General features: G+C 71.3%; 109 protein-coding genes, 6 tRNA genes and 4 pseudogenes (1 of these 119 cut by a window edge). 46 read left to right on the top strand and 73 right to left on the bottom strand.

Translation table 11 applies throughout. The annotated features are described in order from the left end of the window. A protein-coding gene (locus ACYVAG_RS04500; RefSeq protein ID WP_460768028.1) for an ATP-dependent Clp protease proteolytic subunit crosses the window boundary here: on the bottom strand, positions 1-58 show its 5' end (the start). It extends 542 nt beyond the left edge of the window; the window shows 58 of its 600 coding nt (coding positions 1-58); the start codon lies at positions 56-58; its stop codon lies off the left edge, out of view. Positions 59-224: 166 nt separating this feature from the next. Here ACYVAG_RS04500 and ACYVAG_RS04495 point away from each other — a divergent pair, with 166 nt between their 5' ends. From ACYVAG_RS04495 to fgd, 3 genes are read left to right on the top strand one after another with little or no spacing between them, the layout of a single operon-like run. Beyond that, the gene (locus ACYVAG_RS04495; RefSeq protein WP_460767124.1) at positions 225-1,322 is read left to right on the top strand and encodes a PLP-dependent cysteine synthase family protein; all 1,098 of its coding nucleotides are present in this window, start codon (positions 225-227) and stop codon (positions 1,320-1,322) included. A 23-nt stretch (positions 1,323-1,345) separates the two neighbouring features. Further along, complete coding sequence (locus ACYVAG_RS04490) at positions 1,346-2,314, top strand: DMT family transporter (protein ID WP_460767121.1); 969 nt, start codon at positions 1,346-1,348, stop codon at positions 2,312-2,314. A gap of 28 nt (positions 2,315-2,342) precedes the next feature. Then, positions 2,343-3,350, top strand: a complete 1,008-nt coding sequence (gene fgd / locus ACYVAG_RS04485) for a glucose-6-phosphate dehydrogenase (coenzyme-F420) (protein ID WP_460768026.1) — start codon at positions 2,343-2,345, stop codon at positions 3,348-3,350. A 100-nt stretch (positions 3,351-3,450) separates the two neighbouring features. Here the strand turns inward: fgd and ACYVAG_RS04480 are convergent, their stop codons facing one another. The 6 genes from ACYVAG_RS04480 to ACYVAG_RS04455 form a co-directional block, all read right to left on the bottom strand. Then, positions 3,451-4,467: a hypothetical protein gene (locus ACYVAG_RS04480; RefSeq protein WP_460767119.1), complete on the bottom strand. Its 1,017-nt coding sequence runs from the start codon at positions 4,465-4,467 to the stop codon at positions 3,451-3,453. A 10-nt stretch (positions 4,468-4,477) separates the two neighbouring features. Further along, positions 4,478-5,944: a WXG100 family type VII secretion target gene (locus ACYVAG_RS04475; protein ID WP_460767116.1), complete on the bottom strand. Its 1,467-nt coding sequence runs from the start codon at positions 5,942-5,944 to the stop codon at positions 4,478-4,480. A gap of 76 nt (positions 5,945-6,020) precedes the next feature. After that, positions 6,021-6,737 (bottom strand): hypothetical protein, encoded by a 717-nt coding sequence (locus ACYVAG_RS04470; RefSeq protein ID WP_460767113.1) that lies wholly within the window; start codon positions 6,735-6,737, stop codon positions 6,021-6,023. 118 nt (positions 6,738-6,855) lie between these two features. Further along, complete coding sequence (gene tig / locus ACYVAG_RS04465) at positions 6,856-8,322, bottom strand: trigger factor (RefSeq protein ID WP_460767111.1); 1,467 nt, start codon at positions 8,320-8,322, stop codon at positions 6,856-6,858. 125 nt (positions 8,323-8,447) lie between these two features. Next, positions 8,448-8,520, bottom strand: a tRNA-Pro gene (locus ACYVAG_RS04460). Between the two features lie 94 nt (positions 8,521-8,614). After that, on the bottom strand, positions 8,615-9,427 hold the full coding sequence (locus ACYVAG_RS04455) for a class F sortase (protein ID WP_460767109.1): 813 nt from the start codon (positions 9,425-9,427) through the stop codon (positions 8,615-8,617). Between the two features lie 153 nt (positions 9,428-9,580). Between ACYVAG_RS04455 and ACYVAG_RS04450 the strand changes: the two genes are divergently transcribed. Together ACYVAG_RS04450 and ACYVAG_RS04445 are read left to right on the top strand one after the other, a co-directional pair. Beyond that, positions 9,581-9,654 (top strand) — tRNA-Gly (locus ACYVAG_RS04450). Positions 9,655-9,737: 83 nt separating this feature from the next. Further along, complete coding sequence (locus ACYVAG_RS04445) at positions 9,738-10,766, top strand: hypothetical protein (protein ID WP_460767106.1); 1,029 nt, start codon at positions 9,738-9,740, stop codon at positions 10,764-10,766. Between the two features lie 3 nt (positions 10,767-10,769). Here ACYVAG_RS04445 and ACYVAG_RS04440 read toward each other — a convergent pair whose 3' ends face one another. Then, positions 10,770-12,188: a hypothetical protein gene (locus ACYVAG_RS04440; RefSeq protein ID WP_460767104.1), complete on the bottom strand. Its 1,419-nt coding sequence runs from the start codon at positions 12,186-12,188 to the stop codon at positions 10,770-10,772. After that, positions 12,161-12,967 (bottom strand): Fpg/Nei family DNA glycosylase, encoded by an 807-nt coding sequence (locus tag ACYVAG_RS04435; RefSeq protein ID WP_460767101.1) that lies wholly within the window; start codon positions 12,965-12,967, stop codon positions 12,161-12,163. Before ACYVAG_RS04435 ends, ACYVAG_RS04440 begins: the two co-directional genes overlap by 28 nt. 62 nt (positions 12,968-13,029) lie before the next feature. Between ACYVAG_RS04435 and ACYVAG_RS04430 the strand changes: the two genes are divergently transcribed. From ACYVAG_RS04430 to ACYVAG_RS04420, 3 genes are all read left to right on the top strand, one after another. Next, complete coding sequence (locus ACYVAG_RS04430; protein ID WP_460767099.1) at positions 13,030-13,218, top strand: hypothetical protein; 189 nt, start codon at positions 13,030-13,032, stop codon at positions 13,216-13,218. A 3-nt stretch (positions 13,219-13,221) separates the two neighbouring features. After that, positions 13,222-14,031, top strand: coding sequence for a hypothetical protein (locus ACYVAG_RS04425; protein ID WP_460767096.1), 810 nt, complete (start codon positions 13,222-13,224; stop codon positions 14,029-14,031). Positions 14,032-14,149: 118 nt separating this feature from the next. Further along, positions 14,150-15,172, top strand: coding sequence for an NAD(P)H-dependent flavin oxidoreductase (locus ACYVAG_RS04420; RefSeq protein ID WP_460767093.1), 1,023 nt, complete (start codon positions 14,150-14,152; stop codon positions 15,170-15,172). 282 nt (positions 15,173-15,454) lie between these two features. Here ACYVAG_RS04420 and ACYVAG_RS04415 read toward each other — a convergent pair whose 3' ends face one another. Next, complete coding sequence (locus ACYVAG_RS04415) at positions 15,455-16,084, bottom strand: mycothiol-dependent nitroreductase Rv2466c family protein (RefSeq protein WP_460767091.1); 630 nt, start codon at positions 16,082-16,084, stop codon at positions 15,455-15,457. A 100-nt stretch (positions 16,085-16,184) separates the two neighbouring features. Here ACYVAG_RS04415 and pepN point away from each other — a divergent pair, with 100 nt between their 5' ends. From pepN to ACYVAG_RS04400, 3 genes are read left to right on the top strand one after another with little or no spacing between them, the layout of a single operon-like run. Next, on the top strand, positions 16,185-18,770 hold the full coding sequence (gene pepN / locus ACYVAG_RS04410) for an aminopeptidase N (RefSeq protein ID WP_460767088.1): 2,586 nt from the start codon (positions 16,185-16,187) through the stop codon (positions 18,768-18,770). 43 nt (positions 18,771-18,813) lie between these two features. Beyond that, positions 18,814-19,755: a DMT family transporter gene (locus ACYVAG_RS04405; protein WP_460767086.1), complete on the top strand. Its 942-nt coding sequence runs from the start codon at positions 18,814-18,816 to the stop codon at positions 19,753-19,755. Positions 19,756-19,765: 10 nt separating this feature from the next. Beyond that, positions 19,766-20,893: a Nif3-like dinuclear metal center hexameric protein gene (locus ACYVAG_RS04400; RefSeq protein WP_460767083.1), complete on the top strand. Its 1,128-nt coding sequence runs from the start codon at positions 19,766-19,768 to the stop codon at positions 20,891-20,893. Between the two features lie 2 nt (positions 20,894-20,895). On the opposite strand, the gene ACYVAG_RS04395 is transcribed toward ACYVAG_RS04400, so the two are convergent. Both ACYVAG_RS04395 and ACYVAG_RS04390 read right to left on the bottom strand, forming a co-directional pair. After that, entirely contained in the window at positions 20,896-21,282 is a 387-nt protein-coding gene (locus ACYVAG_RS04395) for a DUF5130 family protein (RefSeq protein WP_460767080.1), read from the bottom strand. Next, the gene (locus ACYVAG_RS04390) at positions 21,269-21,538 is read right to left on the bottom strand and encodes a hypothetical protein (RefSeq protein ID WP_460767077.1); all 270 of its coding nucleotides are present in this window, start codon (positions 21,536-21,538) and stop codon (positions 21,269-21,271) included. The genes ACYVAG_RS04395 and ACYVAG_RS04390 overlap by 14 nt, the downstream gene beginning before the upstream one ends. Positions 21,539-21,610: 72 nt before the next feature. Here ACYVAG_RS04390 and pyrR point away from each other — a divergent pair, with 72 nt between their 5' ends. The 4 genes and pseudogenes from pyrR to ACYVAG_RS04370 form a co-directional block, all read left to right on the top strand. After that, a complete protein-coding gene (gene pyrR / locus ACYVAG_RS04385; protein WP_460767074.1) occupies positions 21,611-22,180 on the top strand; it encodes a bifunctional pyr operon transcriptional regulator/uracil phosphoribosyltransferase PyrR in 570 nt (189 codons plus the stop codon). Then, entirely contained in the window at positions 22,177-23,163 is a 987-nt protein-coding gene (locus ACYVAG_RS04380) for an aspartate carbamoyltransferase catalytic subunit (RefSeq protein ID WP_460767072.1), read from the top strand. The genes pyrR and ACYVAG_RS04380 overlap by 4 nt, the downstream gene beginning before the upstream one ends. Then, positions 23,160-24,440, top strand: a complete 1,281-nt coding sequence (locus tag ACYVAG_RS04375) for a dihydroorotase (protein WP_460767069.1) — start codon at positions 23,160-23,162, stop codon at positions 24,438-24,440. Before ACYVAG_RS04380 ends, ACYVAG_RS04375 begins: the two co-directional genes overlap by 4 nt. A 117-nt stretch (positions 24,441-24,557) precedes the next feature. After that, positions 24,558-25,055 (top strand): annotated as a pseudogene (locus tag ACYVAG_RS04370) (mechanosensitive ion channel family protein); the annotation flags it as partial. A 34-nt stretch (positions 25,056-25,089) separates the two neighbouring features. Here ACYVAG_RS04370 and ACYVAG_RS04365 read toward each other — a convergent pair. After that, on the bottom strand, positions 25,090-26,160 hold the full coding sequence (locus tag ACYVAG_RS04365; protein WP_460767066.1) for an EamA family transporter: 1,071 nt from the start codon (positions 26,158-26,160) through the stop codon (positions 25,090-25,092). A gap of 71 nt (positions 26,161-26,231) precedes the next feature. On the opposite strand from ACYVAG_RS04365, the gene ACYVAG_RS04360 reads away from it, so the two are divergent. The 4 genes from ACYVAG_RS04360 to ACYVAG_RS04345 all read left to right on the top strand — a co-directional run bounded on the left by ACYVAG_RS04360 (position 26,232) and on the right by ACYVAG_RS04345 (position 30,475). Further along, complete coding sequence (locus tag ACYVAG_RS04360; RefSeq protein ID WP_460767064.1) at positions 26,232-27,140, top strand: LysR family transcriptional regulator; 909 nt, start codon at positions 26,232-26,234, stop codon at positions 27,138-27,140. Between the two features lie 160 nt (positions 27,141-27,300). Beyond that, a complete protein-coding gene (locus tag ACYVAG_RS04355; protein WP_460767061.1) occupies positions 27,301-28,170 on the top strand; it encodes an endonuclease domain-containing protein in 870 nt (289 codons plus the stop codon). 120 nt (positions 28,171-28,290) lie between these two features. Next, complete coding sequence (locus tag ACYVAG_RS04350) at positions 28,291-28,692, top strand: globin (RefSeq protein WP_460768024.1); 402 nt, start codon at positions 28,291-28,293, stop codon at positions 28,690-28,692. 49 nt (positions 28,693-28,741) lie between these two features. Beyond that, positions 28,742-30,475 (top strand): glycoside hydrolase family 13 protein, encoded by a 1,734-nt coding sequence (locus ACYVAG_RS04345; protein WP_460767058.1) that lies wholly within the window; start codon positions 28,742-28,744, stop codon positions 30,473-30,475. 62 nt (positions 30,476-30,537) lie between these two features. Here the strand turns inward: ACYVAG_RS04345 and ACYVAG_RS04340 are convergent, their stop codons facing one another. Both ACYVAG_RS04340 and ACYVAG_RS04335 read right to left on the bottom strand, forming a co-directional pair. Then, entirely contained in the window at positions 30,538-31,392 is an 855-nt protein-coding gene (locus ACYVAG_RS04340; RefSeq protein WP_460767056.1) for an acyl-CoA thioesterase, read from the bottom strand. A gap of 7 nt (positions 31,393-31,399) precedes the next feature. Further along, a complete protein-coding gene (locus tag ACYVAG_RS04335; RefSeq protein WP_460767053.1) occupies positions 31,400-33,253 on the bottom strand; it encodes an AMP-dependent synthetase/ligase in 1,854 nt (617 codons plus the stop codon). Between the two features lie 287 nt (positions 33,254-33,540). On the opposite strand from ACYVAG_RS04335, the gene ACYVAG_RS04330 reads away from it, so the two are divergent. Genes ACYVAG_RS04330 through ACYVAG_RS04320 form a run of 3 tightly spaced genes read left to right on the top strand, consistent with a single transcriptional unit; the run spans position 33,541 to position 37,256 of the window. After that, positions 33,541-33,999 (top strand): MarR family winged helix-turn-helix transcriptional regulator, encoded by a 459-nt coding sequence (locus ACYVAG_RS04330; protein ID WP_460767051.1) that lies wholly within the window; start codon positions 33,541-33,543, stop codon positions 33,997-33,999. A 27-nt stretch (positions 34,000-34,026) separates the two neighbouring features. Continuing rightward, entirely contained in the window at positions 34,027-36,861 is a 2,835-nt protein-coding gene (locus ACYVAG_RS04325; RefSeq protein WP_460767048.1) for an FAD-binding and (Fe-S)-binding domain-containing protein, read from the top strand. 8 nt (positions 36,862-36,869) lie between these two features. Continuing rightward, positions 36,870-37,256, top strand: a complete 387-nt coding sequence (locus tag ACYVAG_RS04320) for a hypothetical protein (RefSeq protein ID WP_460767046.1) — start codon at positions 36,870-36,872, stop codon at positions 37,254-37,256. A 16-nt stretch (positions 37,257-37,272) separates the two neighbouring features. Here the strand turns inward: ACYVAG_RS04320 and ettA are convergent, their stop codons facing one another. The 3 genes from ettA to ACYVAG_RS04305 are packed head-to-tail and all read right to left on the bottom strand — an operon-like array spanning position 37,273 to position 41,019. Next, entirely contained in the window at positions 37,273-38,955 is a 1,683-nt protein-coding gene (gene ettA / locus ACYVAG_RS04315) for an energy-dependent translational throttle protein EttA (RefSeq protein ID WP_460767043.1), read from the bottom strand. Positions 38,956-39,014: 59 nt separating this feature from the next. After that, a complete protein-coding gene (locus ACYVAG_RS04310) occupies positions 39,015-40,490 on the bottom strand; it encodes a serine hydrolase domain-containing protein (protein ID WP_460767040.1) in 1,476 nt (491 codons plus the stop codon). A gap of 34 nt (positions 40,491-40,524) precedes the next feature. After that, positions 40,525-41,019 carry an ArsR/SmtB family transcription factor gene (locus tag ACYVAG_RS04305; RefSeq protein WP_460767038.1) on the bottom strand — a complete coding sequence of 165 codons (495 nt, stop codon included), beginning with the start codon at positions 41,017-41,019 and terminating at the stop codon, positions 40,525-40,527. A 156-nt stretch (positions 41,020-41,175) separates the two neighbouring features. Here ACYVAG_RS04305 and ACYVAG_RS04300 point away from each other — a divergent pair, with 156 nt between their 5' ends. Then, positions 41,176-41,664, top strand: coding sequence for a single-stranded DNA-binding protein (locus ACYVAG_RS04300; protein WP_460767035.1), 489 nt, complete (start codon positions 41,176-41,178; stop codon positions 41,662-41,664). 117 nt (positions 41,665-41,781) lie between these two features. Here ACYVAG_RS04300 and ACYVAG_RS04295 read toward each other — a convergent pair whose 3' ends face one another. The 5 genes from ACYVAG_RS04295 to ACYVAG_RS04275 form a co-directional block, all read right to left on the bottom strand. Then, positions 41,782-43,413, bottom strand: coding sequence for a P-loop NTPase family protein (locus tag ACYVAG_RS04295; protein WP_460767032.1), 1,632 nt, complete (start codon positions 43,411-43,413; stop codon positions 41,782-41,784). Further along, a complete protein-coding gene (locus ACYVAG_RS04290; RefSeq protein ID WP_460767029.1) occupies positions 43,400-45,412 on the bottom strand; it encodes a GTPase family protein in 2,013 nt (670 codons plus the stop codon). The genes ACYVAG_RS04295 and ACYVAG_RS04290 overlap by 14 nt, the downstream gene beginning before the upstream one ends. An 8-nt stretch (positions 45,413-45,420) precedes the next feature. After that, complete coding sequence (locus ACYVAG_RS04285; protein ID WP_460767026.1) at positions 45,421-46,866, bottom strand: PrsW family intramembrane metalloprotease; 1,446 nt, start codon at positions 46,864-46,866, stop codon at positions 45,421-45,423. 62 nt (positions 46,867-46,928) lie between these two features. Further along, positions 46,929-47,561 (bottom strand): oligoribonuclease, encoded by a 633-nt coding sequence (orn, locus tag ACYVAG_RS04280; RefSeq protein ID WP_460767023.1) that lies wholly within the window; start codon positions 47,559-47,561, stop codon positions 46,929-46,931. 29 nt (positions 47,562-47,590) lie between these two features. Then, positions 47,591-47,666: transfer RNA gene (locus tag ACYVAG_RS04275), tRNA-Arg, on the bottom strand. 218 nt (positions 47,667-47,884) lie between these two features. On the opposite strand from ACYVAG_RS04275, the gene ACYVAG_RS04270 reads away from it, so the two are divergent. Then, positions 47,885-47,957, top strand: a tRNA-His gene (locus ACYVAG_RS04270). A 65-nt stretch (positions 47,958-48,022) separates the two neighbouring features. Here the strand turns inward: ACYVAG_RS04270 and ACYVAG_RS04265 are convergent. The 4 genes and pseudogenes from ACYVAG_RS04265 to ACYVAG_RS04250 form a co-directional block, all read right to left on the bottom strand. Further along, the gene (locus ACYVAG_RS04265) at positions 48,023-48,958 is read right to left on the bottom strand and encodes a carbohydrate ABC transporter permease (protein ID WP_460767020.1); all 936 of its coding nucleotides are present in this window, start codon (positions 48,956-48,958) and stop codon (positions 48,023-48,025) included. A gap of 5 nt (positions 48,959-48,963) precedes the next feature. Beyond that, a complete protein-coding gene (locus ACYVAG_RS04260; protein WP_460767018.1) occupies positions 48,964-49,938 on the bottom strand; it encodes a carbohydrate ABC transporter permease in 975 nt (324 codons plus the stop codon). After that, positions 49,935-50,351 carry a hypothetical protein gene (locus ACYVAG_RS04255; protein WP_460768049.1) on the bottom strand — a complete coding sequence of 139 codons (417 nt, stop codon included), beginning with the start codon at positions 50,349-50,351 and terminating at the stop codon, positions 49,935-49,937. The genes ACYVAG_RS04260 and ACYVAG_RS04255 overlap by 4 nt, the downstream gene beginning before the upstream one ends. Positions 50,352-50,461: 110 nt before the next feature. Continuing rightward, a pseudogene (locus ACYVAG_RS04250) lies at positions 50,462-51,124 on the bottom strand (ABC transporter substrate-binding protein); the annotation flags it as partial. 341 nt (positions 51,125-51,465) lie between these two features. Here ACYVAG_RS04250 and ACYVAG_RS04245 point away from each other — a divergent pair. The 5 genes from ACYVAG_RS04245 (at position 51,466) to ACYVAG_RS04225 (ending at position 56,282) form a co-directional block, all read left to right on the top strand. Next, on the top strand, positions 51,466-52,491 hold the full coding sequence (locus tag ACYVAG_RS04245) for a LacI family DNA-binding transcriptional regulator (protein ID WP_460767015.1): 1,026 nt from the start codon (positions 51,466-51,468) through the stop codon (positions 52,489-52,491). Between the two features lie 141 nt (positions 52,492-52,632). Continuing rightward, on the top strand, positions 52,633-52,983 hold the full coding sequence (locus tag ACYVAG_RS04240; protein WP_460767013.1) for a hypothetical protein: 351 nt from the start codon (positions 52,633-52,635) through the stop codon (positions 52,981-52,983). Continuing rightward, positions 52,977-53,354 (top strand): family 16 glycosylhydrolase, encoded by a 378-nt coding sequence (locus ACYVAG_RS04235; RefSeq protein ID WP_460767011.1) that lies wholly within the window; start codon positions 52,977-52,979, stop codon positions 53,352-53,354. Before ACYVAG_RS04240 ends, ACYVAG_RS04235 begins: the two co-directional genes overlap by 7 nt. Further along, positions 53,351-55,432, top strand: a complete 2,082-nt coding sequence (locus ACYVAG_RS04230; protein WP_460767008.1) for a beta-galactosidase — start codon at positions 53,351-53,353, stop codon at positions 55,430-55,432. Before ACYVAG_RS04235 ends, ACYVAG_RS04230 begins: the two co-directional genes overlap by 4 nt. Before the next feature lie 49 nt (positions 55,433-55,481). Continuing rightward, positions 55,482-56,282: a glycoside hydrolase family 16 protein gene (locus ACYVAG_RS04225; RefSeq protein ID WP_460767005.1), complete on the top strand. Its 801-nt coding sequence runs from the start codon at positions 55,482-55,484 to the stop codon at positions 56,280-56,282. Positions 56,283-56,419: 137 nt separating this feature from the next. Here ACYVAG_RS04225 and ACYVAG_RS04220 read toward each other — a convergent pair. Next, positions 56,420-57,792, bottom strand: a pseudogene (locus tag ACYVAG_RS04220) (GH1 family beta-glucosidase). A gap of 253 nt (positions 57,793-58,045) precedes the next feature. On the opposite strand from ACYVAG_RS04220, the gene ACYVAG_RS04215 reads away from it, so the two are divergent. Together ACYVAG_RS04215 and ACYVAG_RS04210 are read left to right on the top strand one after the other, a co-directional pair. Beyond that, positions 58,046-59,203, top strand: a complete 1,158-nt coding sequence (locus tag ACYVAG_RS04215; RefSeq protein WP_460768022.1) for a DUF1727 domain-containing protein — start codon at positions 58,046-58,048, stop codon at positions 59,201-59,203. Further along, entirely contained in the window at positions 59,200-59,937 is a 738-nt protein-coding gene (locus ACYVAG_RS04210; protein ID WP_460767003.1) for a type 1 glutamine amidotransferase, read from the top strand. Before ACYVAG_RS04215 ends, ACYVAG_RS04210 begins: the two co-directional genes overlap by 4 nt. 11 nt (positions 59,938-59,948) lie before the next feature. Here the strand turns inward: ACYVAG_RS04210 and ACYVAG_RS04205 are convergent, their stop codons facing one another. From ACYVAG_RS04205 to ACYVAG_RS04185, 5 genes and pseudogenes are all read right to left on the bottom strand, one after another. After that, on the bottom strand, positions 59,949-60,488 hold the full coding sequence (locus tag ACYVAG_RS04205) for an MGMT family protein (RefSeq protein ID WP_460767000.1): 540 nt from the start codon (positions 60,486-60,488) through the stop codon (positions 59,949-59,951). Between the two features lie 17 nt (positions 60,489-60,505). After that, positions 60,506-62,677 carry a xanthine dehydrogenase family protein molybdopterin-binding subunit gene (locus tag ACYVAG_RS04200; RefSeq protein WP_460766997.1) on the bottom strand — a complete coding sequence of 724 codons (2,172 nt, stop codon included), beginning with the start codon at positions 62,675-62,677 and terminating at the stop codon, positions 60,506-60,508. After that, the gene (locus ACYVAG_RS04195; protein WP_460768020.1) at positions 62,674-62,976 is read right to left on the bottom strand and encodes a hypothetical protein; all 303 of its coding nucleotides are present in this window, start codon (positions 62,974-62,976) and stop codon (positions 62,674-62,676) included. Before ACYVAG_RS04195 ends, ACYVAG_RS04200 begins: the two co-directional genes overlap by 4 nt. Positions 62,977-63,069: 93 nt before the next feature. After that, positions 63,070-63,665 (bottom strand): annotated as a pseudogene (locus tag ACYVAG_RS04190) (FAD binding domain-containing protein); the annotation flags it as partial. After that, positions 63,662-64,198 carry a 2Fe-2S iron-sulfur cluster-binding protein gene (locus tag ACYVAG_RS04185; RefSeq protein ID WP_460766994.1) on the bottom strand — a complete coding sequence of 179 codons (537 nt, stop codon included), beginning with the start codon at positions 64,196-64,198 and terminating at the stop codon, positions 63,662-63,664. The gene ACYVAG_RS04185 and the pseudogene ACYVAG_RS04190, both read right to left, overlap by 4 nt. 126 nt (positions 64,199-64,324) lie before the next feature. On the opposite strand from ACYVAG_RS04185, the gene ACYVAG_RS04180 reads away from it, so the two are divergent. Further along, positions 64,325-65,509, top strand: a complete 1,185-nt coding sequence (locus tag ACYVAG_RS04180) for a TIGR04053 family radical SAM/SPASM domain-containing protein (RefSeq protein ID WP_460766990.1) — start codon at positions 64,325-64,327, stop codon at positions 65,507-65,509. Between the two features lie 20 nt (positions 65,510-65,529). On the opposite strand, the gene ACYVAG_RS04175 is transcribed toward ACYVAG_RS04180, so the two are convergent. Then, positions 65,530-67,659, bottom strand: coding sequence for an MMPL family transporter (locus ACYVAG_RS04175; RefSeq protein WP_460766988.1), 2,130 nt, complete (start codon positions 67,657-67,659; stop codon positions 65,530-65,532). 69 nt (positions 67,660-67,728) lie between these two features. On the opposite strand from ACYVAG_RS04175, the gene ACYVAG_RS04170 reads away from it, so the two are divergent. Beyond that, positions 67,729-68,304, top strand: a complete 576-nt coding sequence (locus ACYVAG_RS04170) for a MarR family winged helix-turn-helix transcriptional regulator (protein WP_460768018.1) — start codon at positions 67,729-67,731, stop codon at positions 68,302-68,304. On the opposite strand, the gene ACYVAG_RS04165 is transcribed toward ACYVAG_RS04170, so the two are convergent. The 6 genes from ACYVAG_RS04165 to ACYVAG_RS04140 all read right to left on the bottom strand — a co-directional run bounded on the left by ACYVAG_RS04165 (position 68,266) and on the right by ACYVAG_RS04140 (position 72,936). Further along, positions 68,266-68,338 (bottom strand) — tRNA-Lys (locus tag ACYVAG_RS04165). The two genes, ACYVAG_RS04170 and ACYVAG_RS04165, sit on opposite strands and share 39 nt — an antisense overlap. Positions 68,339-68,644: 306 nt before the next feature. Next, on the bottom strand, positions 68,645-69,451 hold the full coding sequence (locus ACYVAG_RS04160) for a carbohydrate ABC transporter permease (protein WP_460768015.1): 807 nt from the start codon (positions 69,449-69,451) through the stop codon (positions 68,645-68,647). A gap of 146 nt (positions 69,452-69,597) precedes the next feature. After that, positions 69,598-70,668 carry a carbohydrate ABC transporter permease gene (locus ACYVAG_RS04155; RefSeq protein ID WP_460766985.1) on the bottom strand — a complete coding sequence of 357 codons (1,071 nt, stop codon included), beginning with the start codon at positions 70,666-70,668 and terminating at the stop codon, positions 69,598-69,600. Between the two features lie 107 nt (positions 70,669-70,775). Next, positions 70,776-72,098, bottom strand: a complete 1,323-nt coding sequence (locus ACYVAG_RS04150; protein ID WP_460766983.1) for an ABC transporter substrate-binding protein — start codon at positions 72,096-72,098, stop codon at positions 70,776-70,778. A 173-nt stretch (positions 72,099-72,271) separates the two neighbouring features. After that, complete coding sequence (locus tag ACYVAG_RS04145) at positions 72,272-72,598, bottom strand: GroES family chaperonin (RefSeq protein WP_460766980.1); 327 nt, start codon at positions 72,596-72,598, stop codon at positions 72,272-72,274. 32 nt (positions 72,599-72,630) lie between these two features. Further along, positions 72,631-72,936: a DUF3618 domain-containing protein gene (locus ACYVAG_RS04140; protein ID WP_460766977.1), complete on the bottom strand. Its 306-nt coding sequence runs from the start codon at positions 72,934-72,936 to the stop codon at positions 72,631-72,633. A 142-nt stretch (positions 72,937-73,078) separates the two neighbouring features. Between ACYVAG_RS04140 and bcp the strand changes: the two genes are divergently transcribed. From bcp to ACYVAG_RS04125, 3 genes are all read left to right on the top strand, one after another. Further along, positions 73,079-73,558 carry a thioredoxin-dependent thiol peroxidase gene (gene bcp, locus ACYVAG_RS04135; protein WP_460766976.1) on the top strand — a complete coding sequence of 160 codons (480 nt, stop codon included), beginning with the start codon at positions 73,079-73,081 and terminating at the stop codon, positions 73,556-73,558. A gap of 52 nt (positions 73,559-73,610) precedes the next feature. Further along, positions 73,611-73,692: transfer RNA gene (locus tag ACYVAG_RS04130), tRNA-Leu, on the top strand. Between the two features lie 115 nt (positions 73,693-73,807). Beyond that, the gene (locus ACYVAG_RS04125; protein ID WP_460766973.1) at positions 73,808-74,284 is read left to right on the top strand and encodes a GNAT family N-acetyltransferase; all 477 of its coding nucleotides are present in this window, start codon (positions 73,808-73,810) and stop codon (positions 74,282-74,284) included. 742 nt (positions 74,285-75,026) lie between these two features. Here ACYVAG_RS04125 and ACYVAG_RS04120 read toward each other — a convergent pair. The 12 genes from ACYVAG_RS04120 to clpS all read right to left on the bottom strand — a co-directional run bounded on the left by ACYVAG_RS04120 (position 75,027) and on the right by clpS (position 82,614). Then, positions 75,027-75,431: a VOC family protein gene (locus ACYVAG_RS04120; RefSeq protein WP_460766970.1), complete on the bottom strand. Its 405-nt coding sequence runs from the start codon at positions 75,429-75,431 to the stop codon at positions 75,027-75,029. After that, positions 75,428-75,712 (bottom strand): ArsR/SmtB family transcription factor, encoded by a 285-nt coding sequence (locus tag ACYVAG_RS04115; protein ID WP_460766966.1) that lies wholly within the window; start codon positions 75,710-75,712, stop codon positions 75,428-75,430. The genes ACYVAG_RS04120 and ACYVAG_RS04115 overlap by 4 nt, the downstream gene beginning before the upstream one ends. Before the next feature lie 62 nt (positions 75,713-75,774). After that, on the bottom strand, positions 75,775-76,425 hold the full coding sequence (locus ACYVAG_RS04110) for a Type 1 glutamine amidotransferase-like domain-containing protein (protein ID WP_460766963.1): 651 nt from the start codon (positions 76,423-76,425) through the stop codon (positions 75,775-75,777). Between the two features lies 1 nt (position 76,426). Next, positions 76,427-76,915, bottom strand: coding sequence for a dihydrofolate reductase (locus ACYVAG_RS04105; RefSeq protein WP_460766960.1), 489 nt, complete (start codon positions 76,913-76,915; stop codon positions 76,427-76,429). A 119-nt stretch (positions 76,916-77,034) separates the two neighbouring features. Next, on the bottom strand, positions 77,035-77,847 hold the full coding sequence (locus ACYVAG_RS04100) for a thymidylate synthase (RefSeq protein ID WP_460766957.1): 813 nt from the start codon (positions 77,845-77,847) through the stop codon (positions 77,035-77,037). After that, a complete protein-coding gene (gene rdgB, locus ACYVAG_RS04095) occupies positions 77,844-78,467 on the bottom strand; it encodes an RdgB/HAM1 family non-canonical purine NTP pyrophosphatase (RefSeq protein ID WP_460766954.1) in 624 nt (207 codons plus the stop codon). The genes ACYVAG_RS04100 and rdgB overlap by 4 nt, the downstream gene beginning before the upstream one ends. Beyond that, a complete protein-coding gene (gene rph / locus ACYVAG_RS04090; RefSeq protein WP_460766952.1) occupies positions 78,464-79,183 on the bottom strand; it encodes a ribonuclease PH in 720 nt (239 codons plus the stop codon). Before rph ends, rdgB begins: the two co-directional genes overlap by 4 nt. Next, a complete protein-coding gene (locus tag ACYVAG_RS04085) occupies positions 79,180-79,938 on the bottom strand; it encodes an MBL fold metallo-hydrolase (RefSeq protein ID WP_460766949.1) in 759 nt (252 codons plus the stop codon). Before ACYVAG_RS04085 ends, rph begins: the two co-directional genes overlap by 4 nt. Further along, positions 79,935-80,750 carry a glutamate racemase gene (murI, locus tag ACYVAG_RS04080; RefSeq protein WP_460766946.1) on the bottom strand — a complete coding sequence of 272 codons (816 nt, stop codon included), beginning with the start codon at positions 80,748-80,750 and terminating at the stop codon, positions 79,935-79,937. Before murI ends, ACYVAG_RS04085 begins: the two co-directional genes overlap by 4 nt. A gap of 46 nt (positions 80,751-80,796) precedes the next feature. Continuing rightward, positions 80,797-81,495 (bottom strand): RraA family protein, encoded by a 699-nt coding sequence (locus tag ACYVAG_RS04075; RefSeq protein ID WP_460766943.1) that lies wholly within the window; start codon positions 81,493-81,495, stop codon positions 80,797-80,799. A gap of 184 nt (positions 81,496-81,679) precedes the next feature. Next, complete coding sequence (locus tag ACYVAG_RS04070) at positions 81,680-82,273, bottom strand: DUF2017 family protein (RefSeq protein WP_460766940.1); 594 nt, start codon at positions 82,271-82,273, stop codon at positions 81,680-81,682. Continuing rightward, positions 82,273-82,614 (bottom strand): ATP-dependent Clp protease adapter ClpS, encoded by a 342-nt coding sequence (gene clpS, locus ACYVAG_RS04065; RefSeq protein WP_460766937.1) that lies wholly within the window; start codon positions 82,612-82,614, stop codon positions 82,273-82,275. Before clpS ends, ACYVAG_RS04070 begins: the two co-directional genes overlap by 1 nt. Before the next feature lie 127 nt (positions 82,615-82,741). On the opposite strand from clpS, the gene ACYVAG_RS04060 reads away from it, so the two are divergent. The 4 genes from ACYVAG_RS04060 (at position 82,742) to ACYVAG_RS04045 (ending at position 87,046) form a co-directional block, all read left to right on the top strand. Further along, the gene (locus ACYVAG_RS04060) at positions 82,742-84,046 is read left to right on the top strand and encodes a nicotinate phosphoribosyltransferase (RefSeq protein ID WP_460768013.1); all 1,305 of its coding nucleotides are present in this window, start codon (positions 82,742-82,744) and stop codon (positions 84,044-84,046) included. Further along, positions 84,043-84,624 carry a nicotinamidase gene (locus ACYVAG_RS04055; RefSeq protein ID WP_460766934.1) on the top strand — a complete coding sequence of 194 codons (582 nt, stop codon included), beginning with the start codon at positions 84,043-84,045 and terminating at the stop codon, positions 84,622-84,624. Before ACYVAG_RS04060 ends, ACYVAG_RS04055 begins: the two co-directional genes overlap by 4 nt. A 39-nt stretch (positions 84,625-84,663) precedes the next feature. Beyond that, complete coding sequence (locus ACYVAG_RS04050; RefSeq protein ID WP_460766931.1) at positions 84,664-85,320, top strand: alpha-ketoglutarate-dependent dioxygenase AlkB; 657 nt, start codon at positions 84,664-84,666, stop codon at positions 85,318-85,320. 265 nt (positions 85,321-85,585) lie between these two features. Further along, on the top strand, positions 85,586-87,046 hold the full coding sequence (locus tag ACYVAG_RS04045; protein ID WP_460766929.1) for a serine hydrolase domain-containing protein: 1,461 nt from the start codon (positions 85,586-85,588) through the stop codon (positions 87,044-87,046). A 9-nt stretch (positions 87,047-87,055) separates the two neighbouring features. Here ACYVAG_RS04045 and ACYVAG_RS04040 read toward each other — a convergent pair whose 3' ends face one another. After that, positions 87,056-87,637: a TetR/AcrR family transcriptional regulator gene (locus tag ACYVAG_RS04040; RefSeq protein ID WP_460766926.1), complete on the bottom strand. Its 582-nt coding sequence runs from the start codon at positions 87,635-87,637 to the stop codon at positions 87,056-87,058. Positions 87,638-87,844: 207 nt separating this feature from the next. Here ACYVAG_RS04040 and ACYVAG_RS04035 point away from each other — a divergent pair, with 207 nt between their 5' ends. Further along, entirely contained in the window at positions 87,845-88,558 is a 714-nt protein-coding gene (locus ACYVAG_RS04035) for an NADPH-dependent F420 reductase (RefSeq protein WP_460766924.1), read from the top strand. An 11-nt stretch (positions 88,559-88,569) separates the two neighbouring features. Here the strand turns inward: ACYVAG_RS04035 and ACYVAG_RS04030 are convergent, their stop codons facing one another. Genes ACYVAG_RS04030 through ACYVAG_RS04020 form a run of 3 tightly spaced genes read right to left on the bottom strand, consistent with a single transcriptional unit; the run spans position 88,570 to position 90,419 of the window. Beyond that, positions 88,570-88,971, bottom strand: a complete 402-nt coding sequence (locus ACYVAG_RS04030) for a VOC family protein (protein WP_460766921.1) — start codon at positions 88,969-88,971, stop codon at positions 88,570-88,572. A gap of 10 nt (positions 88,972-88,981) precedes the next feature. Further along, on the bottom strand, positions 88,982-89,806 hold the full coding sequence (locus ACYVAG_RS04025) for a helix-turn-helix domain-containing protein (RefSeq protein WP_460766919.1): 825 nt from the start codon (positions 89,804-89,806) through the stop codon (positions 88,982-88,984). Between the two features lie 34 nt (positions 89,807-89,840). Continuing rightward, positions 89,841-90,419 (bottom strand): TetR/AcrR family transcriptional regulator, encoded by a 579-nt coding sequence (locus ACYVAG_RS04020; protein ID WP_460766916.1) that lies wholly within the window; start codon positions 90,417-90,419, stop codon positions 89,841-89,843. Between the two features lie 30 nt (positions 90,420-90,449). Here ACYVAG_RS04020 and ACYVAG_RS04015 point away from each other — a divergent pair, with 30 nt between their 5' ends. Next, positions 90,450-91,022, top strand: a complete 573-nt coding sequence (locus ACYVAG_RS04015; RefSeq protein ID WP_460766914.1) for a hypothetical protein — start codon at positions 90,450-90,452, stop codon at positions 91,020-91,022. A 46-nt stretch (positions 91,023-91,068) separates the two neighbouring features. Here ACYVAG_RS04015 and malQ read toward each other — a convergent pair whose 3' ends face one another. The 8 genes from malQ to hppD are packed head-to-tail and all read right to left on the bottom strand — an operon-like array spanning position 91,069 to position 100,555. Continuing rightward, the gene (gene malQ / locus ACYVAG_RS04010) at positions 91,069-93,207 is read right to left on the bottom strand and encodes a 4-alpha-glucanotransferase (RefSeq protein ID WP_460766912.1); all 2,139 of its coding nucleotides are present in this window, start codon (positions 93,205-93,207) and stop codon (positions 91,069-91,071) included. Further along, a complete protein-coding gene (locus ACYVAG_RS04005; RefSeq protein WP_460766909.1) occupies positions 93,200-94,945 on the bottom strand; it encodes a hypothetical protein in 1,746 nt (581 codons plus the stop codon). Before ACYVAG_RS04005 ends, malQ begins: the two co-directional genes overlap by 8 nt. Next, positions 94,942-96,669: an outer membrane protein assembly factor BamB family protein gene (locus tag ACYVAG_RS04000; protein WP_460766907.1), complete on the bottom strand. Its 1,728-nt coding sequence runs from the start codon at positions 96,667-96,669 to the stop codon at positions 94,942-94,944. The genes ACYVAG_RS04005 and ACYVAG_RS04000 overlap by 4 nt, the downstream gene beginning before the upstream one ends. A gap of 30 nt (positions 96,670-96,699) precedes the next feature. Next, entirely contained in the window at positions 96,700-97,695 is a 996-nt protein-coding gene (locus tag ACYVAG_RS03995; RefSeq protein WP_460766904.1) for an RDD family protein, read from the bottom strand. A gap of 36 nt (positions 97,696-97,731) precedes the next feature. After that, the gene (locus ACYVAG_RS03990) at positions 97,732-98,727 is read right to left on the bottom strand and encodes a DUF2332 domain-containing protein (protein ID WP_460766902.1); all 996 of its coding nucleotides are present in this window, start codon (positions 98,725-98,727) and stop codon (positions 97,732-97,734) included. A 30-nt stretch (positions 98,728-98,757) separates the two neighbouring features. Further along, positions 98,758-99,105, bottom strand: coding sequence for a CPBP family glutamic-type intramembrane protease (locus ACYVAG_RS03985; RefSeq protein ID WP_460766900.1), 348 nt, complete (start codon positions 99,103-99,105; stop codon positions 98,758-98,760). Next, positions 99,030-99,317: a hypothetical protein gene (locus tag ACYVAG_RS03980; protein WP_460766897.1), complete on the bottom strand. Its 288-nt coding sequence runs from the start codon at positions 99,315-99,317 to the stop codon at positions 99,030-99,032. Before ACYVAG_RS03980 ends, ACYVAG_RS03985 begins: the two co-directional genes overlap by 76 nt. A gap of 38 nt (positions 99,318-99,355) precedes the next feature. Further along, the gene (gene hppD, locus ACYVAG_RS03975) at positions 99,356-100,555 is read right to left on the bottom strand and encodes a 4-hydroxyphenylpyruvate dioxygenase (RefSeq protein WP_460766895.1); all 1,200 of its coding nucleotides are present in this window, start codon (positions 100,553-100,555) and stop codon (positions 99,356-99,358) included. Between the two features lie 103 nt (positions 100,556-100,658). Between hppD and ACYVAG_RS03970 the strand changes: the two genes are divergently transcribed. Both ACYVAG_RS03970 and ACYVAG_RS03965 read left to right on the top strand, forming a co-directional pair. Then, the gene (locus ACYVAG_RS03970; protein ID WP_460766893.1) at positions 100,659-101,156 is read left to right on the top strand and encodes an Lrp/AsnC family transcriptional regulator; all 498 of its coding nucleotides are present in this window, start codon (positions 100,659-100,661) and stop codon (positions 101,154-101,156) included. A gap of 15 nt (positions 101,157-101,171) precedes the next feature. Then, positions 101,172-102,332, top strand: coding sequence for a serine/threonine-protein kinase (locus ACYVAG_RS03965; RefSeq protein WP_460766890.1), 1,161 nt, complete (start codon positions 101,172-101,174; stop codon positions 102,330-102,332). Here ACYVAG_RS03965 and ACYVAG_RS03960 read toward each other — a convergent pair whose 3' ends face one another. Together ACYVAG_RS03960 and ACYVAG_RS03955 are read right to left on the bottom strand one after the other, a co-directional pair. After that, on the bottom strand, positions 102,333-104,129 hold the full coding sequence (locus ACYVAG_RS03960) for a DEAD/DEAH box helicase (protein WP_460766888.1): 1,797 nt from the start codon (positions 104,127-104,129) through the stop codon (positions 102,333-102,335). It lies immediately after the preceding gene. A 10-nt stretch (positions 104,130-104,139) separates the two neighbouring features. Then, complete coding sequence (locus tag ACYVAG_RS03955) at positions 104,140-105,579, bottom strand: MFS transporter (protein ID WP_460766885.1); 1,440 nt, start codon at positions 105,577-105,579, stop codon at positions 104,140-104,142. 80 nt (positions 105,580-105,659) lie between these two features. On the opposite strand from ACYVAG_RS03955, the gene ACYVAG_RS03950 reads away from it, so the two are divergent. Together ACYVAG_RS03950 and ACYVAG_RS03945 are read left to right on the top strand one after the other, a co-directional pair. Further along, complete coding sequence (locus ACYVAG_RS03950) at positions 105,660-105,956, top strand: DUF3039 domain-containing protein (RefSeq protein WP_460766883.1); 297 nt, start codon at positions 105,660-105,662, stop codon at positions 105,954-105,956. 292 nt (positions 105,957-106,248) lie between these two features. Continuing rightward, entirely contained in the window at positions 106,249-106,767 is a 519-nt protein-coding gene (locus ACYVAG_RS03945) for a SixA phosphatase family protein (protein WP_460766881.1), read from the top strand. Positions 106,768-106,789: 22 nt separating this feature from the next. Here ACYVAG_RS03945 and aroQ read toward each other — a convergent pair whose 3' ends face one another. The 7 genes from aroQ to ACYVAG_RS03910 all read right to left on the bottom strand — a co-directional run. Further along, positions 106,790-107,218, bottom strand: a complete 429-nt coding sequence (aroQ, locus tag ACYVAG_RS03940; RefSeq protein ID WP_460766878.1) for a type II 3-dehydroquinate dehydratase — start codon at positions 107,216-107,218, stop codon at positions 106,790-106,792. After that, complete coding sequence (locus tag ACYVAG_RS03935; RefSeq protein ID WP_460766876.1) at positions 107,215-108,246, bottom strand: SIS domain-containing protein; 1,032 nt, start codon at positions 108,244-108,246, stop codon at positions 107,215-107,217. The genes aroQ and ACYVAG_RS03935 overlap by 4 nt, the downstream gene beginning before the upstream one ends. 1 nt (position 108,247) lies before the next feature. After that, positions 108,248-108,457, bottom strand: coding sequence for a Trm112 family protein (locus tag ACYVAG_RS03930; RefSeq protein ID WP_460766874.1), 210 nt, complete (start codon positions 108,455-108,457; stop codon positions 108,248-108,250). Further along, a complete protein-coding gene (locus tag ACYVAG_RS03925) occupies positions 108,454-109,830 on the bottom strand; it encodes a phosphohexomutase domain-containing protein (protein WP_460766871.1) in 1,377 nt (458 codons plus the stop codon). Before ACYVAG_RS03925 ends, ACYVAG_RS03930 begins: the two co-directional genes overlap by 4 nt. Before the next feature lie 76 nt (positions 109,831-109,906). Continuing rightward, complete coding sequence (locus ACYVAG_RS03920) at positions 109,907-110,278, bottom strand: DUF3499 domain-containing protein (protein WP_460766869.1); 372 nt, start codon at positions 110,276-110,278, stop codon at positions 109,907-109,909. A 91-nt stretch (positions 110,279-110,369) separates the two neighbouring features. Continuing rightward, the gene (locus ACYVAG_RS03915; protein ID WP_460766866.1) at positions 110,370-110,810 is read right to left on the bottom strand and encodes a metallopeptidase family protein; all 441 of its coding nucleotides are present in this window, start codon (positions 110,808-110,810) and stop codon (positions 110,370-110,372) included. Continuing rightward, on the bottom strand, positions 110,810-112,012 hold a 1,203-nt coding region (locus ACYVAG_RS03910; protein WP_460766863.1), incomplete at its 5' end, for a DUF5719 family protein. The genes ACYVAG_RS03910 and ACYVAG_RS03915, both read right to left, overlap by 1 nt.

The raw sequence follows: 112,012 nt of genomic DNA, 5'->3' as shown, positions 1-112,012 counted from the left end.
GCAGCGACTGGTAGACGTTGTCCGACATGCTCACGCCGGTGCCACCGGCGGCCAGCATCGGGTTCAGCGGAATGTTGTTCACGACGTCGAACCTACCCGGCGCGGGCGACAATCCTGAGCGAGGGCGGCTGATGTTCGCTGTGGGCGCACCCGACGGGCCCTCGCGGGCTAGGCTGACCGGAGGTCGAGACCGGCCCGATGACCCCCCAGACCAGGAGGTACGCGTGGACCCGTGGGCCAGCGTCCGATCCGTCGACCGCAGCGACCTCGCGGCCCGCGAGTGGACCGCGCGCTGCGTACGCCTGCTCGACGCGGACGCCAACCGGTCGGCCGACACCCACCTCCACCGCCTCGAGCTGCCGACGGACTGGGGCATCGACGTCTATCTGAAGGACGAGTCGACCCACCCGACGGGCAGCCTGAAGCACCGGCTGGCCCGATCACTGTTCATGTATGCCCTCGTCAACGGCTGGCTCTCCCCCACCACCCCGGTGGTCGAGGCGTCGTCGGGCTCCACGGCGGTGTCGGAGGCCTATTTCGCGCGCATGCTGGGCCTGTGCTTCATCGCGGTGATGCCGCGGACGACCAGTCCCGAGAAGGTACGCCTGATCGAGGCCGAGGGCGGCGAGTGCCACTTCGTCGACCGCGCCGACGCGATGTGCCGCGAGTCGCGGCGCCTGGCCGCCCAGCTGGGTGGCCACTTCATGGACCAGTTCACCTTCGCCGAGCGCGCCACCGACTGGCGGGGCCACAACAACATCGCCGAGTCGACGCTGGCCCAGCTGGCGCTGGAGCCGCACCCCGCCCCCACCTGGGTCGTCGTGGGGGCCGGGACGGGCGGCACGAGCGCCACGTTCGGGCGCCACCTCCGCTATCACAAGCTCGCCACGCGCCTGTGCGTCGTCGACGTCGAGGGTTCGGCCTTCTTCGACGGGTGGTGCGCCGACGACGACACCGTCACCGTCGACGGCAGCTCCCGCATCGAGGGCATCGGCCGGCCCCGCGTCGAGCCGAGTTTCGTGGGCGGCGTCGTGGACCGCATGATCGCGGTCCCGGACGCCGCGTCGGTCGCCGGCGCCCGCTTCCTGTCCGAACGCGTCGGGCGCCGGGTGGGCGGCTCGTCCGGGACCAACATCGTGGGCGTCGCGCGATTGGTGACCGAGATGCGCGCGGCCGGCGCGCGCGGCTCGATCGTCACGCTGCTCTGCGACGCCGGCGACCGGTACGCCCACACCTATTTCGACGACGCATGGCTGGCCGACCAGCGTCTCGACCCCCGCCCCTGGCTCACCGCACTGGCGGACGCGCTCCCCGCGCGCTGACCCGCCGCGCTAGCCTCGAGCGCGTGAACGACTCCCCCGCATCCTCCGGGCTCCCCCGCCTCGGCGACCGCACCTGGCTCATCGCGCTGGCCGCCTCGCTCTGGGGCTTCTCGGGCCTGCTCCGCGCTCCGCTGTCGAAGCAATACGCCGCCCCGACCATCGTCTGGTGGGAGCACCTCGTGCTGGTGGCGCTCGTCAGCCCCGTGCTCGTCGGCGCGCTGAAGGCGTGGTGGCGAGCCTCCGCCCGGGCCAAGGTCGAGACGGTCGTGATCGGGGCGGGCGCGTCGGCCCTGGCCACGACGCTGTTCACCCTCGCCTTCCGCTTCGGCGACCCGATCACGCCCCAGGTCCTGCAGAAGCTCCAGCCGGTGATGGCCATCGCCCTGGCCGCGGCCCTGCTCGGCGAGCGCCTGCGGCCCCGGTTCTGGCTGTTCGCCGTGCCGGCGCTGGCGGGTGCCTGGCTCCTCGCCTTCCCGAACCCCGCGGGGGTGGGCGTACGCGCCCTCGTCCCGGCGCTCCTCGGCCTCGGCTCCGCGCTGCTGTGGGCGCTCGGGACCGTGCTGGGGCGCCGCGCCAGCGCCGAGCTCTCGTTCGCCCACGTCACGGCCCTCCGGTTCTTCTTCGGCATGCTGGCCCTCGCGGCGATCGTGCCGGCGACCGGGTCGGCGTACACGATCGCGCCAGCCGCGCTCCCCCGCATCGCGAGCCTGGCGCTCGTACCGGGACTGATCGCCCTGGTCCTCTACTACTACGGGCTGCGTTCGACGCCCGCGAGCCGAGCGACGCTGGCCGAGCTGGCGTTCCCGCTGACCGCCGCCGCGGTGGGCGTCATCGCGCTCGGCGGCCACCTGCGGCCGACCCAGTGGGCCGGGTTCGCCGTCGTGCTGGCCTCGGTCGTCGCGCTGGCCCTGCACGAGCACACCAGCCGCACGCCGGCCGTCACCACCCCCGGACGCGACCCGGTTCCCGACGACGTCCTGACCCCCGCCTGACCCACCCGCCAGCCACAGACCGAGGAGAATCATGATCAAGATCGGCTACAAGGCCTCTGCCGAGCAGTTCGCCCCGCGCGAGCTCGCCGACTTCGCGGTGCTCGCCGAGGAGGTCGGCCTCGACTCCGCGACCATCTCCGACCACTTCCAGCCGTGGCGCCACACCGGCGGCCACGCGCCCAACTCGCTCATGTGGCTCGCGCACGTCGGCGCCCGCACCGAGCGGATCATGCTCGGCACGTCGGTGCTCACGCCGACCTTCCGCTACAACCCCGCGGTGCTGGCGCAGATGTTCGCGACCCTCGGCTGCCTCCACCCGGGCCGCATCATGCTCGGCGTGGGCTCGGGCGAGGCGCTCAACGAGATCGCCGTCGGCCAGGAGGGGTGGCCCGACTTCAAGGAGCGGTTCGCCCGGCTGCGCGAGAGCGTACGCCTGATGCGGCAGCTCTGGACCGGCGAGCACGTGACCTTCGAGGGCGACTTCTATCGGACGAAGGACGCGGTGATCTATGACCGGCCCGAGAAGCCGATCCCGGTCTATGTCGCCGCCGGCGGGCCGACGATGGCGAAATATGTCGGTCGCCAGGCCGACGGCTTCATCTGCACCTCGGGCAAGGGCGAAGAGCTCTATCGCGACGAGCTGATGCCGGCCGTACGCGAGGGTCTCGCGCTGAACGACCGTTCCGAGTCGGAGCTCGACAAGATGATCGAGATCAAGCTGTCCTATGACCGCGACCCCGAGCGCGCCCTCGAGAACACGCGGTTCTGGGCGCCGCTGTCGCTCACCAAGGAGCAGAAGCACTCGATCAGCGACCCGCGCGAGATGGAGGCGGCGGCCGACGCGCTGCCGATCGAGCAGGTCGCGAAGCGCTGGATCGTCGCCTCCAGCGCCGACGAGGTCGTGGAGAGGGTGCGGTTCTACACCGACCTCGGCTTCGACCACCTCGTGTTCCACGGCCCGGGCCACGACCAGGCCCGGTTCCTGCACCAGTTCGCCGAAGACGTCGCCCCGGCGCTGCGCGAGCTGGGATCCTGAGGCTGTTCGAGTCCCGAAAGGTTGTTTGAGTCTGTTCGAACCGCCTCGAACGACCTTTCGGGACTCAAACGCGTACGCAGGCTCGCCCGGATCGACGCAATTACACAGCCACCACGTCCGGTTGCCCCGTGCTCGGCGGCGGCGTGTACGGCGCGGTCTGGATCGTCGGTGACCCCGGGGGCTGGCAGGTCGGCGGCGGCGTACCGCCCCCGCCCTGCTGGGCGACCGGCCATTTTCCGCCGGGGAACGCCGGGGAGTTCGTGACGGCCACGGCCATCCCCTTCTGGATCCGCTGCATCTCGCTCGCGAACTTCACCATGCCCTTGATGGTGTTGATGAGGTTCATGATGCCGCCGCCGAAGATGCTGTTGAGCCCCTGCAGGCTGAACAGGCTTCCCGGCGAGCCGTGGGTGGCTGCGTACAGGCGGCCGACCAGCCCGCCGCAGTCGGTGTAGTAGGCCAGCAGCGCCTTCGACGTGTCCTCCAGGGCGGTCGCTGTCGTGTCGCACAGGACCTTGGTCTCGGCAACCGCCTGGACCTGCGCTGGGACACGGGCGGCGTACGCGCGGCCAGCTTCGTCCTGCCAGCCCGACTTCGCGAGCTCGGAACGCTGGCTGACCGTGGGGATCATGGCGGCGACGGCCTTGGAGGGACCTTCGCGCCATTTCTGGGCGGCCTGCTGCAGCGTCTCGGGCGCGTTGAAGCCGCGCAGGATCTCGCGCGCCTTCTCGATGAAGCTGCCGCAGACGTCCCAGATGCTCGAGAAGACCGACTTCACCTTGTCGAAGATCCACTGCAGCGGGTTGAAGAGACCGTCGAGCCACGACTCCACGCGGTTGCGTACGCCCTCGAGCGCGTCCCACATCTTGCCGAGGCTGTCCCAGGCCTCCTTGGCGACGTAGAGCCCGGGCGCCAGCGCGAACTGCGTCACGCCGGTGGTCGCCTCCACCAGGTTCCCGCCCGCGTCGACGAAGTGGCCGCCCGCGTCGCCGAAGCTCTCGCGGGCACCGTCGAAGTCGCCCGTGAGCGCCTTTCCGGTCCCGGTGAGCATGTCGCCCGCACCCTGCAGCCCGTCGCCCACGGCCTCGAGGCCGTCTCCGATGAATCCCCAACCCATGTCGTCCTCCTCAGACCATCTGGCCGGCCACGGCCGTGTTCTGCTGCTCGTTGCTGTCGTAGCTCTGCGCGGAATCACGCAGGCCCTGGGCGATGTCGGTGAACTCGGCGCTGCCTTCGTCGGTGAGTCCCTTCATGGCCGTACGCAGGGCGTCGTAGCCCCCGTGCAGCGCCTGGGCGACCCCGAAGTCGACGGCCTCGATGCTCAGGCCGTCCACCTGCGATCCCACGTCCTTGAGGTCACTGGCGAGGTGGTCCCAGGCCGAAGCGTTGGAGCGCAGGGTCTCGGTGTCGACGGTGACGGAGCCCGTGCCCGTGCCGTCGCCGGTCCCCGTGCCGGAATCAGTCCCCGTGCCCGTGCCCGAATCGGTCCCCGTGCCGGTGCCCGTGCCCGTTCCCGTGCCGTCGCCGGTTCCCGACCCGGTGCCGGTGCCGGAACCGGTCCCAGAGCCGGAGCCAGAACCCGATCCCGAGCCAGAACCCGATCCCGCTCCCGTTCCAGAACCCGATCCCGTGCCCGAACCCTGGTTTCCCGACCCCGGGGGCGGCGTGAACTCGCCGGGGTCCTTGGGCTCGCCCTCACCGGGCTTCTCCTCACCGGGCTTCTCCTCACCCGGCTCGCCCTCCTTCGGGCCACCTTCCCCCGGGCCGTTCTCCCCCGGGCCCTGTTCACCGGGCTCCGGTGTATCCGTCCCGGCCTCGGGCAGGTCCACCTCGACCGTGCCGTCGGGCTTCACCGTGAAGCTCTGCCCCTCGGGGGTCGTGACCTTGACGCCATCCGGTCCGGAAGCGACCTTCGTGCCGTTCTCGAGCTCGAGCGTGGCCCTGCCGCGGAGTTCGCAGCGGTCCGACTCCCCCTCGGCCGACCCGTCGACCACGACCCTGCCCTCCTTGTTGACGGTGACGGTCTCGCCCGACTTCAGGTTGAGGACCGTGTCGGCGCCGCGCGTGTCGACGACCGAGCCGTCGGGTGTCACCGCGACCTTCTCGTCGGCGACCGCGCCATCGGCGGTCAGCCTCTGGGCGTCCTCGGGAACCTCCACCACAGGTTCGGCAGGAGGCCGCTGGTCGCCGTCCGCCGGCGCAGGCACATCCGGCGCAGGCACATCCGGATCACGGGCGACGGGAACGTCCTCCACAGGCATGGTGGCCTGCGGCTGCTCCGCCACCGGTGGGTCCACCGGGGCAGGAGGCGCACCTCCCGCCACATCGGGCGGGCCGATCCGTTCCCAAATGCCGGCCTCCACGCCACCGTCCACACCGCCGTCGACCCCCGCCTCGACGCTGCCCCCGCCGACCTGGGCGGCGTACACCTCGCCCTGCTCGCGGTCGGCGGCGGCCTCGGCCTCCTCGCTGTCGCGCTGCGCCGATGCGGCGACCCCCTCCACGCGCCCCTGGGCGGGCAGGGGCATCAAGGGGCTGCCGCTCGCACGCGCGGTGGGCCACTCGAACGTGGCGTCGGGCTGTGACTCACTCATGAGAACCTCCTGCAGGCCAGTCTGCGAGGACGCGGGGTCACCCCCCGCACCTCACGAACCGGTCATTTCCGGTTCGTCATACGAGTCCGGAGCGACGGAGCATGCTGCGGGTCTGGTTCTGGGCTCGGGCGAACTCGTCGGACAGCGCCGCGTACGGGTTGCGCTCCCGCTCGGCCTCGCGACGCTCCCCCTGGGCCACCGCATCGCGGATCGCCTCGGCGATCGCCTCCCCGAGGCGCACCGGGGATCCGGAGGTCCAGGCACCAGAGACCTCCACGCCGGTCAGCATGCCGTCGGGGCTGAACGTGGCCGTCACCTGCTGGTCGCGCGACCTGCCGACCACGGGGTCCTCGTCCTCGACGGGCACGTCACCGCGCAGACGCGTGGCCTCCAACTGCTCGAGCCGCTCGAACTGGCGGGCCGTGCGCTCCATCGACGCCATCAGCACCTCGTCCGGCGGGAGCGAGAACTCACCACGACCCTGTGCCGGACGCACCGGCGGCGTCGCAGCGCCGTCATCGGCCGTCAGTGCTTCGGCCCAGTCATTCAGGATCGCGTCGCCGAGAGCCTGGTAGGCCTCCACGCAGGCGTCGCTGAGCTGGTCGGCGGACAGGTTGCGCCAACTCGGGCTCACCTTGACGTGGGCCAACTCGTTGCGGTCGTCCATCTCGAACGTGATGACGCCCCTGGGGTCGGCGACGGTACGCGCCCGCAGGCGCGAGGCCGCGGCCCCCTCGAGGCGTCGGGTCAACTGGTCGGCGCGATCGGCGAGTGCGTCGAGGTCGTCGGTCATGGCCACACGGTAGTTGAGGCGGGGGTCCGGCCGGGACACGACGACGGCGGCCACCCCGCAGGGCGACCGCCGTCGATGTCAGATGCCGATCCGTGGGGCGGACCGCTGGTGGAACGACTCAGGCGTCGGAGTCCTTGTCGGCCTTCTTCTCGTCAGCCTTCTTCTCGTCGGCCGTGTCAGCCTCGGCCTCGCCCGCGTCGGCGGAATCGGCGAGCTCGACCGCGGGGTCGCCCTCGGCGTCGTCCTCGTCGGCGTACGTGCCGTCGCCGCGCAGGTTCTTGAGGTTCAGGTCGTTGCCGTCGGTGTCGGTGACCTTCGCCGCCTCGACCATCAGCGCCAGGGCCTTGCCGCGGCGGATCTCGGTCATCCACTCAGCCATGTGGTTGTGCTCCATCATGTGCTGGGCTTCCTGGTCCGGCGAGGTGCCGTTCTGCTGGGCCTTGCGGATGATGTGCTGGGTCATGTCGTTCTGGTCGACGCCGATCTCGTTGTCGTCGGCCACCTGGTCGAGCACGATCTGGGCCTTCAGCGCGTCGGCGGAGCGCTCGTCGACCTCGGCCCAGAACTCCTCGGCCGTCTGGTCGGTGTCGCCGTCCTCGAGGTATTGGTCGAGCGTCAGCCCGGCCTGCGCCAGCTGCTGCTGGATCTGCTCGTGGCGCGCGTTGGTCTCGGCCTCGAGCAGCGTCGTCGGGAGGTCGATGTCGACGTCGGCGATGACGGCCTCGAGGACCTTGTCACGCGCGTTCGCGGCCTGCTCGAGGCGCCCCATCTGGCCGAGCGACTTCTTGAGGTCGTCGCGCATCTCGTCGGCGGTGTCGAACTCCGACACCATCTGGGCGAACTCGTCGTCGACCTCGGGGAGCTCCTGCTCCTGCACCTTGGCCACCGTGACGGTGATGTCGACCTTCTCGCCGCGCAGCGGACCGCCGACCAGCTCGGAGGTGAATTCCTTCGACTCGCCGGCCTTGAGCCCGGTCACGGCCTCGTCGAGTCCGTCGAGCATGCCGCCCGAGCCCAGCTTGTACTGGATGCCCTCGGCGGTGGCCTCTTCGAGCTGCTCGCCGTTCTTGGCCCCCACGAGGTCGATGGTGACGACGTCGTCCTCGCCGGCGGCGCGGTCGACGTCCTTCATGGTGCCGAAGCGCTGGCGCAAGGTCTCGATCTGCTCGTCGACCTGGTCGTCGGTGACGTCGATGGGGTCGACCTCGACGCTGACCTTGTCGAAGGCCGGGACCGTGAACTCGGGGCGCACGTCCACCTCGGCGGTGAACTCGACCACGTCGTTGTCCTCGAGCTTGGTGACCTCCACCTCCGGCTCACCCAGGGGGTTGAGGCCGCTCTCGGTGATCGCCTTGCTGTATTGCTCCGGCAGGGCCGCGTTGATGGCCTCCTGCAGCACGACGCCGCGGCCGAATCGCTGGTCGATCACCATCGGGGGCACCTTGCCGGCGCGGAAGCCCGGGATGTTCACCTGCGACGCGATGTCGCGGTAGGCCTTCTCCAACGCGGGCTTCAGTTCGGCGAAAGGCACCTCAACGGTGATCTTGACCCGCGACGGGCTCAGCTTCTCAACGGTGCTAGGCAAGGTCCACTCCCTGTGTGACGTGGTGTGACGTGATCGTCTTGTCGATCTGCGTACTCTGGCAAGTTCTCTGGCTCTGGTCGCACGCACGGCGGCGTACGCGAGGCGCCGGCGGACCGGCGATCCCGTCGGGGCGACAGGACTCGAACCTGCGGTCTCCTGCTCCCAAAGCAGGCGCGCTAGCCACTACGCTACGCCCCGTTTCCCCGAGGGGAACCCTCCCGAGTGTAGGGGCCAACGCCCCCGCCCACGAATCGGCCCGGTGATCAGCGCCCGGCCGAGCCGCGGTCACCGCTCACTGTCCGACCGGGATCAGGGAGGCGTAGAAGATGATGCGCGAGTCCCACTCGTTGTTGCTGGCGTTGTGGTCCCAGCAGATCATGATGGCCAACTGGGGCGGCCCGGTGAGGTTGTGGAAGACGCCCGACTTGGGGTCATAGCTGTTGACCCACACCTTCTTGTTGCCCGTGTAGCGGTAGCAGACCTGCTTGCCGTCGCCGTCGGTGATCTTGATGACGTCGCCGACCTTGAGGCCCTGGGTGTCCGAATAGAGCTTGTTGCCGAGTGCGTTGGCGCCGTTCTTCGGGGAGTAGGTGTGGATCGTGAGGATCGTGTTGCCCCTGGTCGCGCCCACCTCGGGGCTGCCGCTGTAATAGGCCGTCGTCTGGCTCTCGGAGGGGGGCGGTGCGCCCGGGTTGCCGTCGGAGTCCTTGCCGACCGTGATCATGCGGGAGTCGACGCCCCGCGCCTCGACCTTGAACTTCGTCGGGTCGTGGATCAGGCCGTCAGCCGTGGTGCAGCCCGCTGGGGCAGCCTTGGAGCTGGGGCCGGGGGCCGGGGCCGCGGGGGTGGGCGCGGACGACGGGGACGACGCGGGGGTCGGTTCGCTCGACGACGGGGCCGGGGCGTCGGTCGCCGGGGCCTGAGTCGTGGGCGCCGGGGTCGCCGCGATGGGCGGATTGCCCTGGTTTCGGGACACCGCGTACGCGATGCCGGAGACCACGAGCAGGAGTGCGACGACGATCGCGGCGATCTTCACCGTGCGGCCACGGTTCGCCCCGTCGGGCGTGCCCTGGTCAGGCGCGGGTGTGGGGTGGAACTGTGACATGTGCTCTCCGGGTCAGGCGGGACGACGCGACGAGGCTAACCCGGAAGGCGGTCACCACCAACCCGATGCCACAGGCCGCTGTTCGTGCGGTCAGAAACAGGCCGCTATTCTTGCGGCGCAGCAACAGACCGCTATCATGGCGGCGCAGCACACGCGGATGTAGCTCAATGGTAGAGCCTCAGTCTTCCAAACTGATCACGCGGGTTCGATTCCCGTCATCCGCTCCAACAGCCTGGTCGCGCTCCTCGTCCAGGACACCATCCGGCGGAATCCACCGATGTTCAGGGATTCAACCACTACGCTGACCCGCATGCGATTGCCGCTGGCGTGCGCCGTGCCCCTCGGGCTGGCGTTGAGTTGCGCCTCCATCCCCCTCGCGTACGCGGAGTCCCCCGGCCCCGAGCCGAGCCGGTACGTCCCGCCGCCCGGGGGGACGACGACCACCAGCGCGCCGGCGCCCACGACGTCCGACCCCACCACGCAGGTGCCCCCGCCGCGTCCGGCCCCGACGACGCGGCCTCCGGCGACGACGCGTCCACCGACCCGCCAGGCTCCCCCTCCGACAGGCCGGGGCGAGCCCACCCGAACCACCAGCGAGGCCCCGGCACCGACCCGTACGCTCCCAAGGGTCGCAACGACTGCGTCGACCACCACGGGGACCACCGCGCCCGCCCCCTCCCCTGCACCGGTCCCCGAGCCCGACCTCGACGCCAAGGCGCTGATCGGTCCGGCCCAGTGCGAGGAGGGGCGACGCATCGTGCCGGTGTGGGCCGCGAACGGGACTTCGTCCGACCTCGCCGTGCGCCTGCGCGTCGACGATTCGATCAGCGACCTCGCGGTGGTCGCCCCGGGCGGGCGCACCGTCGCCGCGCCACCCCTGGCAGACGGCCCCCACCGGGTCGCGGTCCTGGTGGGCGACCGGGTGCTCGCCGAGCTGACGACCCAGGCCGAGTGCGGTGACGGCCGCACGGACACCCTCGTGGCGTCGACCGCCTGCGCCGGCATCACGTTCACCAACCGGTTCGCGATGCCGGTGACGATCCGTTGGGGACAGCCACGGTCACTCAACGACGTCGTGGAGGTCGCCGCCGGCGGCGTCGTGACAGTGCCCGGCGTGCGGCCGGAGACATTGTGGGTGGCCCAGTCGCCCGACTTCCTGCGTGCGGGACTCGAGCGACTCCCGGCCGACTGCCCCAGTGGCACGCCGTCGCCGTCGCCCGCCTCGGCCGCCGGGCGATCCTCCGGCCCCGGCCCGCTCGCCTGGGCCGCCCTCGGGGGCGCCGGACTCGGCCTCGCGGGATTGGGCGGCTGGGCCGTCCGGAACCGCCTGCGTGGCTGACGCTCAGTTCCCCGAGAACGCCAACCAGGCCAGCACGACCGCGTTGTCGCGGGGGTCGACCCGGTCGGCGCACCGCGCCAGGAGCCGGGACACGAGCGCGTCGCAGGGATCCTGGGCGAGCGTACGCACGGCCACCGCTCGGGCGAGTTCCTCGTCGGACCGTCGCGGCCACAACTCCCCCGGATCCGCGTGGCACAACAGCTCCAGTTCCCAGGCCGCGCGCGCCACGACGTCGTCGCTGCGGCCGGCCAGCCCCGCGAGTTCCACGACGGTGGCCGGGTCGAGCGGGTCGTCGCCGCCACCGCCCAACCGTTCCACCCGCGACCGCAACCCGGCGGGATCGCGGCCCTCGATGATGCCGGTGGTCCACAGGAGGACGGCGGCGAGTCCGGTGCCGGGACCGGGAGCGAGTCGCGCCGCGGTCTCGAGCGCGCGCTCGAACATTCCCGGCCGGCCCAGCGTGGCAAGTCGCGACCAGAGGCAGACCTGCAGCGCGGACGGGGCGTCCGGGGTGCGGTCGGCGTACTCGTCCAAGAGGTCGGCGCAGCGGTCGTCCACCTGCAACGTGGCGCCCAGGGCGACGACGACAGCCTCGGCCGCATCGCCCACGGTGCCCGCGTCGACGGCCGCGCGCACGAGGCGGGCCACCTCATCGGCCATCGCCGGCGCCACCGCGACCTCGATGGCCGCGGTGCCACGAGCGTCGGCGACCTCGACCAGGCGTACGCCGGCGTTCCGATCGCCGTGCCACGTGTGGGCCGCGTCGGGGTGGTGGACGGCGAACTCGCCGGCGTCGAGCACGCCGATCGTCGTCTCCGGGAACCACTCCGGGACAGAGGCGGCCACCGCGTCGCGGTCGGCGTACCACTCGCCGTGGAGCGCCAGGGACCACGACGCACCGGGCTCGAGGACCAGGCGGGGGCAGGTCAGCCCCTCGTCGTCCACGCGGAACTCACCGCGTGACAGGCGGAACGCGAGCACGGACCCGGGCCTCGTGTGGAACGCCACCGAACCGACGGCTCCGGCCGCGTGCACGACCACGCGGGCATCCGCCCCCGGGGTGACCTCCCAGCCCAGTCGATCGACCACCACCTGGCGCTCGGTCGGATTGGTGAGGAGGAGGCGCAGTTGCCAGGTGCGGTCGAGGTTGTGGCGTACGCGGACAGCCAGGTCGCCCAGCGCGAAGCGCTGCTCGACCTCGTCGGGGTGGATGTCGGCGGAGGTCTCGCGTGGCCCGACGCGTACGCCGTCCACCGTCGCCCCCGTCACCCCGAACCCCGTGACGACGCGCTCGCCGCTGGTCCGCCGGGCCTGGAGCAGGCGGCCGTCGTCGGCGAACTCGAGCCGACAGCCGATGCGCTCGGCGGTCGTGCCGGCCGACCAGCCGAGGACGTTCACCCGCGGCGCTGACACGTGGCACACCAGAACAGGTTGCGGCCCTCGACGACCTGCGTCCGCACCAGGCGACCGCAGACGAAGCAGGGCAGGTCGTGGCGGCGATAGACATAGACCTCGCCGCCGTGGTCGTCGACGCGGGGAGGGCGCCCCATGGCCTCCGGCGTGTGCTCGGGTCGCACGGTGTCGATGCGGTTGTCCCGCACGCCGAGCGGCATGAGCCCGACCAGATCGGTCCAGATCGCCCGCCAGCTCGCCGGCTTGAGGGCGCTGCCGGGGGTGAAGGGTGACAGTCGGTTCCGGAAGAGCACCTCGGCCCGATAGACGTTCCCGACCCCGGACAGCACGGTCTGGTCCATCAGCAGTGCGGCGATGGGCTTGCCGCTGCGGCGGATGCGCGCGTACGCCTTCTCGGGATCAGCATCGGCGCGCAACGGGTCGGGCCCGAGGCGAGCGACGACCGCGGCGACCTCGGCCGGCGTACGCAGGGCTGCGAGCTGCGGGCCGCGGAGGTCGGCGGCCGTGGTGGCGTCGGCCAGACGCAGGCGGACCTGCCCGCGGGGCGGGCCGACGGGGCCGATCTGGAAGGTGCCGATGAGGCCGAGGTGGACGTGGATGGTGCGGTCGCCGGCGAAGTCGAGGAAGAGGTGCTTGCCGTGCGCGCTCGTGGATTCGAGGACGGTGCCGTCGACGAGGTCCGCGGCATCGGCGAGCCGGCCCTGCGGCGACGAGACGGCGGGCGCGGTGCCGGCGAACTGCGCGCCGAGGTCGAGCGCGAGCCGGTGCAGCGTGTGGCCCTCGGGCATGGCTCCTCCTTGGGTGGTTCTCGTGCGACCGGCCGTTGCCGGTCCACGGCTAGTCTGGGCGCATGACCCGAGATCCCGTCGACCGAGTCCAGGTCACGCCGCGCGAGTTCGGCCGCGACGGGGTGTCCGGGATGCTCGACGACGATCGTGCCATGCGGGCCCGCGATGTGTCGCGCCCGACCGACGCCGACGTGGCGGCCGCGGAACTCACGGTCGAGGCGATGGTTGCGCGCGCGCAGGGTCGGCGCTGACCGTTGCCGACCCGACGCACCCTGCTCACCGCCGCCGGCGCGACCGGCCTCGTGGCGGTCGCCGGGGGTGGTGCGCTGGCGTTGAGCAAGTGCTCCGACGGCGGCACGACCGGCACCGGTGAGCCGGACGCGCCCTGCGTACCCCGGTCGTCCTTGACCCTCCATGGGCGTGTCGGCACCGCGTCGCTGGTCTATGAGGAGGACCGCCAGCCGCGCGAGTTCGCGTTCGACGGCGGCTTCCACGCCCAGCTCGCGGCGTGGCTGGACGGGTGGCGCGCGGGCGCCGGGGCGCTGGGCCCGGTGACGACGATCGACACGTATGGTGCGTGGACCGACGGCGGGACCACCTGCTCGTCGTGGCACAACTCGGGCCGCGCGTTCGACATCGCGCGTCTGCGCGCGGGTGGTCGCACGCTGGTCTCCTGTCGCCAGGACCTGTGGAAGGACCTGCCGGCGGATCAGATGCGCGCGCACCGCCGGGCGTACTGGCGGCTGGCCGCGAGCCTGCACACGCGGTTCGCGTACGTGCTGACCTACTACTTCGACGATCTCCACCGCAACCACATCCACCTGGACAACGGCGTCAGCGGAGCCGGCGCCCCCGTCTTCAACACGCGCTCGCGGGTACAGAACCAGGCGATCCAGGCCTGCTGTGCGTACGTGTGGGACCAGCCGTGCCAGGTCACCGGCACGTGGGACTCGGCGACCCGGCGCGCGTCACGTGCGGTGCTGGAGCGGATCGGCCGCTCCGGCGAGCTCACGGCGCGGGACAACTGGGCGGCGTTCATGGGGGCGACGGCGACGAAGGGCTGACGTTCTCCGAGCGAGGCCGCCCACCTCGTGAACGTTCTCCGAGCGAGGCCGCCCACCTCGTGAACGTTCTCCGAGCGAGGCCGCCTGCGGCCGAGTCGAGGAGCGTAATCTCACCCCCATGGCCGATCTCCCCCGCACCCGCGTTCCCATCATCGCCGCGCCGATGGCCGGCGGACCGTCCACGCCCGAACTCGTCGCCGCGGTCGGCGACGCCGGCGGGCTGGGGTTCCTGGCCGGCGGCTATCTCACCGCCGAGTCGCTCGGCGACCAGGTCACGCGGACGCGTGAGCTGACCTCGGCCCCGTTCGCCGTGAACCTGTTCGTCCCCGAGGAACCGACCCGGCTCGACCTCGCGCCGTTCGTCGAGGGCCTCGCCGCGTACGCAGCCTCTCGTGCCGACGCGATCGGCGAGGTCGCGCCGGGCGAGGCCAACTGGGCCGACGACGACCACTACCCGAGCAAGGTCGACCGCCTCGTGGCCGACCCCGTCGCCGTCGTCTCGTTCACGTTCGGGCTGCCCTCGGCCCAGGACGTCGCTCGCCTGCAGGGTGTCGGCACCTGCGTGGTGGCCAGCGTGACGGACCGCGCGGAGGCCGAGGCGGCGAAGGCGGTCGGCGCGGACGCCCTCTGCGTCCAGGGCCCCGACGCGGGCGGCCATCGGGCCACCCACGCCATGGCGGACGAGCCCGGGACGGCCCCGTTGCTCGACCTGCTGGCCGAGGTCGCGCCGGTGGGCCTGCCGATGATCGCGGCGGGTGGGCTGGCCACATCGGCCGACGTGGCTGCGGTCCTCGAACGCGGCGCGATCGCGGCCCAGCTGGGCACGATGTTCCTGCTGACTCCCGAAGCCGGGACGAACGAGACCCATCGCAGGGCCTTGGGTCGGCGCCGCGACACCGTCGTGACGCGGTCGTTCTCGGGCCGCCCCGCCCGGGGCCTGCGGAACCGGTGGATCGACGAGCTCGACGGTCTCACTCCCCCGGCCTACCCGCCGGTCAACCACGTCACCGGCCCGATCCGCCGGGCCGCCGCCGCGGCGGGCGACGCCGAAAGCCTGCACCTGTGGGCCGGCACGGGCTATCGGCGCGCGGTCGCGATCCCGGCGGCCGAGGTGGTCGCACACCTGGCGGCGGAACTATGAGGGAATCCCTTCGACTCGGCCGCAGGCGGCCTCGCTCAGGAAACGTTGGCTGAGCGCGCGGCGGAACTATGAGGGAATCCCTTCGACTCGGCCGCAGGCGGCCTCGCTCAGGAAACGTTGGCTGAGCGAGCGGCGGAACTATGAGGGAATCCCTTCGACTCGGCCGCAGGCGGCCTCGCTCAGGAAACGTTGGCTGAGCGAGCGGCCTCGCTCAGGCAACGTTGGCTGAGCGAGCGGCCTCCCTCACGCAACGTTGGCTGAGCGAGCGCCAGCGAGTCGAAGTCAGTCGAAGATCGGCTCCCGCGTACGCGTCCGCTTGGCCTCGAAGAACCCGTCGTACTCGGTGAGCAGCCGGAATCCGTCGAACAGGCGCCCGGCCTGTTCCCCCTTCGGCGCGGGCGAGATGACCGGGCCGAACAGCGCCATGCCGTTGATGTGCATCACCGGCGTCCCGACCTCGTCGCCCACGGGGTCCATGCCGGCGTGGTGGGAGCGCCGCAGCGCGTCGTCGTTGGCATCCGTGTCGCCCGCGTCCGCCAGTTCGGCGGGCAGCCCCACCTCGGCCAGCGCCGCCTCGATCACCGCGCGATCGGAACCCTCCTCGCCGCCCGGGTGGATGCGGGTGCCGATGGCGGTGTAGTAGTCGCGCAGCTTCTCCTTGCCGAACTTCTCGTCGACCGCCAGGGCCACGCGTACGCCCGCCCAGCCCTGGTCCATCATCGCGCGATATTCCTCGGGCAGGTCGCGCCCGTCGTTCAGCACGGACAGGCTCATGACGTGGAACACGGTGCGCACGGGCCGCACCTTCTCCACCTCCAGCATCCACCGCGAGGTCATCCAGGCCCACGGGCACAGGGGGTCGAACCAGAAGTCAACGGTCGTGGTCTCGCCGGTTTCCTGATCAGCAGTCATGTTCCAAGGCTAGGGTGTGGCTGATTTGGGCCGTCATGAGACCCGTCGGTAGCCTTCTTGATCAGCCAATCAGCGTCGAAGTCGTGGAAAGCAGGAGATCTTGTTCCCAGCGAATATCACTCGGGCCGAGGCGAAGACCCGTTCGGGGCTAGTCCGCACCGAGTCGTACGCCCTCCTGGTCGACCTCAGCGGGCACGACCTCGACGGCGAGAAGCTGGACTCACCCGACCAGAACTTCGTCACCCGGTCGACGATCCGCTTCTCCTCGGCCGACGGGGTCACGTTCGTCGACTGCATCGCCGACGCGCTCATCTCGGCCGAGCTCGACGGGGTCTCGCTCGACACGACCAGCTTCAACGGCGAGCGGTTCGGCCTCCCCCTCACCGAGGGCGACCACGAACTCGTCGTCACCGCGCTCCACCGCTTCTCGCGCTCGGGCCAGGGGCTCCACCGCTTCGTCGACCCCGCCGACGACCGCGTCTACACCTACACCCAGTTCGAGGCAGCCGACGCCCGCCGCGTGTACGCGAACTTCGAGCAGCCCGACCTCAAGGCCACCTTCCGGTGGACCGTCGTGGCGCCCGAGTCATGGACCGTCATCTCCAACTCCGCGTCGGTCGATCCGACGCCGGTGCGCGACGGCGTCGCACGGTGGGAGTTCGCGCCCACGAAGAAGATCTCGACCTACATCACCGCGATCGTCGCCGGCGAGTACGCCCGGGTCCCCGGCGAGATCCCGTCAGTCGGCGGGACGGTGCCGGCCTCGGTGGTCTGCCGCCGCTCGCTGGTCGACCACCTCGACGCCGACCGCATCCTCGACATCACGGCCAAGGGTTTCGCGGTGTTCGAGGAGGCCTTCGGCGTCGCGTACCCCTTCGGGACCTATGACCAGGCGTTCGTCCCCGAATACAACATGGGCGCCATGGAGAACGCGGGTTGCGTCACGTTCCGCGACGACCTCCTCTTCCGCTCGCGCGCGACCTCGGCGCAGTACGAGAACCGCGACAACACCATCCTCCACGAGCTCGCCCACATGTGGTTCGGCGACCTCGTGACGATGCGGTGGTGGGACGACCTGTGGCTGAAGGAGTCGTTCGCCGAGTGGGCGTCCCACTTCGCCCAGTCGGAGATCTATCCCGATCCCGCCCACGCGTGGGCGAGCTTCTGCAACGCCCGCAAGACCTGGGCCTATCGCGCCGACCAGCTCCCCTCGACCCACCCGATCGCGGCCGACATGGTCGACCTCGAGGCCGTCGAGCTGAACTTCGACGGGATCACGTACGCCAAGGGCGCCTCGACGCTGCGCCAGCTCGTCGCCTTCGTGGGCCGCGACGCATTCCTCGCGGGCGCGAAGGACTACTTCGCCCGCCACGCCTACGGCAACACCGAGCTCGGCGACCTCCTCGCCGTGCTCGAGAAGAGCTCGGGCCGCGACCTGTCCGGCTGGTCGGCGCAGTGGCTCGAGGCAACGGGCGTGAACACGCTGCGGGCCGAGATCGAGACCGACGGCCACGGCATCATCCGCGGCTTCGCGGTGCGCCAGTCGGCGCCGCAGGACCACCCCACCCTGCGCGACCACCGCATCGCGATCGGCTTCTACGACATCGTCGACGGCCGCATCGAGCGGGTCCACCGCGTCGAGACCGACGTGCGCGGTGAACTGACGCCCGTCAAGCAGCTCATCGGCAAGCAGCAGCCCGACCTGGTCCTCGTCAACGACGACGACCTCACCTTCGCGAAAGTGCGCCTCGACGAGCGGTCGCGATCCACCGCGATCAACCACATCCACGAGATCGACGACGAGCTCGCCCGGGCTCTGGTGTGGGGTGCCGCGTGGGACATGTGCCGCGACGGTGAGCTGCCGGTCGCGGACTACGTCGAGATGGCGCTGCGCGGCCTCGGCACCGAGACCGACCAGATGGCCGTGGGACGCGTGCTGGGACAGGTCCTCCTGGCCATCCACCGCTATGTCCCCGCCGATCGCGTCCGGGGGCTGCGTACGCAGCTCGTGGCCGGCCTCGCCGGCCTGCTGCGCGACGCGAAGCCGGGGTCGGACCACCAGTTGGCGTTCGCCCGTGCGCTCGCCTCCGGGGTGGAGTCCGATGCGGGGGCCGAGCTCCTGCGCGGCTGGCTCGACGGCGAGGAGGTCCCCGAGGGGCTCGAGGTCGACGCCGACCTGCGGTGGCACCTGGTCTCGCAGCTGGCGCGCCAGGGGTCGGCTGACGGTGCCGTCATCGACGCCGAGCTGAAGCGCGACAACACCATCTCCGGAGCCGAGAAGGCGGCCGGCGCGCGCGCCGCGCTCCCGACCGACCGGGCCAAGGCCGATGCCTGGCGCCTCGCGACGGCCGAGGGGGAGATCGCCAACGAGACGCATCGCCAGCTGTGCCAGCAGTTCTGGGTCCAGGGTGATGCGCCCGTCCTGACGGAGTACGCCGACCGCTACCTCGACGCCGCGGAGCTCATCGCCGGTCAGAAGGGCGTGTGGGCGACCCGGGGCGTCGACCTCGCGAAGTCGGCGCTGACCCACCTGTTCCCGACGCACGCCGACCGGGCGTGGGTCGAGAAACTCGACCGTTGGTCGGCCGAGGCCCAGCTCAACGACTCGACGCGCCGCATCGTGGCCGAGGGCCGCGACGACCTGCTCCGCTCGCTGCGCGTGCGGGAGGCCAACGCCGGCGCGTGAGAAGCGTCCCTGCGGGGAGCGCCGGCCGGATAGGTTGGCCCGCGTGACCGCGACGCCGCAGCCCTCCCGTGCCATGGCGCCCCGAACGCTCGGGCCCCGGACGCTAGGGATCGTCTGGTGCTGCGTCTCCGCGCTCTGCTACGGCCTGCTCGGCCCGTTCGGCGTGGTCATCCTCGGCCACGGGATGCCCCAGAACGCCATGATTGCCTGGCGATTCCTGATCGCCGCGTCGGTGCTGTGGCTGCTGGTGGCGACGTTGCGGCGCCCGGTCGGCCGCGGGCGCCAGGTGTGGCAGCCGTTCCTCATGGGCGCCCTCGTGTACGCGGTCCAGACCTCGCTCTATTTCGTCTCCGTGCGCCACCTGTCGGCCGGCATGGCCGCCCTGCTGCTCTACACGATGCCGGTGCTCGTGGTCATCGTCTCGATCGCGCGCCGCACGCAGGTGTTGTCAGCCCGGGTGCTCATGGCGCTCGTCCTCGCGGTGGGCGGCGTCGGTCTGGCGCTCGTGGGCCCGGACGTGCCGTTCTCGCTGGTCGGCATCCTCTGCGGTCTCGGGTCGGCGGTGGCCTACACCGTCTACTACTTCGGCATGGACACGCTGCCGGCCCACACCGATCGGCTCACGGCCAGCACCCTGGTCTGCTCCGGTGCGGCGACCTCGGTCACGGTGACCGCCCTGGTGACGGGCTCGTTCGCGCTCCCCCGCGCGGCGGCGTGGCCGTGGCTCGCGGCGATGGGGGTGGTCTGCACGGTGGTGGCGATCGCGCTGCTCATGATCGGCATCGCCGCGGCCGGACCGTCGACCGCCTCGGTCGTCTCGTGCCTCGAGCCCATCGCCGCGGTGCTGCTGGGCGCAGCGTTCCTGGGCGAGGCCTTCGGGCCGCCGCGGTGGATCGGGACGCTCGCCGTGGTGGGTGCGGTCCTGCTGCTGTCGGCCCCGGCACGCCGGCGCATCCCCGGACTGACGACGGGGCCCCACCAGTAGGGTTCCGTCGGTGAGCACCGTCGCCGACGTCCTGTCCGTCCTCGAGTCGCACTATCCGCCCCGCACCGCCGAGTCGTGGGACAAGGTGGGGTTGGTCTGCGGCGACCCCGACCAGCCGGTGACCCGTGTGTTGCTCGCCGTCGACATCACCGGAGCCGTCCTCGACGAGGCCGAGCGGGTCGGCGCCGAGTTGGTCGTGGCCCACCACCCCCTGCTGCTGCGCGGCGTCCACGCCATCGACACGCGTGACCCGAAGGGGCGCATCGTCTGGCGGGCGGCCACCCGCGGCATCTCCCTGTACGCGGCCCACACGAACGCCGACATCCCGGACGACGGCGTCTGCGCCGCGCTGGCGCGGGCCATCGGCCTGGCCGAGCTGGAGCCGCTCGAGGCCCGCCATCGGGGGCCGGCGCTCGACCAGTTGGCCGTGTTCGTGCCGTGTGAGTCCACCGAGGTCGTGGTCGACGCCCTCGCGGAGGCGGGAGCCGGGGCGCTGGGCGCGTACGACCGCTGTCACTTCACCGTCACCGGGACGGGGTCGTTCCGGCCGATGGAGGGGGCCGACCCGCACACCGGCGCGGTGGGCGAGGTGGCTCGTGTTGCCGAGGACCGCGTCGAAATGGTGGTCCCCCGGTCTCGCCGGGCGCGTGTCGTGGCCGCGCTGCTGGCCGCCCACCCCTACGAGGAGCCGGCGTACTCCGTGACCGAGCTGGCGCCGACCGCGCCCGACGCGGCGATCGGGCGGATCGGGCGGCTGGCCCCGCCGCTGACGGCGGCCGCGTTCGCCCAGCAGGTCGCCGACGCGGTCCCGGCCACCGTGACCGGAGTACGCCTGGCCGGCGACGCTGACCGGACGATCGAGCGCGTGGCCGTCCTGGCCGGCGCCGGCGACTCCCACCTGGACGCGGCGCGGAAGGCGGGGGTGGACGCGTACGTCACCTCTGACCTGCGCCACCACCCGGCGACCGAGGCGCTGGAGCACACTGACGCGCCGGTGCTGCTCGACGTCGCCCACTGGGCGGCGGAATGGACGTGGCTGCCGGTGCTGGACCAAATCCTGGCCGACGAGCTGCCGGGGGTGGCACGCCATGTGTCCACGCTGCGGACCGATGCGTGGACCGCGGTGTTCGGGCGCTGAACTCAGAGGTGCGACACGTGCAGCAGCTCGGGGTGGCGCGCGGCCCCGCCCAGCTGCTGGATGCCGTTGACGAGGCCACCGGCGATGTCGCCGGCCTCGAAGTTCGACTCCATGGTCGCGGCGGCCAGACGGCACTCGCCGTCGTCGAGCCAGCGACGGGCCTCGGAACCCGTGACGATCTCGAGCGCCCGGTTGACCGGGTCGCACAGGACCAGCACCGAGCGGGCCGGGTCGTCGAGTTTGTTCAGCAGGTCGCGCGCGTGGTCGCGCGGGTCGCCCTCGGTCTCGCCCACGTAGGTCGAGAACTTCAGGCCGGACGCCTTCTCGGCGTTGTGCACGGCGCGCTTCAGGTCGTCGACCTGGGTGGGCGTGAGGTCACCAGCGGACACTTGCGCCTCCGGTCTCGGACTTGGTGTTGTCGGCCGTGATGGCCTTGGAGGAGGCGGTGCTGCCGAGCCACACGGGTTCCTTCTGGCGCACCGTGCCGGCCTGGGCCCTGCGGCCGAGCGAACCGGCCATCGCCAGCAGTGTGATCACCGCGCTGACGACGAGCGGGATCGCCACGAGCACGATCAGGAAGTCGACGATCGACCGCTGGGGCGCCGCGGGCCAACCGGGGAAGGTCCCCTGCAGGGGCATTAGCATGCTGATCAGTTCACTCACGTGCCCTACGGTAGTCCAGATGCCCCGTCACGGCACGCCGATCGAGGAGCAACCATGACAGACCAGGCCGCGCCCGCCGACGACGGTGGCCGCGTCGTCCTCGACTCCGCCGAGATCTCCCGCGCGATCACCCGCATGGCCCACGAGATCGTGGAGTCCAACCGCGGCACCGAGGGGCTCATGCTCCTGGGGATTCCCACTCGCGGAGTCCCGCTCGCCGAGCGCCTCGCGGACGCCCTGGCGGCGGCCGCCGGGGACGGTACGCGGGTTCCGGTCGGCCGGCTCGACATCACCATGTATCGCGACGACCTGCGCGACCAGCCCACCCGCGCGGTCGGGCGGACGTCGCTGCCGGCGCCGCTCGACGACGCCACGGTCGTGCTCGTCGACGACGTGTTGTTCTCGGGTCGCTCGGTCAGCGCGGCCCTCGACGCGCTCAAGGACCTCGGCCGCCCCCGCGCCGTACGCCTGGCCGTGCTCGTCGACCGCGGCCACCGCCAGCTCCCGATCCGCGCCGACCACGTCGGCAAGAACCTCCCGACGTCGTCGACCGAGCGGGTTCGCGTACGCCTGGACGAGACCGACGGCCGCACCGCGGTGACCATTTCCCGAGGAGACGCATGAAGCACCTGTTGTCGGCCGCCGACCTGAGCCGGGCCGAGATCGACGCGATCCACGACCTCGCCGAGGAGATGAGCGAGGTCCAGTCGCGGCCCATCAAGAAGTTGCCAGCGCTGCGCGGCCGCACAGTGGTCAACCTGTTCTTCGAGGACTCGACCCGCACGCGCAGCTCGTTCGAGATCGCCGGCAAGTGGCTGTCAGCCGACGTGATCAACGTGTCGGCCAAGGGATCGTCGGTGAGCAAGGGCGAGTCGCTGCGCGACACCGTGCAGGTGATCGACGCGATGGGCGTCGACGCCATGGTGATCCGCCACTCGGCGTCGGGCGCGCCGGCCCAGGCGGCGGGCTGGATCCGCGGCGGTGTGATCAACGCCGGCGACGGCACCCACGAGCACCCGACGCAGGCACTGCTGGACGCGTTCACGATGCGGCGCCACTTCCGCTCGCTGGACGCGGGGTTCGAGGACTGGTCGACCAAGACGGTCGCGATCGTGGGTGACCTGACCCACTCGCGCGTCGTCCGCTCCAATGTCCTTCTGCTGAAGACCTTGGGGGCGAAGGTGGTGCTCGTCGCACCGCCGACGCTGCTGCCGTCGGGCGTCTCGACGTGGCCGGCGACGGTGTCGACCGACCTCGACGAGGTCATCGGTGACGTCGACGCGTTGATGATGCTGCGCGTGCAGAAGGAACGCATGAGCGGCGGCTATTTCCCCACGGCAAGGGAATACACGGTGGGCTATGGACTGACGCGGCCGCGGCTGGCGCGCCTGCGCCCCGAGACCGCGATCTTCCATCCCGGCCCGATGAACCGCGGGCTCGAGATCACCGCCGACGCCGCCGACGCGGCCGCGTCGCGCATCCTCGACCAGGTCGCCGCGGGCGTGGCGACCCGCATGAGCGTGCTCTACCACGTGCTCGGCGGCCAGGACGAGACCTCCACGACATCGAAGCAAGCGCTGAACAGCAAGGGAGAAGCGGGCAAGTGACGACGACCACCGGGGGCCGCGACCTCCTGATCACCGGCGTACGCCTGGCCGACGACACGACCACCGACCTGCTCGTGCGCGACGGGGTCTTCGCCGACCCCGCCGATGCGCGCGACCCCGAGCAGTTCGACGCCTCGGGACTGCTGGCCCTGCCCGGATTGGTGGACATGCACACCCACCTGCGCGAGCCGGGCCGCGAGGACGCCGAGACCATCGAGACCGGCACGCTGGCGGCGGCCCGCGGCGGCTACACCGCCGTCCTGGCGATGGCGAACACCAGCCCCGTCACCGACACCGCGGAGGCGGTCGCCCACCTGCGCGACGTCGCGGCCCGTTCCGCGTCGGCCGAGGTCGTGCCCGTCGGCGCGGTCACGAAGGGGCTGGGCGGCGAGGAACTGGCCGAGCTCGGCCTGATGGCGCGCGCCGGCGTACGCGTGTTCTCCGACGACGGGAAGTGCGTCCACGACCCGCTGCTGATGCGTCGCGCGCTCGAATATGTGCGCGCGTTCGGAGGAACCATCGCCCAGCACGCGCAGGACCCGCGCCTCGCGGGGCCCGGCGCCTGCTGCCACGAGGGCGAGATCTCCGGTCGCCTCGGGCTCGGCGGCTGGCCCGCGGTCGCCGAATCGGTCGTCGTCGCCCGCGACGCCCAGCTCGCCGAGCTGACCGGCAGCCGCGTCCACGTCTGCCACGTCTCGACCGCCGAGTCGGTCGACGTGATCCGGTGGGCGAAGAAGCGCGGCATCGCGATCACCGCCGAGGTCACCCCCCACCACCTGTTGCTCGCCACGCGCGAGGTCGAGGGCTATGACCCGACGTTCAAGGTGAACCCGCCGCTGCGTCCCGACGAGCACATCACCGCGCTGCGCGAGGCGCTGGCCGACGGCACCATCGACTGCGTCGGCACCGACCACGCGCCCCACGCCCGGCACGACAAGGACCACGCGTTCGCCGACGCGGCGTTCGGCATGGTCGGGCTCGAGCAGGCCCTGGGCGTGGTCGTGGACACCATGGTTGCGGCCGATCGCCTTTCCTGGCAGGACATCGCCGACCGCATGGCGTACGCGCCCGCGCGCATCGCCGGCCTCGAGGGGCAGGGGAAGCCTGTCGAGCAGGGCAATCCCGCCAACCTGGTGTTGGTCGACCCGACCGCGCGGGCGACCGTCGATCGCGACGCGTCCGCCTCGCTGTCGCGCAACAATCCCTACCACGGCAGGGATCTCCCCGATCCCGTCGTCATGACCGTCTGGGCGGGGCGCACGACGTTCCGTCGCTGATCCTTGGCCCTGCGGGGCATCATCGAGGCGTCGCTGACCGACGTCGCTGCTTGCAAGGGAGATCCTGTGCCGACCCAGCCCCGTTGGGCCCTTCCCACCAACCTCGACGAGGTCTTCATGTGGGCCCCCGTCCGCATCGCGTTCCTCCTGGTCATCGCGATCGTGCTGCGAGCCCTGCTGCACAAGATGATCACCGTCGGCGTACGCCGGGTCGTGGACAGCAAGGCCCAGGACCGGAAGTTCGGCGCGCTGATCGCCGCCGAGCGCCGCGAGCAGCGCATCTCCGCGCTGGGGTCGATGACCCGCGCGGTCGTCACGACGGTCATCGCCGTCGTCATCGCCATCATGGTCTTCGACGAACTGGGCTTCAACGTGACGACGATCGTGGCCGGCACGTCGGTGCTCGGCGTCGCGGTCGCGTTCGGTCTGCAGTCGATCGTCAAGGACCTGCTGTCGGGCGTGTTCATGCTGATCGAGGACCAGTTGGGCGTGGGCGACTTCGTCGACATGGACAAGGCGTCCGGCACGGTCGAGTCGGTCGGGCTGCGCGTGACCCAGCTCCGCGACGACAACGGCAACGTCTGGTATGTCCGCAACGGCGAGGTCCTGCGCGTCGGCAACTTCTCCCAGGGCGGGTCGGGCCGCCCGATCACTCCCCCAGCGGCGTCGTGGACGCTGTCGTACGCACCGGCGACGGGGAAGCCGGAGACGTCGGCGGTGAAGGCTCCCGAGGAAGAACGTTCTCCGAGCGAGCGCCCCCTTCAGGAACGCTCTCCGAGCGAGCGGCACTCCCCCGAACGCCCTCCGAGCGAGCGCCAGCGAGTCGAGGAGTAGCCCGCCTTCTCGACGCCCCCAGCAACACCCCGCTGATCACGACGAGCCCACCCAGCACCTCGAGCCAGGTCGGCCGCTCCCCCAGCACCATGGCCGCCGTCGCCATGCCGACGACCGGCACGAGCATCGAGAACGGCGCCACCACGCCCGCGGGGTGGCGCGCCATCAGCCAGGTCCAGATGCCTGAGCCGACGATGGTGCCGAGCACGATGGTGTACGCGAGCCCCACCCACGCAGGGATCGCCGCGGGCGCGAGCGAGGTGGCGAGGCTGTGCCGAATGGCCGTGGGCCCCTCGAACACCAACGACAGGAGGAACATCGGGAGGGGCGGCACCACCGACATCCACAGCGTGAGGTGCAGCGGATTCGGCGGGGCGGCCAAACGGCTCGACAGGTTGCCGAGCGCCCAGCCCAGGGCCCCGAGGAGCACCAGGACGTAGGGCAGCGCCTGGGCCGCGCCCGCCCGCGACAGGCCGACCAGTGCCATGCCCGCGACCGCGACGGCGACGCCGAACCACTGGCGGCCGCGTACGCGCTCGCGGAGCAGGACTGCGCCGAGCACCAGCGTGAAGGGTCCCGAGGCCTGCAGCACCAGCGAGGCGATGCCGGAGGGCAGCCCCATCGCCATGCCGGAATAGAGGAAGGTGAACTGCAGCACGCCGAAGCCCAACCCATAACCCACCAGCCAGCGCAGCGGCACCTTCGGTCGCGGCACCAGGAGGACCGTCGGAACGGCGAGCAGGATGAATCGAAGCGCCACGAGGAACAGCGGCGGGAACTGCTGCAGGGACGCGTGGATCGCGAGGAAGTTCAACCCCCACAGGACCGCGACGAGTCCCGCCAGCAGGCAGTGGGTCAGCGGGAGTCCGTGGTGGCGTTCGGTCATGGGCCCATCCTTGCCGATCGGTTCGTCAAGCACCATCACGAATTCGTGTACGCATGGTTTAGCGTGGCTTCATGGACGTACGCCACCTCGAGCTCCTCCGCGAGTTCGCCGACCGCGGCACGGTGACGGCCGTGGCCGAGGCCACCTTCCGGACCCCGTCGGCCGTGTCCCAGCACCTCAAGGCGGCCGAGCGCGACCTCGGCGTACGCCTGGTCGAGCCCGACGGCCGGCGGCTGCGCCTCACCACGGCCGGCGCCCTGCTCGCGGAGGGGGCGACCGATGTCGCCGTCGCGCTCGCCCGCGTACAGGCCGAACTCGACCGGCTGCGCCAGGCTCCCGGCGGCACCGTCACCCTCGGCACCCTCCCGAGCGCCGGGCAGGCGCTGGTTCCGGGACTGCTGCGGCGCCTGCGCGACTCGCCGATCCGCCTCGTGTTCGACGACTTCGACCTCTCGGAGGACGAGTTCGGCGGGCGTACGCCGGATCACGACGTGGTCATCGCCCACACCGTCGCGGGCCACCGCCGGGAGGCGGTGGCGGGCCTGCACGCCGAGGTGCTGGCCACCGAGCCGATCGACGTGGCCCTGCCGGCGGACCATCGCCTCGCGGCGAAGGAGCGGCTGCGGCCCGGCGACGTCGCGTCGGAGCCATGGGTGGGCGTCCCCGTGGGCTATCCGTTCGACGCGATCCTCGTCGCGGTGGAGAACGCCACGGGTCACGAGCTCGATCGCGTCCAACGCGTGCGCGACAACCACCTGGTCGAGGCCCTGGTCGCCGCGGGCGCGGGCCTCGCCCTGCTGCCCCGCTTCACGACCCGCCCGGCCCCCGGGGTGGTGACACGGCCGCTGACGGGCGTACGCGCGTCGCGCGACATCGTCGCGCTGGCCCGTCGCGACCGGGCCGAACGGGCCAGCGTGGCCGTGGTGCTGGAGGCCCTCCGAGGGGCGGGCGCGGAACTCGCGGGTCAGACTCCCGCCTGAGCGTGGACGAATCAGGACGATCGGACCGCTCGGCCCCCGCGTACGCCCCCACACCACCGATCATCCTGATTCGTCCACAGGCCAGACGAGATCTGAAGCGCTGTCCACAGGTGCTGGCCGTCGGCGGCAGGTTCGTGCGCTTCGCCGCCATGGTGCGTTCATGGAACTCCATGACCTCCTCCGCCCCGGACAACCGCTCCGCGTCCCCCGCTCATCACCTCATCGGTCGGTGGTGGCCCGGCTCGTACGCGAGGGCTCGCTGACCCGCGTACTCCCCGGCACCTACCTCCGCACCGCAGATGCCGAGCGTCCGGCCGCGCTCGCGAGGGCCCTGCACGCGTGCGACTCCACCGCAGTGCTGACTGGCCGCAGCGCGGCCGCGCTGCACCTGACCCGCGGACGCTGGAGCCTTCCGTTGGAATGCACCTCGTCCCGACAGTGGTCGGCGGACCTCCCCTGGCTGCGGCCCACGCGGGGGACGATCCCGCCGGAGCTGGTGATCTGCCATCCCGTTCCCCACGTCGATGTGCCCACCGCGGCCCTCCAGATCGCCACCCTCGAGGGCCCCACGATCATCGACCGCGCCCTGAAGAAGCGCATGGTCACTCCCGAGTCACTTGAACGCGCCGTTCTCGCCCTGGCGCACACCCAGGGCAATGCCGAACGACGACGCATCGTGGCCGGATCGGTCCAACGCCCCTGGTGTCCGGGCGAGCGCGAGTTCCACGCATTGCTGCGGCGGGCCCGGATCGACGGCTGGGTGGGCAACCGCCAGGTGGTCGCGCAGGGGACGTGCTACGTCATCGACGTCGCGTTCGACGAGCTCCGCTTCGGCATCGAGGTCGACGACTGGGAGACCCACAGCGGTCCGGGCGCCTTCGTGGACGACCGCGTACGCCACAACGAACTCACCGCGGCCGGGTGGATGCTGCTCCACCTGACCGAGGGCATGGTGCTGGGGAGGCCGGAGCGAACGATCCATTGGGTACGCCAGGGCCTGGCCGAAGCGCGACGCGTACGCGGGCTCTGATCCCCGTGGACGAATCAGGACGATCGGACCGCTCGGCCCCCGCGTACGCCCCCACACCACCGATCATCCTGATTCGTCCACAGTGCACCCTCCCGGACACCGCGTACGCTGGCCCCCGTGATGCCGACTCCCATGCCCACCGACCCGCGGGCCTTCTATGACGCCGTGGGCGGCCACGACACGTTCGTGCGACTGACGCGACGCTTCTATGAGGGCGTCGCGGCCGATGCGGAGTTCCGGGCGATGTATCCCGAGGAGGACCTCGGCCCGGCCGAGGAGCGGCTGCGGATGTTCCTGGAGCAATACTGGGGCGGCCCGACGACCTATCAGGAGCGCCGGGGCCATCCGCGCCTGCGCATGCGGCACGCCCCGTTCGTCATCACGCCCGCCTGGCGCGACACCTGGCTGCGCCACATGCGGACCGCGCTCGACGAGGTGGCGCTGGCGCCGGCGTACGACGCCGCGATGTGGGCCTACTTCCAGCGGGCGGCCGACGCGATGGTCAACGCGCACGAGTCCTGACCCTCCGGTAATGTCGGACGGGACACGCACCCGTCCCGAGGAATCCGCGATGACGCAGAGCACGACCCCGACCCGCACGTCCTTCACCGACCGCGACTGGTGGCGCTCGGCGGTGGTCTACCAGATCTATCCGCGCTCTTTCGCCGACGCGAACGGCGACGGCGTCGGCGACGTCCGCGGCATCATCGAGCGCCTCCCCCACATCGCCGGGCTCGGCGTCGACGCCATCTGGGTCTCCCCCTGGTATCCGTCGCCGCTGGCCGACGGTGGCTACGACGTCGCCGACTATCGCGACATCCACCCGGACTTCGGCACCCTCGCCGACGCCGACGAGATGATCACCCGGGCGCACGAGCTCGGCCTCAGGGTCATGATCGACCTCGTCCCCAACCACTGCTCCGACCAGCACCCGTGGTTCCAGGCCGCGCTGGCGGCCGGCCCTGGCTCCGAGGAGCGCGAGCTCTTCTGGTTCCGCGACGGCCGCGGCGACGGTGCGGCGACGCCGCCCACGAACTACGAGGCGGTCTTCGGCGGTTCGATGTGGCAGCGCGTTGTGGGCGAGGACGCACAGCCCGAGCAGTGGTACCTCCACATGTTCGACGTGACCCAACCCGACTGGAACTGGTTCAACCCGGCGGTGGCCGACGAGTTCGACGCGATCCTGCGCTTCTGGTTCGACCGCGGCGTCGACGGCTTCCGCGTCGACGTGGCCGACTCGATGGCCAAGGACGCCGACCTCCCCGACCTGCCGCTCGACCCCGAGACCGGGTTCGGCACGTCCAAGGACAAGCACCCCGGCGCGCCCCTGTGGGACGTGCACCCGCAGCTCGACGAGATCCACCGACGGTGGCGCGGCGTCGCCGACGAGTACGCAGACTCCGAGCTCGGCCCGCGCGTGTTCGTGTCGGAGGCCTACCTCGACCCGATCGAGCGGCTCGTGCGTTATGTCGAGCCCGGACGCCTCCACTCGACCTTCAACTTCGACCACCTGCTGTGTGAGTGGACCGCGGAGTCCCAGCGCCACGTCATCGACAACTCGCGGCGGGCCCACAAGCTCGTCGGCGCGCCCACGACCTGGGTGCTGTCGAACCACGACACCCCCCGCGTCGCGACCCGCTACGGCAAGCCGGAGACGGGCGTACGCTTCCTCGCCGACGGCATGGACCCGGCCCACGAGGGGCGCGAGTGGCACCACTATGCCGGGATGGACGTCGACCACGACCTCGGCCGTCGGCGCGCGCGGGCCGCAGCCCTGCTGGAACTGGCGCTACCAGGCGGCTGCTACGTCTACCAGGGCGACGAGCTGGGGCTCGACGAGGTCGAGGACCTGCCCGTCGAGGTCCTCCAGGACCCGACCTGGGAGCGGTCCAACCACACGGTGAAGGGGCGCGACGGCTGCCGCGTACCCATGCCCTGGCAGGGATCGCGCGCACCGTTCGGTTTCGGGGGCGATGCGGGTGACCCCTGGCTCCCCCAGCCGGAGCGCTGGGCCGGCCAGACGGTGGCCGACCAGGAGGACGACCCGAGGTCCCACCTGAACCTCTATCGGGCGGCGCTCGCCGAACGGCGCCGCAACCCCGCGCTCGGCGACGGCGATCTCGTGTGGGACGACGACGTCCCCGCGGGCGTGCTGTCGTTCACCCGCGAACCCGGATTCCGTGCTGTGGTGAACTTCGCCGACACGCCCTGGCCCATCCCCACCGGCGCGCGCGTGCTGGTCCACTCGGGCGACGAGACGTCCGGCGAGGTCGCGACCGACGAGGCGGTGTGGCTGGCGGTCTGACGGAGCGGGCTTCGACTCGCTGGCGCTCGCTCAGCCAACGCGACGCCTGGCGGCCTGAACGCTCACACCGTCCAGCGCGCCGCGTGCGTGGCGAAGGCGTCCGGCACCCGGGTCGGGCGCCCGTCGCGGTCGGCGCACACGAGCACCGTGCGGGCCCGGTGGAACACCTCGCCGGTGTCCTCGTCGACCACGTCACACGCGAGCGTCAGCGAGGTCGTCCCGACCTTCGCCACGACGGTCCGGGCCGCGTACGGCTCACGCCGGAATCGCAGCTGGGCAAGATAATCGACGTCCTGACGCACGACCAGCCACAGGTGGTCGGCCGAGCGTACGCCGCCGTCCGGATCGACGGCGTCCATCATCGCGATGCGCGCCTCCTGCACGTAGTCGTACGCCCGCACGTTGTTCACGTGGCCGTAGGAGTCGAGGTCGCCCCAGCGCACGCGGATGGGCTGCACATGGGCGTCGTGAGCGGCGGCGACGACCTTCGGGAGGTCACGCATCGGCTCCGCCGATTCCTGCAGGGACGCGAAATGGGCGCGCTCGTCCGGGGTCAGCCGACGGATGCGGTCGGCCTCGAGGTCGAACGGCACGAGGACCGTGCGCGCCCGCACGGCCACCGGTGCGTCGGCGACGTCACCGTCGCCGACGACGAGCTCGTACGCCAGCGAGAACCGCGCCGCGCCGAGGGCGTCGACCACGACGCGGGCCCGCACGCGCTCCCCGTGGTTGACCGGTCGCAGGTATTCGACGCGGTGGCCGGCGACGACCACGCCGCCGCCCAGCATGGCCGCATTGGGCCCGGAGAGCAGGAGCTCGGTGCGGGCCTCCTGCAGGTATTCGACGAAGGTCGCGTTGTTGATGTGGGACTGGGCATCCATGTCACCCCACCGGGTGGGGATGTCGAAGACGGGCAACGGTCGATCAGTCTTCCTTGTCGTACAGCGATTCCACGAGGTGGGCGTACTTCTCGGCGACCTGGCCGCGCCGGATCTTCAGCGAAGGCGTCGTGGTGCCGTCGTCGACGTTGAGCTCGCCCGGCAGGATCGCGAATCGCTTCACCGTCTCCCACCGCTCGAGGCGCTCGTTGGCGACGTCGACATAGCGCTGCACCATCGCCCTGGTCTCGTCGTGCTCGAGCAGGTCGGCGTCCGACAGCGCCTTCAGCGAGCCGCCCGCGTGGTGGTCGGCCCAGCCGCGCAGCGACTCGGGGTCGAGCGAGATGAGCGCGGAGACATATTTGCGGCCCTCGCCGTACGCGACCACCTGCGAGATGTAGGGGCAGTTCGCGACGAGCGCACCCTCGACCTTCTGGGGGGCGACGTATTTGCCACCCGAGGTCTTGATGAGGTCCTTCTTGCGATCGGTGATGCGCAGGTTGCCGTCGGCGTCGAGCTCGCCGATGTCGCCCGTGTGCATCCACCCGTCGGTGAAGATCTCGTCGTTCAGCTCGGGCAGGTTGTGGTAGCCCTTCATGATGCCGGGGCCCTTGACCAGGACCTCGCCGTCCTCGGCGATGCGGCAGGTCGTGCCGGGCATCGTCTGGCCGACGCTGCCGAACACCGGCTCCCGCGGGTCGTTCAGGAACGTGACGGCGGACGTCTCGGTCATGCCGTAGCCCTCGAACACGAGGATGCCGGCCGCGAAGAACCAGTCCTGCACCTGCTTGCTGAGCTTCGCCGAGCCCGACACCATGAAGCGCAGGTTTCCGCCCAGCTTCTCCTTCAGCTTGGAGAAGACGAGCTTGTCGGCCAGCGCGTACTGGGCCGCGAGCGCCTTCGGCATGGGCCGGCCATCGAGGCGGTAGGGAATCGACTGGTGGCCCACGTGGAAGGCCCAGCGTGCGATCTTGTTCTTCACACCGGTGGCGCTGCTCATCATCACCTTCGCGCGGACCTTCTCAAAGATGCGCGGGGCGCCGGCCATCCAGGTCGGGCGGACGGTGCCGAGGTTCTCGACGATGCGCTCGATCCGTCCGTCGACCGCGGTGGTGAAGCCGATCTGGAGCTGGATGGCGACCAGGCACTTGCCGAACACGTGCGAGAGCGGGAGCCACAGATAGTGGACGTCGTCGGCGTCGAGCAGGTCGAACACCTCGACCGAGCGACCTTCGTAGGCCCACGCATCATGGGTCAGACGCACGCCCTTGGGGCGCCCCGTGGTGCCAGAGGTGTAGATGAGCGTCGACAGCGACTCCGGCTCGGTCGCCGCGATCGCGTCGCGCACCGCCTCGGGGTGCTCCGCCAGGTAGGCCGCCCCCAGCTCACGGAAGGCCTGCCACGAATGGACCTTGTCCATCTCGGAGTCACCGTCGATCATCACGACGCCCAGGAGGCTGTCGAAGATCTCCTCATGGCGCAGCAACTTCTGGAGCTGCTCACCGTCCTCGATGATGGCGATGCGGGAGTCGGAGTCGTCGAGGATGAACGAGAAGTCGTCGTGCTGCGTCGTGGGGTAGACCGTCGTGGTGGCGCCACCCGCACACATCACCGCGAGGTCCGCGAGGATCCACTCGATGCGGGTCGTCGACGCGATGGCGACGCGCTCCTCCTGCTGGAGACCGAGCGCGAGCATGCCGGCGGCGAGGTCGTGGGTGATCTCCCCCACCTGCCGCCACGTCAGGCGCTGCCACTGCTCGTTGGCGTCGGGGTAGCGGAACGCCTCACGGTCACCGTTCTCGTCGAGGCGCCGCTGGAGCATCGCGCCGACGCTCCTGGCCCTGTCGTCCAGCAGCGCGTCAAGCGTGCTCCGGTCGGGAAGGTGCTTGTCGACTCTCATGGGTCCTCCGAATCGTGCGCGGCGCCGGCGCTGGCGTGCCGCAAGGTTACTTGAGTCTCGTCCAGTTGAGACTGACCTGGCCACGACCGATGGGCGACTGTGACCTTCGGCACAGGCTACTGGTCAGTACGCAGTCTGGCCAGCCACGTCCGCACCTTGTGACACTTGACCCACTGACCATAATCGAAGAGCAGGCGCGCCACCTCGGGGGAATTGGGCGGCACGCCTGCTCGTCCCAGAACGTAACACCGAACTATTGAAACTTCAACACCCCGTAGGATGTGTCCGTGGTGGAACGTGTCAAGGCTCGCTGGCTGAACCAGGAACAGCAGCGCATCTGGAGGACCTACCTGCTTGCCGCAGCGCGGATCAACGAGGTCCTCGATTCCGACCTGCGCGGTTTCGGGATCGACCTGGGCGAGTACGAGATCCTCGTGTGCCTGGAGGAGGCGCCCGAGCGGCGCCTGCGCATGTCGGACCTCGCCGCCCGCGTCCACCAGTCGCGCTCCCGCCTGACCCATACGGTCGCCCGCATGGAGAAGCAGAACCTCGTCGAACGCATCTCGTGTGGCGATGACCGGCGTGGCGTGTGGGCCCACCTGACCCCCACCGGTTTCGAACTGCTGCGCTCGGCCGCCCCGACCCACGTGGAGAGCGTGCGCCGCATCTTCGTCGAGGCCGTGGGCGCCGACGACTTCCGAGCCATCGGGCGGGCCTTCCAGTCGGTGCTGGACGTGGACGTCTGACCTCGGCCCGTTTGGCAGACTGACCCCATGAGCGCCCTCGACTCCCCCACCGCGTACGCCCCCTCGACCGGCGGGAGCGCCGCGGCGCTGGCGGTCCGGGCCGAACGCGACCTCGCCGGCGTCGTGGACAGTTCGGCCCTCGTGCGGGCGCTGTACGCGTCCGACGCCTCGCTCTATCGCGTGCCGCCCGCCATGGTGGGATTCCCCAGGACGCGCGCCGAACTCGAATCCCTCGTCGACCTCGCGCGCGAGACGGCGACCCCGATCACCGCCCGCGGAGCCGGCACCTCGTGCGCGGGAAACGCCGTCGGGCCGGGGCTCGTGATCGATCTGAGACGCCACCTGAACGCCGTGCTGGCGATCGACCCGGTGTCGCGCACAGCGACGGTCCAGCCGGGCGTGGTCCAGGCCGCGCTGCAGAAGGCCGCCGCCCCCCACGGCCTGCGCTTCGGCCCTGACCCGTCCACCCACACCCGCTGCACCATCGGCGGCATGGTGGGCAACAACGCCTGCGGCCCGCGCGCCATGGGATACGGGCGCACCGCCGACAACGTCGTCTCGCTGGACGTCGTGTGCGGCAACGGCGAGCGGCTCACCGTCACCTCGGGCCAGCCGGCGCCCGACTCCCCCACGCTCGACCGGCTGCGGACGCTCGTCGACGAGAACCTCGCACTGATCCGCACCGAGTTCGGCCGCTTCGGGCGCCAGGTGTCCGGCTATTCCCTCGAGCATCTCCTGCCCGAGAACGGATTCGACGTCGCTCGCTTCCTGTCCGGGACCGAGGGCACCCTCGTCACCATGACCGAGGTGACCGTACGCCTGGTCGCCGACGCCCCCCACAAGGCGATGGTGGCGCTGGGCTACGCCACCATGGCCGACGCGGGCGATGACGCCGTCGTGCTGGCCCGCCACCGACCCACCGCGGCCGAGGGCATCGATCGACGCATCGTCGACGTCGTGGCGAAGGCGAAGGGGCCGGCGGCCGTGCCGCCGCTGCCCGCGGGCGACGGGTGGATGTTCGTCGAGCTCGTCGACGACGACCCCGTCCGCCTGCGCGAGCGCGCCGACGCCCTCCTCGCCGATGCCAACCCGCTCGAGGGTCGGGTGGTCGACGACCCCGCCGAAGCCCTTGCCCTGTGGAAGATCCGCGAGGACGGCGCCGGTCTGGCCGGCGTCTCACTGGAGCGGCCCGCGTACGGCGGGTGGGAGGACGCGGCCGTCCCGCCGGAGAAGCTGGGTGCCTACCTGCGCGACTTCGACGCCCTGCTGCGCAAGCACTCCCTGCAGGGGCTGCCCTACGGTCACTTCGGCGACGGCTGCGTGCACTGCCGCATCGACTTCCCGCTCGACGCCGACGGTGGATCCCAGGCGTACAAGGCTTTCGTGGAGGAGGCGGCCGAACTCGTCGCGGGCTATGGCGGCTCGATGTCCGGCGAGCACGGCGACGGCCGCGCGCGCTCGGCGCTGCTGCCGAAGATGTATTCACCCCAGGCCATCGCCCTGATGGGGCGGGTCAGGGAGATCTTCGACCCGGCCAACCTCCTCAACCCCGGCGTGCTGGTCGACCCCCGCCCGGTGGACGCCGACCTCCGCGTGCCGCAGCTCCGGCGCACCCCCCTGTTCCGCAGCGATCCCGTCTTCGTCGAGCAGGTCCACCAGTGCTCGGGTGTCGGCAAGTGCCTCGCCGACACCACCGCCTCGGGCGGCATCATGTGCCCGAGCTATCAGGCCACCGGCGACGAGAAGGACTCGACCCGGGGTCGCGCGCGCGTGCTGCAGGAGATGGTGAACGGCGACATCGTGCAGGGCTGGGACTCTCCCGAGGTCCACGAGGCGCTCGACCTCTGCCTGTCCTGCAAGGGATGCCACCGCGACTGTCCCACCGGCATCGACATGGCCGCGTACAAGTCCATCGCCCTGGACAAGGCGTACGCGGGCCGGCCGCGTCCCCGCTCCCATTACGCGCTCGGCATGCTGCCTCGATGGGGCCGCCTCGTCTCGCGGCTGCGCCTCGGTCCGCTGGTGAACCTCGCCGGCGTGGTTCCCGGCGTACGCAACGTCCTGAAGTGGGGCGCGGGGGTCGACCAGCGGCGATCCCTTCCCCGCTTCGCCTCCGGGCGCAACAGCGCCACTGCGCAGGCGCCCGCCGCCTCCGGGACGCCCGTGGTCGTCTGGGTCGACTCGTTCTCCGACTGCTTCGAGCACGAGGGCCTGCAGGCCATGCTCGACGTGCTGGTGGGTGCGGGCTTCGCCCCGCGGTTCCTCGACCAGCAGGCCTGCTGCGGCCTGACGTGGATCTCCACGGGCCAGCGCGAGGGTGCCCGCAAGCAGTTGCGGCACGCCCTCGACATCCTTCATCCGCTGGTGGAACAGGGAATCCCGGTCATCGGTGTCGAGCCGTCCTGCCTGGCCGTGTGGCGCACCGACGCCCTCGAGCTGCTGCCCGACGACGCACGGGTGCCGCAGGTCGCCGCCGGCATCCTCACGCTCGCCGAACTGATCGGACGCGTGGCCGACCTGCCGCTCCCCGACCTCACGGGCCGCACCGTCGTCGCCCAGCCCCACTGCCACCACGCGTCCGTCCTCGGCTGGAAGACCGATGAGGCCCTGCTGAAGCGCACGGGGGCCACCGTCGTCACCGTCGGCGGGTGCTGCGGCCTCGCCGGCAACTTCGGCGTGGAGGAGGGCCACTACGAGGTGTCGGTGAAAGTGGCGGAACACGACCTGCTGCCGGCGGTGCGGGCCGCCGGACCGGACGCCATCATCCTGGCCGACGGGTTCTCGTGCCGCCTCCAACTCGAGGAACTCGAGGGGCGCAGCGCACTGACCCTCGCGGAACTGCTGGCCGGCAAGGGAATCTGAGCATCCACGTGGCTCGACGGAGCGACGGCTGGTGGCACCGCATCGTCGTCAGGGCCGAGTTCCGCCCCGACGACACGGTGTTGCTCGGGCGTGGTGGCGACGCGAAGGTGCAGGACTTCGAGCACGACGGCGGGTGGATGCGCGCGCTCTATTGGACGCAGATCGCGTTCTGGTTGGTGTTCGCCCTGCCGATGGCGGTCGGCATGCCGATCGTCGGCCTCGCCGCGGTGGGGCTGCGCATGCCACCGTTCCACGCGTCGTTCGGCGCCACCGCCCTGTCCTACCTCTGGCGCATTCCGCTGGCGCTGTTCACCCTGGGGCTGAGCGGCGTACTCATCTGGCAGTGGCTGACCATCACGGCCTTCCTGCGGTTCTGGCGCGCCCGGCGTCGCTGACGGGCGCGCCGCCGACTCAGTCGCGCGTCAGGCGGCGGTGTGTCGTCGCGTGGGGACGCGCGGCCTCGGCACCCAGCCGCTCGATCTTGTTCTTCTCGTAGTCGGCGAAGTTGCCCTCGAACCAATACCACTTCGCCTGGTTCTCGGAATCGCCTTCCCACGCGAGGATGTGGGTGGCCACGCGGTCGAGGAACCAGCGATCGTGGGAGATCACGACGGCGCAGCCGGGGAACTCGAGCAGGGCATCTTCGAGCGACTGCAGGGTCTCGACGTCGAGGTCGTTGGTCGGCTCGTCGAGGAGCAGCAGGTTGCCGCCCATCTTCAGCGTCAGCGCCAGGTTCAGGCGGTTGCGCTCGCCGCCCGACAGCACGCCCGAGGGCTTCTGCTGGTCGGGGCCCTTGAAGCCGAACGACGCCACATAGGCGCGCGATGGGATCTCGAAGTTCGCGACCTTGATGTGGTCGAGCCCGTCGGAGACGACCTCCCACACGTTCTTCTTCGGGTCGAGGCCACCGCGACTCTGGTCGACATAGGAGATCGACACGGTCTTGCCGAGTTCGAGCGAACCCGAGTCGGGCTGTTCCTCGCCGATGATCATCTTGAACAGCGTCGACTTGCCGACGCCGTTGGGGCCGATGATGCCGACGATGCCGGACCGCGGCAGGTCGAAGTCCAGTCCGTCGATGAGCGTCCGGTCGCCGAAGCCCTTGTGGAGGTCGTCGACCTTCAGCACGTCGGTGCCGAGGCGGGGGCCCGGCGGGATGTTGATCTCCGACACGTCGAGCTTGCGGTTGCGCTCGGCCTCGGCGGCCATCTCCTCATAGCGGGCGAGGCGCGCCTTGTTCTTGGCCTGGCGGGCCTTCGGGCTCGAGCGCACCCACTCGAGCTCCTGTTCGAGGATCTTGGCGCGCTTGGCGTCCTTCTGGCCCTCGACCTGGAGGCGCTTGCGCTTGGTCTCGAGATAGGTCGAATAGTTGCCCTCGTAGGGGTGGAGGCGACCGCGGTCGATCTCGCAGATCCACTGGGCGACGTTGTCGAGGAAGTAGCGATCGTGCGTCACGGCGAGGACGGCGCCCGGGTAGGCCTTCAGGTGGCCCTCCAGCCAGTTCACCGACTCGGCGTCGAGGTGGTTGGTGGGCTCGTCGAGCAGCAGGAGGTCGGGCTGCTGCAGCAGCAGCTTGCACAGCGCGACGCGGCGGCGCTCGCCGCCCGAGAGGACGTCGACGATCGCGTCCGGCGGCGGGCAGCGCAGGGCGTCCATGGCCTGCTCGAGCTGGGAGTCGACGTCCCAGGCGTTGGCGGCGTCGAGGTCGGTCTGGAGGTCACCCATCTCGGCCATCAGCGCGTCGAAGTCGGCGTCGGGATCGGCCATCAGCTCGCCGATCTCGTTGAACCGGTTCATCTTCGCCTTGATCTCGCCGACGGCCTCCTCGATGTTCTCGAGCACCGTCCTGCCCTCGGTCAGCGGCGGCTCCTGCAGCAGGATGCCGACCGTCTTCCCCTTGCCGAGCTGGGTGTCGCCGTTGTTGGCCTTCTCGAGGCCGGCCATGACCTTGAGCATCGTGGACTTGCCGGCGCCGTTGGGGCCGACGACGCCGATCTTGGCGCCCTCGTAGAACGACATGGTGACGTTGTCGAGAATCACCTTGTCACCGACCGCCTTGCGGACGTTGGACATGGTGTAGACGAACTCTGGCATGGAGCCTCAACCTTCGCGGTAGACGTGCATTTCGAAGCGCGCCCCAGTATGCCAGCCCGTCACCCCACCACGAGCGCGAGCACGAGGGCGACCACGAGCGCCGACGTGGTCACGGCGAGCCACGCGCGTACGCGACCCGGTCCGGTCCACGGCAGCCGCGGCGACTGCAGGATCCCCGCGACGACACCCCCGACGAGCACGCCGGCGAGGGCGCCGACCACGGCGCTCGGGATCGTGTCCCACGGACCGAGTCGCCAGGTCACGAGCAACACACCGGCGGCGCTCAGCGCGGGCTCGATCCAGCGGGTCCGCGACCGCGGTCGCAGCAGTCTGCCGATGAGCTGGGCGGCCATGAGGACCGAGGCGACCACCAGGGCGTACCCCACCCAGGGCACGTCCGGTCTGTCGGTGTTGGGCTTCCCCGTGAGGAGCGCGTTCGCCCCCGACTCCGGCCCCCGCCTGGACGTTCCGAGCATGACGACGGCGGATTTCGCGGCCGGGTCGAGCACCATCATGCTGGCCGAGCCGCCCGTGCTGCCGTTGTGCCAGACGAGGCGCCGGCCGTCGGTCTCGCGGTTCATCCAGAACAGGCCGATGCGCTGTTTGCCGGCGGGCGCGCGCGGGTCGAGCGCCTCCATGCCGGGCGCACGTCCCTCCAGGATCGCTTGGGCGAACTTCCCCATGTCGGCGGCGGTCGTCCAGCTGCTCGCCCCTGCGGGCGCGTCGCCCGGGCTGGTCCACGGGTCTGCGGGAAGGCCGTTGGTCGAGCGCCCCTGCGCCGCGTCGCCCGGCACCTCGGCGTCGGTCGTCGCGATGGTCGTGGCCGTCATGCCGAGCGGCTCGAACAGGCGTACGCGGGCGAGCGACGCCCAGTCCGGCTGGCGCGCCGCGGCGGCGAGCGCGTGGCCGAGCAGCGAGGCGCCGACGTTGGAGTACGCGTACTCCCCCGGTTTCGTCAGCGTCATGGTGCGCGCCTCGGTGACGAGCCGGTCGCGCGTGTAGCCGTCGAAGGGGTCGTTCAACGCGACGTTGTGCTTGAGGACTGACGGGAGCCTCGACAGCGGCTCCCGTGGCAGGCCCGAACGCTGGGTCGCGAGCGCCTCGAGCGTGACATTCCCGGCGGGGGTGCCCCTGAGCTCGGGGAGGTGCTTCTCGAGGGGGTCGGCGTACGCCACCTCCCCCCGGGCCACGGCGTCGGCGAACAGGTGGGCGGTGAAGGTCTTGGTGATCGATCCGGGCTCGAACCGCCCGCGCTGCGGGCCGAGCGTCGCGGTGGTGACGCGCCCGCCGCGCACCTCGGCGACGTCGACGGAATCGAAGCCGCGGGGGTCGCCGAGCGCGGCGCGCGCCCGGGCGGCGAGGGTGGGATCGCCGTTCTCGCCGCGCAACTGGCCCAGGGACGTCAGCGGCACCAGCCAGGCCGCGAGGAGACCGAGCGCGAGCCCCACGGCCACCAGGGGCCAGACGAAGCGGGTGGGGACCCGGGACGCGGTCGTCGCGGATCGGGTGTCGGCGGGCTGGGGGTGGGTCGACATCGTTCCTCCTTCTTTTCGGGGTGGGGCGCGGAGCTCACTCGGGGCGAGCCGCGAGCAGGCTGACGAGCAGGGGGACGACCCGCCGGGCTGGGACCTCGTAGGTGCCCCGGGACCGGTGCACCAGCCAGCCGGCAGCCACGAGGATGCGCAGGTGGTGGTGGATCTGGCCGGTGCTCCCGAGCGATTCCTGGGCTGCGAGCTCGGCGGTCGTCCGCACGCCGGAGAACACCAGTTGCAGCAGGCGCAGGCGGGCGGGGTGCCCCAGCGCGTCGAGGACGGGCGCGAGCTCCGACCAGTCGACCTCGGCGAGTTGGTCGGCGGTGTTCCCGAACTGCCACTGCACCCGCCCCTGACCCGGCACCTCGAGGGATCCCGCATAGACGACAGCTCCGTCGGGGTGGCGCTGCTGGACGCCCTCGAGCGCCCAGAACTGCTCGGGGTCGGGCGTGGCGGACGGGGCACGCGTGGGCGCGTGAGCCAACGCGGCCACCGCCTGCTCGAGCGCGGCGACGCGATCTTCGAGGGTCATGACCACGAATATACGTAACTACGTCTTTTCGATCAAGAGGAGTTGTCCACAGGCGGGGACCATCGCGAAGCGCTGTCCACAGGTGGCCCCTCGCCGTGACGCGTTCTCCGCATCCGCCGCCATGGTTGCCGCAAGGACTCCCGAAAGGACAACACCATGGAACCCCTGGTCACGATGACCGGCCGCGTCGGCCACTCCCCCGACCTCCGCACGACCCGCAACGGCGTCGAGTGCACCCACTTCCGCCTGGCCCACACGCCGCGCATCCCGCGCGACGGCGGCTGGGTGGACGGCGAGACCACCTGGGTCACGGTGCAGTGCTACCGCCAGTTGGCGGCGAACGTCTGCCGCAGCATCCGCCGGGGCGACCCGGTCGTCGTGACGGGGCGCCTCAGCGTCGCCGCGTGGGTCGACGAACAGACCAACGCCCAGCGCGAGTCGATCACGATCGACGCCCGCTCGGTCGGCCACGACATGGCGTTCGGCAGCACCCACTTCACCCGCGTGAAGCCCGAGAAGGCCGAGGAGGGTGAGGAGGCGGAGGAGTCCGGCGAAGGCGCCGAGGCCACTGCCGACAGCGAGGCGTCCGGACTCAGCGTGGTGCCGGACTCCCCCGCCGACCTGGTGACGCCGTCACCGTTCTGAGCACCCCGCGGGCCTCGCTCGGACGACGTGGTCCGAGCGAGGCCCCTCTCCGGAACGTTCTCCGAGCGAGGCCCCACTCCGGAACGTTCTCCGAGCGAGCGCCAGCGAGACGAGGAGTTACTTCCGCAGCACCTGCGCCAGGCTGGTCCGCACCAGCTCATAGCGGTCGATCTCGGCGTTCACAGGCCGCAGGATGCGCTCCTGCGTGACGCCGGCGATCGAGTCGGTGAGCGCCTGGCGCGCCTCGCGCTGCTTGGCGCGGGCGCCGACCTCGACCCCCACCCGGGCCAGGACGGCCAGCACCACGCCGGCGAGAGCTCCGCCCACGAGCAGGACCAGGGGTGCGGGCAGGTCCCACAGCCTGACGTCGGGCAGCGGCGGCATCTGCAGATAGAGCATCACGAAGGCGACTCCGAGCCACAGCAGGCCCGCGATGGCCGTGAGGAAGAACAGCCACTGGAGCACCGTGACGACCTTCCACCACCCGCGGCCCCGGTCGAGACCGAGGTCGGTGGTGGCGATGGCCCGATCGAGCTGGTCGGGGATGTTCGCCTCGTTGGCACGGGATGCGCCCCGGATCGCGGTCGCCCAGCCCTTCGGCAGCCCCTGCGCCACCTCGTCGGACAGGTCACGCACCGCCGAGTCGACGCGGGCCTGCTGCACCGTCGTCGTGGAGGGCAGTGACGTCCGGGACACGCGCGCCGGATCGATCTCCTTGCGGCCCCCACCCACGCCTAGGCGGTCGAGGTGGAGGCGACGCAGCGGGTCGGGGCGGAACCGGGCGACCCAGGCGAGCACCGGCCATCCCGTGGCGATGCCACCGCGATGGCGCCACGCGTTGCCGACCGCCTCGGCGACGACGGGGACGCCCGCTGCGGTGGCGAGCGCCCCGTTCAGCCGACGTGCGGCGTCCTTCGAGACGCGGTCGGCCTCCGCCGTGCCCGACTCGCGGGACAACTCGGCCGCCGCCTCCCGCACGTCGGTCTCGAGCCGCCTCGCCATCATCTGCTTGTCGGCCGCGCGCCGGACGAGCCGTCGGCGCAGGTCCTCGATCCCCTCACCCGTCCGGGCACTCACGGCGGCGATCTCGGCCTTCCCGAGCCCCTCGGAGTCGAGGAGGCGCCGCAGGTCACGCAGCGCCGCATCACGGGCCGGCTCGTCGAGACGGTCGACCTGGTTGAGGACGACCATCATCACGTCGGCGTACGCCGCCAGCGGCTTCAGATAGCGGTCGTGAAGGGCGGCGTCGGCGTACTTCTGGGGATCGACGATCCACACCAACATGTCGACCAGCGGCACGAGGCGGTCCACCTCCTGGCGATGGGCCATCTCGGTCGAGTCGTGGTCGGGCAGGTCGATCAGCACCATGCCCTCGAGGCCGGCGGCGTAGTCGTCGCCCGGCTCGAGCGCGTGGCGGTTCGGGATCTGGAGGAACTCGATCAGGTCGTCGGCCGCGTCGGCCCCGAACGTCACGGCCATGGCTTTCGAGGTGGTGGGTCGCTTCACTCCCGGGTCGGCGAGCTCGGTGCCGGAGACCGCGTTGAACGTCGTCGACTTGCCCGATCCCGTCGCGCCGCCGATGGCGACGACGGTCGCGTCTCCCGACACCTCAAGGCGCCGTCCGGCGCGCTCCACCACCTGGAGCGCGCGCGCCACCGGCTCGGGCTCGACCCGCCCGTTGGCGTTCTCGGCTGCCTCCCGGAGCGCGCGCAGGCGCGTGCCGAGGTCCTTGCGGTCAGCGCGCGCCACGGCCGGGTCCTTCCTCGACGATCTCCGCATCCACGATGTCGGGGGTCTCCTCGTCGGCCGGGGCGGACGAGCCGTACGCCCGCTCGAACGGGTTGGAGCGCACGGGCTCCGTCCCGTACGCGGGCGCGCCCGGCCGGGCCTCCAGCTCTCGGGCCGGGGCGATCGGCTCCGCCTGCGGCGCCGCAGGCGCGGCGATCTCGGCGGGGTCGCCGTAGCCGGGGGCCGCATGGGACGGGGTCTGCACGACCTCGATCGCCGACTGCTCGCCGCCCGAGAGCATCGTCTGGGTGGTGGCCGTGGGCAGGCCCTCGCGACGGGCGGTGTCGACCTCGGCGGTCGCGCGGCGGATCGCCTCGGCGCGCTCCGGCTCGACCTGCAGCCCGTCCAACAGCGCGTGGTAGCGGCGCAGCTCGGCTGCCATCAGGGCCTCGACCCGCGCATCCAGGTCGTCCTTGGCGCGCTTGGCGAGCCTGCGTACGGCGTCGTCACCGAACACGGCCTCGAGCGCGCGCTGCGCCAGGACCGAGGTTCCTCCCGCGACGCCGACCTCGGCGCCGGTGAGGCCACCGGTGTAGGCGAACACCACGATCATCAGGGCCAGGCCGATCGTGTTCACCCCCAGGGCGAGGAAGCGGGCCTGGGATCGCTTCTCCATGCCCTGGTCGGAGACGAGGTCGAGCACGGCTCCCTGCCAGTCGCGGATGACCCTGGCCGCCTCGGGCGCGAAGTCGCGCGACGAGCGCGACAAGTCCTCACGGCTGCGCGTCAGCAGCTCACGACCGGCCGGGTTGGCGCGCCACGCGGCCTCGGCACGCTCGGCCGCGGCCTCGCCCTCCTCGCGGAGCAGTGCCTCGAGCCCCGACTCGACGGCGACGGTGACCTTGTCGACCTCCTGCGGGCGGCCGCGCAGCGCGCCCATCACCTTGTCGCGCAGCCAGCCGACCTTCTCGTCGAGGGCGCGGAAGAACTCGCCGGTGCCGACGAAGTCGTGCCAGCGCTGCAGCACCTCGCCGCGCAACAGCGTTCCGTCGGCGGTCTGGACGTTGATCGAGCGGGCACCCTCGGCGTACGCCTTGTCGGCATCCGCGCGCAACTGGGCCAGCGTCGCCTCCTGGTCGTCGATGGCGTCGGCGAGGGCCGGCGTACGCCCGACCAGCGCGGCGATCGCGCCGTCGAGGGTCTGGAAGACGACCGCCTGGCGCGAGTTCGCGTCGTGGGCCAGCGTCGCGAGCCACGAACGGATCGGTGACACGGCCGCGTCGGGCAGCAGGCCCTCGGCGTCCACGGCGGTCTCCGGCACGGCGAACAGCGGTGAGTTCCCGAGCCCGCGCTGGGTCATCATCTGGCCGAGGTGGGGCGGGATCTCCCGCATCGCGGCGGGGGGAATGCGGTCGAGGACCACGGCCACGGCGGCCGAGCGCTCGGCGGCGTGGAGCAGGAACTCCCACGGCACGGCGTCGGCGTAGCGCGCGGCCGAGGTGACGAACAGCCAGAGGTCGGCCGCGGCGAGGAGCTGGGCCGCCAGCCGTCGGTTCTCCTCGACGACCGAGTCGACGTCGGGCGCGTCGAGCACGGCCAGGCCCCGAGGCAGCGTGGGCTCGGCCACGAGCTGGATCGAGCCCTGGTCGTTGGACGGCCGCGTCGTGCGAGCCAGTCCCGGGAGGATGCGGTCGCTCTCGAACCACGGGGCGTCGGCCGGGTGGTGGATCAGCACCGGGGCCTTGGTCGTCGGGCGGATGACCCCGGGGTTCGTGACCCGTCGACCGACCAGCGAGTTGACCAGCGTCGACTTGCCGGCGCCGGTCGAGCCGCCGACCACTGCAAGGAGCGGGGCCTCGATGGTGGCCAGCCGCGGGAGGATGTAGTCGTCGAGCTGGGCGGTGATCTCGCGGCGCGCCTTGACCTGTTCGGCGGCGCCGGGGAGCGCCAGGGGCAACTCCACGGGAGCGACCGCGTCGCGCAGTCTCGTCAAGGCGTCCTGCACGGGGCTGCCGCTCATCGGGTCTCCTAGCTGCCGGGTGGTCCCCAGGCAGGGTTGACTGCGGTGGTCCGGGCCTGCTGGCCCGGGGCACCAGATCCTAGCGGGGCCGGGTAGGTGCCGCCGAGACCCGCCGGTCCGGGATAGGCCGGGGGTGCCCAGTCCTCCACCGGCCGCGGATCGCGTTGCCACGGATAGCGCGTCTTCGGCCACGGCTCGACGATGGCGCGCCCGCGCAGGTCGCGGGCCCTGAACAGCAACTGCTTCTCGTGGACCCAGCCGGCCTGGTCGACCAGGCCACGGGCCATCGAGTCGCGCAGGTAGGCCAACTCGGTCAGCGTGCGCTGCATCGTCCAGGTCGAGATGATCCGCCCTGCCCACAGCGCCTGCCACAGGACACGGATGCGGGTGGAGATGCGCGAGACGTTCTCGGGATCGGACTCCTTGAGCCAGCCCATGCGGTGGTAGTCGGTGAGCCGCGCCGCGATGAGGCGCTTCTCGGTGAAGACCTGGCGCACGGTGTGGACGGCGAGGGCGATGGCCATCGGGTAGGCCACGAGGATGAGCGGCACCAAGAGCATCTGCTCCGGCATGCCGGACGAGGCCATGCCGTTGAAGAGCATGTGCAGGAGGGCCGCCGCGAGGAAGCCGACGAGCGGGGCGAGGACGCGCACGGTCTTCGATCGCGCGCGCATTGCGATCGCCAGACCGATGCCGGTCAGGCACGTGAACAGGGGATGCGCGAAGAACGTCAGGACGCCGCGGCGGATGAACAGTTCGTGCATCATCTCCGCCGGGTCGCCCGCGCCCGTGGTCTGCGCGGCCGCGCGATAGACGCGCCCGTAGTAGAGGATGTTCTCGGTGAACGCGAAGGCCGCACCGGACAGGCCCGCGAGCGCGATGCCGCTCAGCCGGCTCACCCAGCGATAGCGCAGCAGGATCGCCAGGAAGAACAGGATGGTCGCCTTCGTCGACTCCTCGACGAACGGGGCCACGAACACCGCCGCGCGCGCGGCGGTCGCGGGGTCACCGTTGCCCTGGATGGCGAGATGGCGTGCCGCCTCGGTGTTGAGGAGCATCGACAGGTAGGTCGAGATGCAGCCGCCCCAGCCCAGAGTGACGAGCCAGATCCAGAACCGCATCGGGCGGAAACGGTCGGCCCAGACGAACAGGATCGTCAGCGGGATCAGGCTGATCACCGCATATTTCGCCGCGGGCACGATCGCCTCGGTGCCGAGCCCGATCAGCGTGCCCCCGGGAACCTTCTGGTCGGGCACGACCTGGCGATACATCAACCACAGGCACAGGGCCTCGACGAGGAGGAGGGCGAGCGTCAGCCAGGTCCACTTCGAGCGCAGCATCCGCTCGGGCCACGACCTCCCCGGCTTCGGGGACAGCGGCAGGTTCGACCGCGACAGGGCACGGCGCAGGGACGAGTCCTGCAGGTCCGGCGTGTTCGTGGCGGCGTGCTGCATGCGGGCCAGCGTACTAGCGGGCCGGGTTCTGTCCGCCACGTCGCCAGATCGCGTACGCGGGCTCAGCCGGCGGTCACGTCGGGCGTGGCACCGGTCAGTGCGCCCTGGTGGCGCGCGGCGACCTCGCGGCACGCGTCGGTCGAGGGACCGGGTGCGGGCACAAGCATCGCCTCGCGGTAGTAGCGCAACTCCTCGATCGACTCCTGGATGTCGGCGAGCGCGCGGTGGTTCCCCGACTTCGCCGGGGTGTTGTAGTAGACCCGCGGGAACCAGCGCCGGGCGAGCTCCTTGAACGAGCTCACGTCGACGTTGCGGTAGTGGACGTGCTGCTCGAGCTCCGGCATGTATGCCGCCAGGAACGTGCGGTCGGTGCCGATGGTGTTCCCGGCCAGCGGGGCCTTGCGCGCCTCGGGCACGTGCTGACGGACGTACGCCAGGACCTGCTCCTCCGCCTCGCGGAGGCCGATGCCCTGGTCGAGCGCGGCGAGCAGGCCCGACTTGCGGTGCATCTCGCGGACGAAGTCGCCCATCTTCTCCAGCGCCTCGGGCTCCGGCTTGATGAGGATGTCGACCCCCTCGCCCAGCACGTTCAGTTCGGCGTCGGTGACGAGCGCCGCGACCTCGATCAGGGCATCACCGCCCGCCAGGTCGAGGCCGGTCATCTCGCAGTCGATCCACACCAGGTTGTCGCTCACGACGTGTGAGCCTAGCCGGGTTGGATCGGTGGCGCCCCCACCAGGACTCGAACCTGGGACCGACAGATTAGAAGGCTGCTGCTCTATCCGCTGAGCTATGGAGGCCTGCGGAGCAGTGTAGCGACCACGTTCTCCGAGCGAGCGCAGCGAGACGAGGAGCCCACCAACCACGTTCTCCGAGCGAGCGCAGCGAGACGAGGAACCCAGCCAACCAACGTTCTCCGAGCGAGCGCAGCGAGACGAGGAGCCCCACCCCCGATCTGATTTCCCACACCCGCACCTTTGTGGCTAGAATCGTTCGGTCGCTCCACGTGGGGCGCATGGTGGGTATAGCTCAGCTGGCAGAGCACCTGGTTGTGGTCCAGGGGGCCGCGGGTTCAAGTCCCGTTACTCACCCTGATGAACGAGACCGGCCCCAGCAAACGCTGGGGCCGGTCTCGTGTTCTCCGGGTGGACTGTGATCAGACCTTCATGCCACTGCCCAGGTCGGTCTGCATGTAGTAGCGTCGCAGCGAGAAGAACAGCGCCACGATCGGCATGATGTAGAGCAGCGCCCCCGCCGCCGTGAGGTTGTTCTGGGGGCGGCCACCGGGGTTCGGATAGCCGTCGGCCAGGCCCACCGCGAGGGTCGTGTTGTCCGACGTGAGCATCAGCTGCTGGGTGATGAAGTCGCCCCACGTGCCGCCGAAGCCGAGCAGGAAGCTCGTCACGAGGATCGGCTTCGACAGCGGGAGAAAGATGCCCCACCAGATGCGGAAGTAGGACGCCCCATCGAGGCGAGCCGCCTCCTGCATCTCCAACGGGATCGCCGCGAACTGCTGCCTGAACAGGAAGATCCTCCAGGCCGAGCCCGACACCCCCCACAGCACCCACGGCCAGTAGGTGCCGACCAGTCCCACCTTCGACATCATCAGGTAGGTCGGGATGAGCGTCACGATCGGCGGCATCATCATCATGCTCACGAGCACGCCGAACCAGAACGTCCGGGCCCATCCCTGCAGTCTCGCGAACCCGAAGGCCACGAACGACGAGCTGATCGTCGTGAGCGTCGCCGGCAGCAGCGACAGCACCGTCGAGTTCAGCGTCATCGCGACGAACGGGATCTCGGTCAAGGCGCCGCTGAAGTTCTCCCACTGCGGCGATCCCGGCAACCAGGCGATGGGCCAGGCCGACAGCTCCGCCGGGGTCTTCAGCGCCGCGAGGACGAGCCAGAGCAGGGGCGCCAGCATGACGATGCTGATGACCAGCAGGATGATGAAGACCGTACGCTCGACCCGCTTGGATGCGCTCCTGCGCTGCGGCGGGCGCACGGGTGCGCCGAGCTCCCCCGGGCGCTCGGCGACCTCGGTGTCACCGGTCCGCGAGCCGGTGCCGACCGTCTGTGTCGATTGCGTCATCGCACTCACCCCTTGCCCGGATCGGTGTTGTAGAACACGTGCTTGCCGGCGAACCTGAACGTCAGGAAGGTGATGATCAGGATCACGATCGTCATCAGCCACAGCATCGCCGAGGCGAAGCCATAACGGCTGTACGCGAAGTACTGCGCGTACACCTCCACCATGTAGATGCGGTTCTCCTCCGGCACGCCGCTGATGGCGGCCGGCCCGGAGACCGGCGACAGCAGCAGGGCCGGCACGAACGTCTGGAAGGCGCCGATGACGCCGGTGATCACCTGGAACAGGATGATCGGCGAGATCGACGGCAGCGTCACGGCGAAGAACGAGCTGAGTCGGCCGGCGCCGTCGATCTTGGCGGCGTCATAGAGCTCCTGGGGCACGTCCTGGAGCGCGGCGAGATTGAGCAGCACGCCGCCACCCACGCCCCAGGCCAGCACCACGATCAGCACGATGAACACGTTGGAGCCGCTGAACCAGTTGACGATCGGGAGGCCGACGGCCGACAGCATGCCGTTGATGGCGCCGGAATCCCTGTTGAACAACAGCTTCCAGACCAACGTCGCAGCGACCGCGGGGAGGATGGACGGCAGATAGACCAGGGTGCGGAACGTGGTGCTCAGCTTGACCTTGGTGTTGAGGAGCAGGGCCAGCCCCAGCCCGCCGATGATGCCGAACGGCACCAGGAACGCCGTCAGCACCAGGGTGCGGAGCATGGCCTTCCACGACTCGGGTGCCGTCATGACGTCCACGTAGTTCTGGATCCCCACCCACTTCCACTCCGGCGAGACACCGTCCCAGCTCGACAGGCTCATCGCGAAGGCATAGCCCAGCGGGAAGATCGTCAGGAGGACCAGGCCGATGAGCCAGGGTGAGATGAATCCGTAGAACGCCAGCGACTCGTTGCGTCGCTGCCGGCCCCGTCCCTTACGTCGCGTGGGGGCCGGCCGCTCCGCAGTGTCCTGCGCGAGCGCGGCGCTCACTGTCCCCGGCCCAGCAGTTCGTCGATGGCCGGGGTGATGGCCTTGATGTAGTCGTCGGCCTTCTTCGAGCCCGAGGCGACGGGCTTGAACTCGCGGGACAGGATCGAGTTGATGGCAGCGAGCTGGGCGTACGGCGAATACTGCAGCACCTTCTGGTTCGGCAGCTCGGCCTTGGTCGCCTCCAGCGCCTGCTTCTGGAACGGCTGGGCCGTCGGGAGCTGGGAGTCGAGATCGGTGATGGCGGGAAGGCCCCATCCCTTCGTGGCGCGGGTCTTGGCATCCTCACCGCCGCAGTGGAACTCGAGGAAACGGAAGGCCTCGTCCTTCTTCTTGGTCTTGGCAGGAATCCAATAGCCGGTGGCACCGAAGGTCGCGGCGACCTTCTGGGGGCCGAACGTGGCCGTCGGCGCCATGCGGGCGACCGGCGGGTGTCCCCGGCCTCCTTGCCGCCCACCATGCCGGTCGCCCAGTAGCCGTAGAAGACGTTCGGGCAGCGCTTGGCGACGAACGACGCCCAGTCCTCACCGTCCGGGTTCGGGTCGAGCGAGTTGTAGCCGACCTTCGCCGTGGTGACGTCGAGGAACCACTGCACCATCCTGCGCGCCTCGGGCGTGGTCATGTCGAGCTTCTTCATGTCGCTGGAGAAGATCGAGCCTCCGAACGACGCCATGATGGCCAGGAACGAGTCGAGCGACGGCGACACCGAATAGAGGCCCGTCTGGACGAAGCGCTGACCGTCGCGCTTGACCATCTTCTTGCCGTTCTCCAGCAGCTCCTCGTAGGACCACGGCTTGTCGGCCGTGGGCTCGGCGACGCCGGCGGCCTCGAGGATGTCCTTGCGATACCACCACATGGAGTCGATCGAATAGTCCTTGACGACGCCGTAGCGGGGGCCGACTCCCTGCTTGGTTCCCTCGACCCGCCACACGTCGTTGACCTTCGCGAGCTTGCTCGGGTTGAGGATCGAGCTCGCGTTGAAGCGGGCGTCGAGGTTCTCCGCGAGCTTCTTCTGCACGAGATAGGGGGTGGACGCCGCCCCGGAGTCGCGCACGAGGTCGGGCGGGTTGCCCGCCGCCAGCATGGCGTTCAGCGTGGTGGCGTCGTATTTCACGAACTGCACCGAGATGCCGGTGTCCTTGGTGAAGGCCGCGAGCGCGTCGGCACCGACCTCGGTGTCCTTGCCCATGATCGTGATGCGGGTGCCGCCGCCTCCAGCGGCGGGGCCACCCCTCCGGGGCTCTTGCTCGTGCTGCAGCCGGTGGCCGCCATCGTCGCGATGGCCGCAGCCCCCGCAAGGAAACCTCGGCGCGGAACACTCCTGCCCGAAATGGCTGACATCAGGACCCTCACTTCCTCATTGAAGAGTGGTGCATCGTTCACCGCGGTGCATCCACAGTGGTTTTGTGTGTAGGTTTCGCGGTGTAGCGGTAAACCCTACCTCTCGAAGTATGCACACGAGATCGCTACACTTGCAACCCTTGCGCCAACATGTGTCGCACCGGCGCGACGACAACGAGGAGGCCCACCATGGCACGACTGGTGGATGTGGCGGCCCGCGCGGGCGTGAGCCCCATGACGGTGTCCAACGTGCTCAACGGCAGGCGCGCCAAGGCCTCCGCAGAGGTCATCGACCGCGTGAACAGGGCCGTGAAGGAACTGGGCTACGTGCCCAACCGCAGCGCCCGTTCGCTCGCGCGCCGCAGCACGACCGACCTTGTCGCCCTGGTCTCCCTGGCGGGCGAGAAGTCCGAGGGCATGATGAGCACGCCGTCGTCGGCCGACCTGATCCGCCACATCGAGGAGCACATCCGCCTCCGGGGGTCCTTCCTGATGATGCGCACCGTCGACGGCTTCGCCGATGTGGCGACCGAGGTCGGCTCCTGGAAGCCCGACGGCATCATCTTCACGCCGATGAGCGCCCGCGACGCGACCCACCTCAGCTCCACCCTGGAGATGCCGACGGTCTTCCTCGACAACTACTCCACCGGTGAGCGCTGCACCATCGTGCGGCAGGCCGACGAGCAGGCGGCGTACGAGGCCGTCACCCACCTGGCCGAGCTCGGCCACACCCGCATCGCGATCGCCGGCGAGGTCGGGTTCGACTACGACGTGATCGACCGTCGCCATGCCGGCTACCTCCGGGCGATGACCGCCATCAACGGCCGCAAACCCCTGAAGAAGAACGAGATCCGCTGCACCAACAGCTTCGAGGGCGGCATCACGGCGGGTCGCCGCCTCGCCCGCCGGGCCGACGAGTTCACCGCCGTGCTGTGCACGTCCGACCTCATCGCGATCGGCATCATGGAGAGCCTGCGCAACGCGGGCGTACGCGTGCCCCACGACGTCTCGATCATGGGCATGGACGACTCGGAGTTGGCCAAATATGTCACCCCGAAGCTCGCCACCGTGGCCGAGGACATCGACACCAAGGCGGCGCGGGCCGTCGAGCTCCTCTTCGCGCAGATCGGCGGCGACACCGACGCCCGCGGCACGAAGGTGGTCGTCCCCACCTCGATCCGCGACCGCGAGAGCGTCCGCCCGCTCGACGCGTAGGCGACCGCTCCGCGGGGCCACTTCCGCACCGGGTCTTGACAGCCCCCCGGCGCATGGGCGAGGTTTATCGTTACACTCACGGTTCGGTGAACAACCTCACTCGCACCGCGACGTCAACGACGATCTCGCACTGGAGGCTCCGTGCCCACGACCACCTTCCGCTCCGCCCCCTTCGACCTGGGGGTCACCGACCCGAGCGCGACCGCTGCGCAGGTGCACGGCTGGGGCCCGCCCACCCACGAGGACCTGTTCGACGGCGGCGCCGTCGACGACACGCTGTGGCGCCGCTATGACGAGCCCGGCCACGTCGGGAACGGCCTGCGCAGGCCGGAGCAGATCACCGTCGTCGACGGCCACCTGCGCATCACCGGTACGCCCGGCGGCAACTCGGGCGGCATGGCCTGGCGCCGGGGCCAGATGTATGGCCGCTGGGAGGCGCGCGCCCGCATGTGGCAGGTGGATGCGGGCAACAAGCCCTACCACCCGTGCTGATCACGTGGCCCGACAGCGACGTGTGGCCCGACGACGCCGAGTACGACTTCATGGAGACCGACCTGGGCTCGGCCGGGATGGGCGCGTTCATGCACTACGGGGACGGCTCCGCCGAGGGCGCGCACTACGAGTACCGCACGTCGGTCGGCATCACGGAATGGCACAACTACGCGTTCGAGTGGGCGCCGACCCATCTCGCCGGCTTCATCGACGGCGTCGAGTGGTTCCGTTGCACGGAAGCGAATGCGCAGGCCCCCGGTCCGATGCACGGCACCGTGCAGCTCGACAATTTCTTCGGCGACGACATCCTCAACGAGGGCTATCTCGAACTGGACTGGTATCGCGTGTGGGACTGGCCCAGCGGACGATGACCATGCACCTCGGCGCCCAGCTCTTCATCGAGCCCGATGACTCGGCCGACGACGTCCGGCGACGGGTCGCCGTCGCCGCCGAGCACGGGCTGACGACGCTGCGTACGTTCCTGTTGTGGCCGTGGCTCGAGGCCGAGCGCGGCCGGCTCGGCCTCGAGCTCCACGACGTCGCGTTCGACGCGGCCGCGGAGCACGGGATCGGCATCCGCGCCACACTCTCGCCCGAATCGCGGCCGTGGCACCTCGGCGTGACGGGCCTGGTGCAGTCGACGCCGCCGATCTTCCCCGCCGCCGTCGGTGTGCGCGACGCCGTGGACGAGTTCGTGGGTCGCTGCGTCGACCACTTCGCTGACCACCCCGCGCTGGCCCAGTGGGTGCTCTGGAACGAGCCGCAAAGGCCCTTCCCCGGCAGGGATCCGCGCGACTGGTCGCCGGGCGAGGCCCGCATCCAGCGCGAGCTCCTCGAGGACCGCTATGGGTCGATCGAGGCCCTCAACCGGGCGTGGCTGACCGGCTTCGCCTCGTTCGCCGAGGTGCCCCACCCCAGTCGGGTCGCCGCCGGTGGCGACGGGAGCTCGCCCTTCTGGCCCTACGACGCGTGGCGCACGGAGGCCGACGTGCGGGCGGCTGCCCTGGCCGAGGAGGTCCGCCACATCGCGGCGATCGTGCGCGAGCACGACCCGCGTACGCCCATCTCCCTGAACCCGCCCGGCCCGCTGGACAACCAGGCGGGCTGCGGCTTCGACCTCGACGAACTCGCGGGGGTGCCGGACGTCATGGGCGGCAGCATCCACGCGCCCTGGCACCTCACCTTCGCCCCCGCCACCGACCACCTCGGCCTGATCGGCGTCGGGGTCTCGCTGCTGCGGTCCCTCCACTCGCAGGGCCGCGCCGAGCTCACCGAGATGCAGGGCGGCCAGGTCACGCAGGGCGCGCCCGGCAGCCAGGGCATCGCCGCCCAGGACGTCGCGTCGGCGTACGCGGTGGCGGCGTTCGCCGGAGCGGAGGCGACCATCACGTGGAGCCTGGACCCGCGTACGCGGGGCTTCGAGGCCGGTGACTGGGCCATGGTCGGCGAGGACGGCGTCACACCCGGGCCCGCGCTGCCGCTCGCGCGGCGGACCGCCGACGCGCTGCGCCGCCTCGACGAGGCGCTTCCCGGCTGGCGCCCGGTGGAGCCCGAGATCGTCGCCGTGGTCGACCGCGCGGCGCAGACCCAGGACTGGGTCGCCGCGATGACCTCGTCGGACGCGTGGGGCGCCGACGCCTATCGCGGCCCGCGCGGTGCCGCGCGCGTCGCCCTGGCGGCCCAGCGCATGGGACGACCCGCCGCCGTGGTCACCGCCGCCGCGCTCGCACGACGGAAATCCCTTGCGGGCTTGACGATCGTGGTGCCGCAGGTCGCCGCACCCAGCGATGTCCTCGTCGCCCAACTCGGGCGCGCGCTCGACCACGGCGCGCGGGTCGTCATCGACGCGCGGTCGCTGCGGTTCGGCGACGACTGGCGGCTCGCGCGTGGCGCCGGGCCCGCCCTGGTGGCCGAGTTGGGCGTGACCGCCCTCTGGCTGCGCTCCCCCTCGCTGGGCGCCGCCGCGTGGGCGGTCAGCGTCGGCGGGGGCGAGGTCGGTCGTGTGCCCGGACCGTTCGCCACCGTCGAGACCGACGAGGGGTGGACCGTCGACGCCGGGTGCGCGGTCGCCGGAAGCCCCTTGTTGCTCAGCGACCCCGACCGCCACGTCAGCCTGGTGACGACGGCCCTGGGGTGGGACACCCCCGAGGCACTCGTGCGACGCATCGTCGGCGACCCCGGCGAGGTCGCACCGCTCGACCCGTCGGCCCACGTGCAGGTCGTCGAGGCCGACGAGGGGCGGGCGTACCTCGTCGTGCGACCCGAGGCGACCGCCGGGACGCCGCTCGCGGTGCGCGCCCCGCGCGGGACCTACCTCGACCTGTGGAGCGACACCAGGCTCGCGACCGACGGGGCGGGCACGTTGACGCTGCCCGCCGGTCAGGCGCTGGCCCTCCTGCTGCCGTCACGCGCGCCGGACGAGACGGACGAGGAGTCCGCTGCTCGTTGATCCGCAGGGCCACTGATCTCCCCCACCCCAACCGGAGAAAGGAAAACCCATGAAGGAAGAACAGCACGCATCGATCGACCACGAGAACGAGGACGGCACGGCGCTGAGCCGTCGTGCCCTCCTGGCCGGCACGGGCGCCCTCGGGCTCACGCTCGCCGGCGGAGGACTGGCGGCGGCCGCGCCGTCGGCCCAGGCGGCGACGGCCGGCGAACTGCTCGACTGGGGAACCCCGGTCTGGTCCGACGACTTCACCGCGGGCTCGATCGACCCCAACAAGTGGGCCGTCTACAGCGGACCGGGCCACGCCGGCAACGGCCGCAGGCTGCCCGAGCTGGTGGGTCCGTGGAACGGCCACCTGCGCATCACCGGCCTGCCCAACGGCGATTCGGGAGGGCTGTCGATGAAGTTCAGCCAGAAGTATGGGCGCTGGGAGGCCCGGGCCCGCATGTGGCAGGAGACCAGCAACGCGCAGCCCTATCACCCGGTGCTGCTGCTGTGGCCCGACTCGGAGAAGTGGCCGGACGACGGCGAATACGACTTCGCCGAGACCAACAACGGGTCGTCGTCGATGGGCGCGTTCCTCCACTATCCGAACGGAACCCCGGCGGGCGGCCAGGTCGAGTTCCACCAGGCCGTCGACATCGCGTCGTGGCACAACTACGCGATCGAGTGGGCGCCGGACCACATCTCCGGCTACATCGACGGCGTGGAGTGGTTCCGCACCACGGACCCCAAGGTGCAGGCCCCCGGGCCGATGCACGCGACGGCCCAGCTCGACAACTTCCACGGCGGGCAGACCCACAACAAGGGCTACCTCGACGTGGACTGGTATCGCGTGTGGACGCTGTGACCCCGCGTACGTGAGCGGCGTCCACGCGGACGAGGGTCACTGAAAAGTGCGCACCTGCGCGCAACACGCCGGCCGATCAGTTCGATGGCCCGCGGAATGCGCACAGGTGCGCACTTTTCACATGAGGTACGCAGAACTCAGCCCCGCGCCGCCCGGATGTGGTCGGCATACCACCGGCCGCTATCGCGCACCGTGCGCTCGCCGGTCGCATAGTCCACGTGGACCAGCCCGAAACGCTTCGCGAAGCCCAGGCTCCACTCGAAGTTGTCCATCAGGCTCCAGCAGAAATAGCCGTCGACACCCACGCCGGCATCGCGCGCCGCGAGCGTCGCCGCGATGTGGTCGCGCAGATAGTCGATGCGTCGCTCGTCGTGCACGAGGCGCTCGTCGGCGTCCCCCTCGGTCGCGCTCACCGCGATGCCGTTCTCGGTGACCATCCACCGCTGCCCCGGATATTGCTCGTCCAACGCGACCAGCATCTCGGTGAGTCCGCTCGGGTCGATCGGCCAGCCCATGTCGGTGCGCGGGCCCGGCATCGGCACCGACTCGACGTGCTCGCAGCCCGGCAACGAGGTCCCGGCCGCGCGGCCGTGGCGCACCACGTTCGGGCTGTAGTAGTTCAGCCCCACCGCGTCGAGCGGCTGGTTGGCGATGGCGAGGTCGCCGTCGCGCACGAAGCCCCAATCGCTGTACGCCTGCGTCAGCCGCAGCACGCGGTCCGACATCGTCCCCGCCAGCATGGGGTCGAGGAAGATCTCGTTGTGCAGCGACGCCAGGTCCAGCGCGGCCTCGATGTCGGCCGGGTCGTCGGTGGCCGGCCGAATGCGCTGCGGGTTCACGGCGACCGAGACGTGCGCGCCGGGGTGGGCCGCCCTGATCGCCTGCACGCCGAGACCGTGTGCGAGGTTCACGTGGTGGGCCGCGGCCACCGCCTTCCCGGCGTCGCGCACGCCCGGGGCCCCGGTCCCCTCCCAGTGGCCCGACCAGACGATGCAGCCCGGCTCGTTGATGGTGATCCAGCGCGGCTCCAGGTCACCGAGGAGCTCGGCCATCGCCCCCGCGTACTCCGCGAACAGCTCGGCCGTCCGCCGCGACGCCCAGCCGCCGGCCTGCTGCAGCGTCTCCGGGAGGTCCCAGTGATTGAGCGTCACGAACGCCTGGATTCCCTTGCTGCGCACGGCTTCCAGCAGGTTGCGATAGAAGGCGACGCCCGCGGGATTCGCGGCGCCGAGACCCTCGGGCGAAGTCTGCGGGAACACCCGCGGCCACGAGGTCGACAGGCGATAGGCCGTCAGCCCCAACTCGCTTATGAGCTCGACGTCCTCGGCCCACCGGTGGTGGTGGTCGCACCCACGCTCGGGTCGTCACCCCCCAGCACGTTGCCGGGGACCTGGCAATAGGTGTCCCAGATCGAGGGCGCGCGGCCGTCGGCATCGACGGCGCCCTCGACCTGGAAGGCGGCCGTGGAGGCGCCCCACCAGAAGGGCTGGTCTGCAGTGTTCGTAGGCATGGTTTAACGCTACACCGGCGGTCTCGTGTGTCAATACCCCACCGCCCAGCGGGCCGCCTCCCACGCCCCTTCCCGCCGATGCGGAACAATGGACCCCATGCCTTCAGCAGATCTGTCCCGGCGCGCGATCCCGGTGCGTCACTCGCTGGTCGACCGCGTACGCCTGGCCGCGGCCACGACGGCCGGCGCCGCCGCGGCCACCGCCTCGCGCCTCGCGCGCCGGGGCTCGGGCGCGTCGATCCGCGGCCAGGTCATGCAGCGCATCGACCCGCGCGGGCTCGAGAAACTGCTCCAGGGCCGCCGCATCGCCGCCGTCTCCGGCACCAACGGCAAGACCACGACGACCCACCTGCTCGCCGCGGCCGTACGCGAGGGCCTCGGCCCCGACGCCAGCCGCCTCGTGACGAACGCTGATGGGGCGAACCTCCACTACGGCATCGCGTCGGCGCTGAGCCAGCAGCCGCGCGCCGACCTCGCCGTGCTCGAGACCGACGAGCGCGTCGTCGCCGACCTCGTCCGGCTGGGCCGCCCGGAAGTCCTTGTCCTGTTGAACTTCAGCCGCGACCAGCTCGACCGCCACCACGAGATCAAGTCGCTCGGCCGCTCGTGGCGGCAGGCGCTCGACGCCGCCGGAGCCTCCGGCCCGACCGTCGTCGCCAACGCCGAGGAGCCCCTGATCGTGTGGGCCGCGCGCGGCGCGACGAAGGTCGTCTGGGTCGACACGTTCACGGTCTGGCAGCAGGACTCGTCGTTGTGCCCCGAGTGTGGCGCCGGCATCGTCCGCGAGCAGCCCGACGCCGAGGCCGGCACGCGCGGCACGTGGCGCTGCAGCGGCTGCGACCTCGCCAAGCCCAGCTCGACCTGGCGCGTGCAGGGCGACCGCATCATCGACCCCGACGGCGTCGCCCACGATCCAGCGCTGCAGGTGCCGGGCTCGTTCAACGTGTCCAACGCCGCGTTGGCCCTCGCCGCCGCCGCCGAGCTGGGCGTCGACGCCGAGACGGCTCTGCGCGGCATGCGTACGGTCACCTCCCCCGCCGGCCGCTTCGCCACCACGCGCTTCGGCGACACGACCGCGCGCCTGCTGCTGGCCAAGAACCCCGCCGGCTGGGCCGAGGCGCTGCCGATCATGGCGACCGACACCGTCGTCCTGGCCATCGACTCGGTGGCCGCCGACGGCAAGGACGTGTCGTGGCTGTGGGACGTCGACTTCGAGCAACTCGCCGGCAAGACCGTCGTCGCTTCGGGACCGCGCGCCCACGACCTCGCGATCCGCCTGCTGTATTCCGACGTCGACCATCGCGTCGAACCCGACCTCGCCGCCGCTCTCTCCGGCCACCCCGACCCGGTCGACGTGATCGCGACCTACACCCCGTTCCAGAAGCTGCGGAAGATGGGAGGCCTCGCATGAGCAAGGCGCTCGAGATCGTGCTTGTCTATCAGTCGCTGCTCGGCATCTATGGCGACCAGGGCAACGCCAAGGTGCTGCTCAAGCGCGCCCAGTGGCGCGGCATCGACGCCCGCCTGACCATGGTCGAGCCCGGCGACGCGCTGCCCGACTCGGGCGACATCTTCGTGCTGGGCGGCGGCGAGGACGGCGCCCAGACGTCGGCGGTGCGCGCTCTGACCAAGGACGGCGGCCTCCACCGCGCCGCCGACCGCGGCGCCGTGATCTTCGCCGTGTGCGCGGGCTATCAGATCATGGGCCACTCGTTCGGCGTCGGCGACGCCGACGACCTCCGCGACGGGCTCGGCCTGCTCGACGTCACGACCACCCGCGGCCCGCAGCGCGCGGTCGGCGAGGTGCTCCACCGGTGGACGGGCCCGGGCGCACCGGCCGGGGACGCCGCGTACCTCACGGGGTTCGAGAACCACGGCGGCTGGACCCACCTGGGTCCCGACGCCACGCCGCTCGCGACCTGCGAGATCGGCATCGGCAACGACGACTCCGGCACCGAGGGCGCGGTGCAGGGCACCGTGATCGGCACCTATCCCCACGGCCCGATCCTGCCGCGCAACCCCGCGCTCGCCGACCACCTGCTGGAGCTCGCGCTGGGCCACGAGATCGACCCGCTGCCGAACCCGACCCACGACGAGCTGCGGCGCCGCCGCATCGCCTGGGTGCGGGAGCAGCGGCGCGGCTGAACCCACACGGTTCAGGAGCGGTACGCGAGCCCCGCCCGCTCGAGCGCCTCGTCGAGCTCGCGCAGGGCCTTCGGTCCCATGCCGTGCAGGGCGGCGAGGTCGGCGCGCGTCCACGTGGTGACGTCCTCGAGGGCGCGTACGCCGGCCTGGGCCAGCGCGCGGTGGGCCGGCTGCGACATGGTCGGCAGGGCGAGACCGGCGTCGGCGAGGACCTGCGCGATCGCCCGCTCGTAGTCGGCGGCGAGGCGCTCGAGGTCGGCACGGAAGTCGGCGATGCGACAGCCGAGGCCGTTCGGCTTCACCGTGATGCCCTCATCGGCCCACCGCGCGAATGCCTTCTGGCGCAACCCTTTCGGGACGTCACCCGAGGCGTTGGTGATGCGCCACCAAGCGACGTCGGATCCGTGGCGCGCCATCACGTTGCCCACCCACCGCGGCCCGCGGCCGACGATCTCGCCCACCTGGCCGTACGCGACCACGCGCCCGGGCGGAACCTGGTCGGCGCAGACGAGGACGCGCTCGATCCAGAGCTCGGTGGAGGGGCTGCCCATGGACGGCAGCCTAGAGGTCAGCCCCGGTCGTGCTCCTCCGCCAGCAGTCGCGCCGGCGTGAACGGCATCTCGCGCAGCCGCACCCCGGTCGCGTTGAACACCGCGTTGCCGATGGCCGCCGGCGTGCCGACCATGCCCATCTCGCCGATGCCCTTCGAGCCCTTGGCGCCGAACATCGGGTCGTGTTCGGCCAGGAACTCCACCTCGATCTCGGGCACGTCGGCGTGGGCCGCCACGTGATAGCCCGCGAGGTCATGATTGACGACGTGGCCGAACCGCGGATCGCGATAGGACTCCTCGTGGAGCGCGGCCGACATCGCCATCGTCATGCCGCCGAGCATCTGGCTGCGGGCGGTGCGGGGGTTGATGATCGTCCCAGCCGCATACACCCCCAGCAGCCGGCGTACGCGGACCTCCGCCGTCACCGCGCTCACCGCCACTTCGGCGAAGTGGGCCCCGAAGGCGTGCCGCGAAAATTTGCTCGCCCCGCGGGGAGGGCTGCCCTGGGCCGTCGCCGAGGCCCCCTCGGCGGGCTGCGTACCGTGCTTCTTCCGGAACTTCTCACACGCGGCGACGACGGAGTTGCCCCACTCGTAGGTGCCGGCGCTGCCGCCGGCGACCCACGCCAGCGGCGTGCCGGTGCGGCCGATGTCGGTCTCGACCTGGTCGACCGGGACGCCGAGGGCGTCGGCGGCGATCTGCGGCAACACCGTGTGGGCGCCGGTGCCGATGTCGGAGGCCTGCAGCGCGACGACATAGCGGCCGCCGGTGAACGTGACCTTCGCGAACAGCGAGACCATGTGCTGGTTGGGGAAACACGCCGACGCCACGCCGAGGCCGACCTGCCACTCCCCCTCACGTCGCTGGCCCGGCGCCTGCCGGTCCGCCCAGCCGAAGCGCTCGGCGCCGGTCTCGAGACAGGCCACGAGGTTGCGCGTGCTCCACGGCTTGTCGTTCTCGGGGTCGACCGCCGGCTCGTTGCGGAGCCGCAGCTCGATGGGGTCCAGGCCGCAGGCGTGGGCGAGCTCGTCCATCGCGCTCTCGAGCGCCCACATGCCGGTGAAGTCGCCGGGAGCACGCATCCAGGTGTCGGGCGGCACGTCGAGCTCGACGGTGCGGTGGACGGTGCGGCGGTTGGGGGTCGCGTACATCATGCGCGACGCCCAGACCGACTGGTCCACCCGGGGCTTGAGCTTCGCGGTGGCCTGCGTCGACACGTGCTCCACGGCGACCAGGTGCCCCTCGGCGTCGGCGCCGAGCCGCACGTGCTGACTGCTCTCGCCCCGGTGGCCGACGGTGCTGAACATCTGCTGCCGGGTGATCGCCATCTTGACCGGCCGCGGGCTGACGGACTTCGCGGCCAGCGAGGCCAGGACGATGTGGGGATGGGGCACGGCCTTGCCGCCGAACCCGCCGCCCACGTACGGCGAGATGATCTCCAGCTGGTGCGGCAACAGCCCGAGCAGCGGCGCGAGCAGGCCGCGCGGGAACAGCGGACCCTGGTTGCTGTCGAACAGCGTGAGGCGGGTCTCCCGCGGGTCGAGCCGGGAGGCGGGCGCGTGCCAGACGGCGATGACCGCGTGCGGCTCCATCTGCGCGTGGAACTGGCTGGGGTGGGCATATTCCTCGTCGACGCGGTGGGTGGCCGCCGCCCAGCCCGCGGCGGGGTCGCCCCTGGTCTCGGAGCCGGGCTTCATGAGCACCAGTTTCGGGGTCTTCGCCGCGGGGTCGTGGGGGTCGAAGACGACCTTGGCGGGCGACGCGTCATAGCTGACCTCGACCAGCTCGGCCGCCTCGCGCGCGGCCTCGGGTGTCTCGGCGACGACGCCCGCGACGATCTGGCCGTGGTGGTGGACATCGGCGTTCTGGAGGATCCACAGGCCCGCGTCGCTCTTGACCCGCAGCTTGGGCGCGTCCTCATGAGTGAGGACGCGGAGCACGCCCGGCACCCGCCGGGCGGCGCTCGTGTCGATGGCCGTGATGCGGCCGCGCGCGATCGTGGACGTGACCGCCCAGAGATAGCAGGGGTCGTCGACGTCGTGCTCGTAGGCGTAGGGGGCGGTCCCGGTCACCTTGAGCGGCGCGTCGACGCGGCGACGGTCGGTGCCGACGCTCGGTTGCCGCGCTGACGTGGGCGCGGGGGCGGTGGGCGTGGGAGCGGTGTCGGCCGGACGGGTCTCGGTGGTCATCGGCGGTCTCCCTGCGTGAGCTGCTCCAGGACCGCGACGACGGTGCGGCGCAGTTGGGGGATCTTGAAGGCGTTCTCGGGACCGGGCTCGGCCTGCACGAGCTCGGCGTCGATCGCGGCCGCGAAGGACTCGGCCGTGGCGGGGCGCCCGCGGAGCGCCTCCTCGGCGACCAGTGCCCGATGGGGCTTGTGGGACACCCCACCGAGACCCAGCCGGACGTCGCGGACCTCGCCGTCCTCGACGTCGAGGGCGGCAGCGACCGAGACGAGCGCGAAGGCGTACGACGCGCGCTCGCGCACCTTGCGATAGCGCGAGCGTGTCGCCCATGGAAGCGCCGGGATCTCGATCGCGGTGATCAGCTCTCCCGGCTCCAGATTGGTGTCACGTTCGGGCGTGTCGCCGGGGAGGCGGTGGAAGTCGCCGAACGGGATGGTCCGCTCGCCGCCCGCCCCGACGACGTGCACGAGGGCGTCGAGGGCGGCCAGGGTACGCAGAGGTCCGACGGGTGCACCGCCACGCACTGGTCTGAGGCGCCGATGAGGGCGTTGCAGGTGCCGAAGCCCGCGACCGCCGAGCAGCCCGTCCCCGGCTCGCGCTTGTTGCACGGGGTCGAGAAGTCCTGGAAATAGACGCACCGCGTGCGCTGCAGCAGGTTGCCGGCGGTCGACGCCATCGCCCGCAACTGGCCCGAGGCGCCGGCGAGGAGGGCCTCGCTGAGGAACGGGAACCGCTGCCGCACCAGCGGGTCCATGGCGAGGTCGGCGTTGCGGACGTTCGCGCCGATGCGCAGCCCGCCGTCGGCCGTCTCCTCGACGCCGCCGAGGTCGAGCCGGTTGATGTCGACGACGCGGTCGGGTCGGCGGATGTTGAGCCTGAGGTGGTCGACGAGGTTGGTTCCTCCGGCGAGGAAGGCGGTGTCACGACCGTCGCCAGCCGCCTCGAGGGCCTCGGTCACGGAGCCGGCGCGGGTGTAGTCGAAGGCCTTCATGCCTGGCCCCGATCGCGCGCGAAGTCGCCGACGGCGGCCACGATGTTGGCGTACGCGGCGCAGCGGCAGAGGTTGCCGCTCATGCGTTCCCGGATCTCGTCGGGGGTGAGCCGCACCGGCCCGAGGTCGGACACGTCGTCGGTCACGTGGGACGGCATGCCCGCCCGCGCCTCGGCGAGCATTCCCTCGGCGGAGCAGATCTGGCCCGGGGTGCAATAGCCGCACTGGAGGGCGTCGCGATCGACGAACGCCTCCTGGAGGTCGCCGAGGTCGCCGACGGCGCCGAGCCCCTCGGCGGTGGTCACCCCGGCGCCGTCATAGGACGCCGCCAGGGCGAGGCAGCTGACGATCCGCCGCCCGTCGGCGATCACGGTGCAGGCGCCGCACTGGCCGTGGTCACAGCCCTTCTTCACCGAGGTGACGCCGAGCCGGTCACGCAGCGCGTCCAGCACGGTGACGCGGGGGTCGAGGACGAGATCGTGGGGGCGCCCGTTGACGGTGAGCGAGACCGGGACCGAGGACGGCTGTGGCATATGTCGACAATCTCACAGGCCCTCGAATGCCCGGTCGGGAGGTCACGCACCCTGTGACCAGAACCACCCCGCGTACGCTGCCCCCTTTTCTACTACACGGCGTAGTTTATTGGCGGAGGTAAGCCCATGACCGCGACCGCGCACCATCACCACCCCGTCGTCCGCACGCTCCACCACGACGTCAACGACCGGCCCCACCTCGTTGTCTGGGAAGTGACGCGCGCGTGCCAGCTGGCCTGTCGCCACTGCCGCGCCGACGCGTTCACGCGGCCGGACCCGCGTCAGCTCACGACCGACCAGGGCAAGGAGCTGCTCGACGACCTCGCCGCGTCGGGCACGCCCCGGCCGATGGTCGTCCTGTCGGGCGGCGACGCGTTCGAGCGCGACGACCTCGAGGAGCTGATCGCGTACGGCACCTCGCTCGGCCTCGCGATGTCGCTGTCCCCGTCGGTCACCCCCCTGCTCACCGACGCGCGCCTCGCGAGCGTGCGCGGGGCCGGCATCAAGGCGTTCTCGCTGTCGCTCGACGGCGCGACCGCCGCGACCCACGACGCGTTCCGCGGCTTCTCCGGCACGTTCGACGCGACGCTCGAGGCGGCGAAACTCGTACGCAGGCACGGATTCCGGTTCCAGGTGAACACCACGATCACGAAGGGCAACGTGCATGATCTGCCCGCGGTGCTGGAGACGGTCATGGGGATGGAGGCCCACATGTGGTATCTCCTCTTCCTCGTCCCGATGGGCCGCGGCGCCACGATGCAGGCGCTCGACCCCGACGAGATGGAGGACGTGCTGCACTGGCTCCACGACGTGTCGGACCGCATCGCCGTGAAGGTCACCGAGGCCCCCAACTATCGCCGCGTGGCCCTGCAGCGCGACCAGGCGCGCGAGGCGGGCGAGCCCATGCCGCCCACCGGCGAGCTCCACGCGCGCCTCACCGCCGACACCCTAGCTCGGCTGGGCGAGCCGACCCACCGCCGGCCGCCGCGTCCGCCGATCGGCGTGAACTCGGGACGCGGCTTCGCGTTCATCGACCACGTCGGCCACGTCCACCCGTCGGGGTTCCTCCCCCACGACTGCGGCTCGATCCAGGACACGCCCTTCAGCGAGATCTATCGCACCGCCCCGATGATGCAGGCGCTGCGCGATCCGGCGGGCTACACCGGCAAGTGCAGCGTGTGCGAGTTCAACTGGATCTGCGGCGGGTCGCGGGCGCGGGCGTACGCGATGACCGGCGACCCGCTGGGATCGGACCCGACGTGCGTCCACGTGCCGGAGGGCTGGACGGCCTTGCAGGCAACGGGACCCTGAGCCTCACGGAATCCTGAGAGTCACTCCGGCGAGCGCGCCAGCGCCGACGGCCACCAGACGCGGCGCCCGACGAGGGAAACGAGCGCCGGGATGACGAGCGTACGCACCACGAAGGTGTCGAGCAGGATGCCGATGCCGACGACGATGCCGAGCTGGGTCAGCGTGATCAGCGGCAGCACGCCGAGGACGGCGAAGACGGCTGCGAGCACGATGCCGGCACTGGTGATGACGCCGCCGGTGACGGCGACGCTGCGGACCATGCCGTCGCGCGTGCCGTGTTCCGGGGTCTCCTCGCGGGCTCGGGTGACCAGGAAGATCGTGTAGTCGACGCCGAGCGCCACGAGGAACAGGATCGCGAACAGCGGCACCGAGGTGTCGAGGGCCGGGAAGCCGAGGAGGCGCGTGCTGATCCACGCCCCCGCGCCCAGCGCCGCGAACGCGCTCGCGATGGTGGCGACGATCAGCAGGACCGGCGCGAGGGCGGCCCGCAGGAGCACGATCAACACGAGCAGCACCACGCCGAGGATGAGTGGGATCACCACGCGCTGGTCGCGCTCGGCGGTCTGGCGCGAGTCGAGCTGGGCCGCGTCGGGCCCGCCGACGACGGCCTCGGCGCCGGTCACCGACCGCACCTCGCCGCGCAGGCTCTCGACGGCGCGGAACGCCTCGGGCGACGCCGGCTCGGCGTCCAGCACGACCTGCCAACGGGTCAGCCCGGTGTCGCTCGCGCCGGTGCGGCGCACCTCCACGACCCCCGGCGTACGCTTCGCCGCGTCCTCGACCGCCGCCGCGCCGTCGGTGCGGGCGATGAGGGTCGTGGGGTTGGACAGGCCGGGCGGGAAGTGGGCGCGGAGGGTGTCGAACCCGTCGACCGACTCGGCGCGGACGCGGAACTGCTCGGTCTGGTCGAGGCCGACGCGCGTGCCGGCCAGGCCGAAGCACAGCAGGGCCAACACGGGCAGCGTGGCGAGCAGGACGGCCAGGGGGCGGCGCACGACGGCGGCGGCGACGCGGTGCCACGCGCCCGACTCCGAGCGGTCGCGGTCGCCGACGCGCGGGACGAACGGCCAGAACAGGCCGCGGCCGCAGACGGCCAGGGCGGCCGGCAGCACCACGAGGGCGAACAGGAGGGCCACGATGAGGCCGATGGCGGCGCTGAAGCCCAGCACGCGGGTGTTGGGCGCGACGGCCGCCAGCAGGGTCGCCAGCGCCAGCACGACGGTGATGTTGGAGGCGAGGATGGCGGGACCGGCGGCCTTCAGCGCGATCGCGAGGGCGCGGCGGTGGTCGGGCTCGCGGCGGAGCTCCTCGCGATAGCGGGACACCAGCAGCAGGGCGTAGTTGGTGCCGGCACCGAAGACCAGCACGCTGGTGATGCCGGTGGTCGACCCGTCGAGGGTGAAGCCGGCGAGCTCGCCGGCGCGCGAGGCCACGATGGCGGCGACGCGGTCGGCCACGGCCACCACGGTGAGGGGGACCAGCCAGAGGATCGGCGAGCGATAGGTCAGCAGGAGCAGTACGCCGACCACTGCGGCGGTCGCGCCCAGCAGGCGGAAGTCGGCGCCCTTGAACGCGCTGGCGATGTCGGCGCCGAACGCGGGCCCGCCGGTGACCTGGATGCGGAGGGCCTCGGGGAGGTCCTTGGCGGCGGCGGCGCGGATCTCGGTGACGGTGTCGGTGAGGCGCAGGCCGTTGAGCTCCGCATCGACGGGCACGAGGACGAGCGCGGCGCGACCGTCGGGGGCGGGGAGGATCGGAGGGCCGGCGGGGGCCCCGCCTACCTGTCCCCGGTCGACCTCCAGCATCCGGGGGCGCGCCTGCGCGGCGGCGCCGAGGTCTGCGGGCGTGAGCTGCCCGCCGTCGGCGCGCGTCACCACCGCGAGCACTGGGGCGACGCCGGCGTCGGGGAACTGCTTCTGCAGGTCGGTGACGCGGGCGGCCTCGGACGAGGGCGGAACCGAGTTCGGGGATCCCTCGCCGTCGCCGCCGGCACCCCACGCCATGACGCCGCCCGAGAGCAGGAGGGCGGCGAGCAGCACCAGGGGCGCCACCCAGCGGGAGACCAGGCGACCGATGGCACCGCTGGGCGGCCGGGTGTCGCGACCCGTCTCGGGGCCGGAGTCGGGCGGGGCTGTGGCGGAGGTCGACATGCGCTCAGCATATCTTTCATTGACTTAATCTTTCAAACGCTGAACCTCCACCGTGGCTAAGATGACGCCATGTCCCACCCGCAGTCCCCTCCCCCGCACGCCCGCGACCTCGGGGAGGTGATCCGCGAGCTGACGAATGCCTCGGCGCGGATCGGACACGGGTTCGCGTCTCGCCAGGGCCTGCACGACAACGATTTCCGGGCGCTGACCCTGATCTATTCGGCGGAGAACGCCGGCACTCCCCTGACGCCGTCGGAGCTGGCCCGGCAGTTGCGGCTGAGCTCGGCCGCGATCACCTATCTCGTGGAGCGGCTGGTCGGCTCGGGCCACGCGCGGCGCGACTCCGACCCGCGCGACCGGCGCAAGGTCGTGCTGAGGTACGCCCCCCACGGCCACGCCACCGCCGGCGCGTTCTTCGGGCCGCTGGGCGCCCACCTCGGGCGCGCGCTGGCGGAACATGAACCGGGCGACGTCGAGGCGGCCCTGCGCGTGCTGCGCGACGTGGTCGCGTCGATGCACGCGTACGGTGACGAGCTCGAGGTCCGGGACACGGCCCTAGACAGCAAGAAGGGCCCCGATCGTGACGATCGGAACCCTTCTGTTTCGTACACCGCCAGGGACTCGAACCCTGAACCCGCTGATTAAGAGTCAGCTGCTCTGCCAGTTGAGCTAGCGGTGCGCGCGAGGAGAAACACTACCCAAGGCGGGAGGGTTTTGCCAAATCAGGGGCTTCGACTCGCTGGCGCTCGCTCAGCGAACGTGGGGGCGGGGACCGCTCGCTCAGCCAACCTGGGGGTGGGGACCGCTCGCTCAGCCAACGTGGGGGTGGGGACCGCTCGCTCAGCCAACGTGGGGGTGGGGACCGCTCGGTCAGCCAACGTGGGGGTGTCCCACGTTGGCTGAGCGAGGCCGTCCACGGCCGAGTCGAAGCCGCTACTTCACGCCGTCGGCCGAGTCGAGGCCGTCCACGGCCGAGTCGAAGCCGCTACTTAACGCCGCCGGCCGTCAGGCCCTCGACGATGCGGCGCTGGAAGATCAGCACCGCGATCAGCAGCGGCACCGTGACGATGACGCCGGCCGCCATGATCGTGCCGTAGGGCGTGTCGAAGCCCGTGGCGCCGGTGAACTTCGAGATGGCCACGGTGGCCGTGTTCATCTCCTTCGACTGGCCGAACGTCAGGGCGATCATGAACTCGTTCCACACGGCGATGAAGGTGATGATCGCCGTGGTGAACACGCCGGGCGCGGCGAGCGGCAGGATCACCTTGCGGAACGCCTGGATCGGCGTGCAGCCGTCGACCATGGCCGCCTGCTCCAGCTCGACCGGCAGCTGGCGGAAGAACGCGGTGAGGTTCCACACGCACAGCGGCAGGGCGAACGACAGCGAGGGCAGGACCAGGGCCTGGTAGGTGTTCATCCAGTTGATCGGGAACCACTCGTAGGTGCCGGTGAACATCTTCAGCAGCGGGATGAGCAGCGTGATCACGGGGAACATCGAGCAGCCGATGATGATGGCCAGCACGAGGCCCTTCGCCTTGAAGCGCAGGCGCGCCAGGGCGTACGACCCGAGGATGCCGAGCACCAGCGTCAGCAGCGTCGTGAACGTCGAGACGAACACCGAGTTCAGCAGCGCCCGCCCGAAGTTGTTGCCGGGGCTGAAGACGGCCTGGAAGTTCTCGAACGACACCGGGTTGGGGATCAGGTCGGTGCTGCGGCCCATGGTGGGCAGCCGCAGCGCGGACACGATCATCCAATAGAACGGCGCGATGCAATAGATCACGATGAGCGCCATGCCGATGTAGCCGGCGATGCGGCCCAGTCGGTCCTTCGGCGTCATCTTCGGCTTGGCGAGCTTCTGGAGGTCGCCCTGCGACGGACCACTGTCGGGGTATTGCTCCTGCGGCACCGCCATGTAGCCGCTGGTGGACGAGATGTTGCTCATGCTGCTGCCTCCCCGGACGTCGTCGTCGGCTTGAGCTTCTTCTTGCGCTTCTTGGCTTCCTTGATCGCGCGGACCTCCTCGTCACCGACCACGTCGGCGCCCAGGAACTTCACGAAGAGGAAGGCCACGAGCATGATGTAGAGGAAGAGCACGATCGAGTACGCGGCCGCCGGCCCATAGCGGACCTGGTTGGCCTCGTCGTACGCGAACACCGACAGCGTCTCGACGAAGTATTTGCCCGGGCCGATCATGCCGTAGGGCAGGTCGAACATGCGCATGGTGTCGAGGGTGCGGAACAGCACCGCGACCACGAGCGACGGCTTGATCATCGGCAGCGTGATGCGGGTGAACGTCTGCCAGACCGAGGCGCCGTCGACCTTCGCGGCCTCATAGACCTCGGCAGGGATCGTCTGCAGGCCGGCGAGGGTCAGCAGGCCGATGAACGGCGCTGTCTTCCACACGTCGGCGATCACGATGGCCCAGAACGACGACGAGTTGTCGGCGAGCCAGAGGGTGTGCTGGCCGGTGATCCGGTTCGCGATGCCGGCCTCGTCGAAGATCAATTTCCACATGAGGGCCGACACGATCGTCGGGATCGCCCACGGCACAAGGATTCCGGCGCGGACGATGCCGCGTCCGCGGAAGGCCCTGTTCATGATCAGCGCCATCGCGACGCCGAGGATGGTCTCCAGGATGATGCACACCACCGTGATGGCCGTGGTGTTCAGGAACGCGTTCGTGAAGCGATCCATGGAGCCCCACATGCCGGGCACGGTCTGGCCCGAGCTGAACACGTCGAGGAAGTTCTGCAGGCCGACGAAGGACTCGCCCTGCATGACCTCGCCGGTCTCGGGGTTGATGCCGTCGTTCTTGCGGAAGAAGGACTCACGGATCGACAGGAAGATCGGAAGGCCGACGACGGCGAGGATCACCGCCATCGTCGGGGACAGCAGCATCGCGGCGACGCGACCCTGGCCATCGGACAGTGCGTTCTTCGTGCGCTTGGGATCGGTGTTTCTCGTGCTGTTCGTGCCGGCTTCCGGCGCACTCGTGGTTGAGCTTGACACTAACGCCTCCTCGTTGAGGTCGGATTCCACACCCTAGTCACCGGTGCCCGGCGCCCGCCACACCTGAGAGGGTGCGGGGACGCCGGGCACGCGGCTGGGTGAGGAGATTACTTGACCAGCGTCTCGAGCTGCTTCTGCAGGTCGGCCGTCGCGGTCTTGGCATCCTTCTGGCCCTGGAGCACGGCGTACGACGCGTCCTGGATGGCCTTGGAGACGTCGCCGTACTTGACGGCCTTCGGACGGGGCTGGGCGGTGCCGATCGACGTCTTCAGCTCGGTGAGGTAGGGGTACTTGGCCACCAGCTCGGGGTCCGAATACAGCGACTCGATGGTCGGGGCGAGCGACGAGGTGATCGTGCGCTGCTTCTGCTGCTCCGCATCGGCCGCGAACTTGATGAACTCGAGCGCGGTGCCCTTGTTCTTGGCGTTCGCGGAGACGGCGTACGAGTGGCCGCCGAGCGAGGAGACGCCCGGTCCGCCGACACCCGGCAGCGCGGCGACGCCGAACTTGCCGTTCACCTTCGACGAGCCGTCGGTGGCGGAGAACTTCGAATACACGTACGGCCAGTTGCGCAGGAACATGAGCTTGCCGTCCTGGAAGGCCTGACGAGACTCCTCCTCCTTCCAGGTGATGGCGCCCTGCGGGATGGTGCCGTCCTTGAAGGCGTCGGCCATCCACTGCATGCCCTTCTGGGCCTCGGGCGTGTTCACGTTCGGCTTGCCGTCCTTGACGATCTGGCCGCCGGCCGAGTTGATCGCCTCGGAGATGTTCACCGTGAGGCCCTCGTACTTCTGGTGCTGGCCCGCATAGCAGCCCGCGTCCTTGGCCTCGGCGACCTTGGCCTTGATGACTTCGCAGGCCTTCTTGACCTCGTCCATCGTCTTCGGGGCGGCGGTCACGCCGGCGGCGTCCATCCAGTCCTTGCGGTAGAACAGCAGGCCGCCGTCGGAGGTGACGGGCACGGCGTACAGCTTGTTGAAGTAGGTCGCGCCGTCGACGGCGGGCTTCAGCATCTTCGAGGTGTCGAACTTGCCATCGGGCAGCGGGACGACGTACTTGTTCGCGGCGAACTCGGCGGTCCACACGACGTCCATGTCATAGATCGTCTTGTCGGTGCCCTTGGTCTGGTAATTCTGGATCATCGCGTTGCGCTGCTCGTCGGCCGAGTCGCTGAGCTCGACGAACTTCACGGGCTGGTCGGGGTGAAGCTTGTTCCACTTCTCGATGATCTGCGGGACGGCGTTCGAGGTGTCCTTGCCCGACACGAACTCGATCGGGCCCTTCTCGTCCCAGTTGACGTTGCTGGCGGCGCCGCTGCTCTGGGTGCCACCCGGGGTGGCTCCCCCTCCGCCACACGCGGAGACGACGAGCATGGTGCCGACGGATGCGGTCACGATCGCGACGCGACCGGACTTGCGGACGACTGTCATGTAAGCCTCACTTCGTTGTGTCTGGCTGGCCCTGTGCGGCCGGCTGCCTGCACAGGCTAGCCGGGATACACCCTTCTGAAACGTTCAGGAAGAACGAACCGTTACCAATTCCTGACATTACGGTCGGGAATCGGACAGAAGCCGCCCGGGATGCCGTCGGCCCGCCGTGTGGCTCAGAGGTAGAGGCCCGTGTGCCCGTCGGACAGGCGCTCGGCCGCCACGGCGTGCAGGTCGCGCTCACGCAGCAGCACGTAGTCCTTGCCACGCACCTCCACCTCGGCGCGGTCCTCGGGGTCGAACAGGACGCGGTCGCCGACCTTGACGGCGCGTACGCTGCCGCCCGCCGCGACGACCTGGGCCCACGCGAGGCGACGGCCCATGGCCACCGTCGCGGGAATGAGGATGCCGCCGCCGCTGCGCCGCTCCCCCGCCTCACCCTCGGTGGAGACGAGGACGCGGTCGTGGAGCATGCGGATCGGCAGCTCGGCGTCGCCGGTCATGTCGGACGCGTCAGGGTGTCGCAAGGGGGAGTTCAGGAGCGCTTGCTGATCAGGCGGACGGTGACCAGGAGGACCACGACGCCGGCGATCGAGCCACCCACGAGCGCGAGGCGATCGGTGCGCCAGCTGCCGTCGGCGTTCCGGAACTGGGACTTGGCGTTGTCGATCTCGGCCGTGGCGAGGGCCTTGAGGCCGTCGACCTGGCGCTGCTTCACCTTCGTCGGGTGAACCTGGTCGATCAGGCTCTCGAGGTTGGCCGACAGGCGCGTGCGGGCGGCCGTCAGGTCGGACTCGACCTGCTGACGGCTGCGGGGCTTGTTCTGGCCCTGGTCTGCCACGGGATCTCCTCGTCGTTCGTACGGGTGCCTTGGGTCGGCCGGACCAGCGTATACCAGCGCGTACGCGGGTCGCTCGGGCCTGCGTACGCAGGGACGCGTACGCCGCTCCGGGAGCGCCGCACGACTCGCTAGGGTGTCGCCCATGACGAACCGACTGGCCGTGGGCGACGCCGCGCCCGCCTTCACCCTCCCTGCCGCTGACGGGTCCGAGGTGTCGCTCTCCGACTTCGCCGGCCGCCGCGTGGTCCTCTATTTCTATCCGGCTGCCATGACCCCGGGCTGCACGACCCAGGCGATCGACTTCACCGCCGCCGGGGCGGAGTTCACGGGCGCGGGAGTGGCCGTGCTGGGGGTCTCCCCCGACGCGCCCGCCAAGCTGGCGAAGTTCGTCGAGAAGGAGTCGATCACCTTCCCCCTGCTGTCGGACGCGGATCGCAGCGTCATGCAGGCGTACGCGGCGTTCGGCCGCAAGATGATGTATGGCAAGGAGATCGAGGGCGTGATCCGGTCGACGTTCGTGATCGACGTCGACGAGTCGGGCGCCGGAACTCTTACGGTGGCGCAGTACAACGTGAAGGCGACCGGTCACGTGGACAGACTGCGCAGGGAGCTCGGCATCTGACCCTAGACTTGGCCTCGCCGGGCGGTCCCGCGAGGGGGTGCACCGCGACGGCGCCGAAGTGGTGGAACTGGTAGACACGCAGGATTTAGGTTCCTGTGCGCGCGCGCGTGAGGGTTCGAGTCCCTTCTTCGGCACGGCCTGCGGGGATCATCCTCCTGGCTGGGGAATGAAAAAAGTCGGTCGAGCGGTTGTGCACCCCACACGACATCGCAGCGATCGAATGAGCAAGGGAGCACCACAGTGGAGATCGTGAAGACCAGGGACACCGCGGCCGTCGAAGAGTCGGCGCGCATCTGGGCCGAGGCGACCGCCAAGCGCGACGAGAGCGAGGCCAGTGACGTGGCCGTCTCGGAGGCCGCGCCGCTGATCCACGACCTCCTCGAGGCGTCGGACCGCTCCTTCCTGCTGACGCTGAGCGAGGACGACGGCATGCTGTCGTTCGCGGCGGTCGAGCCGCAGCGCGACGCCGACGACCCCAAGAAGGCAGAACTCCGCTATCTGGGCGTGGCGCCGGGCCACTGGGGCGAGGGCTGGGCACGTCGCCTGCTGGTCGCGCTGCCGGACGCGATGCGCGAGGAGGGCTTCGACGAGGCCGTCCTGTGGGTGTACGCGGACAACACGCGCGCCATCTTCGTGTATGAGTCGATGGCGTGGTCGGCGACGCCGGAACAGCGTCGCCACGAGAGGACCAACCGGGTGGAGCAGCAATACCGCATCAAGCTGTAAGGGGCAGGGTCGGCCCTCTCGCCGAGGCCTACGCTCGCTGAGCGACGGAGGAGTAGAAGCGACCCCGGCACCACGTTCTCCGAGCGAGCGCCAGCGAGACGAGGAGCAGGTCCTACGCTCGCTGAGCGACGCAGGAGTCGAAGCGACCCCGCCACGTTCTCCGAGCGAGCGCCAGCGAGACGAGGAGCAGGTCCTACGCTCGCTGAGCGACGCAGGAGTCGAAGCGACCCCGCCACGTTCTCCGAGCGAGCGCCAGCGAGACGAGGAGTCCTGACCGCGCCGGGCGTGGGTCTGCGGCCGTTTCAGGAATTGTCAGACCCTGCTGGAACACTTTTTTTGCATGCAGGAGATGTCCCGTCCACGCTCCCCGACGCGACCTGTTGACGTTGGCCGGGCCGACGGACTCCCTGAATTCCTCCCACCCATCACCCTCGACAAGCACCGGCGGCCACGACGCCACATCCGCACCGCATCCGACAACACCGCGGGGACCCGGACGCAGACCCCCTTGGATAACCACCGAGCCAGGATCCCTTCGACTCGCTGGCGCTCGCTCAGGAAACGTGGGTCCCAGGCTCCTCGACTCGCTGGCGCTCGCTCGGAGAACGTGGGTCCCAGGCTCCTCGACTCGCGGAAGCCTGTGCTGAGCGAGGCCGCCCGCGGCCGAGACGAAGTGCTCGCTCGGAGAACGTGAAGCGGCTCCTCGTCCCGCGGAAGCCTGTCCTGAGCGATCCGCCAACGTTCAGTTCGCGGCGCCGTCCGCCTTCGGGCCAACCAGCTGGATCAGGTTGCCGCAGGTGTCGTCGAACACCGCTCCCAACACATCGCCGGCGTCCGCCGGGGGCTGGGTGAACGTGACGCCCAGCCCACGCAGGCGGTCGTATTCGCTCTGGATGTCGTCGACAGCGAACTGAACAGCAGGAATGCCGTCGGCGGCGATCGCGTCCCGGAACGGCTTCACCGCCGGGTGGCCGGAGGGTTCGAGGAGCAGTTCGGTGCCTTCAGGGTCGTCGGGGGACACCACCGTGAGCCAGAAGTCCTCGCCGATCGGCACCTTGTGGCGCAGCTGGAAGCCCAGCACCTCGGTGTAGAAGGCCTCGGCCTTCTCCTGGTCGTCGACGAATACGGACGTGAGCGCGATTCTCATGGGACCTTCTCCTCCGTGGTGGGCCAGCGCCGGGCGATCTCGCCCAGTGGGGCCGCGTTGAAAAAATGGAACTTGGATCGGCCGCGGCGCTCGCTCGTGACGAGTCCCGCATCCTCCAGCACTTCCAGGTGCTGAGAGATCGCCTGCCTCGTCGACGCCACGCCATGGACGGTGGTCAACGTCGTGCACAGATCGAACAGGGTGCGCCCGTCCCGCTCCGTCAGCAGGTCGAGCAGCAGCCTTCGAGTGGGGTCATCGAGAGCACGGAAGATGTCTGCCACCACCACGACGATAGGCAAGGCGACGCTTGCGTGTCAAGGGTCCCCGTGGAGGAATCCGAGCGTCAGCGCGCGGCGCCGTCCGGTGCCTCCGTGCGCTTCCCGTCGATGACGAGCGCCTGCCCGTCCGCCAGTCCCCAGAAGGGTTGTCCGGCGGCGGCGTACGCGGCCGCGACGCCGTCCAACACCGCGCTCTCCGGGTGGTCGGGCGTCTCGAGATGGGGCACGAACGGCCGGTCGAGCACGCCCAGACCGCTCATGGCGGCCGCCGCCCCATAGAGCCGCTCGGCCTCCCCCGGGTCGTCACAGACCGCGAACGGCGCCAGGTCGGGAGCGAGTACGCAGGGGCCGGCACTGTAGCCCGCGTACACGAACACGTCCCGCGCCAGCAGTTGCGGCAGCAGCTGGTCCAGTCCGCAGGCGCCCATGGCCCGGCGCAGGACGAACACGTTGCCGCCGCGCACCCACACGAAGCCCGCGCCCAGCAGCTTCTCCGCGACGGTCATCGGGACCTCGTCGCGCAGGTCCAACTCGGTCGCCTTCAGCCCCCAGCCCTTGAGCAGCGCGATCTCGTCGCGCACCTTCTGGGCGCGGACGTCGGGGTCCTCGTTGTCGATGGCGTTCGCACAGACGAGGCCGGTGCGCCCCTTGCCGCAGAGTCGGACGAAGCGTTCGGGGTCATCGACCGTCCGGAACGAGGCCAGGAAGAGCCGCACGTCAGCGCCTGACCAGGGTGACGTACGCGAACCCCTCGTGGGGTTCACGGGCGACCTCGGCCCACTGGTCCGGGTCGATCTCCGGGAAGTGGGCGTCGCCCTCGGGCTCCTGGTCGACCTCGGTGATCTCGAGGCGGGTGGTGCGGGGCAGCGCCGCCGCGTACACCTGCCCCCCGCCGAAGATCCACACGCGCTTGCCGGTCGCGAGGGCCGCGTCGATGGCGGAGTCCACGTCGTCGAAGACCCGGATGCCGTCGGCCGCGTACGCCGGGTCGCGCGTCACGACAAAGTTCTCGCGACCGGGCAGGGGACGGCCGAGACCGGCGAACGTGCGCCGGCCCATGACCAGGACGCCGCCCATCGTCATCGCCTTGAGGCGCTTCCAGTCCTCCGGGATGTGCCACACCATGTCGTTGTCGCGGCCGATGACGCCGTTGCGGGCGACGGCGGCGATGGCGGTGACTTCGACTCGCTGCGCTCGCTCAGTCAACGTGGGGGCCTGCGCTCGCTCAGTCAACGTGGGGGCCTGCGCTCGCTCAGTCAACGTGGGGTCAGGCGCTCGCTCAGTCAACGTGGGGTCCTGCGCTCGCTCAGTCGACGTGGGATCGCTCATACGGCCACCGGGGCCTTGATCGCCGGGTGGGGGTCGTACGCCTCGAAGGCGATGTCGTCCATCGAGAACCCGTCGATGTCCGTGACCTCGGGGTTCAGCGCCAGGCGCGGCAGGGGACGCGGCTCCCGCGACAGCTGCTCGTGGACCTGGTCCAGGTGGTTGGCATAGATGTGCGCGTCGCCGAACGTGTGCACGAACTCCCCCACCCGCAGCCCGCAGACCTGCGCGACCATGTGGGTGAGCAGGGCGTACGACGCGATGTTGAACGGGACTCCGAGGAAGATGTCGGCCGAGCGCTGATAGAGCTGGCAGCTCAGGCGACCCGGGCCGCCGTCCGGATCGGGAGCCACATAGAACTGGAAGAACATGTGGCAGGGCGGCAGGGCCATGCGCGGCACGTCGGCGACGTTCCACGCCGACACGATGTGGCGCCGCGAGTCGGGGTTCGCCTTGAGCGACGCGATGACGTCGCGGATCTGGTCGATGTGGCCACCGTCGGGGGTCGGCCACGAGCGCCACTGCACGCCGTAGACGGGGCCGAGCTCGCCGTCGGCGTCGGCCCACTCGTCCCAGATCGTGACCCGGTTGTCGTGCAGGTAGGCGATGTTCGAGTCACCGCGGAGGAACCACAACAACTCCCCCACGATCGAGCGCGTGTGCACCTTTTTCGTGGTGAGCAAGGGGAATCCGTCGTTGAGGTCGACACGGAGCTGGTGTCCGAAGACCGACAGCGTGCCCGTGCCGGTGCGGTCGTCCTTGCGGACGCCCTCGTCGAGGACGCGCTGGACCAGGTCGAGATATTGCTTCACTTCTGCTCCTCGTCTCGGCTCAGCGTCTCCACCACGATCGGCACCATCGCCCGCAGCGCCTGCCCGCGATGGCTGATCGCGTCCTTCTCCGCCGCGCTCAGCTCAGCGGTCGAGCGCGTCTCGCCGTCCGGCACGAAGATCGGGTCATAGCCGAAGCCGTTCTCGCCCGATCGCTGTGTGGACACCGATCCCGGCATCTCGCCGGTCTGCAGGTGGGACGAGCCGTCGGGCAGCGCAAACGCGATGGCGCACACGAACTTTGCCCCACGCCTCTCCGCGGGCAGGTCGTGCAGCAGTGCGAGCAGCAGGTCGACGTTCGACGCGTCGGTGGCGTCGGGCCCCGACCAGCGCGCGGAGCGTACGCCCGGCATGCCGCGCAGCGCGTCGACCGCGATGCCGGAATCGTCTGCCAGCGCAGGGATTCCGGTCGCCTCGACGCACGCGCGCGCTTTCAGCAGCGCGTTGCCCTCGAACGTGTCCTCGGTCTCGGCGGGCTCGGGATAGGACGCCACATCGGCGAGTCCGAGCACCTCGATGCCGGTGCCGTCGAGCACGCGCCGCAGCTCCACGAGTTTCTTCGCGTTGTTGGTCGCGAGGACGACCCGCGCGCCCACGGTCATCGCCCGAGCGCCTCGGCCTGCAGACGGGTCAGCTCGGCGCACCCCTTCTCGCCGAGGTCGAGCAGCTGGTTCAGCGTCGCCCGGTCGAACGGCTCGGCCTCGGCCGTGCCCTGGATCTCGATGAGCTTGCCGGACCCCGTCATGACGATGTTCATGTCGGTGTCGGCCGTGGAATCCTCGGTGTAGCAGAGATCCAGCAGCGGTTCGCCGCCCACGACGCCCACCGAGATCGCCGCCAGCGAGTCGGTCAGCGGCTCGCCCGCAAGCGCCTTGCGGTCGCGCAGGTAGGTCACCGCGTCGGCCAGCGCGACGTACGCGCCGGTGATCGACGCCGTCCGCGTTCCGCCGTCGGCCTGCAGCACGTCGCAGTCGAGCACGATCGTGTTCTCGCCCAGCGCCTTGTAGTCGATGACCGCGCGCAGCGAGCGGCCGATCAGCCGCGAGATCTCGTGCGTACGCCCGCCCACGCGGCCCTTGATCGACTCGCGGTCGGAACGGTCATGGGTCGCGCGCGGCAGCATCGCGTACTCCGCCGTGACCCAGCCCAGGCCCGACCCCTTGCGCCAGCGCGGCACGCCCTCGGTCACCGACGCCGCGACGAGCACGCGCGTCGCGCCGAACTCGACGAGCACCGATCCCTCGGCGTGGTCGAGCCAGTTGCGCGTGATGCGCACGTCTCGGAGCTGGTCGGGGGCACGTCCATCGGCACGGGTCATGGGCGCGAGTCTAGGTGATCCAGCACCAGCCCCGGCGACGCGACGAGGAGCTCGCCGGCGAAGTGGGGGCGCCCCTCCGCGTACGCATCCGCCGGGTCGTGCCACGGCGGCACGTGGGTGAGCACGAGCCGGCGTACGCCCGCCCGCGCGGCGTGTTCGGCCGCCTGGCGACCCGACAGGTGTACGCCGGGGCGCAGGTCGTCGCTGTGCCGGAACGCCGCCTCGCACAGCAGCGTGTCGGCGCCACGGGCGAGCTCGACGAGCGCATCGCAGGGCCCGGTGTCGCCCGAATAGACCAGCGACTCCCCCGCGGCGTCGAGCCGCACGGCATACGCCTCGGTCGGGTGGTCGACGCGTGCGGTGGTGACCCTGAACGGCCCCACCTGCTGCGCGCGCTCCCACGCGACGAAGTCGACCGCCCAGGCGGGGTCCTCGAGGTCGTCGGGACGGTACGCCGCGCTCATGCGCGCCTCGGCGTGGGCGGGGGCGAACACGGGGATGTGAGCCCAGGGTGCGGTCGGCGAATGGCGCGCCGCGACGTTGAACGCGCAGAGGTCGAGGCAGTGGTCGGGGTGGAGATGGCTGAGCGCGATGGCGCCCACCGTCCGGGGGTCGATCGCGCCCCACAGCGCGCCGAAGGCCCCCGGCCCGAGGTCGAGGACGAGCGCGAACCCGTCATGGGTCACGAGATAGCTGCTGGCGGGGTTCGCGGGGCCCGATGTCGAGCCCGAGCAGCCCAGGACGGTGAGCCTCATGCGACGAACTGCTCCACGTCGGCGACGAGGTTGCCGATCAGGCGGCGCCCGATGCCCTCGAAGCGTTCCGGATTGCCGGTGGTGAGGAAGCGGTGGGTCGCCTCGCGCGGCTCGGCGTGGAGCAGGTCGAGCGCGGTGAGCCGCGCGTACGCAGCCTTCGCGCACTCGTCGGCGGAACTGACCAGCGTGACGGTGTCGCCCAACACGTACGACAGGACGCCGGTCAGCAGCGGGTAGTGGGTGCAGCCGAGGATCAGCGTGTCGATCTTCGCGGCCTGCAGCGGCGCGAGGTAGTCGCGGGCCGCCGCCAGCAGCTCCGGCCCGCCCGTGACGCCGGCCTCGACGAACGGCACGAACAGCGGGCAGGCCTGGGTGTGGAGCTGGATCTGGGGGGCGGCGAAGAACGCGTCGTCATAGGAGTGGGAGTTGGCGGTGGCCGCGGTGGAGATGACGCCCACGACGCCCGACCGCGTGGCCGACACCGCCCGGCGAGCGGCCGGGAGAATCACGTCGACCACGGGCACGTCATAGCGCTCCCGCGCGTCGCGCAGGACGGCCGACGAGGCCGAGTTGCAGGCGATGACCAGCGCCTTGACCCCCTGGTCGACGAGGTGGTCCATGCACTCCAGCGCATATTCCCTCACCTCGGCGAGCTGCTTGTCGCCATAGGGGGCGCGGCCGGTGTCACCGAGATAGAGCAGGTCCTCGTTCGGCAGCTGGTCGACGATGGCGCGGGCGACGGTGAGCCCGCCGAACCCGGAGTCGAAGACGCCGATGGGGCCAGAGGTCTGCAGGTCGGTCACGCCCAGCATTATCGCGCAGCCGACCGACACGGCGCTGTGTGCCGGGGCCGGACCCTCAGCCCTTGGCTCCCTGGCCCGCCTCGATCAGGGCGTCGAGACCGATGACGTCGCCGAGGGACCGGGTGTGGAGGGCCTCGATCCAGTCGTGTTCCTTGTCGTCGACGGCCCTGGCGGCCGCCAGCACCTCGGCGGCCGCTGCAGCCGGGATGACCACGACGCCGGTGCGGTCGGCCCGGACGATATCCCCCGGCCCGATGGTCACCCCACCGCACTCGATCGGCACGTTGATCGCGCCGGGGCCCTCGATGGACTGCTTGGCCGGGTGGGTCGCACGCGCCCAGAACGAGCAGCCGGCCTCCTCGACGCCCTCCACGTCGCGGATGGCGCCGTCGACGATGGCGCCGTGGACGCCATGGGCCGCCAGTGTGCCGGCCCAGACCTCGCCGACCAGCGCCGAGCCCGTGTGACCGCCCCCGTCGATCACCACGACGTCGCCCTCGCGCACCACGTCGGCCGTCTTCAGGGGGAACAGCAGGTCGCCCGGGCTCGTCCAGCACGTCACGGCCGGGCCGCACAGCTCGCCGTCACCGGCGAGGCGACGCAGTGCGGGGTCGAGGGCGCGTACGCGGGGGTCGGCGTCCGACAGCTGGCCGGTCGAGATGCCGGCGAGTCCGTCGAGGACGTCGGCGTCCGGTCGGCGCCCGGACGGGTTGACGGTCCAGGCGTGCGGGGGCTGGGGAGCGTGAGCGGTCATGCCCGAAGTATGGACGTCCCAACCACCCCTTGAGACCCTGTCTCAGGGGTCAGCCGGTCGGGCGGTCGGCGTCGGCGTCGTCGCGGGTGCACGAGTTGGGTCGACACGCCGGTGGGCTGGCCCAACCTGTGCAGTCGTGTGCACAAGTTGCGCGGAGGGCGAAGCCGAGCCGGCGTACGTGGGGTCAGTCGCGCGGGGAGCTCAACTCGATGATGATGGCCTGCAGTTCACCGAGCATGTCCAGGAGGTACGCCCCCATCGCGCGCGGGTCGTCGTCGGGGATCTGGGCCAGGTCCTCCATCGCCTCCGAGTCGTCGATGCCCAGCCGGCTCGCGATGACCAACCGCAGCGCGTTCAGCGTCTTCAGCCAGGCCGGCACGTCGGCGACGGGGATGCGTACGGGGGGCTCACCCGACGCCAGGGCCGCGCGTACGGTCTCGGCGTCGGTGAGCTTGCGGCGCTTCTGGTCCCCAGCGCTGAAGCGGCGATAGTCGGACGCGGCCTGGGGGTCGTGGGGGTAGGGGTTCGGGAAGAGGCGCTGCAGCGCCGGGTCCTCCGGCACCTCCGGCTCGTCCGGCGACTCGCTGAGGTCGGCCTCCCACAGGGCGAAGGAGTCGGCCTCGGGGTCCCCCGCGCCCGAACCCGGTGCCGCCGCCGACTCCGGCGTACCGTCCGACACCAGCTCGACCAGTTGCTCGACCAGCGAGCGGAACAGCGCGATGTCGTCGTGGGCGAGGTGGAGCACGACCGCCTCGCCGTCGAAGTGGAACCGCGCCATCACTCGGACCGATCCAGAGTCGCCCAGAGCCCGAACTCGTGCATCGCGTTGCAGTCGCGCTCCATCTCCTCGCGGCTGCCGGACGCGACGACGGCGCGGCCCTCGTTGTGGACCTGCAGCATCAACTTCTCGGCCTTCGCCTTCGGATACTTGAAGTAGGTCGTGAACACGTGGGTGACATAGACCTGCGTGTTGACCGGGTCGTCCCAGACGATCGTCACCCACGGGCTCTGGGTGAGCGCCTGTTCGCTGGGACGCTCGGCGATCGCGGTGCCGCCGGACGTGCCGGGAGCGCCCGTGGGCTCCGCGCTGCAGACGTGGTGGAAGGGCGATGCGGACATGGTCCCCATCTTGGCACCCCGAACCCCACAACGCCCGCACCGGCCGCCGTGCCTCTACCCTGCTGGGGTGAGCACCACGACGACGCGGCCCACGACGGCCCTGCTGACCGACCACTACGAACTGACTATGGTCCGCGCGGCCATGCAGGCGAGCACGGCCTTCCGCCACAGCGTGTTCGAACTGTTCCCGCGCCGCCTGCCAGAAGGCCGCCGCTATGGCGTCGTCGCCGGAGTCGGGCGCGCCCTCGACGCGATCGCCGACTTCCGCTTCGACGACGAGACGGTCACCTTCCTACGCGAGCACGACGTGGTCGACGACGCCCTGGCCGAGTGGCTGGCGGGCTATCGGTTCGGCGGCAACATCTGGGGGTACGCCGAGGGCGAGGTCTATTTCCCCGGCTCGCCGCTGATGGTGGTCGAGGGGTCGTTCGCCGAGGCGTGCCTGCTCGAGACGGTGCTCCTGTCGATCTACAACCACGACTCCGCGATCGCGTCGGCCGCGTCGCGCATGACGGCCATGGCCGAGGGGCGCCCCTGCATCGAGATGGGCTCGCGCCGCACCCAGGAGCAGTCGGCCGTGGCGGCGGCGAGGGCCGCGTACATCGCGGGGTTCGGGAGCACGTCGAACCTCGAGGCGGGTCGCCGCTACGGCGTCCCCACCGCGGGCACGGCCGCCCACTCGTTCACGCTCCTGCACGACTCGGAGGAGGACGCGTTCGCCGCCCAGCTGAAGACCCTCGGCGAGAAGACCACGTTGCTCGTCGACACCTACGACGTCGAGACCGCGGTCCGCACCGGCGTACGCCTGACCGAGGGCCGGCTCGGCGCCGTGCGGCTCGACTCGGGCGACCTGGCGATGATGGCGAAGGACGTACGCAGGCTCCTGGACTCCCTGGGGGCGAAGGAGACCCGGATCATCGTGACCTCCGACCTCGACGAGTGGCAGATCGCGATGCTGGCGGCGGCTCCCGTGGACGGCTATGGGGTCGGCACGTCGCTGGTGACGGGCTCGGGCCACCCGACGTGCGGGTTCGTCTACAAGCTGGTGGCGCGGGCGACGAGTGACGATCCGGACGCGCCGCTGGTGCCGGTGGCGAAGAAGGCCACCAACAAGATCTCCATCGGCGGGCGGAAGTTCGCGATGCGCCGGCTCAACGACGCAGGGGTGGCCGAGGCCGAGGTCGTCGGGGTCGGCACGCCGCCGGAGGGCGACTGGAACGACCGGCCGCTGCTGGTGCCGCTGGTGACCGAGGGCGAGATCGTCGGCGCCGAGCCGCTGTCGGCGGCGCGGGAGCGTCACGAGAAGGCGCGCGAAGAGCTGCCGATGGCGGCGCTGAAGATGTCGCGCGGCGAGCCGGCCATCGACACGCTCTATCTCGAGGACGACGGCGACCAGGCCGCGAATCCCTATGCACAGAAGGGAACCAAGTGACCGAGGGCGCCGAGTTCACCGAGCCGGGCGTACGCGCGCTGGTGGTCGTCGACGTGCAGAACGACTTCTGCGAGGGCGGGTCGCTGGCGGTGGCGGGCGGCACCGCGGTGGCGCGGCGCGTCACGGAACTGCTGCGCGGCGACCACGGTTATGACCACGTGGTCGCGACGCGCGACCACCACATCGACCCGGGCGCCCACTTCTCGGCCACGCCCGACTTCGTCGACTCCTGGCCGCCGCACTGCGTGGTCGGCACGCCGGGCGTCGAGCTCCACCCGGAGCTTGCGTACGACGGGTTCGAGGCGGTCTTCGACAAGGGCGAGTACGCGGCGGCGTACTCGGGGTTCGAGGGTGTCTGCGACGGCACCGGGCTGGCGCAATGGCTGCGCGATCGCGGGGTCGAGGAGGTCGATGTCTGCGGCATCGCGACCGACTTCTGCGTGCGGGCGACGGCGCTGGACGCGGCGCGTGAGGGGTTCACCACGACGGTGCTGCTCGACCTCACCGCGGCCGTGCACCCAGACGACCTGGGCGCGACGCTGGCGGACTTCGCGCAGGCGGGCGTGGCGCGGGGCTGAGCCCTTGACTCGCGCCCGGAAGCGCGTACGCTAGAACACGTGATCGAATCCCACGTTCTCGAGTCCCAGGGGTCGCTGTTCGACCCCCAGTTGTCGCTGGTCGACGCCGCGCTCGAGCCGGCGTACGCGGCCCTCTCCCCCGCGCGCACCGAGCTGGGTTCCGGCGCGTGGGTCGACCACCAGCCGGGGTGGATGAGCGGGTCCGACGCCCTGTTCGAGCGGCTGGTCACCGACGTGCCGTGGCACGCCGAGCGGCGCCAGATGTTCGGCCGCGAGGTGGCGGTGCCGCGGTTCACGAAGTTCTATGAGGCCGACGAGCCGTTGCCCGACCCCCTGCTCGACGAGGCGCGCGAGCAGTTGTCGCGACACTATGCGCCCGAGCTGCGCGAGCCGTTCGTCACCGCCGGGCTGTGCCTCTATCGCGGTGGCGACGACTCGGTGGCGTGGCACGGCGACACCATCGGCCGGTCGAAGACCGAGGACACGATGGTCGCGATCCTTTCTGTCGGTGCGCCACGGGTGCTGTCGCTGCGGCCGCGCGGCGGCCGCATCCGCGAGCGGTTCGCGCTCGGCCACGGCGACCTGGTCGTCATGGGCGGCTCGTGCCAGCGCACGTGGGAACACGCGATCCTCAAGACGGCCCAGGCGGTGGGGCCGCGGGTGTCGATCCAGTTCCGGCCGCGGGGAGTGCGCTGAGGGCTGGGGGCGGGTGGCTTCGACTCGCTGGCGCTCGCTCAGCCAACGTGGGGCGGTGGGCTCGCTCAGCCAACGTGGGGCGGTGGGCTCGCTCAGCCAACGTGGGCGTCGGGGGCTTCGACTCGCTGGCGCTCGCTCAGCCAACGTGGGGGCTGGCGCTCGCTCAGCCAACGTGGGGCGGTGGCTTCGACTCGCTGGCGCTCACTCAGCCAACGTGGGGGCTGGGCTCGCTCAGCCAGCGTGGCGCCTCGATAGCGTGGCTCCCATGAGCCTGCTCCCCCATAGTTCCTGCACCGCCGAGGGCGTCGACGGCCGTTGCCTCGACGACCTCGCCCGCGCCGCCCATGACTTCGGCGTGGAACTGCACGAGCTCGTCGTCGTGCGTCACGGCAAGGTCGTGGCCCAGACCCACTGGTCGCCCTGGCGGCCCGACGTGCGCCAGCTCGCCCACTCGGTGAGCAAGACGCTCGTCGCGCTGGCGGTAGGGGTCTGCGTGGGCGACGGCAGACTCTCGGTGGATGACCGCTTCGTCGACCTCTTCCCCGAGGCCGTCCCCTTCGCGCCCGGCGTCGAGAAGATCACCGTCCACCACCTGCTGTCGATGACGACGGGCCACGACGAGGACACGCTGTTCCCCATGATCACCGGCGACACCGCCGACTGGTGGAAGACCTTCGCATCCCTTGCCCCCACGCATGATCCGGGCATGCGCCACCTCTACCACAACGGCGCGAGCTGCGTGCTCGCCGAGGTCGTGGCGCGGGCTTCCGGCCAGCCTCTCGTCGAGCTGCTTGACGCACGCATCCTCGGCCCCATGGGCATCGCCGGCCTGCGCTGGAAGACCGACAGCCTCGGCCGCGAGACCGGGTTCAGCGGCGCTTTCCTTTCTGCCATGGACATCGCGGCGCTCGGCGAGCTGATCCTGCGCGACGGCGCGTGGCGGGGCGAGCGGCTCGTCCCGGAGGGCTGGGCGGCGACGATGGCCGAGAACCATGCCTCGACCGCCCACGAGGCCAACCCGCACAATGCGCAGGGCTACGGATATCAGGTGTGGCAGGGGTTCGAGGGGTTCCGGCTCGACGGGGCGGGCGGGCAGTACGGGCTCGTGCTCCCCGACCGCGACGCCGTCGTCGCGGTCACGGCCGGCCACGCACCGACCCAGATCGTGCTCGACCTGCTGCACCGGCTGGTCGTGCCGGGCCTGGGGTCGGGCCAGCCGACCGAGCCCCAGGCGCTCGAAGGGCTCCAGATTCCCTGCACCCACGGCGATCGCGTCACGCGCGGGGTGGCGTACGCGGGTGAGCCGCGCGTGATCGACCGCTCGGTGATGCGTCTGCCGTGGCGCTATCCCGACGTGGGCGACATCGAGCTGACCGTCGGCGATCCGTGGGACGACCCCGTGCTGACCTTCACCTCCGACGAGGGTCCCACCAGCGTTCCCTGCGGCAACCGAATGTGGCGGGAATCCCTGCTGCAGCTGGGTTCTGCGGGATCAAGGCGCACGAAGGGAGCCCGCGTACGCGTGGCTGCTCGCGCAGTGGAGGCGACGTCGGGTCCCGATCACGGCGCGACGGTCGTCGACATCGCGTTCCTCGAGACACCGTTCCGGCTGACCCTGCGCCTGCGTGACGGCGACGCGACCATGACGTGGAACTCGGCGATCGTCCACACCGACGGGCTGACCGGCATGGGCGCGGCACAGAACGCGCGGGGCGCGGGCAACTGAGGAGGCGCCTCAGTCCACCGCCCACCCGTCCCGCAGCAGCGCCCGGAGGCGCTCGGCGACCGGCCCACGTGGCCCTGCGGCCGATGACGCCGCCGCCCACGTCACCGCCAGCACGCCCAGGAAGAGATCGCGACCGTCCACCGACGCCCTCGCCCTCCCCTGCTCGCGAACCGGACGCAGGAAGTCCTCGGTCGCCCCGATGACCTCGTCGCACGACGCCCCCAGCGGCGTGTCGGCATCGGCCGCCGCCCGCAAGGGCTCCGGCAGCCCGTCGTACGCCCGCATCCACGCGGCGAGCGCGTCCAGCCAGCGGTCCAGCGCCTCCACCGGGTCCAGGCCCGCGGCGATGATCGCCCCGCGTTCCCGCTCGAGGTCGGGGCGCCGCGACTCGAGCACTGCGGCGACGAGGTCGCTGCGGGTCGGGAAGTGGCGATAGAGCGTGCCCGCGCCGACGCCGGCCTGCTTCGCAATGGCGTCCAGCGCGACCTCGAGGCCCTCCGCCGCGTACGCGCGCTCGGCCGCCTCCACGATGCGCGCCCGGTTGCGCTGGGCGTCGCGGCGGGGCGCCCGTCCTTCGGGAAGCGTCGTCATGGGCCCTCCTCTTGAAAACCGGAGATGCCCTCCGTATCGTTTGATGCGGAGGCCGCCTCCAGATTAGCGGGGCCCGACCCTGCGCGAGCACCGCGGCGTCCCCCGCCAGTACGGGGCGGACCCACGCGTGGGCTGACGCCCGCGACCCACCGAACAGACGCACCACCCGGCAACCGGACCAGCACCCACCGACCAGAGGAGAACCCCATGAAGATCGGCATCATCGGCAGCGGCAATATCGGCGCGGGCCTGGCCCGCCTCGCGACCGCGGCCGACATCGACGTGGTGATCGCCAACTCCCGCGGGCCGGAGACCCTCGTCGACCTGGTCGCCGAACTGGGCCCCCGCGCCAGCGCGGGCAGCCTCGCCGAGGCGGCCGGCGCCGGTGAGCTCGTCGTCCTCGCGGTGCCGCTGGGCGCGGTCCAGGCGATCCCCGCGGGCCTGCTCGACGGCAAGGTCGTCGCCGACACCAGCAACTACTACCCGTCGCGCGACGGTCGCATCGCCGCGCTGGACGAGGAGCGGGTCACCGAGGCCGAGCTGGTGCAGCAGTCCCTGCCCGGCGCGCGCGTGGTCAAGGCCTTCAGCAACATCCTGGCCCCGCACATCCCGGCCCTCACCCAGCCCGAGGGCGCCGACGACCGCACCGCCCTCCCGGTCGCGGGCGATGACCTGGGCGCCAGGGCTGATGTCGCCGCGCTCGTGTCGCGGCTCGGCTTCGACACCGTCGACGCCGGGACGCTCGCCGAGGCCTGGCGGTTCGAGCCGGACGCGGCCGCGTACACGCGCCTCTATCTCGCCGACCCCACGACCCCCGACGCGGACATGTTCACCGCGCCGGCCCGCAGGGTGACGCCGGAGCAACTGCAGGCGGCGCTCGACTCGGCCACGCGGGTGCGGGTGGCCGACCGCCGCTTCTGAGTACGCGAGGCTCACTCCCCCGCGTACGAGCCGATCGACCACAGGTTGCCCTCCGGGTCGACCACGGTCGCCGAACGACCCCCGTAGTCCTGGTCGGTGGGGTCCTGCTGGCTCGTGCCGCCGGCCGCCAGGCCGCGCGCGTGGACCGCGTCGACCTCGGCGTCGGACTCGACGACGAGATAGCACTTCGCGTGGCCGACCGAGTCAGCGGTCGCGAAGTCGTTGTCGGGGCGCACCGAGCCGAACATGACGCCGCCGTTGTCGCGCCAGCGGAACTGCGCGTGCTCGACGATGGTGGGGTCGGCTTCCGAGGGCACGACGAGCACCTCGGTGAATCCCAGCCCCACAAGGAACTTCCGGGCGCGCTGGGCATCGGCGAAGGTGAGCGAGTGGAACAGCTGTGTCTTGGTCATGGCTCCATCGTCACCGCGCGGCGGGGTCGAGGTCGTGAAGGTTTGGGAAGTCCCGCTCGCGGCTCGGCGCCTGCCCCGCCAACGCGCTCCACTCGCGGCTGAGGTGGGACTGGTCGGCGAACCCCGTCGCGTACGCCGCCTCCGCCAGCCCGACCCCCGCCCGGACCATGGCCCGGGCGCGGGCGAAACGGCCGAGCCGGCCGACCTGCTTGGGCGTGAGCCCGATCTCGGCGCCCACCCTGGTCCCGAGGTGGCGCCGCGACCAGCCGACCTCGCGCGCGGTGTCGGCGACCGTCCGGCCGCCGACCAGCAGCCCCCACGCGCGGCGTATGTCGGCCGGGACGCCCGGCGCGTACGCCCCCACGCGTTGGAGGAGCAGGTGTTCCAGCAGGGCCAGTCGCGCCGCCCACGAGCCCAAATCGGCGAGGCGCGCGTGCTCGTCGGGGCGCAGTCCCGCCGGCAGGTCCGTCGCCGACGCGTTGACCCCCGCCAGCGCCCCGATCGGGGCGCCCAGCAGGACGCGGAAGCCGATCGGGGTGAGGGCCAGCTGGATGCCGCGCTGCACGCCGTGCGTACGCACCAGCGCGGGCCGCAGGTGAAGGCCGGACGCCAACAGCCAGTGGCGCTCGCCCGCCCCTGAGTCCCCCAGCACTGAGTTCCCGACGCCGAACCAGCCCACGTCGATCGGCTCGTCGAACGCGATGATCATGGTCGCGCTCGCGCTGGGCACGCCGAGGTGCACGGCGGCCGGGTCGAGCGTGAGGTCGTACGCCACCAGCGGACCGGCGAGAGACTCCCGCAGGGCCGGGTGGACGGGGCGTACGGCGCCAGCCATGGGGTGATGCTAACCCGGGGCCCGCGGCACCCGTCTAGACCAGCGCGAGGATCCCCCGTGCCGACGCCAGCACCGATGCGTCCACCTCCTCGGGGATGTCGCCGCCGATCCAGGGCCGGATCAGGCCGTAGGGGCCGAGCTGGCAGGCCAGACCGACCAGCAGTTCGTGGCGCGGCGTCACCTCGCCCCAGCGCAGCTCGATGAGCTCGCGCGTGCGCGCGAACACCGCGTCGTTCAGCGTGGGCAAGTCGTTGCGCAGCAGGGGCAGGTCGAGGCCCATGAGGTCGCGCCAACGAAAGAGCGTCATGGCCTTGGCGTCGGTGGGGTGCTCACGGCAGAAGCGGGGGATGCTGACGGCGGCACGCTCGAGCGCCTCCTGCGGGTCGTCCACGTCGGCGGCGGCCAGCAGGGCGACGTGGAACCGCCGGATCGAGCGCATCCACAGCGCGCCGAACATCTCGTCCCGCGACCCGAAGCGGTGATAGATGGAGCCGACGGGCGCGCCGGTCACCTCGGACACGTGGGCAATGGTGGCGTCGCGCCAGTGGTCGAGGACCGCCCGTCCGGCGCCGTCGAGGAGGTCGTCGACCGTGAACTTGGGGGGTCTGGCCATGCGGGCCAACCTATCGGCTAGTTTTTGAGCATGACAACTAGAACGCATGCTCTAGAAACAGCGCGCCTCACCGCCGCCCTGCCCGGCGCGACGTTCCGCGAAGCGCACCACCGCATCGTCGACGCGTCCGCCGACGCCTGCTGGCGCGCCCTCCACGAGCTCCGCTGGCGCGACCTGTCGGTCACCTTGCCCCTGTTCTGGGTCCGCACCGGCGGCCGTACGCAGGGCACCGCGCTCGACCTGGGCCGTCGCCTCGTCGACCAACCCGGACCGGGCTTCCCGGTGTACGAGGAGCCGCCGACCTATTCGACGAGCGCCATGATCGGGCGGCCGTGGAGCGGGGCCGTCCGCGGTCCGGAGGTGACCGGGCTCGACCAGTTCGCCGCGTGCGCCGAGCCGGGCTGGCTGAAGTACGGCATGGACTGGACGCTCACCGAGCTCGGCGACGGCCGCACGCTGGTCGAGACGAGCACGCTGTGCCAGGCCACCGACGCCCGGTCCCGGTTGGTGTTCGGCGCCTATTGGGCCGTGATCCGGCCGTTCTCGGGGATCGTCCGGGCGGACATCCTGACCGCCCTCGCTCGCCGGGCCGAGGGGCGCTGAGCCGCTCCTCGTCTCGCTGCGCTCGCTCGGAGAACGTCAGGGTGGCTCAGAGACGCCCCATCAGCGCGCTGAGCACCCGCGCCCGCTCGCTGGTGAACACGTCCTCCAGCAGCAGCGGCTTCTCGTCCGGGCCCGCCAGCGGCACGCGCCAGTTGGGGTACTCGTTCGAGGTGCCGGGCTGGTTCTGCGTACGCCGATCGCCGACGGCGTCCACCAGCGCCAGATTGAGCATGCGGGACGGCGTACGCAGCAGGAAGCCGTGCAGCGCCTCCACCACGCGCTCGATCGGCGCGTCGCTCGCGTCGAGCAATCCCTGCTCCACCAGGAAATCGAGCCACTGGCGCCGGTCAGCCTCGTCGCGCGCGAGCTCGTCGGCGAGCGACTCAGCCAGCAGGCCGAGCCGGTGGCGCAGCTCGACGTGGACCCCGTCGAGATAGCCCGCCGTCGGCGGCAGGTCGTGCGTCGTCACCGACGCCAGGCACATCTCGCGCCACTCCTCCGGCGGGATCGGCTGCCCACCCTCCACTTCCCAGTCCTGCTCGAACCAGAGGATGGACGTGCCGAGGATGCCGCGCTCCCGCAGGTGGTCGCGTACCCACGGCTCGACGGTGCCGAGGTCCTCCCCCACCACCAGCGCGCCGGCGCGCTGGGCCTCCAGCGCGAGGATGCCGATCATCGCCTCATGGTCATAGCGCACGTACGTGCCCTGCGTCGGCAGCGTGCCCACCGGCACCCACCACAGGCGGAACAGGCCCAGGATGTGGTCGACGCGCACGCCACCGGAGTGGCGCAGGATGGTGCCGACCATGTCGCGGAACGGCCGGTACGCCGACTCCGCCAGCCGGTCGGGGCGCAGCGGCGGCTGGCCCCAGTCCTGTCCCAGCTGGGTGTACTGGTCCGGCGGCGCCCCCACGTGGACGCCGCGCGCGAACGCGTCGCCGAGCGCCCACGCATCGGCCCCCTTCGGGCTGACGCCGACCGCGAGGTCGTGGACGATGCCGAGCGCCATGCCGCTCGCCTGCGCCGCCGTCTGCGCGCCGCGCAGCTGGTCGTCGAGGCACCACTGCAGCCACCGGTGGAAGTCGACCTCGTCGGCGTTCTCGTCGCGGAATCGCTGCACCGCGGGCGATTCCGGCGAGCGATACTCTTCGCGCCACTGGGTCCAGTCGCGTCCGAGAGCGGCGGTGAGCGCACACCACGTCGCGATGTGCGTCAGCCCCTCGCCGGCCTCCTCACAGAACGCCCGGAACGCGATCTCGCGCCCCGGCGTACGCCCGGCGGCGAAGATCGCCCTCAGGGCGCGCTGCTTCAGCGGCCAGGCGGTGTTGCGGTCGATGGCGTCGACGTCGTCGAGGCGGGCGTGGGCCTGGTCGCCGAGCTGGTCGACGAGGTGGCGCACGGGGGCGGGCGCGGCCGCGTACTCCTCGATCCGCTCGACGCGCAGATAGAGCGGGTTGAAGAACCGGCGCGACGTCGGGAGATAGGGCGACGGCTCCATCGGGGCGTCGGGCTCGGCCGCGTGCATCGGATTGACCAGGATGTAGTCGGCGCCGTGCTCGGCGGCCGACCACACCGCGAGATCGCGCAGGTCGGTGAGGTCGCCGACGCCCCACGACTCGCGGGAACGCACCGAATAGAGCTGGGTGCCGAGCCCCCAGATGCGGCGATTCCCCATCCCCGCAGGGAATCCGAGGAAGCGCGGCGTGACGATCAGCTCGACCGATTCCGCGGTCGAGCCCTCCACCTCGGCCACCAGCGTGTGGTAGCCCGTGGGCAGGTCGTCCGGCAGGCGGAAGCTCGCTCGGCCCACCATGCGCCCGTCGACCTCGCGGTCGGCCTCCCAATCGTCGACCTGGTGCGCGTCGTGGCGCGTGCCGTCCTCCGCGACCACGTGGACGCGTACGCCGGCCCCTGCGGGCACGTGGACCGCGACGTCACGCTGGTCGCCTTCGGTCGCGACGACGCTCGGCGGCAGTACGCGCCGCCACGCGTCCAGCTTCTGGGCCTCGAGGGCCGTGGCGATCGCTTCGGGCGACGACGCGTCGACGTCGAGGGCGGCCAGCACTGCCACGAGCGTGGGGGCGGACACCGTCGCGCGGCGGCCCTTCCAGTCGGTGAACTCGGTAGCGATGCGGTGGGCCGCCGCGAGTTCGGCGAGCTCGGGCGAGGGCGTGGCGTCAGACACGGGGATTCGATCCGTTCGGGAGGTTCCGGGGCACCAGAACCTTAGCCGCCGGAGCTGGCCGACGCACGGTCGCCGCCACCATCAGGCCGGCCAGGCAGGCGCCCACGAACAGGGGCGTGCCGAGCAGGCGGTCGCCCAGCTCGGTGAAGGCCGCGACGTCGACGTTGGGGTCGTGGGTGCGGACCAGGGAGGAGTAGGCCAGGACCACGGCACCGAACAGGCCGTTGGCGAAATAGAGGAGCACCCGCGAGGCCCTCGGGAACGCGCGGGAGTGGCCCCGGGCGAACAGCGCCCCGTCGGTCAGCACGCGCCAGACGAGGCCCACGAAGAGGACGGCTGCCGCCGACAAGCCACCGATGACGGTCGTGGGCTCCGACAGGGTGGTCCGTGCCGGATAGAGCGCGGTCAGGGCCAGGACGCCCAGCGCGGCCACCCAGGTCCCCGGGGTCCGCCACCGCACGACGGCCACGGCAGCGGCCGAGAGCGCCAACACCACCCCCATCACCTCCGGCAACGACTCGCTCGCCAGCCGTCCCCCCGTGGCCATGCCGAGCGCCGACGCCACGGTGTGGACGGCGAACGCGGTCAGCACCAGGGCGGCCAGTCGATCGCCGCGCCCCGCCGCCCGCACCGCGAGGGCACCTGCTGTCGTGCTGGCGATCACCCTGACCACAGCCACGGCGGTCTCGGACGCCAGGGCGTCGGTCAGCGAGACCCCGCGTACGCCGCCGAGCGTGAGCACGGCCTGCAGCACGGCGGCGAGGTGCATGGGAACCACGTTGAGGGCGAGCAACCCGGCCAGGAGCCACGCCAGCCCGCGCCACCGCCCAGCCGCTCCCGCGGGACGCGGCGGAGACCCGTCCGAGCGGCGCCCCACGCGCATGAGCACCGCCGAGGCGGCCGCCGTCACGAACAGGACCGCCAGCGCGTGCGCCCACACGACGGGCCGCCACTCCCACTCCGCCGCGGCGATGCCGAGGCCCCCGCGCACCGCGACGATGCCGGTCAGCGCCAGCGCGAGGAGACGCAGAACCACCATGCCGTCGGGGCGCGCGAGCCGCACCCCCAACCGGTCGACGAACCACTCCGCCGTCGACACGGTGACCTCGGCGAAGGCGAAGCCCGCCATCATCAGCCCCGGCATGGCCCAGACGAACAGCGTCGTCAAGAGAAGCAGCAGCGTGCTGCCCCGCACGTCCATGCCGGTGGACCCGCGGAAGGCCAGCGGCACGAACACCGCCAGCGACAGCAGCGCCAGCACGACGGGGAACTCCACGGGCGAGAACCGGCGGCCGACGCGCGCCAGCGCGAGGACCCATAGACCCATGACACCGACCACCAGGCCAGCCATCGGACCGGCGGATGTCGAACCGAGCCCGACGACCGCCAGCGTCAGCGTGATGGCCACGAGGCCGAGCCAGCGCGCCAGGGGATGGACGTGCAGCAGCGCGGTCACGGCCAGCGCGAGCACCACCGTGGCCAGCCACAGCAGGCCCACCACGCTCCAGGTGCCGAGGAAGCGCCCGTCAGTCACCGCCACCATCGGGTCCACGCGGCGCACCACGGGAGCCAGCCAGATGGTCGCCCCGGCGACCACGTACGCGGCCAGGGTCACCACCCCGATCGGCGCCATCCCGCGCGGCCACTCGCGCCAGCGGGGCATGCCGTCGCGCACCGGTTCGACGACCACCAGCCAGAACGTCTCGGCCACGACCCGCCCGATCGCGAACGCCCTCACGGCCGCCTCCAGACCGTCAGGTCGGCGCCCTCGTCGGTGACCAGCGCACCGTCACGCAACGTGACGACCCAGACGTCGTACCCGCGACGCGCCCGCTCGGGCCAGCGACCCCGCTCGCCGCCGTCGCCGGTCAGCCGCACGACCGCCGGGCCGCCCGCCAACACCACGTCGCGCCCGTCGGTCCCGGACCCGCGAGACCCCGCAGCCCGCTGCCACACCAGCGCCCCGGTGGTCGGGTCGTACGCCGCGGCACCCATGTCGTCGACGCACACGAGCCAACGTTCCAGGACGTGTAGCTCCCGGCAGGCCTGACCGCGGCGTACGCCCCAGGCCGGTCGCCCCTCGGCGTCGAGGGCGAGGAGGTGGCCCTCGACGGTCGACACCACCACCTTCGAACCGGCGTACGCCAGGGTCCGGACCTGGGCCGGGGCCTGGGCTTTCCACACCGGGCGACCCCCGGCGTCGACGGCCCGCAGGTCCCGCCCGCCGGCCGCGACGACGTGGGCACCCGCTGCGAGCGGGGGTACGCCGCTGCCGGCGGGCGCCGCGACGCCCCACAGCCGCCGGCCCGTGGTCCGCTCGTACGCACCGAGTTCGCCGCCCAGGGTGGCGACGACGATGACACCCGGCCAGGCCTCGACCGGCGGCACGTTGACCACGTCGTCGAGTGGGGTCGTCCACAGCCAGCGCCCCACGACGTCATAGGCCACGAGCCTCCGATCGGCCGTCGCGACCACGAGCAGCTCTCCCGAGGCGCCCAGAGCCGTGGGCGTGGCGCCCGGACTCCGGCGCCACAGCACGCGCCATCGGCCGTCGTCGGGGAGGACCAGGAGCAGGTTGCCGCTGGCCTCGTTGAGCGCGGCGAAGCCCGCGTCGACCGCCACGGGCGCGGCCGGCAGCTGGATCGTGACCGGTCCCCCGCCGTTGACCACCGGATCGGTCTCGGCCCGCCAATTGCTCGGCCACGGGCCGGCCGTGGGGCCGGATGCCGGAGCGGGGATGCCGCTCGCGATGGGCGGCGCCGCCTCGGCGCGCTGGTCGTCACGGGCCACGACACCCCGGCCGCGACAGCGGGTCTCCGACCAGCTCCGTTGCCGCTCGCCGCGGATCTCTTCGACCACGGACCGAAGGCACCCCGGCCCGAGCGACGACGCCTCGAGGCGGCCGGTGCGGCGATAGGGGAACTGGTCACCGTCCGCGGCCATCATGCCCTCCGCGACCCAGGTGACCCCCGCTTCAGCGCGCGTGGGCCAGCTGAGCGCGGCAGGCTCGTACCGCACGGCGGTCGCCCCCTGGACGGTCGCGACCGTGACGAGGCCGTCGCCACGCAGGGACCCGAGCCAGGCCTGCTCCACCCCGTCGCGCTGGGTGGTCTCCAGCACCCAGTCGGAGGTGCGTCCATCGTCGGCGTTGAAGGCCGCGAACAGGGCGGGCGTCGCATCGACCGCGGCCGCGAGCCCCTGGCTCCGATCGGTCTCGAAGATCGTGGCGGACTCGGCGTCGTGGACCACCTCGTGGTGACCCGAGCCGGCGATCCAGGGATCGATCCCCCCGGTGGACAGGACGCCATGCGGGGCCGCGCCGAAGGAGGCCACGACGGAGAGGGCGGTGACGATGCCGAGGGCGACGGCCCCCGATCCGGCCCGTGGCTGAACCACGCGGGGCGGAGGAGGGGGAAACGGAATCTGGCGGGGCGTACGCCCGGCCTCCCCCGAGGCGGTCACGCCGAAAGCGTAACCAACCTCAGAGCCACGTCAGCGCGTGCGGACCACCTGGGTCTTCGCCGCCTTGTCATGGATCGCCTGGCGGTCGCGGTCCCACAGGGGGAAGAGCACGTCGAGCACCTGGAGGATTCCACCGACACCCCACGGAACGAGGCCGAGGAGCTGGGTCACCAAGGGACGCCAGAACGCGACGAGCCAGCCCGGCTTCCGCTCGGCACCGCGGCCGAGGGGCACGACGCGCAGGCCCGCCGCCATCTTGCCGAGGGACGCGCCGCGCCAGCCGACCATCACTCCGTGATAGAGCACGAAGGCGACGATCGTGATGGCCGACATCCAGAGCAGCTCCGGGCTGGAGGCCAGTGCCGACATCTTCTGGAAGTCGGGGGTGACGCCCGCCTGCAGGTTGCGGATGAGCTCATCGACATAGCTGGACATCAGGCGCTCGACCCGGGCGTTGAGGCCGGTGATCGCGCCGATGATGGTGGTGAGCACGTTGAGGACGATCCAGTCGAGGATCGCCGCACCCGCGCGGGCGCCCCACGACGCCAGCGGAACACCGTCGGCCGTGACGGGGCCCTGCGGCCTGCCGTACGCGCCGGGCTGGGCGCCCCACTGCGGCTGGGCCTGCGGCTGCTGCCCCCACTGTGGTTGCTGTCCCCACTGCTGTCCCTGCGGACCGCCCTGGGCGTGCGGCTGCTGGCCCCACTGCGGCTGGCCCTGCGGTTGCTGACCCTGCGGCTGCTGACCCTGCGGTTGCGGACCCTGCGGCACGTCCGGCCAGCGATACGGCTCGGCCGGCGCGCTGTCCCGCTCCCCCGGCGGCCGGAGCCACGGCTGCTCGGGGTCGTAGGAGTCCGCGTACGCGTCCTTGCGGGCGTGCTCCGCCCCGCGCACGTTGCGCGTCCAGTTCCACCCGTCCCAGTAGCGTTCCTGGCCGTCGCGGGCGGGGTCCGCGTACCAACCGCCGGGGGCGGCGTGTCGGCCGGGAGGGGCGGGCGGGCTGCCCACGGGAATGTCGTCACTCACAGGGCCAGCATGCCACGCGGGGCCGCCGCCCACCGCTCACGCCGGGGCGTGCAGGTATTGCCCGTGCGACCCGGTGCGCGCGATCGGAGTCCCGTCCAGGGACAGCACGAACCCGGGGGAACCGTCCCAGGGACGCAGGCGGTCGCGTACGCCGGGCACGACCCGCTCGCCCTCGTTCGCGAGCCAGCGAACCCCGAGTGACGTGACCAGCTCGGCGAAGCGGCGGCGGGCGTCGCGGTCGAAGTATGCCAACACGGCCGAGTGCATGACCACGACCGTCGCATCGGACGGGGCCCGATCGACCAGCGTCGCCAACTCCTCCAAGGCGTCACCGCGCACGGTGACCACCTCCTCGCCGGCCGCGGCCTCCAGCGCCCGGTGAAGCCGCCGCTGACGGTCCTCCTCCCCCGGCCAGACCAACGCCTCCAGCCAGGCGGCATCAGCGGAGTCACCAGGGTCGAGCGGGTTGAGGTCCACGCCGGCGCGCCACACGACCTCGGGCATGGTCGTCGGAAGGTCGACCTCGCCGGACACCGAGCAGGCGAGCACCGGCGCCCCGGCGCCGCGACCGAGCTCGTGCACCGAGCCGTCCTCGCGGGTCCAGCGGTACGCGTACCGGTCGGGCACGAGGCAGAGCCCGGCCGACATGCCGACCTCGATGAGCGCCAGCCGCTCCCCCAGCGACGCGAGGGTGGGCAGGAGGGTGGCGCAGCGTCCGGCCTCGTTGGTCTGGGTGGCGCGGGTCAGGACGATGCCCTCGACGGTCGGCCAATGCGCCTCGACCCAGGCGAGGTGTTCGTCCCCGGGCGCGACGGGTCCGCCGAGCAGCTTCAGCGCACCGAGGAACAGGTTGGGCTGGCGTTTCGTGCCCGGCAGCGCGTCGAGGCGCACCCGGAGCGGTTCTGCGGCGCGATCGGCCGCTATCCAGCGGCACAGCCGTTCCCAGGTGGACGACGAGGCCGCGGTCTCGTCGGCGAACCAGGCGTACAGCTCGGGGATCGTCGCGTCCGCATAGAAATGAGCACCCTTCACGGTGTCACCATAGCCCGGCGCGACGCGCCGTCACACTCCTAGCGAATCGCTGGCCCGGCCCTTCGGGAACACCGCGTGCAGCCCGCGGGCGCAGAGGTAGACCCACAGCGGGCAGCCGAGGATCAGGATCCAGATGATGGGCGAGACGCTGGCGTCGCCGCGCCCGAAGACCAGGATCTGCCCGAAGGCGTACCAGCTCTGCAGGACGTGGGACATCATCGCCGCCGTCATAAAGCCGGTGAGGACGTAGACGAGGCCGAACGCGATGCCGGTGATCACGTACGCGATCGCCTCCGGCCCTGTCAGCGAGTCGCCGAGGTGGGGCAGGGCGAAGAGGACTGCCCCGGCAAGGATCGCCGGTCCTGGGTCGTCGGCCACTTGCGCGCCAGCAGGGCGATGATCGCGAGCGCCAGCGCGGCGAACGCGACGAACTGCACGCCGCCGAGCAGCGCCGACGCCGCCTTCCGGGATTCCTCCGGGGCGAAGCCCGCCAGGACGGCGAGCCCGCCCGACAGTAGGAAGGCGGTGGAGGTCAGCACCGCGTACCACCACTTCCAGGTGGTCAGGTGGGACGCCAGTCTGTTGGTCATGTGATCACCTTAGGCGAGCGCCCCACCTTCACCACCTGTCAGAAGTTGCCGCGGCGCTCCTGCTCGCGCTCGATCGCCTCGAACAGGGCCTTGAAGTTGCCCTTGCCGAAGCCCAGCGAGCCGTGGCGCTCGATCAGCTCGAAGAACACTGTCGGGCGGTCGCCCGTCGGCTTGGTGAAGATCTGGAGCAGGTAGCCGTCCTCGTCGCGGTCGACCAGGATGCCGCGGGACTGCAGCTCCTCGATCGGGACGCGGACCTTGCCGATGCGGGCGCGGAGCTCCGGGTCCTCGTAGTAGGAGTCGGGGGTGTCGAGGAACTCGACGCCCATCGCGCGCATGTGGTCGACGGACGCGATGATGTCGTTGGTCGCCAGCGCGAGGTGCTGGGGCCCGGGGCCGTCGTAGAACTCGAGATATTCGTCGATCTGCGACTTCTTCTTGCCGAGCGCGGGCTCGTTCAGCGGGAACTTCACGCGGTGGTTGCCGTTGGCAACGACCTTGGACATCAGCGCCGAATAGTCGGTGGCGATGTCGTCGCCGATGAACTCGGCCATGTTCGTGAAGCCCATGACCTTGTTGTAGAACTCGACCCACTCGTCCATCGCGCCGAGCTCGACGTTGCCGACGATGTGGTCGAGCGCCTGGAAGTAGCGCTTGGGCGAGCCCGCGGGCTTGCGGTAGGACGACGTCATCGGCACATAGCCGGGGAGGTAGACGCCGTCGTACTTCGACCGGTCGACCAGCGTGTGGACCGTGTCGCCGTACGCCTTGATCGCGCCGAGGCGGACCGTGCCGTGCTCGTCGGTGAGGTCGTGGGGCTCGAGCACGACGGTCGCGCCCATCTTCCGGGCGTGCTCGATGCACTTGTCGACGTCGGGCACCGTCAGCGAGATGTCCATGACGCCGTCGCCGTGCTTGCGGTGGCGGTCGGCCAGCGGCGAGGTGGGATCGACCGCACCCTTCAGCACGAACCGGATGGCGCCGGACTTCAGCACGTACGCCTTGTGGTCGCGTACGCCCTGTTCGGGGCCGACATAGCCGATGAGCTCCATGCCGTACGCCGACTGGAAGTAGTGGGCGGACTGGGTCGCGTTGCCGCAGACCCAGACCATGGCGTCCCAGCCGGTGACGGGGAACGGGTCGGAATCGGAGTCGTATTCCACGAGGCCGACCAGCTGCTTCAGCTGGTCGAGGTTGAGCTCAGCGAGCTTCTCTTCGTTGGTGAGCACGTCAGTCATGCCCCAGATCCTTGATGGACCGGGACAAAGTGCGCAACCCAGCGAAAAAACCCTGTACAGATTGACCAGAGCATCACTATGCTGACAGGACCAAGGAGGCAATGTGATCACCGTCACTCTAGACGACCTCGACCGACGGATCCTCGGTCTGTTCGAGGCCGAGCCGCGCATCGGCGTGCTCGAGGCCAGCCGGCGGCTCCAGGTGGCGCGCGGCACGGTCCAGGCGAGGCTCGACCGGCTGCAGGCCCACCAGGTCATCACCACGTGGGCCCCGACCGTGGCACCCGCCGCGCTGGGCTATCGCGTCACCGCGTTCATCACCTGCGAGATCGACCAGACCGCGGGACTGACCGCCGTGATCTCCCACGTCCGCAGCATTCCCGAAGTGCTCGAGTGCTGGTCGGTCACGGGTTCGGGCGACCTCTGGTGCCGCGTCGTGGCGCGGTCGAACGCCGACCTCCAGCGGGTCATCGACGCGATGTCCATGCCCTCGGGAATCCAGCGCACGTCGACGGTCATCGCGCTCGCCGAGCAGGTGGCGTACCGCACCGGCGACCTCGTCCAACGCGCCGAGGGGTTGGACGAAAGGGCCCCTCGGTAGGGAACAATGGCGGCCATGGATCAGATCGGCCGCTATCGCATCGTGCGGCGCCTCGGCGCCGGCACCTTCGCGACCGTGTGGCTGGGTCAGGACGACGACCTCGACATCCCGGTCGCGGTGAAGGTCCTCGCGGAGAACTGGATCGACAACGAGGACGTGCGTACGCGGTTCATCGCGGAGGCCCGCCACATGCGCCGCATCCGCGACGCCCGCGTCGTGCGGGTCTATGACATCGGCGAGACGCCCGATGGTCGCCCCTATTTCGTCATGGACTACTGCGACGCCGGCTCGCTGAGCGACCTGCGCACCAACCCGATCGCGCCCGCGTCGGCCCTGCGCCTGTGCGCCGACGCCTGCCTCGCCCTCGACGTCATCCACCGCGCGAACGTCCTCCACCGCGACGTGACACCCGGCAACCTGTTGCTCGACCGCGCGCCCGACGGCACGCTGTCAGTCCACCTGGCCGACCTCGGCGTGGCGAAGTCGATGCTGGAGGACCAGCAGCAGACGATGACGGCCGGTACGCCGGCCTTCATGGCGCCCGAGCAGGCCTCCGGGCTGCCGATGGACGCGCGGGCCGACGTGTACGCGATGGCCTGCGTCATCTATGCGGTCCTGACCGGCAAGCCGCCGTTCCCCGTGAAGACGCTCGCCGAACTGATGGCGCGCACGCCGGACGACCGCCCGATGCCGGTGGCCCGCCAGATCGGCGCGCCGAAGCTGCTGGACGACGTACTCTTCGCCTCGCTGTCGCTCGACCCCGCCCAGCGCCCCCCGTCGGCGGCCGCGCTCGCGGAGGTCCTCGACCAGGTCGTCGAGCAGATGCCGCAGGACGAGGCCATGATCGCCACGCGCGCCCGACCCCGCGAGATGGGCGTGATGGCGCCCGACCCGATGCAGTTCCCGGCCCCGGGTCCCGGCGGGTTCGCCTCGCCCCAGACCTGGGGACACGGCGCCATGCCGCCCGGGCAGGGATCGATGATCCAGCAGCCGTGGCAGGGCCCGCCCATGGGACCCCACGCCATGTCGCCGATGACCCAGCCGCCACCCGCGGCGCCGCCAGCGCAGAAGCGGTTCTACGGCTACACGTCGGTCGAGTGGATGGTGGCGGGCGTGTGCGCCCTGCTCCTGTTCGCCGTCACGCTGTGGCTCATGCTGTGGGCGCTCGGGGGCTGATCAGCTCTTCCTCGTGATCGCCCACTCGCGGATCAGGTCGATGCGCGCCTGAAGCTGGCCCTCGTCGGCCGCCGCGCTGGGTGGCCCGCCCGTCGCGCCGCGCAGTTCGTTGTGGATCACGCCGTGGGGCTGGCTCGTGCGGTGGTGCCACGCGCCGACCAGCCCGTTGAGCTCCTTGCGCAGCTCGCGCAGGCGCTGGTGGGTCGACTGGGACACCGCGCGCTCCTGCACCTCTCCCCCGCGAGCCGACTCGCGCGTCATGTGCTCGTGCTGGCGGCGCTTGAGCAGGTCCTTCACCTGGTGGGGCTCCAACAGGCCCGGCAGGCCGAGATATTCCGCCTCCTCCGCCGAACCCGACATCGCCTGCAGGCCGAACTCCGTGCCGTCGAACAGCACCTTGTCGAAGTCGGCCTCCGACGCCAGCGCGGTGAACTCCCCCAGCTCGTCGGCCAGCTCCGACGACGCGGCCTCCTCGCGGTTGGCCTCGGCCAGCAGCAGCTCCTCCTCGTTGTCGACGCCGCCCGGCGTCTTCAGCACGTGGTCGCGCTGGACCTCCATCTCGTTGGCGTGGCGCAGCAGCGTCGACACCGACGGCACGAACACCGACGCGGTCTCGCCCCGCGACCGGGCGCGGACGAACCGCCCCACGGCCTGGGCGAAGAACAGCGGCGTGAGGGTCGTGGTCGCGTACACCCCCACCGCGAGCCGCGGCACGTCGACGCCCTCCGACACCATGCGTACGGCGACCATCCAGCGGTCGTCGGACTCGGCGAACTTCGTGATCTTCTTCGACGAGCCCGGCTCGTCGGACAGGACGACGGTCGGCGTACGCCCGGTGATGCGCTTGAGGTGGGCCGCGTACGCCCGCGCCTTCTCCTGGTCGGACGCGATCACGAGGCCGCCGGCGTCCGGCACGTGGTTGCGGACCTCGGACAGGCGCGTGTCGGCCGCCTGGAGCACCGCGGGGATCCAGGCGCCGTTGGGGTCGAGGGCCGTACGCAGGGCCTGCGACTCCATGTCTTTGGTCAGGGGCGTGCCGAGCCGGGCGGCGACCTCGTCGCCGGCGCGGGTCCTCCAATGCATGTCGCCCGAATAGGCCAGGAAGAGCACCGGCCGGACGATGCCGTCGGCCAGCGCCTCGCCGTAGCCGTAGGTGTAGTCGGCCTCCGACCGCAGGCCGCCCTTCCCGTCGGAGGTGTAGCGCACGAACGGGATCGGGTTGGTGTCGGAGCGGAACGGCGTGCCGGTCAGCATCAGCCGCTTGGCCGCCGGGTCGAACGCCTCGCGGACCGACTCACCCCACGACAGCGCGTCGCCGGCGTGGTGGACCTCGTCGAGGATCACCAGCGTCTTGTGTTGCTCCACCCGGATGCGCAGGGCCAGCGGGTTGGTGGCGACGCCCGCGTACGTCAGCGCATAGCCGTCGAACTCACGCGACGCCTTTCCCTGCTTCGCGCCGAAGCTGGGGTCGATGGCGATGCCGACGCGGTGGGCGGCCTCGGCCCACTGGGTCTTCAGGTGTTCGGTGGGGGCGACGACGCAGACGCGGTCGATGCGGCGGCGGTGGAGCAGGTCGGCGGCCAGGGTGAGGGCGAACGACGTCTTGCCGGCGCCCGGTGTCGCGACGGCCATGAAGTCGCGCGGGTCGTCGTCGCGGTAGCGCTGGAGTGCGGCGGCCTGCCAGGCGCGCAGGGTCTTGACCGTGCCCCAGGCGGCCTTCTGGGGGAACGCCGGCGAGAGCCCCTTCGCGCGGAGGTCGGGGAGGTCTCCGCTGGAGAAGAGGTCGGGCTCGGTCACTGGCGCAATGTTAGGCCGCCGGACCGACGGAATCGAACTCGCGCGCGGCGGGCGTCACCGGGCCGATGCGCAGGGCGAGGACCGTGGCGAGCACCCCGACCGCGACGAGCAGGCCGAGGACCGATCCGAACGTCAGCGGCAGGTCGCCGCGCGCGTGGAGCAGCGCGAACACCGTGCCGGCGATGCCGGTGACCAGGGAGTTGCCGAGGGACTCCCCCGACTGGAGGGCCGACGCGTTGCGCCCCTGCTCCGCCGACGTGGACAGCGACATCGTGGCGAGGCCGGTCGTTGCGATGAGGAAACCCATCCCCAGCCCGGCGAAGGTCCACAGCACCCACGCGACGGCCACCGGGAGCGCGGGGAACGCGGCCACGGCGGCGCAGCCGGCGATGCCGACGGTGGTCGCGACCGCGCCCAGGACGATCATGTGGTGGCGTCCCAGCGGCAGCCACGGCCGCGACTGGAGCCACGACCCCAAGAACCAGCCGGACGCGCCGACGGTGAGCATGATCCCGGCGCCGGCGAGGGAGTGGCCGCGCGACTCGACGAGCATGAGCGGGATGAACGCCTCGGCGGCGAAGAACGCGCCCGCGGCCAGCGCCCGGGAGGCCATCACGGCCGGCAGGCCGCGGCCACCGGTGAGGAACCCCCGCGGCATCAGGCGCGGGATGGCGAGGGCGAGGAGGACCACCCCGGCAACGGCGGCGAGTCCGGCCCCGAGGTCGGGGGTCGCCGCGGCGCGCTGGCCGGCGTACTGCAGGGCGACAGCGGCCGCCGCAAGCACGAGGCCCACCCACACGGGCACCGGGTCGACCGGCGTTCCCGCCTCGTGGCCGCGGAGGGCCGGGATCGCGCGGCGCAACCGCAGCAGGGGCGGCACGGCGAGGGCGGCGGCCAGGACGATGAGCGGGAGGATGCCGAGAAAGACCCAGTGCCACGAGAAGCGGGTGGTCACCCACGCCGCGATGGGCGGCCCGATGAACGCGGGCAGGACCCACGCGGCCGAGAAGCCGGTCATCATGACGGGCCGCCGGTCCTCGGGGAAGGCGTGGGCCACGACGACATAGAGACCGACGTTCATGGCCCCGGCGCCGATGCCCTGCACCAGGCGACCGGCCAGGAGCTGAGCCATCGAGGGCGCGAGCCCGGCGATGAACAGTCCCACCGCGAACGTCACCATGCCAGCCGCCAGGGGCCGGAACGCGCCGTGGCGGTCAGCCGAGCGGCCCCCCGCCACGTTGCCCGCCAGCATGCCGATGACGAACAGCGAGAAGGCCCACGCGTACCACTCGACGCGGCCGAGTTCGCGCGCCGCCTGCGGCATCGCCGTGCCGACGGCGATGGCCTCGAACGCGGTGGCGAGGATGCCGGCGATCAGGCCGACGGCCAACGGGGCGAGGGCGGGCGTGGCTGCGGGAGGTGCCGCGGGGGCGGTGGGGGTCGGCGTCACCGGGCCATCCCAGCAGTTCAACCCGGGTGGAGGTCAATCGGGCCCTGCGCGAGTGGTTCGACGGGGTTAGAATCGCGCTCATGAGCCAGCAGCTGAGCCCGGGTGCGCAGACCATCGTCGACGAGCGCACCGACGCCCTCCGCTATGAGGAGGGCGACCACGAGCGGTTCTCCCACTATGTGCCGAAGGACAAGCTGACCGAGGCCATGGTGATGGGCACGCCAGTGATCGCGCTGTGCGGCAAGGTCTGGATCCCGTCGCGCAACCCCGACCGCTTCCCAGTCTGCCCCATGTGCAAGGAGGTCTGGGAGCAGATGAAGCCGGGCGGCGGCAAGGGCGACGGTAAGGGCGACGGCGGGGGTTCCGACGGGGAGTGAGCGAGCGCCGGCTTCGCCACCACGTTCCCTGAGCGAGCGCCAGCGAGTCGACGGGTCGGACAGCCCTGAGCGAGCGCCAGCGTCGCCACCACGTTCCCTGAGCGAGCGCCAGCGAGTCGAAGGGTCGGCCAGCCCTGAGCGAGCGCCAGCGTCGCCACCACGTTCCCTGAGCGAGCGCCAGCGAGTCGAAGGGTCGGCCAGCCCTGAGCGTTGCCTGAGCGTCCTGAAGGTTCCCTGTGGGTCTGACCCGGACGATGGATTGATGTAGGTCGGTCGACCTACAGTGTGCTGCGTGACCGGGGGTAAGCGCAGGCTGGTGCTGATGCGCCACGCGAAGTCGTCGTGGACGACCGACGACGACGACCACGAGCGCCCGCTGTCCTCGCGCGGGCGCCGCGACGGCAGTGCCGCGGGCCGCCTGCTCGCCGAGCGTCGCATCCAGCCCGACCTCGTGCTCTGCTCCACCGCGCGCCGGGCGCGCCAGACCTTCGACCGCACCGTCTCCGGCGGCGCCGCGTTCGGTGACGTGGTCTATTGCGACGACCTGTACGCGGCCTCCCCCGACGAGCTCGTCGCGCAGATCCGCGGTGTGGGCGAGGACGTCGACACGCTGATGGTCGTGGGCCACAACCCGGGACTCGTCGACCTGCTCACCGCGCTGGCGGCGCGTACGGGCGACCAGAAGCTGTGGGCCTCGATCGACGACCGCTTCCCCACCTCGGCGGTGGCCGTGGTCGAGTTCGACGGCGACTGGGCGAGCGTCAGCGACGGAGCTGGCCGGCTGGTGGCGTACGCGGTGCCGCGGGGCTGAGCTCGATCAACCCGTGGCGTGTTCAGCGCCCGGCGATCGCTCGCAGCGCCAGCTCATAGCCAACGAGCCCCAGCCCCGCCACGACGCCGGTCGCGTACGGCGTGACGAACGAGTGGCGCCGGAACTCCTCACGGGCGTGCACGTTCGAGATGTGCACCTCGATGAGGTCAGCCGTCCTCTGGGCGACCGCGTCGGCGACGGCGACGGAGGTGTGGGTCCAGGCCGCGGGGTTCAGCACCACGGGCACCGACCCGTCGGCCGCCTCGTGGAGCCACGCAATCAGCTCGTGCTCGGCGTCGGTCTGGCGCACCTCGACCTCGAGACCCAGGTCGGCACCGACCTCGACCAGGCGCGCGCCCAGCTCGGCATGCGTCGTCGCCCCATAGACCTCCGGCTGGCGCTTGCCGAGCCGCCCGAGGTTCGGCCCGTTGAGGACCAGGACGCGGGTCACGGCGTACGCCCCGCCTCGTCGCGGCCCAGGCCCACCCCGAGGTACGCCGCGGCGTAGCACCCGGTCTGGAGCAGCGCCGCATAGCGCGCCAGGTCGCTGCCGACGTCGCGGACGACCGGGGCGACGCGCACGTCGCGGTCGTCGGCGAGTCGCTCGAGCCAACGCCGGGCGGCGACCACCGGCTGGGCGTCGCGTCCGTCGTCGAGGATCACCAGGGCCGGGCGCCGGTCGGTGACCGGATTGTCGAAGGGGTCGTCGAAGACATCGCGCACGTCGGCGCCCTGCAACACCGTCGCGAGCGCCGGGGCGTCGGCGGCCAGGGCTGTGCGGCCGCTCGCCGCGCGGATCGACTCGGCCACACGCCGCGACGCGCGGGCGGCGAGCACCGAACCGCCCCAGACCAGGGGCTGGGCGTCGGCGAGGGCCAACGCGATGTCCTTGGCGGGATTGCTGGCGAGGTCGACGAAGGGCGAGCACTCCTCCGCGACGAGGTCCATCGCGTCGGCCACGCCGTCGGGGTCGACGTCGGGGCCGAGCAGGGCGCTCGCGAGGGCCGCCAGGACCATCGTGGCCGAGGCCAACGGGTCGCCGGTGGCCGTGGGGATCAGGGTGGTGGATCGCCCGCCCGCCTGCTCGGCGAGCTGTGACGGCACCGGGCAGGCCAGCAGGAGCGTGCAGCCGCGCCGCACGGCCTCCACGACCGTGGCGACCAGGTCGGGGTGGTCGCCCTCGGGCGCCATCACGACCACGAGGTCGAGGGGTCCGACCCAGCCGGGCAGTCCCGCCGAGGGCCAGGCCACGAACGGGACGGGGCAGGTGGGCTCGAGCAGCGCGCGAACGAGGCGCGCCTCGGCACCGGCCGCGATGATCGCCCGCGGGCGGTCGACGGCGAACCCGCCCAGCGGCTCGGCCGCGCGCTCGGCCTCGACCCGGAGGCGGGCGCCGGCGCCGGCCAGGCGCCTCAGGACGCCATCGGCCGCCGCGAGGGCGTCGCGGTCCTCGAGGCGTGCGTCATCGAAGTCGGCCATGTCAGCCCCGGTCGCCCCGGGCGTGCCTGCGGGCCTCGTCGACGAGCAACACCGGGATGCCGTCGACCACCGGGTAGGCCAGGCCGCAGTCGGCACCGGTGCAGACCAGCTCGGCGCGGTCGTGGTCGATGGCCAGGCCCGCGTGGCAGGCCGGGCACGCCAGGATCGCGACGAGGTCGCGGGGCAGATCGATGTGGGCGGCGTGGTTCATCGACCCTCCTCCCGCACGATCGCGAGGACCTGGTCGCGGAGCTCGGCCATCAGGCCCGGATCGCGGGCCTCGACGTTCAGGCGCAGCAGCGGCTCGGTGTTGGAGGGACGCAGGTTGACCCACCAGTCGTCGCCCTCCACCAGGAGCCCGTCGTCGAACGTCGCGAAGCCTCCGCGGGGTTCCAACGCGTCCGCGACCACCTCCATGGCGCCCTTCGCGTCCCGCACGGTCGAGTTGATCTCGCCGGAGGCCGCGTACCGGTCGAACCGGGTGACGAGCTCGGACAGCGGCTGGTCGACGTGGCCGAGCATGGCCAGGACGTGGAGCCCCGCCAACATGCCGGTGTCGGCCGACCAGAAGTCGCGGAAGTAGTAGTGGGCCGAGTGTTCCCCGCCGAAGATCGCATCGTTCTCGGCCATGGCGGCCTTCACGTAGGTGTGACCGACGCGCGAGATCACATAGGTGCCGCCGGCCTCCTCGACCACCTCGCGGACGGTGCGGGAGGTGATGGTGTTGCCGACGATGGTCGCCTTGGGCTCCCTCGCGAGTTCCTGGGCGGCGATGAGGGCCGTGACCGCCGACGGGCTGACGACCTCGCCGCGCTCGTCGATGATGAAGCACCGGTCGGCGTCACCGTCGAAGACCAGGGCGAGGTCGGCGCCGTGCTCGCGCACGGCGCGCTGGGCATCGATGAGGTTCTCGGGTTCCAGCGGGTTCGGCTGGTGGTTCGGGAACGACCCGTCGAGGTCGAGGAACAGCCCGATGATGTCGAGGTTCGCCTTGCCGAGGACGGTGGGCACGGTGTGGCCCGCCATGCCGTTGCCGGCGTCGATGACGACCTTCAGCCGGCGGATGCCGCCGAGGTCGACCAGCGAGTGGAGGTGCTCCGCGTACGCCGGGAGCAGGTCCTGGCGGCGCAGGGTGCCGGGTTTGGCGGCGCGGGGGCTCTCCCCCCGCGCCTCGATGTCGTACGCCCGGCGCGCGATCTCGACCAGGTGATGCGGTGTCACGGGGCGGGCGTTGGCGAGGCAGAACTTGATGCCGTTGTAGGTGGCAGGGTTGTGGGACGCGGTGAACTGCACGCCCGGCAGTTCGAGCCGGCCCGACGCGAACCACAGCTCATCGGTCGAGGACAGCCCGATGTCGATCACGTCGACGCCGTGGTCGGTAGCGCCCTCGGCGAACGCGGTGCTCAACTCCGCGCCGGTGGCCCGCATGTCGCGGCCCAGCACGAAGGCGTCGCCCGCGCCCAGGCCGAGCGTCTCGACGAACGCGACCCCGAGGGCGTACGCGCCGGCGGCGTCCCACTGCGCGTCGGGTCCACCGGCGAGGCCGCGGATGTCGTTCGCCTTGAAGATCTCTTGAGTAAGCATCGCGTGCAGCCTATCGCTGTCGGGGGCGGTGCGCGCCGCGTGGCGGCCGGACCGGGACCCCTGATCGGAGGGGGTCTCAGGCCTCGGGATCGGCCAGGACGGTCAGATGGCGTCGCCGGCCCAGCTCCACGATTCCGGCCGGCGGGGCGGCAGCGGCCACCGGCGCCGGGTCGAGGGCGAAGCCGACCTCGCGGACGGCGTCGGCCAGGGCCAGCAGGTCATCGGTATCGGGAGCCGGGGCGGGCTCCCCGGCCGACGGCAGGCGGATGATCTCCCAGCCCCGCGGCGGGGTCATGGACTGGGCGTGGGACGCGCACAGGTCGTAGGAGCCGGGCTCCGCGCGGCCGGCCAGCGGGCCGAGGACCGCCGTGGAGTCGGCGTACACATAGGTCAGCGTCGCCACCGCCCGGGCCGAGCAGCCCGTCCGCGTGCAGAACCGGTTCGTCACGGGGCGACGCTACCCTGCGGACGCCGCCACGGGCGGGCGCGGCGCGCGGTGGGGGCGAACCTCACCGGCCCCGACCCACGGTCCGTGGACCTCACCACTCGTCGTCGTCGCCGAAGCCGTCGGGGTCGAGCTCGTCGGGGTCGATGCCGGTCAGCGCGGACAGCTGTTCCACGACGATGCGGTGGGCCAGGACCGCGAGTCCGCGCCGCGACGACGCACGGTGTTCCAGGGGGCGCCGATAGACCACGACGCGCGCCGGGGCGTCCTCGGTGCGCTCGACGGCGGCGGCCAGCGGCACCTGGTCGCCGACCCAGTCGACCCTGAGGTGGGGCACCTCCTCCACGCCGACCACGACCCCCTCGAGGGCGCGGGGGCAGGCGCGCTGGACGCGGGCCGTCGCCTCGGCCACGACGCGGTGGAAGTAGGCGTCGGCGGGCTCGCGCCGCGAACGTGGGGCAGCCCTCCCGAACGCATTGGGCAGCGCCAGTGGCCCGCGCATGCCGCGGTCGTGCCGGTCGCGACGTCGTGACATCAGCGTCCTCCCCCCAGCCCGGGCGCGTGCTCCGGATCGGCGCCGGTGGTCGCGGGCTCGGGCGCCGACAGCGGCGTGGTCGCGAGGCCGGGACCCGTCGCATTGGTGACGACGAGCCCCGCGTGCGTGGTGGCGCCCTTCGCCGACCGGACCACCACGCCGGCGGGCTGGTCGACCTGGGCGATCTCCCACAGCGCGGTCGCGCCGGCGCGCACGGGCAGCTCGGCGGACTTGAGCTCACGGCCATCGGTGGCGACCAGGCGCAGGCCGACGACGGTGTCGCTCACCCCGAGGTTGGTGACGACGACGGCGCCGACCACCCCGCGGGTGACGGCGAACGCCCCGATGGCCGTCGGACCGAGGCGCTCGGCGGCCGGCTGCACCGCGATGTCGGAGGTCGCGGCGTCGTCGGACGCGTGGGCCACCACCGCGGCGGTCACGGGCTGGTCGGTCGTGACCCGGACGGCGCCCGCCTCCTGGGCGAGACCCTGCGCCAGCGACACCTGGGCGGTCGAGCCGGCGTTCACGTCGAGCGTCCGGGCCTCGGCGGGGACGAACGTGCCGTTCGGCCCCATCAGTTCCACCTTCGCCGTGGTGCGGCGGTCGCCGGGATTGGTCACGACCAGGGTGCGCTCCCCCGGCCCGTCGGGGATGCCGGGGACGACCTGGACCGTCGAGGGCTGGGCCGAGGGGACCTGCAGGTCCATGCCGCCGGGCAGGGGGCCGAACCCGGCCCGTTGGCGCACGGTCGCGTGGATGCGCCCGCGCGAGGCGCGCACCTGGACGCCGAGCGCCCCACGCTCGGACACGAGGCTCTCGAGGGCGACCACGCGCGTGGAACGGGCCGGCACGGTGAGTCCGCGACCGCCGGGGGCCGCGATCTGGCCCGCGGGCCCGAGGACGCGCAGGTCGACATCGGCGCGGGTCGAGTCGGGGTTCACCAGCACGACCTCGCTGCGGGTGGTCGCCCGACCGCCGGGGCCGGAACCGCCCGCGTACAGGCCCGTGAACCACGACGTCGTCGCCGGCGCGACACACCGGGCCAGCGCCAGCCCGCGATCGGCGCCGTCGGGCGTCGCGGCGTACGCGGCCGCGGCGGAGCCCGTGGACTGGCGGCCCTCGGCGATGACCAGCAGCGGCTCCGCCGCGGCGAGCGACGCGCCGCGCCCGGCGGGCAGCGGGGTCGCGCGCTCGTCGACCAG

The sequence above is a fragment of the Mariniluteicoccus flavus genome, from assembly GCF_054776655.1.
This window is presented reverse-complemented; position numbering and strand designations above follow the sequence as displayed.

What these genes read in the sequence shown, in the direction of transcription:
- ACYVAG_RS04175 (WP_460766988.1), bottom strand. Translation starts at nt 67,659, where the DNA reads ATGTCGACCTCCGCCACAGCCCCGCCCGACTCCGGCCCCGAGACGGGT.
- ACYVAG_RS04435 (WP_460767101.1), bottom strand. Translation starts at nt 12,967, where the DNA reads ATGCCCGAGGGCCACACGCTGCACCGGCTCGCGCTCGACCTCGGCGCG.
- ettA (WP_460767043.1), bottom strand. Translation starts at nt 38,955, where the DNA reads ATGCCAGAGTTCGTCTACACCATGTCCAACGTCCGCAAGGCGGTCGGT.
- ACYVAG_RS04365 (WP_460767066.1), bottom strand. Translation starts at nt 26,160, where the DNA reads ATGACCGAACGCCACCACGGACTCCCGCTGACCCACTGCCTGCTGGCG.
- ACYVAG_RS04325 (WP_460767048.1), top strand. Translation starts at nt 34,027, where the DNA reads ATGAGCGCCCTCGACTCCCCCACCGCGTACGCCCCCTCGACCGGCGGG.
- ACYVAG_RS04380 (WP_460767072.1), top strand. Translation starts at nt 22,177, where the DNA reads ATGAAGCACCTGTTGTCGGCCGCCGACCTGAGCCGGGCCGAGATCGAC.
- ACYVAG_RS04335 (WP_460767053.1), bottom strand. Translation starts at nt 33,253, where the DNA reads ATGAGAGTCGACAAGCACCTTCCCGACCGGAGCACGCTTGACGCGCTG.
- ACYVAG_RS04245 (WP_460767015.1), top strand. Translation starts at nt 51,466, where the DNA reads ATGGCACGACTGGTGGATGTGGCGGCCCGCGCGGGCGTGAGCCCCATG.
- ACYVAG_RS04470 (WP_460767113.1), bottom strand. Translation starts at nt 6,737, where the DNA reads ATGACCGACGACCTCGACGCACTCGCCGATCGCGCCGACCAGTTGACC.
- hppD (WP_460766895.1), bottom strand. Translation starts at nt 100,555, where the DNA reads ATGACTGACGTGCTCACCAACGAAGAGAAGCTCGCTGAGCTCAACCTC.
- ACYVAG_RS04480 (WP_460767119.1), bottom strand. Translation starts at nt 4,467, where the DNA reads ATGGGTTGGGGATTCATCGGAGACGGCCTCGAGGCCGTGGGCGACGGG.
- ACYVAG_RS04170 (WP_460768018.1), top strand. Translation starts at nt 67,729, where the DNA reads ATGTCCCACCCGCAGTCCCCTCCCCCGCACGCCCGCGACCTCGGGGAG.
- ACYVAG_RS04040 (WP_460766926.1), bottom strand. Translation starts at nt 87,637, where the DNA reads ATGACGACGCTTCCCGAAGGACGGGCGCCCCGCCGCGACGCCCAGCGC.
- ACYVAG_RS04300 (WP_460767035.1), top strand. Translation starts at nt 41,176, where the DNA reads ATGGAACCCCTGGTCACGATGACCGGCCGCGTCGGCCACTCCCCCGAC.
- ACYVAG_RS04015 (WP_460766914.1), top strand. Translation starts at nt 90,450, where the DNA reads ATGACAACTAGAACGCATGCTCTAGAAACAGCGCGCCTCACCGCCGCC.
- ACYVAG_RS04255 (WP_460768049.1), bottom strand. Translation starts at nt 50,351, where the DNA reads ATGGCGCCGACGGCCACGTTCGGCCCCCAGAAGGTCGCCGCGACCTTC.
- ACYVAG_RS04360 (WP_460767064.1), top strand. Translation starts at nt 26,232, where the DNA reads ATGGACGTACGCCACCTCGAGCTCCTCCGCGAGTTCGCCGACCGCGGC.
- ACYVAG_RS03965 (WP_460766890.1), top strand. Translation starts at nt 101,172, where the DNA reads ATGGATCAGATCGGCCGCTATCGCATCGTGCGGCGCCTCGGCGCCGGC.
- ACYVAG_RS04070 (WP_460766940.1), bottom strand. Translation starts at nt 82,273, where the DNA reads ATGGCGCGGTTCCACTTCGACGGCGAGGCGGTCGTGCTCCACCTCGCC.
- ACYVAG_RS04045 (WP_460766929.1), top strand. Translation starts at nt 85,586, where the DNA reads ATGAGCCTGCTCCCCCATAGTTCCTGCACCGCCGAGGGCGTCGACGGC.
- ACYVAG_RS04230 (WP_460767008.1), top strand. Translation starts at nt 53,351, where the DNA reads ATGACCATGCACCTCGGCGCCCAGCTCTTCATCGAGCCCGATGACTCG.
- ACYVAG_RS04030 (WP_460766921.1), bottom strand. Translation starts at nt 88,971, where the DNA reads ATGACCAAGACACAGCTGTTCCACTCGCTCACCTTCGCCGATGCCCAG.
- ACYVAG_RS03925 (WP_460766871.1), bottom strand. Translation starts at nt 109,830, where the DNA reads ATGCTTACTCAAGAGATCTTCAAGGCGAACGACATCCGCGGCCTCGCC.
- ACYVAG_RS04205 (WP_460767000.1), bottom strand. Translation starts at nt 60,488, where the DNA reads ATGGGCAGCCCCTCCACCGAGCTCTGGATCGAGCGCGTCCTCGTCTGC.
- ACYVAG_RS04085 (WP_460766949.1), bottom strand. Translation starts at nt 79,938, where the DNA reads ATGAGGCTCACCGTCCTGGGCTGCTCGGGCTCGACATCGGGCCCCGCG.
- ACYVAG_RS04430 (WP_460767099.1), top strand. Translation starts at nt 13,030, where the DNA reads ATGACCCGAGATCCCGTCGACCGAGTCCAGGTCACGCCGCGCGAGTTC.
- ACYVAG_RS04150 (WP_460766983.1), bottom strand. Translation starts at nt 72,098, where the DNA reads ATGACAGTCGTCCGCAAGTCCGGTCGCGTCGCGATCGTGACCGCATCC.
- ACYVAG_RS03935 (WP_460766876.1), bottom strand. Translation starts at nt 108,246, where the DNA reads ATGGCCGACTTCGATGACGCACGCCTCGAGGACCGCGACGCCCTCGCG.
- ACYVAG_RS04345 (WP_460767058.1), top strand. Translation starts at nt 28,742, where the DNA reads ATGACGCAGAGCACGACCCCGACCCGCACGTCCTTCACCGACCGCGAC.
- bcp (WP_460766976.1), top strand. Translation starts at nt 73,079, where the DNA reads ATGACGAACCGACTGGCCGTGGGCGACGCCGCGCCCGCCTTCACCCTC.
- rph (WP_460766952.1), bottom strand. Translation starts at nt 79,183, where the DNA reads ATGACCCGTGCCGATGGACGTGCCCCCGACCAGCTCCGAGACGTGCGC.
- ACYVAG_RS04355 (WP_460767061.1), top strand. Translation starts at nt 27,301, where the DNA reads ATGGAACTCCATGACCTCCTCCGCCCCGGACAACCGCTCCGCGTCCCC.
- ACYVAG_RS04285 (WP_460767026.1), bottom strand. Translation starts at nt 46,866, where the DNA reads ATGCAGCACGCCGCCACGAACACGCCGGACCTGCAGGACTCGTCCCTG.
- ACYVAG_RS04415 (WP_460767091.1), bottom strand. Translation starts at nt 16,084, where the DNA reads ATGACTGCTGATCAGGAAACCGGCGAGACCACGACCGTTGACTTCTGG.
- ACYVAG_RS04225 (WP_460767005.1), top strand. Translation starts at nt 55,482, where the DNA reads ATGAAGGAAGAACAGCACGCATCGATCGACCACGAGAACGAGGACGGC.
- ACYVAG_RS04180 (WP_460766990.1), top strand. Translation starts at nt 64,325, where the DNA reads ATGACCGCGACCGCGCACCATCACCACCCCGTCGTCCGCACGCTCCAC.
- ACYVAG_RS04290 (WP_460767029.1), bottom strand. Translation starts at nt 45,412, where the DNA reads ATGAGCGGCAGCCCCGTGCAGGACGCCTTGACGAGACTGCGCGACGCG.
- ACYVAG_RS04120 (WP_460766970.1), bottom strand. Translation starts at nt 75,431, where the DNA reads ATGAGAATCGCGCTCACGTCCGTATTCGTCGACGACCAGGAGAAGGCC.
- rdgB (WP_460766954.1), bottom strand. Translation starts at nt 78,467, where the DNA reads ATGACCGTGGGCGCGCGGGTCGTCCTCGCGACCAACAACGCGAAGAAA.
- ACYVAG_RS04215 (WP_460768022.1), top strand. Translation starts at nt 58,046, where the DNA reads ATGCAGCGCATCGACCCGCGCGGGCTCGAGAAACTGCTCCAGGGCCGC.
- ACYVAG_RS04020 (WP_460766916.1), bottom strand. Translation starts at nt 90,419, where the DNA reads ATGGCCAGACCCCCCAAGTTCACGGTCGACGACCTCCTCGACGGCGCC.
- ACYVAG_RS04025 (WP_460766919.1), bottom strand. Translation starts at nt 89,806, where the DNA reads ATGGCTGGCGCCGTACGCCCCGTCCACCCGGCCCTGCGGGAGTCTCTC.
- ACYVAG_RS04390 (WP_460767077.1), bottom strand. Translation starts at nt 21,538, where the DNA reads ATGCTAATGCCCCTGCAGGGGACCTTCCCCGGTTGGCCCGCGGCGCCC.
- ACYVAG_RS03980 (WP_460766897.1), bottom strand. Translation starts at nt 99,317, where the DNA reads ATGACCAACAGACTGGCGTCCCACCTGACCACCTGGAAGTGGTGGTAC.
- ACYVAG_RS04305 (WP_460767038.1), bottom strand. Translation starts at nt 41,019, where the DNA reads ATGACCCTCGAAGATCGCGTCGCCGCGCTCGAGCAGGCGGTGGCCGCG.
- ACYVAG_RS04210 (WP_460767003.1), top strand. Translation starts at nt 59,200, where the DNA reads ATGAGCAAGGCGCTCGAGATCGTGCTTGTCTATCAGTCGCTGCTCGGC.
- clpS (WP_460766937.1), bottom strand. Translation starts at nt 82,614, where the DNA reads ATGTCCGCATCGCCCTTCCACCACGTCTGCAGCGCGGAGCCCACGGGC.
- ACYVAG_RS04200 (WP_460766997.1), bottom strand. Translation starts at nt 62,677, where the DNA reads ATGACCACCGAGACCCGTCCGGCCGACACCGCTCCCACGCCCACCGCC.
- ACYVAG_RS04060 (WP_460768013.1), top strand. Translation starts at nt 82,742, where the DNA reads ATGGTCCGCGCGGCCATGCAGGCGAGCACGGCCTTCCGCCACAGCGTG.
- ACYVAG_RS04455 (WP_460767109.1), bottom strand. Translation starts at nt 9,427, where the DNA reads ATGTCACAGTTCCACCCCACACCCGCGCCTGACCAGGGCACGCCCGAC.
- ACYVAG_RS04160 (WP_460768015.1), bottom strand. Translation starts at nt 69,451, where the DNA reads ATGGCGCTCATCGTGATCTATTGCATCGCGCCGTTCTATTGGATGATC.
- ACYVAG_RS04420 (WP_460767093.1), top strand. Translation starts at nt 14,150, where the DNA reads ATGGCCGATCTCCCCCGCACCCGCGTTCCCATCATCGCCGCGCCGATG.
- ACYVAG_RS04475 (WP_460767116.1), bottom strand. Translation starts at nt 5,944, where the DNA reads ATGAGTGAGTCACAGCCCGACGCCACGTTCGAGTGGCCCACCGCGCGT.
- ACYVAG_RS04310 (WP_460767040.1), bottom strand. Translation starts at nt 40,490, where the DNA reads ATGTCGACCCACCCCCAGCCCGCCGACACCCGATCCGCGACGACCGCG.
- ACYVAG_RS04035 (WP_460766924.1), top strand. Translation starts at nt 87,845, where the DNA reads ATGAAGATCGGCATCATCGGCAGCGGCAATATCGGCGCGGGCCTGGCC.
- murI (WP_460766946.1), bottom strand. Translation starts at nt 80,750, where the DNA reads ATGCTGGGCGTGACCGACCTGCAGACCTCTGGCCCCATCGGCGTCTTC.
- ACYVAG_RS04445 (WP_460767106.1), top strand. Translation starts at nt 9,738, where the DNA reads ATGCGATTGCCGCTGGCGTGCGCCGTGCCCCTCGGGCTGGCGTTGAGT.
- ACYVAG_RS04350 (WP_460768024.1), top strand. Translation starts at nt 28,291, where the DNA reads ATGCCGACTCCCATGCCCACCGACCCGCGGGCCTTCTATGACGCCGTG.
- ACYVAG_RS04075 (WP_460766943.1), bottom strand. Translation starts at nt 81,495, where the DNA reads ATGACCGCTCACGCTCCCCAGCCCCCGCACGCCTGGACCGTCAACCCG.
- ACYVAG_RS03930 (WP_460766874.1), bottom strand. Translation starts at nt 108,457, where the DNA reads ATGAACCACGCCGCCCACATCGATCTGCCCCGCGACCTCGTCGCGATC.
- ACYVAG_RS04185 (WP_460766994.1), bottom strand. Translation starts at nt 64,198, where the DNA reads ATGCCACAGCCGTCCTCGGTCCCGGTCTCGCTCACCGTCAACGGGCGC.
- pyrR (WP_460767074.1), top strand. Translation starts at nt 21,611, where the DNA reads ATGACAGACCAGGCCGCGCCCGCCGACGACGGTGGCCGCGTCGTCCTC.
- ACYVAG_RS03915 (WP_460766866.1), bottom strand. Translation starts at nt 110,810, where the DNA reads ATGTCACGACGTCGCGACCGGCACGACCGCGGCATGCGCGGGCCACTG.
- ACYVAG_RS03950 (WP_460766883.1), top strand. Translation starts at nt 105,660, where the DNA reads ATGAGCCAGCAGCTGAGCCCGGGTGCGCAGACCATCGTCGACGAGCGC.
- ACYVAG_RS04265 (WP_460767020.1), bottom strand. Translation starts at nt 48,958, where the DNA reads ATGACGCAATCGACACAGACGGTCGGCACCGGCTCGCGGACCGGTGAC.
- ACYVAG_RS04145 (WP_460766980.1), bottom strand. Translation starts at nt 72,598, where the DNA reads ATGACCGGCGACGCCGAGCTGCCGATCCGCATGCTCCACGACCGCGTC.